This window comes from Parendozoicomonas callyspongiae (assembly GCF_023502345.1).
GTDB classification, from domain to species: Bacteria; Pseudomonadota; Gammaproteobacteria; order Pseudomonadales; family Endozoicomonadaceae; genus Sansalvadorimonas; species Sansalvadorimonas callyspongiae.
In genome coordinates, this window is sequence record NZ_JAMFLX010000021.1 from 1 (window position 1) to 83,407 (window position 83,407).

Here is an 83,407-nt window from a genome sequence, read left to right on the forward strand (position 1 = left end):
ACAACAATTCCCGCTGAATAATGAATTCCCTGTAATAGCAGGCTCTGCAGAGCATCGGATAATCGGCCAAGTCGTAAACTTTCAGCTATGTTTTGTCCTGCCTGTACCATCTGCAAATGAGTTTTACTGGTTAATCATCGTGCCACGTTCTAGCCAAAACGTACTGGCTGATAACCTGATCAAAGCCGTTTCACAGTACGTTGCCACCATCCCGGACACACGTCCCAATCAGTGTGACAGCAAAATCACACTGCATGATGCCATCATGTTCGCTCTGGCTGTGATGCATCTCAAGTACCCATCACTATTGGCTTTTGAAAGGGACAAGCCCAAAGAAGAGATCGCCCACAACCTGGAAACCCTGTATCACATAAACAAGGTTCCCTGTGATACTTATATGCGGGAACTACTGACCCTGAAGTCACAGATATTCAGTCTTTTTGTCTTATCTAACAGCCTGGCCTCAGTATTCTGAAAGCAAGGGTAAACTTGGATATTTGGTTTTTGGACTGATTTTGAGGCCGTATTTAGTTTTCTCTGAGTGGATTTAGTTCTTCTTTGGTATAGAGGTGGGTATTTAGCTTTTCTCAAGGCTGGACAACATGTATAAAAAATCCCGGTTTTCTATACGTATCTGGCAGACGTATATACAAAAATGGCCTTTTCTATACACGTTACGTGTGCAAGCGTCAAAAATAGCCCATCAAATGCGGGTGCTGCCCCATCAAATGCGCTCCTATACCGGTGGTCTGTTAGGCACCCGGCCGAATCAGGTACAACGGCATCAAATCCTGGAGCAGAACTTTCCCGACAATGCCCGGCCGGAAGAGACAATGGTTGGCCATCTCCTGTTTGCCCTGAAGCATGAAGGTGTTAACCCAGGTTATCTGCGGCAGGTTTTTCAGCAGGGGGATATTCAGGAGCAGATTAAAGGACAGATAGAACAGCGCCCCAATAGCCAGTGGAGCCGGAGGTTATGGTTCTGGTATGAATATCTAACCGGCCACCAGCAGGAGCCTGATTACCGGGTTGAACAGAACTATATCGGTGGCCCTGGCCCCCAGGGTGTTGCGCTCACACCACCTCAGCCAGAGCATATTGAAGACCTGATGGATGACTGGTTTGCTATGGTAGAGCGGCTGTCCGATTCCGATATTCCTGCGTCTATCCGGGCTGGTATTCTCTCAGCCAGCTTTGTTTACCTGCATCCGTTTATGGATGGCAATGGCCGGATCAGCCGCTATCTGATTCAGGATGTACTGGCCAAGTCCGGCATTCTGCAGCCGGGTATTATTCTGCCGGTATCGGGTGGCATTCTGAACCGGCAGCAGGATTACTATCGTACTCTCGACCAGATTTCCCGCACCATCTGCGATCAGACCGATTTCTATATTGATGAAGCCGGTCATATCACCATTGAAGGGGAAACTGACCACCTGTTCCGTTACCTTGATTTAACCACTTACTGTCAGTGGCTGTGTGAAGTGATTCGGGATGTGGCAGAGAGCCTGTTACCCAAAGAGATTGATATGCTGGTGGTTGCCGACAAGCTTTATCACACTCTGGATAAGGTGCTGGGTCTTTCGGCCAAAGACCTGCGCTTGATGGTGAAGATTATTCTGGATAACAATGGCAAGCTCAGTAAACGTAAGTGCAAGCAGTTTGAGTTTCTGACGGATGCCGACTTTATTCGTATTGAGGACGTTTGCCAGGCTGTTTTGCAGAAGTAACAGTCAGACAATGGATCAAACTTTGACTCGAATCTCGCTGGTCAGCAGCTTTAGTATCAGGCTTTTTGGGTTGTTGTTTGGTTTTGAGATAGCCCCCGGGGAATACCGGCAGCAAGACTGACCTGTATCATTGCGAACATTGCGAATACCCCTCAGATTCCCCATCACTCAAAATTGACTCAGCTCAGGTTGTTTCCCCGGGATGGAAGACGGCCTATCAGTTCTTTGCCCAGGCTGCCCATTGAACGCAGCTCTGTGAGGTTCACATGCAAGACTCTCAACAAGTTTGCCACTCCCTGGATGCCCGAGGCTGCCCATGCCCTCAACCACTGATTAAAACCCGCCGTCTCTGGAAAACACTGAATCCTGGTGATCGCTTTGAAGTCATCATGGATAACGATATTGCCTGCTCTAATCTGATCACTTTCCTCACAGATCAGGGTGCAGATCCCCAGACTTCCCAGGACGGCAATGAGTTTGTTGTTTCTGCTGTGCGCACCGGTGAAGCGACTCAGAATGGTCCGGATATCTGTCCTCTGCCCACGTCTTCACAGCCTGTTGCTGAGGTAACACCTGTACCTGAAGTTCAGCCAGAGCAGGCAGGCAACTATGTTGTAGTTCTGAAAAGTGATCGTATGGGCCAGGGTGATGATGACCTGGGTAGCATTCTTGCCAAGGCATACGTCAATACGTTGAAAGAACTGGATAACAAGCCTGCCGCCATCATCATGTACAACGGAGGGGTTAAGCTGGCGACTGTGAACTCCGGAGCTGATGAAACCCTTAAACTTCTGGAAGCCGAAGGTGTTGATGTGATTGTCTGCGGTGCCTGTGTTGAGTTCTTTGAACTCAAGGGCAAGCTGGCTGCAGGACGCATTTCCAATATGTATGAGATTGCAGAGCGCATGGCTGCAGCGGGTCACGTGGTGAATCCATAATGAGTGTGTCAGATAAGCGTGAGCCCCTGGCTTACTTCGATAATGGTGCAACCAGCTTTCCCAAGCCTCCTCAGGTTGCTGAAGCTGTTGCCCGTTATCTGACGGAAGTGGGTGGTAACTACGGCCGTTCCTTTCATTCCAGAGCGGTTGAATCTGGGACGGCTATTGAACAGTGCCGGGATATGCTGGCGGAAATGATGGACATTTCCCAGGTTGAGCACCTCTGTTTTGCCAGCAACGCAACTCACGCTGCCAATGTGATTATCCAGGGGCTGAGCTTCAAGGAAGGCGCTGAAGTTCTTATCTCCCCAATGGAGCACAATGCCACTGCCCGACCTCTGAAAATGCTGGAAGAGCAGGGGCTGATCAAGCTGGAAACGCTACCGGCAGGCCTGGATGGGCGCATTCAGGTTGAGAAGGTTTCCAATTACATCAATAAGAATACGGCTCTGGTGGTGATTAACCATCAGAGCAATGTCAACGGTGTTATTCAGCCAGTTGAAGAGATCAGTGATGTTCTGGGTTATATCCCGCTGATGGTTGATGCCTCCCAGTCTCTTGGGAAGGTTCCTGTCAAAGTAGATGCCTCGAAGATTGATTACCTGATCTTTACCGGTCACAAGGGCCTGCTTGGGCCAACTGGAACCGGCGGTATGTTTATTCGTTACCCCGATCAGGTAAATCCTCTGATTCTGGGTGGCACCGGCAGTAACAGTGAACATCTGTCCATGCCATTGGTTATGCCTGATCGCTTTGAAGCGGGCACACCCAATATTGCCGGTATCTTTGGCCTTCTGGCTGCTCTGGAAAACCGTCCGGGATCCCAGCATACCCGTGAAGAGTTTCTGAACCTTCTGGATGCCATTGAAGAGATTGATGGTTTCCGTATCCTGCGTACAGAAGATCAGGACAGCCAGGGTGAAGTGATCTCTCTGGTTCACGATGAGTATGATTCCAGCGAGCTGGCCTGGCTGTTGAGCAGCCGTGCGAATATACAGACCCGTTCCGGTCTTCACTGTGCCCCTCTGGCCCACAAACATTTAGGCTCGTTCCCGGATGGAACCTGCCGCCTGTCGCCTTCTGTCTATCATGGTCAGGCTGATTTTGAGTTCCTGCTGGATACTCTGCGTGGAATCAGCCTGGAAAAGCTGAAGGAGAGTGCATAATGAGTCGATCTTTCCTTCTATTTCCTTCTGTCCGGTATGCCATCAAGGCTGAGGCTGTTTGCAAAATGCAGGGCGTTACCTGTCAGGTTATGCCTGTTCCCCGACAGATCTCTTCTGAATGTGGTATGTGCCTGGAAGTCGATACCGCCCGGGCTGAAGATATTCTGAATGAACTTCAGCAGGCGCAGTTCCAGGTTACTCTCGCGAATATTTAAGGCTTAGCATCCATGTCATCTGAAAACACGGCTCCTGCCAAGACGGCTCCTGCAAGGAGTGGTATTGATCTGCTGAAAACCGTTGAGTATGGCGGTTGCTCGGCCAAGCTGTCTCCTACTGAGCTTGCAGGAATTCTCAGCCAGCTGAACTTCCCCAGCCATCCTGACCTGCTGGTGGATATCTCCACCCATGATGATGCGGGTGTTTACAAGATCAATGATGAAACTGCGCTGATCTTCACTACCGATTTCTTCCCGCCAGTATGCAGTGACACTGTAGAGTTCGGTGAAATTGCTGCCGCCAATGCCCTGAGTGATGTTTTCGCCATGGGCGGTGATGCGGTTATGGCGCTGAACCTGATGATGTACTCCACCAAAGAACTCCCGGTTGAAGGTTTTGCCGAGATTCTGAAAGGTGGTTACAACAAGGTTGCCGAGTGCGGTGCGCTGGTTGTGGGTGGTCATACTATTGAAGACCACCCTCCCAAGTTTGGTCTGGCGGTTGTGGGCACAGTTCACCCTGACAAGATTGTCAGCAACAGTGATGCGCGCCCTGGCGATAAACTGATTTTGACCAAGCCCTTGGGTATTGGTGCTTTGATTGCCGGTCAGCGTGAACAGCTGGCAACACCGGAAGCTTATCGTGCAGCTGTTGAGCAGATGAAACTGCTGAACAAGACCGGCGCCGAGATCATGCGCAAGTACAACACTCGCTGTGCAACAGACGTGACCGGCTTTGGCTTGCTGGGGCATGCCCGTGAGATTGCCAACGGCAGCGATATGACTCTGAGCATTGATTCCGCCGCACTGCCTCTGCTGGAGCAGGCTTACGAGTTGTATGACGATGGCTGTATTCCTGGTGCTGCATTCCGCAATATGCAGTACATTGGTGAAGATGCTCGTTTCCGTGAGGGAATGGATTACAACATCAAGATGATGACCTGCGATGCCCAGACCTCCGGTGGTCTGCTGATTTGTGCACCTGCTGAAGCGGCGAACGATATGCTGGCTGAACTGCTGGCCAGTGGTAAGCATCCTCAGGCTGCCATTATCGGCGAAGTTCTTCCTCGTGAAGATGTTGCGCTGATTATTGGGTAATTTGTATTGGGAGTGTCGCTGAGTTCATGCTATGGGCACTCTCACTTTTTCTTTTGCATGGCTTCTTTTGGTTTAACTGAAGTAGCCGCTATCTTTTTCCCCATCATTACTTCGCTTTAAATTACTCTCATCGAGAGGCGGCTTCACCTTCCTGCTGGGAAGTGGTGTTCTTTCATCATCTGCAGAGTACCCGATTTCCTCGCTATCACTGCTGCCATCATCTCCACGAATTATTGGATTAGGAAAAGATTAAGGGTGCTGATTACTGCCAGGTATATCAGTTTCATATCCCGATGAGTAGCGGTTGGAACCTTTACGTTTTGATCTTTTTAGCTGCAATTATCTGGGATTCATCAAATAGATCGTCAGTATCTGAAGGTATGGAATCCTGTTGCTCTTCTCGTTGCTGTTCTCGTTGCTTTTCTTGTTGCTGTTCTTGTTCCAGGGCTTCGATTTCAGGCAGTATCAATGCTGGTTCTGGTTCATAAACCGTATCGCGATCTGTGGATATTTGATCAGTTGTTTCTGTTTGCGGTGTTTCTGACGATACCTGATCACTCTCGGCAGTATCTTCTGAGAGTACTGCATCAATAGGGTGTACTTTCCCTTTAGCATCAACATTAAGATCAAAATTTCGATACAGATCTGCCTGAATACTTCGCGTTTGTTCTTTTAGATATTGGGCCGCTGCATCATCCCCCGATGCCCGCAGGTTCCGAACCATGTAATCCAGATGAAATAAATACTGGCGCGACAAGAATACATAGTGCTGGCGAATTGGAAGAGGAACAGCTTCAAGATCCATGTAGTCAGCAATTGAACGCATAGAGCTGTAAAATAAATGATAACTTTCAGTTAACAGCCCGGCATTGCAGAATTGTCTGCTGGCAAGCAAGGCAGCTTTGGCATAATCCCTGATTAAAGCCCTGCTGGCGCCACCAAACTCACAAGCTGCGTCAGTATAGAGCTCTTCCAGTTCATCCAGATACCATTCCATTCTTGGGTTGCCGTTGTTGTAGTCTTTCTGGAGGTTAGCTAGCAGCTGAGCCCGTTTCAGGATGTACTTGGGGCTGGAAAAAGCTGCGTGCCTGTATAACAAGCGGTTCTCATGATCCCGGCCATTGGGTTTCATGCTGTGGGTTTCATCATAGGAGCGGCATCTGGTGAAGCCTTTCAAAGCCTTCAAGCCTACGCCTGTATGAAGAATCCTATCCTTAACAGCCACAGGGTTATCAATTTCAATGGATATTTTCCTTCCCCAGCTTGAGCGCACCAGAGCCAGCTCAGCAGGCTTGGTTTGCCCTGTGCGTACAGGAGGGAAGGCATCTTTGGGAATCTGAGTGACCTGGTTTTGCATGGCAGATCCGTTGCCAGTTGCTACTACTCGGCGTTTTATTAGATATCTAATAAGCATAGCGCTTAAGTTTTTCTAAGCTATTCAGTATCTGGGTGAAAAGAGCAGGGATAAAGCTGATGCGTCCAATCAGCCTTTCAGGTTTATTAGCCACTTTAAGTTATTTCCTATCTTCCGTGTTGTGGGCTGAGCTGCCTGTTGGTGAAGAACCCAAGCGCACTTCTGTGCAGGAGGTCATCCAGAAGGATGACGGTACACAGGTGGATATTACTGGTGTTGTACTGCGGCAGGTCGGTCCACGCACTGTGCTGGTTCACGATGGTACGGCGGCTGTTGAGGTTGATATTCCCCCTGACCAGGTGCCGGAGGGAGGCTTGAAACCTAATGTCCGGATTCGGATTCGTGGTGAGCTGGTGAAGGAGGATGAAACCGGCAATCCTGAACTGGATGCTAATCAGGTGTTCTGGTCTTTCTGAGCGTTCTCTTCTTCAATTTTTGCTCTCGAAACAAACGTCAGCATTTTCATCGAAAGGCAGCTAACCTACATTCCTACTTAGCTTTTCTGCTTTTCTATTTTCCCGCTTTCCCTCACCTCGTTGTATTTCATGAGGTTATGTTATGAACAGGCGTCACTCTCTTCGCTCCGTTGTAAAGATTCTTCTGTGTATATTCATGTTTGGGGTGTGCATACCGATCGCAAATTCTACAGACGCTATTGTTATGTATATTTATAGAGGGCCTGACGGTTCGGTCATACTGCCAGTGCCCGCCGACATAATGGGAGGTGGTGGCTACTCAGCTGGCCCGATAACACTAAAGGATGGCTCCCGAAAAACATTGAATATTGTAATGATTAATCAGCAGCCATTGGTCGCAGAGGGGGAAGGTCAACAAAAAGGGCCGAGTATTTCTGTTTTTGTAAAGAAGTATGTCAAAGCCGCTGCTCAACGCGCAGAGGGTGGTTACGACAAGGGGGCAATATTAAGCTTTTTTAGAAGTGATGATCATAAAATCAAAGTCAAGCAGAGAGACGCTTCTAGTAGTGGGGTGAGAATAGTGGACGTGTTGCCTGAAAATTCTATAGAACACATGGGTGATGCTGCTTTTGGAATATTGAGAAAAGAAGGCGAACCTCTCATCTCACCTGATATGGGCTTTGTGTTGAATTTCGTTGCTGGGAAAGACAAAGGTGCAGATGATGAAACCGAAGAACTGACAACAAATTTTGCCAGTTTATCCCTTGGCGGCCCGATGAAGCCAAGAGCACATGTAGTCACTGATGCTGATGCTGATGCAACAAGTCACTTTGTAGTAAAAGATGGGAGGCTTGATATTCCAGTTTTTTCTTTACCGGAGAACATAGAATTTCCTCAAAAGGTCAAAAAAATCGAGATGTTACAAAGTTCTGGGAAAAGGAGGGGCAGTGTTAATGTGATTTCGTACATGGGTATGCCCGTGTTAGGTAGGATTATTGGGCCATTTGAAATAGATAAAACACCGATGCAGGAGGAACAGAACGAAGAAATGGACCGGGGGTCAGAGGAAAATAGTAATCGCTATGTTGTCCAGGTCACTGCGTCGGAGAACAGAGAAGAAATGTCTTTTATACTTTGGCAGCATAATCAACAAACAGTGGAAGAATCCGTTTGGCTTTCAGGGCGCGACGGTAATGAAAAGGACAAAAAAAAGGGAGCCGTCGTATTTTCAGGCCGTGGTCAAGACTGTCTGGTTATTGATGAGTCCGGGGAAGCATTGTTTGATGGGAATCTGGCTGGAGCAGAACAGTTTCCAGATTTTAAAAGCCATGAGGAGCTTATGGCTTATGTAGACAAAAACCTGAATATCCCAAGTATGCTTAAGCTGATGGCCTTATCTCAGAGAAAGGATGGTGTAGATGAAGATGTGTTCTCGGCACATGCAAGTGCTTGTTTTAAAACTCAGCCTGAAAAAACAAATGGCAGTTGGTTTTTCGGTACTGATCAGCAATCCATGGTGGGTAAGGATATCAAGCTGGACGAAACGGTGCAGAATGTTTCAAAAGTTCGTTTTTCTGATGGCTGGCAGGAAATTACAACAGGGAAAATGCACAATATTCAAGAGGAAGCCGCCGGGGCTGTCTACGGGCCTATCATCCTGAATACACCTGACGAAAAAAGGGTGAAGTACTGTATACACCTCGTAGCCAGATCAGATGGTAGAGGGTATACCGCAACAGGTGTGCCTTGCGACGAATTGAGCGAGGCGTGGGAAATTGTAAAGATAAAAAGTGCAACCGGCCAATATACAGGTCGGAAAGGTCTTGTTGTTATTAATGTCAGCGCAGGCCAGAACGGAGACGTTACATCCAGCGTGCTTCGGGATGGTAAGCCTATAGTCAACGCTGTAGAGAATGGATTTTGGAAACATGGTTACACGATAGATGTCAATGCCCAGATACTTAAACAAAATGTCTATATACCTGATTTTGGCGGTATTCTGAATCTGGTGGCATCTATTGGTAACAAGGTAACCAATACCCCAAGCTGTACGCCGCATGTGTTACTGACAGAAGCCTCGACGAAGACTGATTCAGGAGTCTTTACCAGCAAGTCAGCCAGAAATACGGCAAAGATTCCTCACTATCGCGAGCTTTATCCCTACCGTCGATTTGTTTATGGGACAAAACTCCCGGTAAAAGTGGTTGGTGCGGCTGTAAACACTGTCAGAAAACACCCAAGGAAAGCCATTGCTGCGGGTGCAGCTGTTGGGGCTTTTTCGTACGCTTACTACAGTGACCCGTCCAGCTTCGATGCTGCATGGGAACAACTTCCCTCCCTGCCTTGGGATAGTATCAATGGATTCGTCGCCTCATATGGCCAGCAGGCCTTAAATTATATTGGCTTTGGTGCTGGCCCAGTTACATGTGAGCCATGCGAGCGAGTTCAATGCCCGCAATATACTGAGAAAATGGCGGCAGGTATGCACGAGCCTACGAAGTAGTTTGCATTGGATTTAATGCAGGGCTGCAACAGGCAACCCTGTCTATGAACTACATAAGAAGACTTTCCCACTCGGCGGCAGGGTCTCCCAGAACATAAAAACTGGGGTTAATTAGGCTGTCTTTCTGGTTATAGCGAAGTGGGTTGAGTTCTACATCCAGAACTTTCCCTCCGGCCGCCTCCACAATGGCTTGCTGGGCGGCTGTATCCCACTCGCTTGTAGGGCCACGGCGTGGATAAATATCAAGGGTGCCTTCTGCAACCAACATCCCTTTCAGGGAGCTGCCGGCGACAATCAGGTGAACTTCTGAAAAGCGTTGTTCAAACCGGTTGATCAGGTCCACTAACTGATCACGGCCATGCCTGCGGCTGACAGCAACATTCAGCAGGTTTTCTGGCGCACAGGGGCGTGTCTGGATAGCTTCCGGAGCTTTGCTGGCAACCTGTCTCCAGGCTCCATGCATAGCCGGACCACCGTAGTAACAGGCCTGATTAACAGGAGAGTACACAAATCCCAGTATTGGGCTGCCGTCTTCTATCAGGGCGATATTAACTGTGAATTCATCGGTTCGGGCAATAAATTCCTTGGTGCCATCCAAGGGGTCAACCAGCCAGTAGCGGTACCAGCCAGAACGCTCTTCAAAAGGAGGGATTGTTCCCTCTTCAGAAATAACCGGAATATCCCGTGTAATTTGCTCCAGGCCATCAGTAATGATCCGGTGTGCTTTTCTGTCAGCATCGGTTATTGGTGAGTTATCAGATTTCTGGGTGACTGATATTTCGTTGTTGTCGTATACCGCGAGAATGGCATCTCCAGCCTTGCGGCAGAGTTCCTTCAGACTGTCGGTCAGAGTATTATCAATATTCATTTATCACTCCCAAGCCGATCACGAACCAGAAAAAGTGCAGCCATGGCCCTGGCCTCAGTAAAGTTGGGGCGTGTCACAAGTTGGGGCAGATCATCAAAGGCAAACACGTGGACACCAAGAGGTTCTGGTTCATCGCCCTCAAGGTATTCCTGATAGAGATCTCGCGCAATAACCACCTGCATTCGGCCGGTCATATAGTTTGGGGACAGGGTAAACTCTTTCAGGTGTTCAAAATGGTTGGCACCGTAGCCGGCTTCTTCTTTCAGTTCCCGGTTGGCACCGTCAAACAGTTCTTCACCCGGCTCAACCAGACCTTTGGGTAAAGTTAACTGGTAATCCTCTGTGCCGCAGGCATATTCCTCAATCACCACAAAGTGATCATTGTCCAGAACCGGCACAATCATGACTGCCTGGTGACCGCTGTCATATCCGGCCAATCGTTCATAGGTTCGCCTCGTACCGTTGGAAAACTCCAGCTTCAGCTCCTCAACCCGAAACAGGGCACTTCGGGCGACTTCCCGGACGTTGAGGATTTCTGGGGGCTTTTTCATCAATTATTTCGTCCGGGCTGAAAAACTGGCTTTATTATACGTGCCTGCTTGATTTCAGGGCAGAGACTTTTCCTTTCCTTTTCTCCGCCGACATAAAGAGGTATCAGATCCCTGCGGGAGTAGCCAACCTATGAAAAACTTCCTGAGAATAATCACACTCTGTTTGCCTTTACTTTTAGTGGTTGGCTCAGGAAAAGCAGACAATGCAGTTGATAGCCAGATTATTCCCGGTTACGCATTTGCGGAAACAAGGGCTGCGAACAATAAGGTAGAAGAGATTGTTTTGCGCGCTTATTCCCGCACATTCCTGCAGCTCAAGAGAACAAAAGGTATCGCTTCAGCTATTGCCCTGATTGATGCCCCCATTTCCGGGAAAACAGAAAAACGGGGACGTCACCTGCTTTCCTTTGCTGCATTCAGCGGTTTCCAAAAGCTGGCGGAGTGGGGTCTTGATCATGGAGCCAACATCAATGCCGGGGATAAGGACAATGCCACGATGTTGCGAGTGTCCATGGCCAACCGTCTTTATTACATGGTTCGCTTTGTTCTCAATAATGGCGGTAATACCAACCTTATTGCAGGTGCCGGTAAGAGAAACATGATCGGGGATATGATGGCTTTCAGCTGGCCTCTGCGAGGGTTTGAGCTGGCCTGGGAAAATGGGGCCAGACTTGAGAGTGCTGAGCAGAAAGCCAGGTTGACTGAATATCTAAACAAAACGGAAACGACTCCCGATGATTATTCCAGACTGCAGACATTCCTGAATCGTCTGGATGCTCCTGGAGCCATTTACAAAGGAAAAAGGGTGGAAGCAAAGCCTTCCAGGCAGATTGAGACAGAGATGATCAATGTTATAGATCAAGAAATCATCGCTGCCATTCAGGGGGGAGAGTTGCCTCCTGCCTTTATTGCAGCCTTCAGCAGTCATGGAACCCCGCTGCCGCATTATCTGTCTTTTAACGGTATGACAAAAAGTTTGAAGCTGATTCTTGAGCGGGGAAATGGCGCTGAAATGGCCAGACGCCGTGAAAGAACCGGCAATGATCTGCTGACGGCGGCAATCAAGAGTTTGAATGTTGAGGCTGTCAGGGCTGTTTTGAGTATCTACCCGCAGGCAGTTAAACAGGTGACTCCAGATCTTCCCAACTACTACAGTGCTGGAGATTACCCTCTGCATATCGCGGTAAAGTGGGAGGTGCCGGACGAAATCTTTGCACTGCTGTTTGATAATGGTGGCAGAGAAAGCCTGCTCCTAAGGAACAAATCTGGCCAGACCCCGCCGGAGGTGGTTGAGTCCTGGTATGCCAATGGGTATCTGGATCAGAACTCATATAACCGACTTAGCCGCGCCCTTCAGCAGTAACCATAATATTTATGAATCCCAAAGCTACCTGTACCCCCGTCATGGGGTATGATTCTTAAAGAAGCCTTAGAAACTGCAAATATCACAGCGAATGATTCACTGGAATGAAATTGATACCGTCCTGTTCGATATGGATGGCACCCTGCTCGACCTTCACTTCGATGATTTTTTCTGGAAGCGTCTGGTTCCGGAAAAGTACGCCAGCAAGAATGGAATAACCTTTGATGAAGCTTGGGCCGTTATGGAGCCTAAGCTACGAAAAATAGCGGGAACCCTGGAGTGGTACTGCTTTGATTTCTGGAGTCGTGAGTTGGGGCTGGATATTCTGAGAATGAAGAGGGAAATCACCCACCTGATCCAGTTTCGCCCCGGAGCAAAGGAGCTGCTGGATGCCCTGCATAAGTCCAGCAAGAAAGTGATACTTGCCACCAACTGTAATCGTGATGGGCTGGAGCTGAAGATGGAATACCTGCCTTTTGGTGAGTACTTTGATGCTATCTATTCATCCCATGACTTTGGCCACCCCAAAGAAGATCAGGAGTTCTGGCAGCATCTCTCAACAGAAACCGGGTTCAATCCAGAAAGAACCCTGTTTGTGGATGATAACCTGCAAATCCTGCGTTCTGCTCGCACTTATGGAGTCGGGCACTTGCTAGCTATCACCAAGCCTAACTCTGCCAAACCTCCTATGGATTCGGCAGAGTTTAAAGCTGTTGATGATTTAGGGGATTTGCTTCCCCTGGATTCTGTTGATGTAGGTTAAGCGCTTACAAGGGATACGGCTGCCTGCCCATATATCTATGGCTTCCGTTAAAGCCTGGGGAAATAGGTAGTGATGATCAGCAACAGTTTGCATCCTGAGAGCATAAGTTCTGACACCCCCAGATGGGTTGCTGCACTCAGCATCTCCGGCTGCAGCTTGGCCGAGATTGGATAAAGGGTGAGAAGCCAGGGGATTCTTAGTCCACAGAGTGTCTGACATAGCAGTGCCTCACTGAAAAGAGATAGCTGCTCAGCGGTGCATTGATTGCGTCAGGTAGATGAAACCATGCACCAGCGTTTTTGCAGTGATACATGGCAGTGACTCGCGTGTTAATCTGCCGGAGCCTGAAAGATAGTATGATTGCACAGTGCAGGGCTTGCTCTGGGTCATACGGCCTTGTTATTCAAAATTCTGCCCGCATTTAGCTTTGAGGATTATGGAGCATTTACCCCAGTAATGAGTCAACGCAGCAAAACAGATCAAGACAAGAGCGCCGGTAACGGAAAAGAAAAAGTCCGTCTGGATAAATGGCTCTGGGCCGCGCGATTTTATAAAACCCGTTCTGTCGCCAGAGATGCCATTGAGGGCGGCAAGGTTCACGTAAACGGTCAGCGTGCCAAGCCTAGCAAAGAAGCCAGGGTTGGAGATATGATTGTTCTTCGACAAGGGTTTGATGAGAAAACTGTTTCTATTCAGGCTCTGTCGGACGTTCGTCGAGGAGCTCCTGAAGCTCAGCTTCTGTACCAGGAAACAGATGCCAGTATCAAAAAACGTGAAGATGAGGCAGCTCAGCGTAAAGCTTTGAGAGGCTCTCACCCATTCAGTGATCGCCGCCCGGATAAAAAACAGCGCAGAGATATTGAACGTCTGCGGGAAAAAGACTTTGGTGATTAAGTCGCTAAATCATTCGGACCGTATGAAAGACTTAATTGATAAAGAGATAGAGCTGCACAAGTTTCACGTTAGAACTGATAGGGAAAAGGTCACCAGCTTATTACACCCTCATTTCAGAGAAGTCGGGGTTTCTGGAATGAGCTTTGATTTGGGCTCTTTCGCAGGTTGAAGAACTCAAGGGGAACGTTGATCACTTCTTCCATCTGGCCGCCATCTACAACATCAATGCCGATGAAGGGCCCAGAATAAGGCGAATGTTGCTGGAACTCGTAACACATTAGGTCTGGCGCAGACAGTCGATGCCAATTCCATTACTTCAGCTCAATTGTCGTGTGTGGTCTTTATGATGGCACCAACCAAGATCTACCAGAGTGTTCCCACGCTGACACCAGATGAAGCGGCAGACTTGATAGTGAAAGCCATCATCCGTCGTCCAAGTCAGATTGCGACCAGGACAGGGCTGCAACAGCATAGTTCATCGGTTGAGGCGTGTGGCGGGAATTACAATTGGTTTGAGAAGTTCCTGAATGCTTCCGCAACCTGTTTGGGGGATTCCATCATGGGAACATGGCCAATTCCCGGAAGGATAACTGCCTGCATATTGGGGATATGGGCTTCCATAATCTCGATGCTGGATACGTCCAACACCCGGTCTTCCTCACCCCAGATAACCAGTGTGGGAACCCTGATATCTTCAAGTACGTTACGAACATATTCTGGAGAGCCAATTTCCTCACGGGACTTCATCATATCGGCAAAAATCTGCTCATTGATGGCCGTCCGCTGCAGAGACTTCCTTTCAAGAACAGCGGGAATTGGCCATGGCATAAACGGCACATCGCTCATAACAAAGTTAACCAGCACGTCAAAATCACCTGGTTTTCTTGGAATCAGTGGATTTTGCCCTTTCTCAAGCAGCAGGAAATATTCGCTGGGTGTAGGGGATTCGATACCAGCGTTATCAATCAGGGTCAGGGATTTCAGGTGCTGTGGGTATTGGTCAGCAAAGAACAGTCCGATGGCTCCTCCCATTGAGTTACCCATGTAATGAACCTTACCCGGTTTCAGGGCGTTGAGAATATCGTTAACCCGGTCAACCTGTTTTGGAATGCTGTAATCGAGTTCCGGCCCTGAGCTACTGTCACCATGGCCGGCCAGGTCAATGGCGATAATATGAAAATCATCACTGAGCCTGTCGGACAGCAACAGCCAGTTATCTTTATGGGCGCTGAAGCCATGAACCATCAGAATGGTTTCACCTTCAGGGTTGCCGCCTTCCAGGATGGAGTAGGTCATATCGTCAATAATGACCTCTTTGAGCTGGAGGTCAGCTTTGGAGCGTCCCAGACTGACGGTGGCATCATAAATACTGTCCTGAACATTCTGGCAGCCCACCAACAGCGTGGTGATAAACCCCATAATTATCAGAAACTGGAAATTTCTGATCCTTTGCATGGCAAACCCTCCTGAAGTCGCCTCAGGCGACCGGTTTATAATTATTGCTCTACGGAAATACATTCCAACTGGTTAATTACATGGGATAAGCAATCGGTATAATAGCCGGTTTCCAATTTGATTATTTGCTACAGGTACTGTTTTACATGACCCAGTCGGATTCCGCACAACGTTTTCTGTTCGAGAATACTGACATGCGCGGTGAGCGGGTGCAGCTCGACCAGAGTCTGCAGGACGCTCTAGCTCCACATGCTTATCCGGACGCTATCCGGACTCTGATCGGTGAAATGGCTTCTGCCGCTGTTCTGCTGAGTACAACCCTGAAGTTTGAGGGTACCCTGACTTTGCAGGCTCGTTCAAATGGTCCTGTCTCCGTATTGATGGTGGAGTGCACTGATAAGCGTACTTTCCGCGCTATCGCCCGCTGGGATGATGCACAACTGTCTCCGACGGATATTGATCTGCACGCCCTGCTGCCAGAAGGTCAGCTGGTGATGACTATTGATCCGGTAAAAGGTAAGCGTTACCAGGGTATTGTTGCTCTGACTGGTGACACTCTTGGTGAGTGTTTTGCCAGTTACTTTGAACAGTCTGAGCAGCTGCCAACCAGACTGTGGCTGTCTTCTAATGGCGAAAAGGCTGCCGGTTTCCTGCTGCAGGCTCTTCCAGCCCAGGTTGAAGCGGACAAAACTGCACGCGCCGAACGCTGGGAGCATCTGACTGTTCTGGCAGATACCCTGAAAGATGAGGAACAACTGGAGCTTCCTACTGAGGAACTGCTGCATCGCCTCTATCATGAGGAAGATATACGATTGTTTGATGCAGAACCAGTTAAGTTTCACTGTAACTGCTCCCGCGAACGTACTGGCAGTGCATTGACAACTATTGACCCGGCTGATGTTCGTGAGATTCTGGAAGAATCCGGTCAGATTGATTTGGACTGTCAGTTCTGCAACACCCGTTACATCTTTACCGAAGAAGATGTGAACAAGCTTCTTGGCGCAGGCGAAACCCGCCACTAAAAATTTCCTGAAGAAGTGAGCTGAACCTGTCAGCTTGCTTCTTATTCCTTTAGCTTTCCATCTATGCTCTTAGGCTTCTATCTCTCCCCGGATGTTTACGCATGTGGGCAAGAAGCTTTTCACTGATCCTACTTTTCCTTCTGCTGATGTCATCCACTTCGTCTGGTTCACCAGTGCCAGAGAAACTGGGTATCGGTTTTGTCCCTTCGCCGGAGCTGGTAAAGGCCTGGGATACTGCGATACAGCCAGACGGTAGAGGTCTCCCTCCAGGAAAAGGCTGCGTAACAGACGGGCAAAGAATCTACGTCGAACAGTGCCAGGTCTGTCACGGTATTAGTGGAAAAGGCGGGCAATATGATGTTCTGGCAGGTCGTTTAGCTGAAAACTTGTTTCCTTTTGCCGCAGAGTCAGGGCATCCGAAAACCATAGGCAATTACTGGCCCTGGGCGACAACACTGTTTGATTATATCCGGCGCAGCATGCCACTCCTGACTCCTGGAACTCTTTCTGATAACGATGTGTATGCCCTTAGTGCTTATCTTCTTCACCTGAACGAATTGCTGCCCGAAAGCGCCTGCCTTGATGCTGCTTCCCTTCCTCAGATTGAAATGCCTGCCAACAAGCGTTTTGTTCCTGATAACCGGCTGGAAACGTCTGCGGTTAGATAAGCAGGCATTGGTGTCAGATCCGCTTACATACTCAAGCGAGAAGGGATTACTCGATCAGTGATGGTGACTAAACTACAAGAGCATTTCATAACTGGAAAATATTTATGGATCGGGCTGGATCAGCACCGCCACAATGGCCGGGATCATTATCTCCCCATGAGGAACGCAGTGACCCGATAGGGCACCGAAGGCGAACCAAGGCTTTCTCTCAAACCAGGGAGGGATATATTTCTCCTGTGCCTGGAGAATTGTCATTTGAAGTAGACAGTGCTGTTAACCAATCGTTAGAAAGCTGGGAGAGAAGAGAGAGCTCACTATCTGATTACAAAGTCTCCAGCCACCCTCCTTTAAAGGGGCAACTATCTTCAGCATCTTTGACCAGTGTCTCTTCAACAGAAAGTGATGAAGGCAGTACAAGTACATTGTCTGAAGGTGGGGAATCTACAGCTGCAAGTTTCCCGACATGGAATGAGTTGATGGGGCTTGGGACTCCACAAGATTTTATGGATGCCAGTCAGTCTTCTGTTCTTAGCCTGCTAATAACCGGACAAATCCCTGTAGAAGACAGAATACGGCTACCAATTGATCTGCTACAGACATTTTGCCTGCAGGCTGCGGGGGAACTGCATTTTACCAATGAGCTGCTCTTAAAAATGGACAGCCTTTTGAAATACGCAAAGCTAAGTGAAGTAGGCGTGACGGGTGTAAAAGGAAAAATTGAATGTCTATTGAAAACCGTTTCACACCTTCGTACAGATATTGAAGAGTGTCGGCAGGCTTTCAATGAAGGGTTAAGGATAAAAACCAGAGGAAAAATTAACCCTCTCTACGAAGATCTGCCTGAAGGTGTTTGCTCTCTTGGAACGGAAACAACAAATCATGTGGAAACATTAATCGCTGCATGGATAGAGCTGATCATGTCTATGGAAGAAATGCGCAAGGCAATGCCATCAGCAGAGGTTCTTTTTTCAAGTTGTGCAGAAGATGCCTGGCAGCAGGCAACAGCAGCAAAGAAGCATTCTAAAGAAGGTCTTAGCGAGCTTAAACAGTATGTAGAAGCTACCAATAACTTTTGGGCGAGTGTACAGGCACGCCTAAAGGATAAAAGCTACCCCCTGTTTATGCTGGTACCCGAAGAAGAAAGAAGTCACTGCCATGAGCTGGTCTGTGAGCGCTTTGATTTACCTCCAGCCCTTCCGTTTGTGTGGTATATGGTCAGTGATGAAGGTAGAGGTGTGCCTGATAGGCCATCTGAGTGGGTTTTAGACAAGTCTAAGGTTGTCAAATCAATAAGTACCACTCAGATCTATAGTTTTCAGACTGTCGAAGAAGCTAAGCAAAAACTCAGGGATGTACAGGAAAGAGAACTTGCAGAGAAAAAGTATGCAACTGAAGAAGAGTTTCAATATCAAAAGCTGCCACGCTTTAAATCCCGTCCAGCAAGGTATTTCGACTATCAGCCGGTAGCTATATATGGTCTTTCCCGTATTAAGGACAAGGCGCTACGTGAGAATAAAAAAATTGTTGACATAATCTGGTTTTTTAATGAAGAAACGCCCAGAAAAGAGGTAAGTGAGCAGTTAAGTGCTCAAAGAGAAGTGCAGAAACTGGAGACACTTTGTATTCCTTCAATTCAAGAGGTTCTTGGCGATATCGTCGAAAAACTTGATGAAAAGAAGCGCAAGGAAATTAGAAAGAAAAAGGGAGCATTCAAATCCAGGATCAAAAAGCTTCAGGAATCTGTTACACAAAAAAGTAAGCCGCCGCTACTGGGTAGCCATTCAAGTCCCACCATGGGCGTTCCCATACCGGAACCGGATAAGCTGGAAATCGAGAAAATTTCTCTGGCTGAAGTTGCAGGAATGCTGGTTCCGGAAAACACACTGACGGAAGTGGAAGAAAAGCCACCAACTGCTACTTATACCCCTCGGCCCTGGACGCGATCAGAAGGGGATAGCTGATTATTCTCAAAATGGGAATTGGTCATGGGGACTTCCGTTCTTTCCCGTCGTCGCTTTCTTCAGGCAACAGCAACTGGGGCCGGGGTTGTATTAGCTGGTCAAAAGGCTACTGCTGACGTTCGTCGTGTTGGCCCCTGGGCCAGCCAGTACGGTGAACGCTCTCCTTTCGATAAGGTAAACCGAACAATCTCCGGAAACCTGCAGCATGAGTCAGAGACTCCTCAGCAGGCTTTGAGTGGGATGATTACACCCTCTTCTCTGCACTATGAACGACATCATGCAGGTGTTCCGACTATCAGACCGGAAGAGCACAAGCTGCTGATTCATGGGATGGTGGAAGAACCAAAAGTTTTCACTTTGCACGACCTTCTGCGATTTCCTCAAGCCAGCCGGATCTGTTTTCTGGAGTGTGCCGGTAATGGCAAGCATCACTTCAAGTCAGATGAAAAAACAACACCGCAAAGGCTTTGCGGGCTTATAAGCCAGAGCGAGTGGAGCGGTGTCTCACTTTCATCTTTATTGCGGGAGGTAGGCGTTAAGAAGTCTGGTTCATGGTTGCTGGCGGAAGGTTCCGATGCCTGCCTGTTAACCCGCAGTATCCCAATGGAGCGTGCGCTGGATGATGTTTTGATTGCCTATGCCCAGAATGGAGAAGCTGTGCGGCCTGAGCAGGGTTACCCACTGCGACTGATTGTTCCCGGTTGTGAGGGTAGTATGAATGTAAAGTGGCTGCGCAGGCTGGAAGTGTCTGACCAGCCGTTTATGACCAGAGAAGAAACTGCCAAATACTCAGATCCATTAAAAGACGGCACTGTTCGCCAATTCAGCTTTGTGATGGATGCCAAATCCATCATTACTCAGCCAGCTTATCCCCTTCAGATTGAAAAAGGCTGGCACGAAATTAGAGGGCTGGCATGGAGCGGCAGAGGACAGGTCGCCGGGGTTGAAGTGAGCGATGATAATGGAAGCAGCTGGCACCAGGCGCAATTACAGTCACCGGTTCTGGATAAGAGCTGTGTCAGGTTTGGTTTGCTGTGGAAGTGGGATGGAAAGGAAAGGCTTTTAACCAGTCGTGTGATCGACTCGACAGGATACACCCAGCCATCGGCGAGAGAGTTAATCGCTATTCGAGGAAAGCAATCATTGAGGTATCACAATAACACAATGACAACCTGGCGTGTGCAGAGTGATGGACAGGTGTTTTATCAGCGAATGGATTAACCTCCAGCTGAGAGCTGCTGGAGGTAGTAATCATTCGGCTGCCTTAGTGGTGACAACCACATCCACCATGTCTATGCTGATGCTTGCCATGATGTTCGTGGTCATGCTTATGCTTACCGCAGCATCCGCCTTCTTTTCCGTGTTCGTGCTTATGCTTATGGCCGGGTGTATGTGCCTGTTCAGGGTCAGTCATTGGAAACAGGTTTTCATTCAAATCTTCAAACAGGGAGCGGGCATTGGTTTTGTAAACCTTGAAATCAGCGGCCAGCAGCTTGCGCAGCATGCAGCCACCCAGGTCACGCACAACGATTCTGTCCGGGTTTGCAACGGTCAGCAGTTCAACCAGAAAGCGCTTGGCTCTGCCGGGGCAGCCTTCGGCGTTTAGAACAGGGTTAGCCATACGCTTTACCTGTTCACCTTTCTCGTTCAGAAATACGAACTCTTCGGCTTTGGAAAAGTGATCGGAAATTTTGTTCTCATCAACAGGAACTACAGTGATCATTTTCTGTTGTCTCTTCATCCTTGCGATTCATCATCAATGCCTTACCGGAGGCAATACATTCCGTGACTTTATGCCGGGCTGATTTCAGGACATTCGCAAGGGTCTGTCTGGAAACTCCCATCTCCTTCGCAGCTTCCTGCTGCTGCATCCCCTCAAGATCTACGAGTCGCAGGGCTTCAAACTCGTCATCATCCAGCCACACCTTTTCCAGCTCTCCCATGGGGATGCCGTTAGGTTTAAAGCAGCTTCTGGCAGGATGGCCACATATTCTGCGGGGAAGTTTTGGTCTTGGCATAACATACCTTTAACATGGCATATGCTATTTATACTCTTCATTAATAGCGTATGCCAGTAAAAAGAATTGAGTTTAAAAACAGAGGCACTGGGAACTCGTTGTTTCATCGGTATAATCCCTGTCTTTGGATTATTTGGACGCGTAGAGATCACCCGATGGAGAGCATCTTTCAGCGAATCGCTTCGGAGCTGAACGTCAAGGAACAGCAGGTTACCTCCGCCGTTCAGCTTTTAGACGACGGAGCAACAGTTCCGTTTATCGCACGTTACCGTAAAGAGGCAACAGCCGGCCTGGATGATACCCAGCTTCGCAATCTGGAAGAGCGCCTGCGTTATCTTCGGGAAATGGAAGAACGCCGCGCCGCTATCCTGAAGAGCATCGCCGAACAGGATAAGCTAACGCCGGAGCTGGAAAAGGGCATCAAGGAAGCGGATACCAAGACCCGCCTCGAAGACCTGTACCTTCCCTATAAGCCCAAGCGCCGTACCAAAGGCCAGATTGCTATTGAAGCAGGCCTTGAGCCCCTTGCAGACGCACTGTTTGCCGATCCAACCTTAACCCCTGAGTCTGAAGCTGAAAAGTTCATTGATGCTGACAAGGGGGTTGAGGATGTAAAAGCGGCTCTGGATGGCGCACGTTACATCCTGATGGAGCGCTTCAGTGAAGACGCAGATCTGCTTGGCCGTCTGCGTAAATTCCTGTGGGATGAAGGACGCATGTCCAGCCGTGTTATGGCTGGCAAAGAGAAGGAAGCCGCCAAGTTTCGCGACTACTTTGAACATGATGAGCCACTGAAAGGTGTTCCTTCACACCGTGCGCTGGCTATCTTCCGCGGCCGTAACTCCGGCCTGCTGCAGGTTTCTGCGACCATTGAAGGTGCAGAAGATCGCACAGTCACTCACCCCTGTGAGCTGATGGTTGCTGAACACTGGAGATTGGAAGATCAGGGCCGTGCTGCAGATAAGTGGCTGCGTGACTGTGTTCGCTGGACCTGGCGTGTGAAGCTGCTGCCTCATCTGGAAACCGAACTGATGGGACAGGTGCGTGAAGCGGCAGAAGAGGAAGCGATCAAGGTCTTCTCCAAGAACCTGAGCGACCTGCTGCTGGCAGCCCCTGCTGGCCCTCGTGCTACTATCGGTCTCGATCCTGGTCTGCGTACCGGTGTTAAGGTTGCCGTTATCGACAAGACTGGGAAGATGGTGGATCACACCACCATCTTCCCACATGTTCCTCATAACAAGTGGACCGAATCCCTGGGCACCATTGCCAAGCTGGTACTGAAGCATGGTGTTGAGCTGATCGCTATCGGTAATGGCACCGCTTCCCGTGAAACGGATCGTTTTGCTGCGGAAGTGATCAGGCAGTTCCCGAAACTGAACCTGTCCAAGGTTGTGGTCAGCGAAGCAGGCGCTTCTGTTTACTCTGCTTCTGAACTGGCTGCGAAAGAATTCCCTGAGTTGGATGTTTCCTTCCGTGGTGCGGTATCCATTGCCCGTCGTCTGCAGGATCCTCTGGCCGAACTGGTTAAGATTGACCCGAAGGCTATCGGTGTTGGCCAGTACCAGCACGATGTCAGCCAGACCTTCCTGGCCCGCAGCCTGGAAACCGTTGTTGAAGATTGTGTAAACGCCGTTGGTGTTGATCTGAACATGGCTTCCAGCGCCCTGCTGACCCGTGTATCCGGTCTGAATGCAACGATCGCCCAAAATATTGTCAGCTACCGTGACGAACATGGAGCCTTCCCATCCCGTGACAAGCTGAAAGAAGTGTCTCGTCTGGGCGAAAAGACCTTTGAACAGTGCGCTGGCTTCCTGCGCATTATGGATGGCGAAAACCCGCTCGACCGTTCAGCTGTTCACCCGGAAGCCTATCCAGTAGTTCAGAATATTGCTGCCCGCTTTGAGCGTGATGTGCGTGGCCTGATTGGAGATTCCGGCTTCCTGAAAGGTTTGAAAGCTGCCGAGTTCACCGATGAGAAGTTCGGTGTGCCTACCGTGACCGACATCATCAGCGAACTGGATAAGCCGGGTCGTGACCCTCGCCCAGAGTTTAAAACTGCCAAGTTCCAGGAAGGTGTTGAGGATATTAAAGACCTCAAGCCCAATATGGAGCTGGAAGGCGTGGTCAGCAACGTAACCAACTTTGGTGCGTTTGTGGATATTGGTGTTCACCAGGATGGTCTGGTGCATATCTCTGCTCTTTCCAATAAGTTTGTGAAAGATCCCCGCGAGATTGTGAAGGCCGGTGACGTTGTGAAGGTGAAAGTGCTTGAGGTTGACGCTGAACGTCGCCGTATTGCTCTTACCATGCGCATGTCTGATGACGCCAATGCAATGGCTGGTGGCGAGCAGCAGCCTGCACGCAATGAGCGACGCCAGAATCGTAGTGGTGACAACCGCAAGCCTGCGGCTAATTCTCGTGGTGGACAGCCCCGAGGCGGACAGAAGCAGGGCCGCCAGCAGAAGGATAAGGCTGGTACTTTTGCTGATCTGTTTGCCAATGCCAAGCAGTTGCGTAAGTAACTGATGTGCACCTCAGGGAACAGTCGTAAGACTGTTCCCTCCATTCTTTCTTAGGCCCTAATGCTGGCAAAATGTAAAAAAGAAAATGTATAGTGGCTGTTCACTGATCGTTGCCTGCACTGCGACTGTTTCAGTGTTATCAGAATTTGACGCAAAGGGGTTTGATTTTGTCAGCCAGATTTTTGCATCGTCTTCAGGTTTTATCCCAAGAAGAAAACATCTCCAGTCTGGAGCAGATTGGTCACGGCATTGAAAAGGAAGGTTTACGGGTTACGCCGGAAACTCGCCTTTCTGAAGCGCCCCATCCCGGCGGCCTTGGCTCCGCGCTGACCCATCCTCACATCACAACAGATTATTCTGAAGCCCTGCTGGAATTTATCACTCCGGTTTACCAACATCCCGAAGAAGCCCTGGCATTCCTTGAAGAGCTGCACTGTGAAGCCATGCGGCAGATGCCGGATGGAGAAACCATCTGGGGAACAAGTATGCCGCCGATTCTGAATGGCGATGACAGCATTCCTGTCGCTCAGTACGGAAATTCAAACTCTGGGTTGTTGAAGCATATCTACAGGCAGGGACTGGCCTGGCGATATGGCAAGGCCATGCAGACGATTGCCGGTATTCACTATAACTTTTCTCTCAGCCGGGATTTCTGGTGTTTGATGAAGGAGAGTGAAGGCAGTGAGTTATCTCCTCAGGACTATCAATCAGCTGGATACTTTGCCCTTATTCGCAACTTCAGGCGTTACTCTTGGTTGCTGTCCTATCTGTTTGGAGCATCTCCGGCATTAGATAAAAGTTTTCTGGATGGGCAGGTCAATCACGACCTTGAACATTTTGATGATGATACCTTGTATCTACCCTGGGCGACTTCCCTGCGAATGAGCGATCTGGGTTATAGCAACCATGCCCAGTCGGATCTGCAGATCTGTTACAACACTCTTGATAATTATGTTCAGAGTCTCTGGAAAGCGATCCATACCCCTTATAAGCCATATGAAAAAATCGGGATTCGTGTAAACGGAGATTACCGTCAGCTCAATACCAACCTTCTCCAGATTGAAAATGAATATTACAGCTCTATACGCCCTAAAAGGGTCATTCAGTCAGGAGAGAAACCTGTTCAGGCACTGCGGGAAAGGGGTGTTGAATATATTGAAGTACGCAGCCTGGATATCAACCCATTGCTGCCCCTGGGTATTGATGAAGTTCAATCCCGCTTCCTTGATGTTTTCCTTGTTTATTGCGTGCTAAGTGATAGCCCGGATATTTCCTCGGAAGAGTGCTCTCAGGTTGTCAGCAATTTCTCACTAAGTGTGTGTGAGGGGCGTCGCCCAGATTTGCTGTTGAACAATAAAGGTACTGATATATCTCTGATAGAATGGGGTAATCAGTTGTTTGACCAGTTGCTTCCTGTAGCAGAGCTGCTTGATGTCGCTAACAGGTCTTCGCTGTATACTGAAAGCCTGAATGCTGAAAGAAAAAAACTGGATAATGTTGATCTGACTCCCTCTGCCGTCATTTTGTCACGGCTGAATCAGGGGCAATCCTTCAGGGAGTTTTCCAGAGATATTACCGCAGAGCATGCTGCTCGATTTAACAGCATGCCTGGTTTAAAGGAACGTCAGGATTATTTTTCTCGGCTTGCCGCACAGTCTCATACTGCTCAACAGGCCAGAGAAGAGAGTGACTCAGAGGATTTTGAGACATTCCTGCAGAATTATTTTAGGGAATAAGTCAGGCCGCTCGATTAGCTGTACTGTTTATGGAAATAGACTTTCCATAGCCAGGGGGAACTCATGGCTGTTTACAGGGCAGTTTTATATGTTTGATAACAGGTAAGGGATCGAATACTAATATGACTCTTCCAGACTCCAGGGTTCTACATTTTCTCGCCTTTTTGGTATCAATGGGGTTAATAGGTGGATCTTTGACTCTGCAGCATGTTGTTGGGCTTGAGCCATGTCCTCTGTGTATTTCCCAGCGCATTGTGGTTATTTCCATTACCCTCGTGGTTTTGATTGCAGCGATTCATAACCCCCAGACGAAAGGGAAAAGAAATTATGGGCGCATTGTTTTTGTCCTTGGTCTGTTTGGAATTGGATTAGCTGTTCGGCAGCTTTATCTGCAGAGTTTACCTGTTGATCAGGCACCCGCCTGTATGCCCGGCCTTGATTATCTGGTTGAAGTCCTGCCGCTAACTGAGTTGATTACCGTGATGTTCAGTGGAACCGGTGACTGCGCTGAAGTTCAATGGAGTTTCCTTGGACTGACAATTCCTGGCTGGACCCTTGTTTGTTTTATTTGTTATTCGATATTTGGTCTTCTGGAGATGGTTCGTAAACATCACCTCTATAAATAATCACCTCAAAGTTTCCGTTCATTTTTTTCTGAAAATGCAGCTGTTATCCTGATCGGGATAAGCTGCATTTTGTTTTTCCGGCTGGTGGAAAAAATGAACGCTATGCGTGGTCTTTTTATTCTGTTTCTTTTTCAAACTCTGGGTGAGTTTGGAAATCGTCTACTAGGGTTGCCGCTTCCTGGACCGGTATTGGGCATGCTCCTGCTGTTTCTTGCCCTGTGTCTTATAAAGTCAGTGCCTGATGACCTTGATAAAAGCAGTCAGGTTATTGTTGGCAATATGGCGATGCTTCTTGTGCCTGTTGCCACAGGGTTTGCTTATTATCTGGTAAAAATTCAGCAGCAGATTCTGCCTATAGCTTTGGCTGCAACTCTGGGGACAGTGATTGCGATTGTTTTCACGTCGTTACTGATGAACAGTTTAATTAAAAAGGAGTCAGAAGATGAGTAATCTTCAAGAGCTTCTGTTGAGTCCGCTGTTTAGTTTGACCTTGACCGCCGGCAGTTATCTGCTGGGTCAGAAAATTTATAAGCTGTCCCGCTGCTTTCCTCTGCTTCACCCTGTGCTGATGGCTGTGATACCGGTGATTGTGATTTTGCATTTAACAGGGTTGGATTATCTCCAGTATCGAGAAGGTACCGAGTTTTTCACTTTGCTTCTGGGAACAGCGACTGTTGCACTGGCAGTGCCACTCTACCAGCAGTTGCACCTGATTCGCACACACGCCAGAGCATTGATGTGGACTCTGGTTCTGGGAGCAATATTCACTCCTGCAGTAGCACTGGGTCTGGGGTGGATAAGTGGTGCTACTGAAGTGACGCTGCTCTCGCTGGCTCCAAAATCTGTAACAACGCCGATCGCTATTGCTGTTGCAGAGAGTATTGGTGGTCTGGCAACAGTTGCTGCGGGCACTGTGATTTGTGCAGGTATAGTTGGAGCAGTTATTGCGCCTCCATTAATGAGCAGGATGGGAATTCATAACCCCGCCGTGCGCGGTTTCACAATGGGACTGACAGCGCATGCTGCAGGGACAGCGAGAGCATTTGAAATCAGCCCTGTCAGCGGAGCCTTTGCCAGTCTGGGGCTTGCACTGACAGGCGCATTAACTGCTTTTACCATGCCTCTGGCATGGGAGTTGATAAAGCTGTTTTAATACGCTTCCTGGGTCAGAGCATATTCGGATAGCGCCAGGATATGGCTGAGAAAGGTGTTCTCAACCTGTGGTGACGCGAAGTAAATATGCCTTGAGTTCAGGTAATCATTTACGCTCCCTCCCCCCATAAGAGCCAGATAGAAAGCTCGCAGAGCTTCATCAGCAACATTGAGATGTGACACGATATAGGCCGCAGAGGCTGGTACGGATTCCATAGCTATCTCCCGAACCGAACCAGTTATTGATATGCCTGTCTTAGGCTTCCCGCACAGTATAGGCGGGTGACTGGTTCTCGCCGTAGTTGTAAGGCGTCTTTTTAAGCGGCATCGTACGTACGACGCATTCGGACTGTTTACTCTGATACCCGAATGCTCCTAATATGGGCGTGTTAAATACTATTGTCTGAGAGACTGTACATATGTCCATTGAATCCCTGAGTCAGCTGGAAGCAAAAATTCAAAGCGCAATTGAAACTATTGGTATTTATCGCCTTGAAATTGAAGAGCTGCGCGAACTGAAAACCAAGCTGGAACAGGAAAACATCAAACTTGAGCAGGATAACACCAGTCTGCGTAACGAACTGCAGTCTTGGTCTGACAAAGTTGGTGCTCTGCTTGGACGTTTGGATTCTGTTCAGGAAGAAGAGACCGTTTAATACGGCTTATTACTCAAAACAAAGGCCGCCTGATTGCGGCCTTTGTTCATTTTAAAGATCAGGCACTGGTGGAAACAGTTGTACTGTTTACTGGCTTCCAAAGAATTGACAGCAGGAATGCCGCCAGACCAGGAATCAGCCAACCCAGGCTATAGCTGTATAGAGGAAGGATATAGAACGCGCCTTCTGAAACAAATGTTGCCCAGCTGACACCGCTTGCGGACAGACCATCTATAAAGCTGATAATAAAAATAACAGACAGCGTAATACGGTAAGTGCGCGCAGGTGAGGGCAGCATATTTCGAACAAGTGCCAGAAGGATCAGAGCAATTGTGACAGGGTAAATAATCAGAAGAGCTGGAATAGTGATCGCCAGCAACTCATTCAGGCCAACATTGGCGATCAGAGCGCTGACCAGTGTGCAGGCAATAACATAGCCGCAGTATCCCATAATAGGCAGACTCTCACTGAAGTACTCAGCGCAGGCAGTCATCAGGCCGACGGAGGTTGTCAGACAGGCCAGGGTAATGGATGCACCCAGCAGGAAGGAACCCCAGCTGCCATAGAGCAGGTCTACATAAACATTAAGGATATCTGCACCGTTCTCAGCGCCGGGAATAACACCGTGGCTGGTTGCTCCCAATACAGAAAGCATAATGTAAACAGCGCCCAGACCAACAGCAGCCATGACGCCAGCTGTAATTGTGTGACGGGTCAGTTCACTGCTATCAGTTACACCGCGCTGTTTCAGGGCAGTGATAATAACGATACCGAAGGCCAGTGAAGCCAGGGTGTCCATAGTCTGATACCCTTGCTGGAATCCCCATGAGAAAGCACCGTCTTCCAGAACAGTAATTTTCTCACTGACAGGGCCCAGTGGTGTAACGAATACCCCAAAGGCAATAGCGCCAAGCACAAGAACCAGTATGGGGGTAATAATTTTGCCGATATTATCAATCAGGCGGCCGGGGAAAAGTGACAGGCAAAGGGTGAGGCCGAAAAACACGCAGCTGTAAATCGTCTGGCCATAGCTGGAACTTTCAAATCTATCAGCAAAGCTCATCTCCCAGGCAACAATGCCTGTTCTTGGTGCTGCGAACAGGGGGCCAATCGCCAGATAAAGAACCAGACCAACAATAAGCGCTACAGAAGGAGGCAGGTCACGGGTAAATTTACTGAGGCCGCCACCCAGGCGTGCCGCTGCAATAACACCCAGAAGTGGCAGACCAACACCGGTCAGAAGAAAGCCTGCCACGGCAATAATAATATCTGCGCCGGCAATTTGTCCGAGGTAAGGAGGAAATATCATATTTCCTGCGCCGAGGAACAGCGCAAATGTCATCAGCCCGATTGCGATAATGTCATTGGTTTTGAGAGATGCCGACAAGAAGAACCCCTTATAAATACTGAAATTTGGGAAGGTGCCGCGAATATGCTGTCGGATTGGCAAGTCTTCCCTGAAGGGCCATCAATTCCCATTCTCGAAAAATAACGATGTCTACCTCCAGACAGGCTGGAAGTATTAATACGCCGGTAGTGGGAAGAGCCAGATCTGCCTTATGGTAAATGCAGTCTTTTTAGAATGGCCGAATGAAACCATTTATGTTGGCCCGACTCTTGTGAAGCCGTACCAACCCACGCGTACCAGTTGCGCGAGAATATATATGGCACAGGATCTCTGAACCGGCAATTAACAGTTATACCTACGAAGAAAAATGTTTTTAAAATTATTTCTGGCAACGAGGGGTTGTTGCCAGAAATAATTCGGGATGGGGTTTGTTAAGCGCTCTTGAGTTGCTCCAGCTCTGCTTCAGCTTCTTCCAGTTCTTCTGAAGCCTGCAGCCACTGTTCCTCAATAGTGTTTGATTCCTGAACCAGTTTGGCCTGCTTTTCCAAAAGCTCTTTTAGCTTGAGTTTTGAGGATTCCTCATACAGGGAAGAATCACCTAACTGTTCTTCCAGGCTGGCCAGCCCAGACTGAGCCTTGTCCATCTGCTTTTCCAGCTTTTCAACCGCTTGTCGGAAAGGTCGAAGCTTCTTGCGAAGCTCGGCTTCAAGACGTTTCTGATTTTTCCTGTCCTGAGCTGTAATCCGTTCACGATCTTCATCTTTGTTTGAAGCTGATGCCGCAGCTGCTTCCTCACGTTTCTGCTTGGCAAGCCACGACGCATATTCGTCCAGATCACCCTCATAGGGCTCAACGGCACCGTCGTGAACCAAGTAAAGCTTATCTACTGTGTAGCGAAGCATATGACGGTCGTGAGAGACCAGAACCATCGCACCATCAAACTCCTGCAAAGCCATGGTTAGCGCATGGCGCATTTCCAGGTCGAGGTGGTTGGTCGGTTCGTCAAGCAACAGCAGGTTGGGCTTTTGCCAGGCGATAATGGCTAAAGCCAGACGTGCCTGTTCACCACCTGAGAAGGAGCCAACCTGTTCATCTACCTTTTCGCCATGGAAGCCAAAAGAACCCAGGAAGTCTTTTATTTCCTGCTCACGGACTTCAGGTGACAGACGCTGAATATGAATGGCCGGAGTGGACTTTTGATCTAAAGCTTCCAGTTGGTGCTGGGCAAAATAACCAATCTTGAGATGTTCACCCCGCTGCTCTTCACCGGCCAACATCTGCAGCTGGCCCGCCAGAGATTTCACCAGCGTTGATTTGCCAGCACCGTTGGGGCCTAGAAGGCCAATGGTGTCGCCTGGCTGCAGAGACATGACCACATTTTTCAGCAATGCCGTGTCGTAGCCCAGAGAACCGCTCCGCATGGCAAGAAGAGGGTGGGACATCTTCTTGGCTGTGGGAAATCTGAACCGGAATGGTGAGTCCATGTGGACTGGCGAAACCATATCCATTCTGACCAGAGCCTTGATGCGGCTCTGGGCCTGTTTGGCTTTGGTTGCTTTTGCCCTGAAGCGCTCAATAAAGCGTGTCAGTCTCTCCTGTTCACGCTGTTGTTTCTCATGAATTGCCTGCTGTTGGGCAAGACGCTCACCGCGAATGCGCTCAAAAGCCGTGTAGTTACCTCGATAGAGGGTTATGTCCTGACGTTCAATATGAGCAATATTATCAATGACTGTATCAAGGAAGTCCCTGTCGTGAGATATCAGGATGAGGGTTCCCGGGTATCTCTTAAGCCACTCTTCCAGCCAGAGAATGGCATCCATATCCAGGTGGTTGGTCGGTTCGTCCAGCAACATTAGGTCGGATGGACACATCAATGTCTTCGCCAGGTTTAGGCGCATCCGCCATCCGCCTGAGAACTCCTTAACACTGGTATCTACCTGTTCCTGTCTGAAGCCCAGACCATGCAAGAGCTGTTCTGCCCTGGAACGGGCACTGTAGCCATGGTGGGCATCATATTCTGCATGCAAACGAGCGAGGGCGAGATCATCGCCCTGGTTCTCGGCTGCTTTCAGCTCGTTTTCGATACGCCTTAGCTCAGCATCCCCATCCAGGACATAATCCACCGCTGAACGGTCAAGAGCCGCGACCTCCTGGGCCATATGGGCCACACGCCAGCTATCTGGCATGGAGATATCGCCGGTATCTGCATGGGTTTCTCCCAGCAACAAAGCGAATAAAGAGGATTTACCTGAACCGTTGACCCCAGTTAGGCCAACTTTTTGCCCCGGGTGAATAACAAGATCGCTGTCTACCAGCAGTTTCTTGCCACCCCGTAATAAACTGACTTGATTTAACCTGATCATGGCGGGAGATTTTAGGCTTTGTCACCGCCGATTCCTATGGGGTGTGTCATAAGGAGAGAAAATAAAAACGGGGCCTAAGCCCCGTTGGATTAATGTTGTCTTTCAGACAAATATTTTATCTTTTCTTAGCAGTCTTTCGTACTGCCTTGCGAGCTGGCTTACGCTTAACGGCAGACTTGCGGGCAGCGCTCTTGCGAACGGCTGGCTTACGCTTGGCTGCAGACTTACGTACAGTCTTCTTGGCAGTCTTGCGCTTGGCAGCAGTCTTACGGGCTGCTGGCTTACGTACAGTCTTCTTGGCAGTCTTGCGCTTGGCAGCAGTCTTACGAGCTGCTGGCTTACGCTTGGCAGCAGTCTTACGGGCTGCTGGCTTACGCTTGGCTGCAGACTTACGTACAGTCTTCTTGGCAGTCTTGCGCTTGGCAGCAGTCTTACGAGCTGCTGGCTTACGCTTGGCTGCAGACTTACGTACAGTCTTCTTGGCAGTCTTGCGCTTGGCAGCAGTCTTACGAGCTGCTGGCTTACGCTTGGCTGCAGACTTACGTACAGTCTTTCTGGCAGTAGTTTTACGCTTAGCGGTAGACTTGCGAGCTGCTGGCTTACGTTTAGCTGCAGTCTTCCGTGCAGTAGTCTTGCGAGCAGTAGTCTTACGCTTCGCAGTAGTCTTGCGAGCGGTAGTCTTGCGAGCCGTAGTCTTGCGGGCGGTTGACTTACGAGTGGTGGTCTTACGCTTGGCTACAGTTTTTTTGGCTGTAGATTTGCGAGTGGTCTTCTTCTTGGCGGTTGTCTTGCGGGCTGCCGTCTTTCTAGCAGTACTCTTTCGAGCTGTAGTTTTCTTGGCAGTTTTGCGGACTGTTTTCCGCTTTTTGGCTGCTGCACCCGCTTCGCGAGTCGCAGCCTCGGACTTATCGAAGTCCATTTCTTCATTGCTCATGGCTTTCTCCTTAAGCACAGCACTTGCAAGCGCGATACCCTCTGGCAGTGCCATGCCGTCAGGTATCCAGTTGCTATCGAATTCAGCCCAATTAGCTCTGAAAGTGCATCAATAGCATGACTGGCCTTTATTGGTTGCCCTGTATCCTTGCAGAGCAACCAGTTTTCAATTTCTGCGTCCTTTCTTATTTTTCTTATTATTAAGGGCTGTGAAATGATAGCCCGCTGTTAAAACGCCTTGCTGAAGGGGTATATCAGACGCTACTTTGTCTTTCTTTTTAGTGGTGTTAAAAATCAGAGCCACTTTGCTTTCTTGTTTTCTACCAGCTTGATCATCAAATGGCTGAACCACCTTGTTTGTGATCCAATTTTATTGTTCTTTTTGACAGCTATTTTTGATTTTAAAGAAAACATTATAAGCATAAAGAAACTTATACCATCTTTTCTACAGAACATAGAAAATCATTTATGTAAATGCAAACAAGATATTGAAAAAACTACATCTTTGTTAAAGATAAGTGTGAGCTGATAAATTTCTATATAAAAAGGTGTATTTGTTTTTTTTATAAAAAACCCTTAAATAAAAGAGTTTTTCTTATTTGTTAATGAGTTGATGTCTTATTCCAGATTGAAAGAAATAAATTGATTATTTTGTGTCAAAAACATGGTGGGGAGATATTCTAGGGGCGGCTAACGGCTTGCTATTGGCACAAATTTGAACAACTATGTGTGTTTGCGCAGACTTACGCACAACTCCCATCACAGAAGAGAATGCAATGAAGCTGAAAACGATTGCTGCGACAATGATTCTATCCACCGCAACAGCCATGCCGACATTTGCCGCAGAAAAGGTGCCATCCACAGATGCTGAGAAGCTCAGTTATAGCCTCGGCAACCTGTTTGGTACTCGTATGAAGGAGGTGTATGAGGGGTTGGACGCAAAAATGGTTGTATCTGGGATCAATGACGCATTATCAGGTAAAAAGCCTGCTTTGGATCAGGGGGAAATGCTGGAATTGATTCAAAAAGCCCAGCGTGAAGCTGCTATGAAAGCCCAGCAGCGCATGATTGAAGCGGCTCAAAAGAACCTGGAAAAAGGTGAAGCATTCTTAAAAGAGAACGGTAAGAAGAGTGGTGTAGTAACCACTGAATCTGGCCTGCAATACTCCATTATTAAGGAAGGTAAGGGTAATAAGCCGACTGCGAATAGCAGCGTAACTGTTCATTATGAAGGGCGCTTGCTTGACGGTAATGTCTTTGATAGCTCTTTCAAGCGTGGTGAGCCAACGACATTTCGGGTGAATCAGGTGATTCGTGGTTGGACTGAAGCCTTGCAGTTGATGCCTGAAGGGTCAACCTGGGAACTCTATATTCCATCTGATCTGGCTTATGGCCCTGGTGGGGCACCAGGTGGTGGAATTGGTCCAAACGAGACTCTGGTCTTCAAAGTTGAGCTGATTAAAGTAGAAACACCAGAGAAGACTGACTCTTAAAAAAGTAGGGCTAGAGACTGAACTCCAAGTTACTGCCTCGCTGGAGGCAGTAATATAATTCTGGAAATCCGTATCTGGTTCTCTAGGTCAGCCGGCAACCATCTGGCTGGCTTCTTCCCTGTGAGCATTGTGTAGAATTGCAATCAACTGATCTTCCAGGGAAAAGCGCTCTTCCAAAGTCTCACCTATGTGAGAAAGCATCTTTTGAAGCTCTGGAATACTGCCCAGCTTCTCGCATCGGTCATTGAAATCGAGACAGGCTTCGGTATTTTTCTGAATCGCTGGGAATAGCTGACCTGAGCGGCTTAGTGCCTCCTCATCGCCAAACTCCATAGCTTCTCTTTGCAGCTGTTCGTAAATCTCGAAGTGTCCGGCAGAGACATAGTCCACCAGAAGCTGACAGAAGCGACGAAGCTTCTCTTGCAGGGGGCGGTCATCGTTACTCTGGTGATCAACGCCGGTCATGGAGCAATAAAGAACAATCATGTTCTGGCGCTCATTCAACCAGTTGTCGATAAGCTCAGAGACCCCTCCCCAACGTTCTTTGGCTGACTTGCAACCCTCCAGCATCATCTTTCCCCTTTTACTGTTAGCGTTCAGTTTTTTACAGCCAGATTTAAGGAAAGGCCGACCAGAGATCATATCTGTCCGGCTTATTTGCCTAGGGTACGGCAGTGAATATGTTCACGGCAAGAGCAAACAATAGAAATCAATCAATTTCTACAAAAAAAACACCAGTACTTAAAGGAAGGATACGTTTTAATGAATAATCGAAATAAAGAAACTGTTTTTATTTATCTAGGATTATTTAAAAAGGATGCGAAGGTGTTTTTATCTTACTAATGAGTCTGGATATTTAATAAGAATAAGTCGTTTATCTCTTCATTTATTAAATGATGGGTATCTCATTTATTTAGTTGTTATTGAATTGTCCTGATGTGCCCTAATGAGTAACTCAGGCTGTTTAGGAAAAGTGCGTTTAGCGGGTGTTGTAATTTTTGAGATTTTTACAGGCAAAAAAAGACTTACGCTGAAGCTGTAAGTCTTGATATGTTTGGCGCACCCTACAGGATTCGAACCTGTGACCTCTGCCTCCGGAGGGCAGCGCTCTATCCAGCTGAGCTAAGGGTGCATGCACGTTGGTATGCCCTAGCGGGCGGCGCCAATAATACTCAGGACGTGCGCTCAAGTCCACGGCTTTTTGCCTTGTCTCCTGTTATCGATAGTGCCTGGTTAAAAGAGCTTCAATTGTTATTCGTCTTTTTGTAGAAAGGTGTGGTGAGTTCGTGTTGACATGTCTTGCGGGTCATTGTTGGCGAGTGTCTGATTCGGCTATAATCGCCGCTGGCTATAACAAACGGGTCGGCTTACCTGGGCAAGGATGTGAAGTTGTTTAGGGGGAATAAGCCAGCAGTGTGCATAAAAAGTCCGTGAAAAAATGAGGAAAGGCGAGTGGCAAACGTCAACAGGATGCGTGCTATCAGTGTTGCAGTTTTTCTGGGGGGCATGGTGAGCAGTCTGGTGATGGCTGCACCGAAAGAAGTCGACAAAGTTACCCGCCAGGAAATTGTTGGAAGGATCGCACCGGTCGGTGAGGTCTGTATAGAAGGCCAGCCCTGCGCAACTGCAGCGCCAGTTGCTCAGGCAAGTGATGGACCAAGAAGCGGCGAAAAGATATACAACTCCTATTGTACAGCCTGTCATACCGCTGGCGTTCTGGGGGCTCCCAAGAAGGATGATGCGAATGCATGGAGTCAGAAGCTGGCAGCAGCGGGTTCTTACTCAACGCTGTTAAGTAATGCTGTCAAGGGAATCGGGTCCATGCCTCCCAAGGGAACCTGCATGGATTGTAGCGATGAAGAAATCAGCATTGCTATTGAGTATATGAGTGGTCTCAAACCATAACGAGTATGACTTTTTTGTGGTGTTGATGCTTTATCCGGCCTTTCTGCAGAGTTGACTGTGGAAATGAGTAAATATTCATCATTTAAACAAGGTGATAAAGAACAAATCAATGTAACATCACCGCCCGTTTCACGAAGGAGGGCTGTCCAGTGGGCAGCCCTTCAGTTGTTTTAGCATGCGTATCCGGAGAGCGCTGTTATGCTTCACAAGTTTTGTCTGGCTTTATCATTCTCTGTTCTGTCTACCCTCAGTTTTCTGCCTGCAACTAGCCAGGCCGAAGAGCAGAACAATGAACTTTTTGTTTACAACTGGTACGAGTATATTGCTCCGAATACCGTTCCTGACTTCGAGAAGAAGGCTGGTGTAAAGGTTACTTATGACGTTTATGACAGTAACGAAGTGCTGGAAGCCAAACTTCTGTCTGGTCGTAGCGGCTACGATATCGTAGCGCCTTCCCATGACTTCCTGGCAAACCAGATCAAGGCTGGTGTTTATGAGCCTCTGGATAAGTCCAGGTTCAAGAACTACAAAAACCTCAACCCTGAAGCCATGAGGCTGTTGGATGAAGTTGATCCCGGTAATAAGTACGGAATCCCTTACCTGTGGCAGACCACAGGTCTGGCCATCAACCCAGCCAAGGTTAAAGAGTTTGCCGGTGAAGATGCTCCTGTAGATAGCTGGGAGCTGGTCTTTAACCCTAAGTACATGCAGAAGCTGGAAAAGTGTGGTGTCGCCTTTATGGATGCCCCGACAGAAGTATTCCCGGCGGCTTTGCGCTTTATTGGTAAGGATCCTAACTCCCGTCGTAGTGGCGATTACCGCGCTGCTACCGATATGCTGATGAAGGTTGCTCCTTACGTTACCTACTTCAACTCATCCCGAGCTTTGACTGATCTGGCCAACGGTGATGTTTGTGTTGCTATCGTATGGTCTGGTGATGCATTGATCGCAGATGAGCGTGCCCAGAAGGCTGGTAATGGTGTATCCGTTAAGTATGTGATTCCTAAGGAAGGTGCTGCGGTATCTTATGATGTCATGGCTATTCCCAAGGATGCAGAGAACAAGGAAAACGCTTACAAGTTCCTGGATTACGTTATGGAACCCAAGGTCGCTGCAGATATCACCAACTTTGTGTATTACGCCAACCCCAATAAGGCTGCAACGCCATATGTAGAGAAGGAACTGCGTCAGAATCCAGGCGTATACCCCTCCGGTGCGATTGAGAAGAGCCTTTATATCTTCAAGCCTCTGGATGGAAAGCTGCGTCGCGTAGTCACACGTGAGTGGACTCGCATTATCAGCGGCCAGTAAGCCCAGAGAATAAAACCTCAAAAGACCCCGGTGAACGGTCGATATATCCCTTGCTGAGAGATAGCTTTTCAGCTGGCTCGGGAAGGGATATGTTAAGTCGACAAGGTTTACAAAAATCAGGAGGTGCTGATACCTATATGGTACCAGCGCCTCTGCTCGTTCTGCTGGGGGGAGACCGGGCATGACCAACGAAGGTGAAGGCCTGACCATAATGGTCGTCGAAGATAACGACTTTCAAAGGGCTGTTGCCGCCAAGGTTCTGGAAGATATTGGCTGTGAGCATGTCATGGCTGCCAGAAACGGGCAGGATGCACTTGAACAGATAGTTGCTCATCCAGACCGCATTCATATTGTTGTCAGTGATTTGGATATGCCAGAGATGGATGGCGTTGAGCTATTGCGCCACCTTGCCGAACGCAAGCTGGCTGATGCCATGGTCGTTGCCAGTGCCCTTGATGCTGCCCTGATCCACACGGTTGAGGATATGGCTGAGGAGCATGGGCTTCAGGTTCTCACTAATGTGAAAAAACCCGTTACCCGAGAGAAGATCAGGGGTGTTATTGAACAGTACCGTAAGGAGCACAGGGCACGAAATCCTGATGCATACTCTGGTGTGTTTACAGCGGAAGATATTCAGGAAGGGTTGGACGCCGGCCAATTCCAGGTCTGGTATCAGCCCAAAGTCAGCCTGAGCGATGGCAGCTGGCTGGCATCGGAAGCTCTGGCGCGGTGGGATCACCCTGAACAGGGTGTCGTTATGCCGGGACGCTTTGTGCCGATTATGGAGAAATCCTCCCTGATTGATCAACTCACCTGGAAGCAGGTGCATGCCATTGTCGAAGATTTAAGGAACTGGCAGCTTCAGGGGCGGGACCTGACAGTCGCTGTGAATCTCTCCCCTCTCCTTCTCGAAGATGTTTCCATGCCCCAGAAACTCGAAGAAATTCTGGCTCACCACGGTGTTTCAACATGCCGTATGACACTTGAGATCACCGAGAATGTGGTGATGAAAAATCTGGCCAGAAGCCTTGAAACCCTGGCCCGGTTAAGAATGAAGGGCTTTAATCTCTCGATTGATGATTTCGGTACTGGTTTTTCCAACTTCCAGCAGTTGAACCGTATTCCTTTTACTGAGCTGAAAATTGATCGAAGCTTCGTCAGTGATATTACCCATAAGACCACCAACCGCATCATTGTTGAATCTAATATTGATATGGCGAAAAGACTGAGGCTGTCTACGGTTGCTGAAGGTATTGAAACTGAAGAAGAGTGGAACAAACTCAAGGAACTCGGCTGTGATTATGCTCAGGGGTTCCTGGTTGCCCGTGCCATGCCCTATTCCCAGATGCCTGAGTGGGAGAAAAACTGGAAAGAGCAGTTTAAATCCCAGTTGAGTGACTAGTTTTTCTTGATAAAAGTGGTAATTAAAACCGGCTAATCAGCAGCTTCTCTATAGATATCGACAAAGAGGTTGGGGCTTTCCGGGAGCTGTTGGTGTTATCCCCTGATATTCCTCCCCTTGCGCTGCGAGCGGTGCTTCTCTAGAATGCCCTGTTCCCATGGCTTATGCTGTGGGATTTCTCATTGGGGATTTATCCCTTACTCCTTGCCTTACCCGATGACACGGTTATCCGGATCGTGGGAGGCTGTTTAACCCGTAAGGAGCAGATATGCGTCATTACGAGATCGTATTCCTGGTACACCCAGACCAGAGCGAGCAAGTGCCCGCTATGGTTGATCGTTACAAGAAGATCATCGAAGAAGACAACGGTACTATCCACCGTCAAGAAGATTGGGGCCGTCGTCAGCTGGCTTACCCAATCCAGAAGATCCACAAAGCTCACTACGTTATGATGAACGTAGAGTGCAGCGACGAAGCCCTGAAGGAGCTGTCCAGCAACTTCCGCTTCAACGACGCTGTTATCCGTAACCTGGTTATTCGTCGCAACGAAGCTATTACCGAGCCATCCATTATGATGCAGGTTGAAGAGCGTCGTGAGCGTCGTGATGACCGTCGTGACGACCGTCGCGATGATCGTCGTGAAGAGCGTCGTGAAGCTCCTGCTTCCGAAGCTCCAGCAGCTGAAGCTTCTTCCGAAGAGTCCGCTGAATAATCCTGTTTCAGGCTAACCGTCAGTTCTGAGGCCTGAACGCAGATTTTCTGCATAGGATAAGGAACTCTAGATAAGGAGTTGTTGCAATGGCACGTTTCTTCCGTCGTCGCAAGTTCTGCCGTTTCACCGCTGAAGGCGTTCAAGAGATCGATTACAAGGATCTGAACACCCTGAAGGCGTACATCACCGAAACTGGCAAGATCGTACCTAGCCGTATTACCGGCACCAAGGCTCGCTACCAGCGTCAGCTGGCGACCGCTATCAAGCGCGCTCGCTACGTTGCTCTGCTGCCTTACTGCGATCGCCACTAAGATTTCCCGTTAGTTCGGAATCTTTTGTCATGCAGAGCTTTGCTCTGCATGGCGTACCTGTACAGGTTTTTACAGTGTGAATCCCTGTACTAATCCATTACTGGTGAAAGGTATTTAGAAATGGAAGTTATTCTTCTGGAAAAAGTCGCCAATCTGGGCGCACTGGGTGAAAAGGTTAAAGTTAAGGCTGGTTACGGCCGTAACTTCCTGGTTCCTTTCGGCAAGGCAGTTCCTGCTACCAAGGCTAACGTAGCTGAGTTTGAAGCTCGTCGCGCTGAACTGGAAAAGGCTGCTTCCGAGAAGCTGGCTAACGCTCAGAAGCGTGCTGAAGAGCTGGACGAAATCGAGCTGACCATCACTGCTAAGGCTGGTGATGAAGGCAAGCTGTTCGGTTCCATCGGTACCCGCGATCTGGCAGAAACCATCTCCGCTACTGGCATGGAAGTTGCCAAGAGCGAAGTTCGTCTGCCTACTGGTCCTATTCGCACCATCGGCGAATTCGACATCGCTCTGCAGCTGCACCCTGAAGTTGCTGCTACCGTTAAGATCTTCGTTGAAGCTGAATAAGTTTTACGATCATCTTAAAGAAAACCGCTGGTGCTTTGCTCCGGCGGTTTTTTTATGTGAAAGTTTTTTCATCCCCCGAGGGTGACAAAAAACTTTTTTCGCTCAGGGCTGTTTATGCCTTTTCTACAGACCTGATTATCGGCTCGTAAATTCTATACGTCCGTTGCAGTTTGTTTGTGCTCCCGTGAAATGTTTCGGGTAGTATTGGTTCTTTAATCCAATGCGCGAAACAGAATTCATCTCATCCTATGCTGGATACCGAACTCACCAGAGAATTACCAATCGACGAGGCTCTGGCAAACCTCAAGACCCCACCTCACTCAATTGAAGCTGAGCAGTCTGTCCTTGGCGGCCTGATGCTGGATAATGAATCCTGGGACAAGATTGGCGACAAGGTTACCTCTGAGGATTTCTACAATCCGGCCCACCGCAAGCTGTTTGAATGTATTCAGCTTCTGGCCCAGGACTCCAGTCCGTTTGATCCAATCACCGTAGCCGAAGAGCTGGATCGTAAAGGGCATCTGGAAGAGTCTGGTGGGATGGGGTATCTCACCGAGCTGGTTGAGAGTATTCCCAGTGTTGCCAATTTGAATGCTTACGCTGATATCGTTTATGAGCGCGCAGTTCTCCGCAGGTTGATCAGCTCAGCTCAGCGTATTGCCGATGCTGCTTATGCTCCTGAAGGCAGAAAGGCTGATGATCTTGTTGAGCTGGCAGAGCGTGAAGTCTTCAATATTGCTGAATCCCGGGCCAAAGAAGGCGGCCCTGTCGGAGCGCGGGAGATACTGAAGAAGACCGTAGAAAAAATTGATGAGCTGTTTAAAACCACGGGTTCAATCACAGGTATAACTTCAGGCTTCAAAGACCTTGATGAGATGACCGCCGGTTTTCAGTCTTCCGATATGGTCGTGCTGGCAGCACGTCCATCCATGGGTAAGACGACCTTCGCCATGAACCTGATTGAAAATGCTCTGATGTCCACGGAAGAGTGCATTGTCGTATTCAGTCTGGAAATGCCTTCTGAACAGTTGATGATGCGTAGCTTGGCTTCCCTTGGCCGTATAGATCAGGGCAAAGTGCGGACAGGTAAACTGGAAGATGAAGACTGGCCCAAGCTTTCCAATGCGGTAAAGAGCCTGAAAGAGAAGAAACTCTTTATTGATGATACTGCAGGTATCAGCCCCCAGGAAATGCGTACCCGTCTGCGCCGTATTCACCGTGAACATGGCAAGGTTGCCATGGTGATGGTCGACTATCTTCAGTTGATGCAGATTCCCGGTTTCAGCGAAGGCCGTACTAACGAGATTTCGGAGATTTCCCGTTCCATCAAGGCGATGGCAAAAGAGTTTGAATGCCCGGTGATCGCACTGTCACAGTTGAACCGATCTCTGGAACAACGACCGAACAAACGACCAGTAAACTCTGACCTCCGTGAATCCGGAGCGATCGAGCAGGATGCTGACGTGATTATGTTTATCTACCGGGATGAGGTTTATAACCCGGATACGGAACATAAAGGCGTTGCCGAAATTATTATCGGTAAGCAGCGGAATGGTCCTATTGGGTCAGTCCGGCTGGCATTCATGGGACGCTTCAGTCGTTTTGAGAATTTGGCTCCGGAAGCGTATGGGAATTTTGACGACGATTGATGCTGTTGTGATCTCAATATAAAAAAAGGCGCAGATGATTCTGCGCCTTTTGCGTTTCACTTGCTGAAATTACTCAGCCTTTGGGAACTTACCTTCCCAGACAACTTTCTGATAGTTAACCGGATCAGTATTTCCTTCGGTGTTCAGAACCCAGACGACTGAATTCTCATCCATGCCCAGCTTCTCCATCAGCTGCTTGCCTTCTTCCTTCTGACCAAGCGCGTACAGGATGCCGGTGCCGATTGCACCAGACTCACCAGAAGTAACGGCAGGGTCACCAGCCATTGGAGCGGCCAGAATACGCATACCCACAGCGGCCAGGCTGTCATCGCAGGACATAAATGCTGTTGCATTGGCTTTCAGGATTTCCCAGCCCAGAGTGCTTGGTTCACCGCAGGCCAGACCAGCCATAATGGTATCCAGCATATCGTTTACGATAACGATCTCACCATCTTTCTGCATGGCAGAGCGATATACGCAGTCAGCCTTCTCCGGCTCAACGATAATGGACTTGAAGCTATCAGGGCCATACTGACGACCAAAGGCGGCAAGGATTGCACCAGCCATGGAACCAACACCGGCCTGCAGGATAATGTGAGTAGGCTTCTCAACACCCATTTCAGTCATCTGCTCAACAGATTCACCAACGATGGTGGTGTAGCCCTGCATGATCCACAGAGGAATCTCGGTGTAACCTTCCCAGGCAGTGTCCTGAACGTAAGTCCAGCCATTCACTTCAGAATGCTCGCAGGCCATGCGAACAGTGTCGTCATAGTTCAGGTCGGTAACGATAACGTCTGCACCAAGGTTCTCGATATTGGTGACACGCTCTTCAGCAGTACCCACAGGCATGTAGATAACAGCTTTTTGTCCCAGCTTGTTGGCAGCCCATGCGATACCACGACCATGGTTACCGTCGGTAGCGGTGGCAAAGGTCATGGGCTCAGTGATTTTAGATTTGATGGTATCCAGGTTCAGTTCGTCATCGGACAGGTTGAACTCTTTTGCCAGCAGACGGGCAACGGAGTAAGAGCCACCAAGCACCTTGAAGGCGTTGACATCAAAGCGCTGACCTTCGTCTTTTACCAGGATCTTGCCAATGCCCAGCTTTTCAGACAGTGCAGGCAGGCTGTACAGAGGAGTTGGCTTGTAGTTAGGCAGGCCTTTATGGAAAGTGCGAACATTTTCCAGAGTGGTATCGCCAAAACTGGCAAAGTGCTTGGGATCCAGAAAACGGTTAAAAGTATTGCGCAGGCAGTTAGGAACGATGTCCTCAACAATAGTATTTACTTCTTTAACGTTTGCAGAATCATTGATAGCTGCAGATTCGGTTGCCTCAACTTCAGAGCGCAGAACGGCGTTACCAGTTTCAAGTTCCATGGTCGATGTCTCACTATAAATTCTGTTTTGACTAACACTGTCGATACGCTGCTGTAGTTAGCAACGTATGTTTGAATTCGATGTGGCTATAGTAGGGTTTTTTCTCGCAAGACAAGGGAAAAAACAGGCGAAAGTGTGACTTTTTCCTGCGAATTTGGTGCTTGTTGTGATTGTTTTTCCTGAAAATTAAATGTCAGGCAACGCACACTTGCACTAGCAGTTAGTTGTTGCAATCCGTGAAATATACCGAAACAGGCGATTTACCTGCCCATTGACCACTACGTTGCCTGTTGCTACCGTCGCCCTCATCTCTGCAACGCAGGTATTCAAACAACTTGATATTTTCCTTGTTTATGTCCATACCTTTACTTTTTTAGACAACCCGCAGGGGATTTATAGATGGGACGGATCAGAGCCATCCGCTACGCACTATTTTTCCATGGGTTATTTATGGCATTTTTTGTATGGGCAGGATGGACAGGCTCCCCCTCCTTGGAGATGCAATTTAAAGAACATGAGTTTCTGGCTGCCTGCCGTGAGGGGAATCTGCCAGCTCTTGAATTTTATCTTGGGCTTGAGGATTTTGACCCTAATGAAGAGTTTACCAGTGGGGAAACAGGCAAGCTCATATGTGGGTTATCTCTTGCCGTCATAAACGGCCACGAGAAGGTTGTCAAGATTCTGGCTGATACCGAAGGCGTTGATCTTAATCAGTCCTACCATGGGGCAACACCATTGTTTATAGCCTGCTCGAGCGGCCTCGAAGAGATAGTCAAGATTCTGGCTAGAACCGGAAAAGTTGATCTTAACCACCCCTGCAATGAGACAGCACCAGTACTTATAGCTAGCATTAACGGACACGATAAGGTGGTCAAAATTCTGGCCCAGTACGAAACTGTCGATCTCAACACCCACAAGGAGGGCATAACGCCTCTGAGTGCAGCCTGTCGGCGGGGGCACGAGAAAGTGGTCGAGATTCTGGCTAGAACCGGAAAAGTTGATCTTAACCACCCCATCGATGAGATGACGCCAGTATTTATAGCCACCATAAGCGGACACGATAAGGTGGTCAAGATTCTGGCCCAGTACGAAACTGTCGATCTCAACACCCACAAGAAGGGCATAACGCTTCTGTGTGCAGCCTGTCGGCTGGGCCTCGAGAAAGTGGTCGAGATTCTGGCTAGAACCGGAAAAGTTGATCTTAACCACCCCATCGATGAGATGACGCCAGTACTTATAGCTAGCATGAACGGACACGATAAGGTGGTCGAGATTCTGGCTGGAACCGGAAAAGTTGATCTTAATCACGCCTGCAATGGGATAACACCAGTGTTAATAGCAAGTATATACGGACACGATGAGGTGGTTAAGACTCTTCTTAAAGCCGGGGCCACTCAAAACATGGAGTTATTATCGCCTCTGAATGTAGAGACTCACATTATAAATCTGCTGAGAGATGCTCTTAAGGAAGTCCGGCAGCAGGAGGGGCAACAACAACCCAATAAAATGGTAGTCTTATACAACATAATATTCGGAGGCGAAGAGGATGTTGTTTCTTCCCCTAATGTTCAATCACAGGTGGTACCTATGGCAGGAAGTTTACCTCACATCTCCCGATTGTCACTGACAGAAACTCCTAAAAAATGAAAACTTAACGTTCTGGCTTTTTTGGATACAGGGAAGATACCTGAAATTCAGATCCTTCAGAAATCGGAAGCCACGTTCACTTTTTGCTGAGACTTATAGTTCTTGAGCAGCTTCAAGAGGGAGAGCCAGGCTTCTCTTGATTGTTTTCATAACAACCTGGGTTTCAAACTGGCACACGTTGGGTGCGTCGAGAAGATAGGTTGTTGCAAAGCGGTCATATTCCCCCATGTCAGAAGCATTGAGGATCATGACAAAATCGCTTGTACCGGTAACGTAATAACATTGTGTCACCAGGGGGTGGGAGATAACCAGCTTCTGGAATTCACGATGATGATCAACAGACTCTTCATGGAATCGCACTGTCACAATTATCGTCAGTGAACGGCCAGCAGCTTTGGGAGAAACGACAACGACTTCTCTCTCTATAACTCCAATGTCTTTTAGATGCTTAACTCTACGCAGACAGGCACTGGGTGATAGCCCCACAGTTTCAGATAATTGTTCGGCAGTAAGACGATTGTGTTGTAAGAGATTGAGAATCTGGCGGTCAAATTTATCCATGTTCGAGTATCCCGTCAGTTTTTCTCGATTGAAACACTAACGACGTATATCGTGAATAGTTCTAGATCAAAATTCAGAAAAATTCATCGCAAAATGCCAAGAAATATTTGGTTGTAAGCATGTTTTTATCAATAGAACGGGCTTTTAGGTTGTTGTTTCAGTTTATGAGGCCAGAAAACTGAAAATCCAACGGGCCATAGTCAGGCTGCCTGCGCCTTCTATATTGAGAGAATTAAGCCTATTTTTTGAGGGGCTTTCTCAGGTTGGCAGATGATTTGCGAAAGACGCTATCCAGATTCCAGAAAGAGCCTTTCGCTAGGGCCTGTTTAAAGAGAGGCTGCTAAAGCCTGTTCAAGGTCAGCAAGAATATCGTCAATATGTTCAATACCAATGGATAGACGAATCATATCTCTGCTGACACCTGCGGCCGCCAGCTCTTCGTCATTCAGTTGTCGGTGTGTTGTTGAAGCTGGATGACAGGCCAGTGACTTGGCATCACCAATATTGACCAGTCGTGTCACCAGTTGCAGAGCATCAATGAATTTTGCTCCAGCCTGCTGTCCACCCTTGATACCGAAACTGAGAATGCCGGATGCCTCACCCTTCATATACTTCTGGCAAAGAGCATGATCTTGCGCTTCAGGCAGGCCAGCATAATTCACCCACTCAACCTGAGGGTGATTTTCCAGAGCCTGGGCAACGGCAAGAGCATTCGAGCAGTGGCGTTCCATACGCAGAGCCAGGGTTTCAATGCCCTGCAAAATCTGGAAAGCATTCATCGGGGAAATAGCTGCACCGGTATTACGCAGAGGCACAACCCGTGCCCTTCCGATAAAGGCTGCTTCTCCCAGAGCTTCAGCGTAAACGACGCCGTGATAGGACGGATCAGGTGTATTCAGCATTGGGAAACGGTCAGCATGTTCCGCCCATGGGAATTTTCCAGAGTCGATAATCACTCCGCCGATGGAAGTACCATGTCCACCCAAATACTTGGTCAGTGAGTGAATAACGATATCGGCACCATGCTCAATTGGACGCCATAGAGCTGGAGAGGCAACGGTGTTATCAACAATCAGCGGAACCCCTTTTGAGTGAGCAGCTTGTGCCAAAGGTTCAATATCAACAATATTACCGAGAGGATTGCCAATAGACTCACAGAAAACTGCACGAGTGTTGTCGTCAATCAGTGAGATCAGTGCATCTAGGTCATCATGGGGAGCCATTCGCACTTCAATACCCTGTTTTGGCAGTGTATGTGCAAACAGGTTGTAGGTGCCGCCGTAAAGCTTGTTGATGCTGACAATATTGTCCCCGGCTTCAGCAATAGTCTGAATGGCATAGGTAATGGCAGACATGCCTGAAGCTACAGCCAGACCGCCAATGCCTCCCTCAAGAGCTGCCATGCGCTGCTCAAGGACATCAGTAGTCGGATTCATAATCCGGGTATAGATATTTCCCGGAACTTTCAGGTCAAAAAGATCCGCACCATGTTGAGTACTGTCAAAGGCGTAAGATGTCGTCTGATAGACAGGCACTGCTACTGCCTTGGTTGTAGGGTCAGGAGCGTAACCTGCGTGAATTGCTTGGGTCTCTAGCTTCATATTTATACTTTATAGTGGTTATAGGTATATTTGTGATCGCCAGATTACCTGATCACAATAGAAATGGAAGAGATTCTTGTGGGTATATTAGCGTAGGTAACTGCATCAGGAGGAACAGCTGACTTCCAAATCTCCAGCCCAGTCAGGGGGGGAATCTGCGTAGCTTTCAAACTCAGGCTGTTCGGAAAATGGCTGCCTGATGATCTTCAGTAGCTTGTTAACTTCGCTGTAATCGCCATTTTCGGCTTTGTTTATGGCGATCTGAAGCAGATGGTTTCGCAAAATATATTTTGGGTTCACCTGTGACATCGACTTAATGATTTCATCCAGAGAAGACGGTTCCTGTGCTATTCGTTTTTCATACTTGTTCGACCATGAGTTGAACCTGTCCCTGTCGATAAAGAGATCCTGCAAATCAGGCTTTCCCAAAGCACGAAAGAATATTGTGTAGTCAGTTCTTTCGTCATGCATCAGCTGAAAAACTTCATCAAAAAGCTGGCTGTCCCCTTCTTTTGAAGATGACAGGCCGAACTTGGCCCTGAGAAGAGAAGCGTATTTTTTGGAAAAGAAAGAAGGGTATTGTTTAATCAGATCTTCGGCCTGCTCTTTCCCTTCAAGCAGTGGTAACAGAGCTGAGGCCAGAGCTGAACAGTTCCAGTAGCCAATATCAGGCTGGCGATTGAATGCGTAACGACCATGCCAGTCAGAGTGATTGCAGATGTGTACGGCATTAAAACCATCAATAAAGCCGAAAGGCCCGTAATCAATGGTATGCCCAAGAATAGACATATTGTCGCTATTCATAACGCCGTGACACCAGCCCACAGCCTGCCATTGAGCAACCATTTCCGCTGTACGTCGGGTTGCTTCAGATAGCAGATTTGCGGCTTTATCATCGGCATCTGTCCATTCAGGAAAGTGTCTTTCGACAACGTAATCAACAAGCTGGGAAAGAGCATCGAGTTGCCTGGTATGGCTGAAGTACTCGAATGTCCCGAAGCGAATATGGCTTTCAGAAACACGCAAGAGAGCAGCTCCTGTCTCGACCTGCTCCCGATAAACAGGAGTGTTGCTGTTGATCAGGCATAATGCTCTGGTTGTTGGAATACCCAGTGAGTGAAGTGCTTCTCCGCAGAGATATTCCCTGATGGTAGAACGCAGCACGGCTCGTCCGTCGCCATCACGGGAATAGGGTGTCAGGCCGGCTCCTTTAAGTTGCAGATCATAGAGAACCCCGTCTGAACCTTCTGTTTCGCCAAGCAAGATTGCCCGGCCATCACCAAGCCTTGGCACATAAACACCAAACTGATGCCCTGAATACACCATGGAAACAGGTTGGCCTCCTTCAGGAATCATCTCGCCATTACAAAGCTGGGCTAACTGTTCTTCAGAAAAGTCAGCACAGGAAAGCAGTTGGACAATATCCTGGTTCACACTGACCAGCTCCGGGGTATCCAGCGGCTGAGGCTGTACGTGGGATGAGAATGTTGAGCCGAGGTCGGCGTATGTGTGAACCAGCTTCATCAGAACTCAGATTGTTGTGCTTTGAGTAATGTTTCTAACACAATCGGCATAAAAAACCCTAAAAATGACTCGGACTTTTATCAACTGCTGCTTTACTGAAAAGAGTCAGGAAAAAAGCAAAAAGGATTTTTGTAATGCACCTTGTTCGCCATTTTATAGCTGCCTTTCTGTTTATGTGGGCAGTGCCCGTTCTCTCGGCCCATTATCATGGTGATGTTGATGCTTACCCACCATGGAAGGGAGGTAAAGGGCTAGGTGAACTGGATCTGGATGTTTCAACAAATAATGAAGAAGCCCGCCAGCACTTCTTAACTGGGCTGAAGCTAACTCATGTCTATGAGTTCCCAGAGGCAACGTGGAGTTTTCGTGAAGCTCAGCGCCTTGATCCGGCATTTGCCATGGCCTACTGGGGTGAGATTATGGCCAGCCATATGTTTGTCTGGTACGCCAAGGAGCCGGAGCAGGCTCAGGCCGCCCTGCATCGCATGAAGCAGAATGCAGATTTCTCCAGGTTGAATGAGAAAGAAAAGGGTTTAATCAGTGCAGGTCGCTTGCTGGTGGAAGGAAAGAGTATGGGGGCCATGCCATTCGACAAAGGTTCCCTGCTCAGTCAGTTCCGTGACCAACTGGGAGTTTTGTACAAGCGTTTTCCTGATGATCATGAAATTAAAGTGCTCTACGGGTATTCAGTGTTGGGAACCCGCCGGGGTGTGCGTGACTTCAAGGTAAACCAAAAAGCCCGCCAGCTCTTTCTGGAAGTGCTTAAAGAGAACTCTGAACATCCGGGTGCTATGCATTACCTGATTCATGCCAGCGAGAATGCTGCGGAAGGGTATTGGGCCAGGCAGGCTGCTGAGACATTTGGGGAAATTGTCTCAGCGTCCATTCATGCTTCGCATATGCCGTCGCACTATTACTATGCCGTGGGAGACTGGGATAAGGTTATTGAGATAAACCGCCATGCCTGGAAACAGTCGAAACAGCGTATTGCAGATATAGGGCTCAATGAAGATAACCTTGAATATCACGGTGTAGGCTGGATTTCCTATGGGCTGTTACAGCAGGGGAAATTCAGGGAAGCCAAGGCAGAACTGGATGAGCTGTATGAGCTATACCAGAAGAAACCATCAGCTACCAAAATGAAATATCTGCTGTTTGCCCGGGCAGGATATCTGGTAGATAGCCCTTTCGATTCAAAGGAGTTTGCTGAGATAAGACGAGCTGGAATAGATTTCAAGAACGCTAAGTCATCAGCTGTTGCCGCAAATATTTTCGCGGATGGTTATGCGGCCTGGCTTTTAAATGACAGCAGCGCTCTGAAGATGGCAGATAAACAATATGACATGTTGATGAAAATGGATTTATCACATCTTGGCCCACCTGATCAGGATGCGGTGCTGATTATGCAGAAGCTTTTGAAGGCACTGGTTCTGCTGGAAAAAGGTCAGGCATATGCAGCCGAAGTTGTTCTGGCTGATGCCTGTAAGATTGAAGACAACATGGTTCATGAACACGGCATTCCGCTGGCAGTAAAACCCGCGAACGAAATGTATGGCGATTTTTTAAGGGAATCCGGTCGGCCAGGTGAAGCTATATACTTTTACAACAAGTCACTTTCCTATCAGCCTGCTCGTCTGAAATCTTTACAGGGCATAGCCCGATCGAAAGATATGCTGAAAGAAATGTAGGGGCAGGATTCAACAGGCCCGCATTTATTTTGCGGCCTTGTTGACTCTCCACAGAGCATCTTCGTAAGCCCCACCAAAATCAATCCGGGTGATACCCTCGATATCATAGGTGTCATAACTTGACTCAAAGGAGGCATCCGGATTGATACAGTGCAAGAACAGCAGATCATCATCAACCTTGGATACCTTGCCAATCCAACATACAGATGGGTCGGTAATTTCCTGGTGAACTGTGACCAGTGGCGACAGACGGCTGATAGATTTCAGAACCGAAGCCATGGATTCAAGGTTAATAATTCCGGGATGCCTCGGAGCCTGCTCTTTTAATTCAAGCGCTTTCAAAATAAAACTATGCTGTGGTGCTGGTCTTTCAATATGGCTGATATCGCACCGGCGAATCACTTGGTAGCCATTGAGAGTGATCTGGTCACTGATAACCTGTAGAAGCAGCAAGTCTTTACTGGCATCCATCAGGATACCGCTGGTCCAGGCTGAATCACCTTCGATTCTCTGGCGGAAAACCCTGATGCAGGAGTGTAGAGGGAGAAGCTGGCTCGGCTCTCTCGGCTGCTGTGGAACGAGTTCTGTAACATTCTCAGGCATGACCTGCTCCCATATTCCGAAGGAAAACATCTTGTTTCGGGTACGCTATGGAGACTCCGTTTTCCCTGAATAGTTCCAGAATTTTTTCATTTAGCTGGTCTCGGACCTGTAAACGGTCATCAACATGAGCAACATGGGTGCGAAGTTCATACTGAAGGGCGCTGTCGCCATACTCCATCAACAGCACCAGTGTTTCGGGTGTGTCGACGACACGTTCATGGTCTTTGGCAGCCTGGTGCAGAAGTTTGTGTACAAGCTGGGGGTCGGCATCGTGAGAGACATAGAACGGCAGGATTATTCGAACAACGGAGTTGGAAAGCGACCAGTTGATCAGCTTCTCACCCATCAGCATTTTGTTGGGGATGATAATTTCCTTATGATCCCAGTCGGTTACAGTCGTGGCTCGGATACGAATTCTGGTAATGACACCGTTGATCTCACTGTTTGTATCTCCAAGGGTGATGGTGTCACCAATCCTGATCGGCCGCTCAAACAGGATGATCAGACCCGCAACAAAGTTGGCCACGATTTCCTGTAGCCCGATACCAATACCGATACCAAGAGCGGCTATCAGCCACTGGAGCTTGGCCCAGCTGGCACCCAACAGGGAAAGAGCGGTGATAAACCCGACGCAGCTGATGGTGTAGCTCAAAAGAGTTGTTGCAGCGTAGCTGGAGCCAGCCCTGAGTTTAAGCCGGGACAGAACCGTGACTTCCAAAAGACCAGGTAGATTTCGGGCCAGAATAAAACTGGTCACCAGAGTGGTAACACTCAGCAGCAGGTCTGTCAGATGAACCTGGAAGATTTCTCCTCCTTCGAGTTCCGGTGCGAATTCCCACAAAATGATGTTATTCAGAACATTCAGCAGGGAGAAAACTTCCCGCCACAGCCAGTAAAGCCCGATAAACAGACCCACAATCATCAGGGCGTTCAAAAGCCTCAGTGATTGCTGGTTAACAGTGGCAATATCAAGGGTGGGTTCCTCAATATTTTCACCATCCTTGCTGGCTGCTCTCTTCTTTAATGCCCGGGTGAATGACAGGCGGCGCTCAGCGACTCGCAGGCTTCGGATTACCAGAGCCTGCAACAAGACGGCGGCACCAACAAGGTAGAGTGTGCCAGCCAGCTGCTCTTGGAGCTGCAGAGTGGTGTAGTAATATCCGGCTGCAGTCAAAACCAGCTGTGCCAGTGCGATAAGAACAAGTGCCAGAGTCAGCAGCACATGCAGGAACCGTGATCCGAACAGGCTGCTGGCACCCCTCATAATCTGGAACAGAATCCAGCCCTGGAACAGTGACCCTGCCATAAGCAAAGTCATGCCCAAAATATCCTGATTAAGGTCTGTAGGCTGGGATTTGGCCAGAGTCACAGTCAGAAGCAGAGGAACCATAACCATCTTCAGTTTTAATAACAGGTGCTGAACTTTCCGGCACCTCTGGGGAGGCCAGTGGAAGTGAGTTACGGCAATGTTATGGGGGCGCAATATCTGTATAGCCAGAGAAAGCAGCAGCCATGCTACCGCTGTCACAATCAGAGCCATACCAAGGTTGGAAACACCATCCGGATTTCCTGTGACTTTTACCAAAGCCACGCCAATGGCTCCCATGAGAATAGGCAGAGGCATAACCTGAAGCAGTGCAAGGCCAAGTGCTGTAGGAGTAATCAGCAGAGTGTCGTGGCGGACATTACCCATTTTGCGGGTTAGCGTACGCTGCAGGGCTACAAATTTGCGCCTTCGAGCCTGTAGGAACAGGCAGAAAGCTACCACCAGCATCGAGACAAACCATTTATCCCTGAGAGTGTCGGTGAAAGAGAAGAGAATCTCTTCCCAGGGAATAGCAAGCAGCTGCTGCCACAGAGCCTGAGGCAGTTGAACCAACCAGTTCAGCCCAAGAGGCTGGTTACTGGCGATCCAGAACAACCGTTCCTCCAGTTTATTGGATAGCTCGTTGCTGTGAGAAGCAAGAGCCTTTTGATCAAGATCCAGGCTGGTGGCTGTTGTCAGAAGAATACCAAGTTCGCTGGACAGGTCTTCAAGAAGTGTCTGCCTGTCTGTCAGTAATCTAAGTAATTCATCATGGTCCTGTTGTGTGTACTTGACAGTCTGGCGACTGATCAGTTCCTGAACTTTATTCTCCGGGCTGGTCAGAACCTGCCTCTGCTGATCGTATTTGAATTTCTGAAGACGGGTCTGGGTGATCAGTTCTTCCACACCATGATCAATGGTGATGCTGGGAAGACTCATCAGGTTTTCCCGCAGCATCCTGGCCAGAATCCGGTTTTCTCCGATCAGAGCTGACTGTTGTCTGATGCTCAGGGTGATGTTGTCGAGATTATTAAGCTGGCTTCGGACTTTATTACCCTTGGCACTGGACTGGCTGATACGGTCTGATGTTGTCAGAAGCTGCTGGCTCAGCTCCATGTTCTCAGCTGCTTCAGCCTGCAGCAGCGCGGCCTTTCCTACGCTTGAGCGATTGATGCGGGAAGCCGTTGCCACAGCTTGCTCGCTGGCCGCTCTGCGTTTGAAGTTGATGATTGTCTGGATCGAAAGAACTTCCTGCTCCAGAAGCTGAGCCTTCTTTAATACCAGGCGCTGCTTCAATGTTTCAAGATCAAGCAGAGTGCTGCTGTCCCGAATCTCAAGGTTCAGGCGGGAGTCCTGAGTTTGCAGAACATTGGCCTCGGCCTGTAGCAGGTTTCGCTGTTGATCTTTGTGATCCGTAGCTGCAGTGGTGCTTTCCAGAAGGTTAAGTTGAGCCGTGATATCTTTTAAGCGTTCAACGTTTTTGCTGATGATGGCCTGATTTGTTTCCGGCCGGGCTCTGGCAATGGTGATCTGGCTGGCCATTCTGGTCAGAAGGTTCTGCTGCTCATTAATTTCTTCGAGGCGGGCGTCAAGCAGCTTTCGCAGCTGGTCAACTGGCAGATGCCGGTACTTTTCCAGCAGGGACTTGTCTGATGGGCGGTTTGTCTTATCCAGATTGTCCTGCAGCTTCTCCATATCTGCCGGAGCTCCAGTGATCTGGTGTTGTAATGCTTCCAGCTGATCCTGTTCCTGAATTGCCTGTTTCAGCAGATTCAGGGTTTTCTGATAAATGTCCGCAAGCTTTTGCTCCTGTTCATCCAGTGGCCTGTCAGCAGGCTTCATCTGCTCAAGAGCTTTGGCAATAGCTTCCTGGTTGGGAAGACGTGGAGTTGTAGGGTTGGCTGCAGAAAGAAGACTGCTAAAAGAGAAAGCCAACAGAAACAGAGGCAGAGCGCGCATGCTGATCAGACGTCCTTGTCACGGATTCTGGGTACATTAGTTAAAGTGTAGCGGCAGGCTTTGTCCTCACCAGAGAATTACAATAAGGGAATTGCGACCGGAACATTACGTTCCGGTCATATGATCAGAATAAAGTCAGCGGTTCTTCATCAAGAGCGGCCATTTGCTCTCTTAACTCAAGAACATGATCAGCCCAGTAACGTTCGGAATTAAACCAGGGGAAGGCAATAGGAAATGCCGGGTCCTTCCAGCGTCGTGCCAGCCATGCGCTGTAATGCATCAGGCGCAAAGTGCGGAAGTATTCAACCAGATTCAGTTCGACTGCGTTGAAATCATGGAATTCGTTATAGCCGTCAATTAACTCGGAGAGCTGAGCCATTTTGCTTTGGCGGTCTCCCGAGAGAAACATCCAAAGATCCTGAATAGCAGGGCCGTTGATACAGTCATCAAAGTCGACAAAATGAAAAACATCATCCCGGCACAGAATATTGCCCACATGGCAGTCGCCATGGAGGCGGATAATTTTTGGATCGTTCTGCTGGTCAATACGCTGCAGTTTGTCGATCAAATCCCTTGCCAGGGTTTCGTAAGCGGGGAGCAGGCTGGAGGGAATTACATTATTTTCCAGCAGATAAGTTGAAGTCTCTATCGCGTATCTCTGCAGTGTGATTTCAGGGCGATAGCTGAATGTATGCAGAGAACCAGCATTATGGATACGCCCCATAAGCTGACCCAGGCTGAACAGGTGATCCATATTATCCAGCTCTGGCGCATGCCCGCCTTTTCTTTGGTAAAGGCTGAACATAAAACTGCTGTAATCGTGCAGGGTAATTCCGTTTTTATTGGAAATAGGAGGAACAACGGAAATATCCAAAGCCTCGAGTTCCTGGGCAAACGCATGCTCTTCCAGAATCTGCTCACGGCTCCAGCGGCCGGGCCGGTAGAACTTCACAATAATGGGGGATTCGTCTTCCAGACCTACCTGGTAAACCCGGTTTTCATAGCTGTTCAGTGCCAGAATGCGGGCATCACTTAAATAGCCTTGGGATTCAACGGCATCAATGACCAAATCAGGTGTCAAAGATTCATAAGGGTGTTGGTCATTATCTGACATTGCAGGCTCCAGATTTCAGGTGGATCTATTGTAGGGAGCCTGCAACCAGTCAGCCATAGCTTTCTTAGGCGGCTTTCTTAATGACTTCCTGAGCTTTGATGTTCGTTTGGGCTTTGCGCTGCTTCAAATCCCGAATCACGAAATACAGAACCACGATAACCAGGAAAATATTGGATATCGGCATGGATATCCATACACCGGTTGTGCCCAGCCATTTAGGCAAAATCAGCAACATAGGTATCTGAATCAGCATGTTGCCGATAGAGATAAGCGTCGCCAGTCTGGCGAGTGCCAAAGCCTGAAAATAGGCTGCACACACCACAATAAAACCATCAAGAAACATCGTGAACAGATGAAGCCTGAGTCCAAGCACTGTTGATTCCAGCAGAGCTGGATCATTGTTTATGAAAATACTCGCGAGCAGTTCAGGGAATAGATTCAACAATAATTGGGTTGTTACACCTATACCGATGGCCCAGGATGCAGCCATTACCAGTGCATCCCTGATATTTCGGTTGTTATTTGCTCCTTTATTAAAGCTCACAATGGGTTGTATGCCATGGCCTACACCTTCTGCGAACATGTAATAGAAAGCCTGCACATATCCAACAATGGCATATGCTGCCAGTACAGTTACGTTGCCATATTCCAGAAACAGCCGGTTGTGAAGAATCATAACAATGCTGAAGTAGAGGAACATAACGAAGCTTGAAAAGCCGACCGCCATGGTTTTCTCTGAAAGCTTGAGGCTGAACCGAAGATCAGAAAGTTTGAGAGGGCTTGTCGCATGTCGACTAAAGAAATAGCTACTTCCAATGATCATGACCAGTCCCTGGGCCATGACAGTTGCCAGTGCGGCACCCTGAACCTTTTGATCAAGCATCACAACAAATATCCAGTCCAGGAAGATGTTGACTACTGCACCAAAGCACATCAGTGCCGTTGCTAATTTCGGCTTCTCATCGTTTCGAACAAGCATAGGCAGAGCCATTCCGGCCAAAGCAGGTAATGCACCAAAACTCAGGGTGTGCAGATAATCTATACCCATGGACAGAGCTGGCCCGGAGGCTTTCTGAAGCATCAGTAAGTCGCCAGCCAGTACATATAAAACAGCACCAAGAGCAAAGCTGATTATGGGCAGAAGGACAAAAACATTGCCCATGACTTTACGGGCTTTCTCTGTATCTCCAGCCCCTCTGTTAATGGAGTAAAGTGCTGAAGCTCCGGTTCCAGCCATAAGACCAAACCCGAAAAGCACCCCAAAAATGGGCCAGGAAAGGTTGATGGCAGCAAGGCCCTCTGCACCGACAGCCTGCCCGATAAAAATTCCGTCAATTACCGAATAGAGGCCATTAACAACCATGCCCATGACTGCAGGCAGAGTGTATTTCCAGAACAGTTTTCCTACTGGAAGGTTGGCCATCATGTTCTGGCTGTTATCTTGTATGCCAGTTGCTTCACTCATAAACTCAAATTCTATTTTGGTTAGCCTAACTAACTACTTTGAATGTGTACCATATTTTTTCTTTCCTGTTATTAAACGGTGTAATGAGCAGGCGTTCGCACCAGGCACCAGATATCAAGTGTCTGAACTCCTGTTTTCTTTAAGGTACGACAGAGTTCTTCAACGGTTGAACCTGTTGTCATAACATCATCAACAATTGCAACATGCTTGACTCCTGGAGCCCTTTTTAGAGAAAAAATATTCTTGGTATTTCGTTTTCTCTCTGACAAAGCCAGACCTCTTTGGGGAGTTGCTCTCCTTTTTTTAATGCAATTACTCAGTACGGGTATGCCCGTTGTTTTAGAAATGCTTCTGGCAATCAGGTTCGACTGATTGAACCCCCGCTTTCTTAATCGCCACCAATGTAATGGAACTGGAATAATTGCCTGCGGCCATTCCTTGTCCTGATAGTGATTTTCAAGTGAATCAGCAAGTCTGCTGACCAAAGGACGAAGGTAGATCAGCCTTCCTCCGTATTTCAGCTGCTTCAACATATTGGAAACAGGTGGCTCGTATGTGAAAGGGATAATGCAGTCATTAAAAGGACGTTCGTACTTCTGGCATTGGCGACAAAACAGTGAGTTTGCTTCGGGCAAGGGTTCCCTGCATTTCTCACAGCACCACCCGAGGACAGGCAGTGATATAAGGCATTTGTTGCATAACACGGTGGTAGGAGAACTTTTGTCTTTACACAGAGGGCATATGGCAAAATCCGTCTGATCAAAAAATACCCGAAAGTAAACTGCCGGTGTTTTTGTTGGTTGACTGTCTTGTCTCATCGGGTATTATCGCAGCAAGTTACATGGAAAACCTTCCCTGAAATAACCGGTCAGAAGCCGGAGCAACACGAAGCCTGATACCCATTATGCAGAACACAACTACTCGTCACGACTGGACTGTCGCGGAAGTCGAAGAGCTATTTGCTCTGCCATTCAACGATCTGTTATTTCAGGCCCAGACGATCCATCGTCAGCACTTTGATCCAAACGAAGTGCAGGTTAGCACACTTCTGTCTATCAAGACTGGAGCCTGCCCTGAAGATTGCAAGTACTGCCCGCAGAGTGGTCGATACAACACCGGTCTGGAAAAAGAAAAGCTGATGGAGGTTCAGCGGGTTCTGGAAAAAGCCAAGCAGGCCCGTGCAACTGGCGCGACCCGTTTCTGCATGGGTGCAGCGTGGAAGAATCCACCAAAGAAAGATTTCCCATACGTCCTCGAAATGGTGAAGGGCGTAAAAAAACTGGGTCTGGAAACCTGCATGACTCTGGGCAAGCTTTCCAGAGAACAGACTCAGCAGTTAAAAGAAGCCGGGCTGGATTACTACAACCACAACCTGGATACCTCACCAGAGTTCTATAAAAACATTATTACCACCCGTACTTATTCAGATCGTCTGGAAACGCTGTCTTTTGTTCGTGACTCCGGAATGAAAATCTGCAGCGGTGGTATTGTCGGAATGGGTGAAAACTCCAGTGATCGCGCTGGTCTGCTGGTTAATCTGGCTAACCTTCCACAGCACCCGGAAAGTGTGCCCATCAATATGCTGGTAAAAGTGGATGGAACACCTCTGGATAATGTTGAAGATCTGGAACCATTTGATTTTATCCGCTGCATCGCCGTTGCCCGCATCATGATGCCTAAGTCCCATGTCCGCCTGTCCGCTGGCCGTACAGATATGAACGAGCAGATGCAGGCTCTGGCCTTTATGGCGGGTGCCAACTCCATTTTCTACGGTGAATGTCTGCTGACGACACCGAATCCTGAAGCTCACAAAGACAAACTGCTGTTCAAAAAGCTGGGTATCAATCCTGAGCGACGTGTGGTTGAGCATGATGATGAAGAGCAGGAAATTGAACTGCTTGATCAGGTTCAGAAAAAACAGGATGAGGCCCTGTTTGTAGACGCTGCAGCTGTGTGAGATGTGCCGGTATGAGCGCATTTAATCTGGACGCAGCTCTGGCGAAACGCAGGGACGACAATCTGTACCGCGAACGAAAGCTTCTGGGCAGTGCCCAGGGGCCGGAAGTGATTGTTGATGGCAGAAAAACTCTGGCTTTCTGCAGCAATGACTACCTGGGGCTAGCCAATCATCCCGAGGTGATTGCAAGCTTCCGCAAGGCTACTGACCAATATGGTGTTGGTGGTGGAGCGTCACATCTTGTGATCGGTCATAGTGAAGCCCATCACAAACTGGAAGAAGAGCTGGCTGAGTTTACCGGTCGACCACGGGTAATTCTGTTTTCCACTGGTTACATGGCCAACATCGGCGTGATAAGTGCGTTGTTGGGAAAGCGTGATGCCGTTTTCCAGGATCGACTCAATCATGCGTCATTGATTGATGCCGGGCAGCTATCCGGTGCCCGGTTCCAGCGTTACCTTCATAACGATCCTGCAAGTCTTGAGTTAAAACTTCAGCGCAGTGAAACCGAGCGCAAACTGGTTGTGACAGACGGTGTGTTCAGCATGGATGGTGATATCGCTCCTGTCCGTGAACTCTCAACTGTTGCACGCAAGCACGATGCCTGGCTGATGGTTGATGATGCTCATGGCTTTGGCTCAGTCGGTATTGGCGGTCGTGGAGTGGCTGATCTCCATGATATGAGTACTGAAGATCTGCCTGTTTTGGTGGGAACTCTTGGTAAAGCCTTTGGAACAGCTGGAGCCTTTGTCGCGGGCAGCGAGGCATTGATTGAGACTCTTGTGCAGTTTGCCCGCACCTATATCTACACCACCTCCATGCCTCCAGCTGTTGCAGAAGCAACACGAACCAGTCTTCGCCTCTTAAGAGATGAAGAGTGGCGGCGTGAGCATCTGAAAGATTTGATTGATCAGTTTCGTTCCGGCTGTGAACAGCTCGGGCTGGAACTGATGGAATCCAACACACCGATTCAACCAATTCTTGTGGGAACTGCCGAAAACGCACTGGCTATGAGTGCAGCTCTGGCAGAGGAAGGCATACTGGTTACAGCCATCCGACCGCCTACTGTGCCGAATGGTATGTCGCGGCTGCGGGTGACATTCAGTGCTTCTCATACGACAGAGCACGTTAACCGCTTGCTGTCAGCGCTGGAAAAAGTCAGCAAGAACATAAATGGAATACAGGCCAGGGAGAAGATGAAATGGCAGCAGTAGTTATTGTTTCTGGCTGGGCCATGTCTGCGGAGATTCTTTCTCCTTTGGCTGAGGCTTTGGAAAGTTCAGGCCATCACGTTACTTCATTGTCGCTGGCAGAGGCTCAAGGCGAAACCTGGGATGATTTATACGCCTTGCTGGATACTGCAATTAATGGTCAGAAGACTGTTTTAGTTGGCTGGTCTCTGGGAGGTAACCTTTGTGCCCGTTACGCGGCCAGAAACCCTGAAAAGGTAGCTGCGTTAGTCACGATGGGAAGTACACCCTCATATGTTACTGCCGATGGCTGGACAGGTGGCAAACACCCTGATGCTTACAAAGAGTTTGCGGACGGTGTGGCTGCTGATATTCAAACTGCCATGAAAGGTTTTGCCCCGGTCTGTGCCCGTGGCAGTAATGATATGAAAGGCGCAATCCGCGCCTTCAGGGCATCGGCAAAATGGGCTTTGGGTACCGATACCGACTGGCGAGAGTTACTGGATCGTCTGGCTGAAGATGCACGGCCATTGTGGTCTCAGGTTAGCTGCCCTGCCCTGCACTTTTTGGCTGACAGTGACCCTCTGGCAAAGTCAGATATTGCCACAGACCTGCAGGCCCTAGTTCCACAGCATAAAGTGACTGTGCTGTCTGGCAGCCATGGAATTTTCCTGGATCACACAGAAGAAGTCGTTCAAGCGGTCAACTCATTTAGCAGGGAGGCTTGAAGATGACATATATGCCCACGCTGACCGGCGAGGTAATAACTCCACGAGTCGATAAACGGCAGGTTGCTGAGTCTTTCAGCAAAGCCGCAGGAACCTATGATTCTGCTGCAACACTACAGCAGATTGTTGCTGCCAGAGTTCGTCTAGGACTCCCTGATCTTGATGAGGGTGCTTCCATCCTAGATATGGGGTGTGGCACAGGTTTTGAAACCCGGGCGCTGGTTCAGCGTTTTCCAACTGCTGATGTGGCTGGTCTGGATATCTCCGAAGGAATGCTGGCTTATGCCCAGAATCAGCCGGATTTGAAAAACTGTCAGTGGCTGTCCGGTGATATAGAAGAACTTCCTTTCCATGAAAACAGGTTTGACCTGGTATTTTCCAGTCTGGCTGTACAGTGGTGCGACTGTTTCTCAGAGGTTCTGGAGCAGGTTAAGCGTGTCCTCAAACCTGGCGGACGCTTTGTGTTTTCTACTCTGGCTGCCGGTAGTTTGCATGAATTGCAACAAGCTTGGCTGAGTGTAGACAGTAGCCCTCATGTTAATCAGTACGAGAGTCATACTCTTCAGAAGCAGCGCGTCAATGCTTCCGGTTTAAAAGTGGATACCTTCTGCCAGCAAACCGAAACCCTGTACTACCCTTCTGTCCTGCATCTGCTTAGAGAAATGAAAGCACTGGGTGCAAATACTGTGATTAACAGCCAGGGCAAAGGGCTTTCTGGTCGAAGTGTTCTTAAAACTTTGACCAAAGGTTACGAGTCCTACAAAACCGAGAAAGGATTCCCGGCCAGTTATCAGGTTGTTTACGGAGTTCTTTGCAAGCCGGATCAAATCAGTCAATCAGAGTAGTTTGATAATGAGAAGAACAGTTTTTGTCACCGGCACGGATACCGATGCTGGCAAAACAGTTGTGTCCTGCGGCCTTTTGGCCAGAGCTCAGCTGGATGGTTTGACGACTGCAGCCGTAAAGCCCATTGCTTCAGGATGTGAGCAAACAGAAGAAGGTTTGCGGAACAATGATGCTCTGGCACTGCAATCTGCCTGCACAATGGATCTGCCTTATGAGCAGGTTAACCCCATTGCTCTTGAGCCTGCTATTGCGCCGCATATAGGTCTGCAGGAAACAAACCGGAAAATCACAGCGGATCAGCTGGCCGGCTACTGCCGCGGAGTTATGATGCGTGGTGCAGATTTGACTCTGATTGAAGGTGCTGGCGGATGGCGTGTTCCACTGTCTCCCCGGGAGATGTATTCCAGTGTTCCTAAACTGCTGAATGCGCCTGTAGTTCTGGTTGTGGGGATGAGGCTTGGCTGTATCAACCATGCTGTAATGACGCTTGAAGCCATTATCAAGGATGGTTTAAAGCCTGTTGGCTGGGTGGCGAATCGTGCCGAACCGGAAATGAGCCGCTTTCAGGAAAACATGACTACCCTGAAAGGTCTGTTGCCAGTACCCTGCCTCGGTGAGGTTCCCCATTTGGAAAATCCGACACCGAAATGTGTTGCAGAGTACCTGACGTTACCCCAGTTTTAATTCGCTCTTTTCGTAGGTGCCGTTATGAAACTGCCCAGAATATTGATTGCCTGCCTGGTTATTCTTCTAGCTGGTTGCTCCGTACTGCAGAAACCCGTTGATACCAGAGTGACTGCGACTCTAACTGGTGGTCAGAAGATTCTTGACCAAATAGAGATGCTTGAAGATGAGGGGGTTCTGGACACGGTTGTGGTAGCGGAATCCTTTCCTCTTGAGATAATAGTGACAGGTTCCAAAAAAGCAGTTGGCTGTTTAAGCAAGGGAGGAACGTGGCTGAACAGACATCAGGAGTGTGAGCACATCAGTGCGTTAAACTGCGCCGAACTGGGTGGAAAATATAATGAATGTGCTTCTGTTTGCCGTCATCAGGGTTCAGATGTCTTCTGTATTCAGATGTGTGTGCCTACCTGCACTATTAAATAGGCCCTTGAATATAAAACGACCATGGCCGTAAGAAAGTCTATGGTCGTTTTATGAAGTGGCGTTCAATGTCAGTAGGTTCTGGTATGCACTACAGAGTCTGAGTAGAGATTCTCTGCAGCAAAATAATCACCGGGAACTCGTAACTCTCCATCCATATACAGTTTGGCTTCTCCGCGTATAAGTACCCGGTCATGTTTTAACTGGCACTCAATTTCCCCACCCCGGTGTGAAGCGCTTTTGGCAATAAGCAGATTTTTGTCCAGCTTTTCAGACCAGTAGGCTGTCAGCAGTGAGTGAGCTGACGCATTGAGCGGATCTTCAATAATTCCGGTGCCAGGCCCACCAAAGCAGCGGGAAACGAAATCAGTTCCTGGGGTGTCAGATGCGGCTGTAACAACCATTCCGCGTGTATGACAGGCCGGATTATCAAGAAGAACAAGGTTCATACCTGACACAATAGATTCTTCTGGTGCCACGACCAGCCAGTCATCCTGACCGAGCATTGCCGCAACAGGCGTAAAGCCCAGTTCCTGCTTCAGCTCTTCCGGCATTTTTGATTCGAATGGATAATCGATGGGAAGAGACAGTTCGACTCTTTTATCCAGGAAGTTTGCGGTTAATTCTCCCCGCAGACTTTTGAAAGTGAGAGTTTTTGACATATCACCCAGCTCATCCCGAATGACCTTGGCTGCAGCCAAGGTTGCGTGGGCCGAGAGGTTACTTTCGCACACCGGCGTGAACCAGCGAATGTGATACGACGAGTGTCCACCGACGATAAAAGCGGTTTCAGAGTTGTTTTCGGCAGCAATGCCCTGCAACACATCTTCCGGAAGCCACTCCGGGAGAGGGCAGACCATGGCCGGGTTACCGGAAAACACAGTATCAGTGAAGGTGTCCAGGCGGAATATTTTGATTCGAATCATAAATGCCCTTTCATGAAAAGTACTTTCTCACTCTCTGAACAGGACAGAGCTGAACGTTACCCATATATGGCAGTTCAGCTGTCTGTATAACAAGAATCTTCATTTGCCTTGTAAAACTTAAACCAGGCAGGGGCAACTAGAGGAAAAAGGCCGGTATATGACTGCCTGAGCAGTAATGTCAGCTCTTGACAGGTTAGGTACCTATACGTATGTTTCAAACATCTGTTTAAAAGCCGTGTTTGAACGGCTACGTCGACCAAATCACAATCATAACTACCGAGGTCACAAAACATGCCGGAATATAAGGCCCCCCTGCGTGACATCCGCTTTGTTCGCGATGAATTGTTTGGTTATCAAGAGCATTATGCGTCTTTGCCTGGTATGGATGAGGCAACGCCGGACATGGTCGATGCCATTCTCGAAGAAGGTGCCAAGTTCTGTGAACAGGTTATTGCTCCGCTGAATCAGGTGGGAGACAGGGAAGGCTGCACATGGTCAGAAGAGGGTGTCACCACACCAAACGGCTTCAAGGAAGCCTATCAGCAGTTTGTTGAAGGCGGCTGGCCATCACTGGCCCATGAGCCGGAGTTTGGTGGTCAGGGTTTGCCGGAATCTCTCAACCTCGTGATGAGTGAGTTGATTGGTGAAGCCAACTGGTCCTGGGGTATGTACCCCGGATTGAGTCATGGTGCAATGAATACGCTGCATGCACACGGTACCCCAGAACAGCAACAGACCTATCTGACCAAGCTGGTAAGTGGTGAGTGGACCGGCACCATGTGCCTGACAGAGCCTCACTGTGGTACTGATCTGGGTATGTTGCGGACTAAGGCAGAGCCTCAGGCGGATGGAACATACAAGGTGACCGGCACCAAGATATTTATTTCAGCCGGTGAGCACGATATGGCAGATAACATTGTTCATATTGTGCTGGCCCGTCTTCCTGATGCGCCTCAGGGAACCAAGGGTATTTCACTGTTTATCGTGCCCAAGTGTCTGCCTAATGATGATGGCTCGGCTGGTGAGCGTAATGCTGTGTCCTGTGGTTCTCTTGAGCACAAGATGGGCATCCACGGTAATTCCACCTGCGTTATGAACTTTGATGGTGCTACCGGCTACCTGATCGGGCCCCCCAACAAAGGTTTGAACTGCATGTTCACCTTCATGAACACTGCCCGTATTGGTACCGGTCTGCAGGGGCTGGCTCATGCCGAAATCGCTTACCAGGGTGCACTGCGCTATGCGCGTGAACGCTTGCAGATGCGCTCGCTGACTGGTCCGAAAAACCCTGATGGCCCAGCTGACCCGATTATTGTACATCCAGATGTTCGTCGGATGCTTTTGACCATGAAAGCTTTTGCAGAAGGTAACCGGGCGTTGCTGTTCTATGCTGGCAAGCATGCGGATATTGTCCAGCACTCAGCAGATGAGGAAGAGCGCAAAGCCTCTGATGCCCTGCTTGGTTTCCTGACTCCAATTGTAAAAGCCTTTATGACAGAAACCGGATTTGAAGCAGCCAACCTTGGTGTCCAGTGTTACGGTGGTCATGGCTTTATCAGTGAGTGGGGCATGGAGCAGAATGTCCGCGACTCCCGTATCTCGCTTCTTTATGAGGGAACAACCGGTATTCAGGCGCTTGATCTGCTTGGTCGTAAGGTTTTGATGACGCAGGGTGAATCCTTGAAAGGCTTCACCAAGGTTGTTCATAAATTCTGTCAGAAGCATGTCGATGATGAAGCTCTGAAAGACTACATCCCCAAGCTGTCTGCTCTGAACAAGGAGTGGGGTGAGCTGACCGTGAAGGTTGGAATGAAGGCCATGAAGAACAGGGAAGAGGTTGGTTCAGCCGCTGTGGATTACCTGATGTACTCCGGCTATGTCGTTCTGGCTTACCTGTGGGCTGATATGGTGCGGGTTGCCAAGGACAAACTGGCCGAAGGATCAACAGAAGAAGGTTTCTACACCTCCAAAGTTCAGACTGCCGACTTCTACTTCCAGAAGATTCTGCCTCGTACACAGACTCATAAAGCCTGTATCGAAGCAGGTGCGGAAAGTGTTATGGCTATGTCTGAAGCTCACTTTGGCTAAGACTCAATTTGTTTGACTCGCAGGCTTTTGGGTTGATCCTGACCCAAAAGCCTTTTGTTATTCTGCTCCTGATACATGTATTTCCAGCTGGCTTTTGCTGAGCGCCAAAGCAGATAGATCGTGGGAACTAGCCGAAGAAAGAAAAGGGTATTGCTCCCCCATTCAGTCAGCTTCTGGGAAGCTCTCAGCTTAGCTGCTGGCAGCTGATTAAATGTTAACCGTCTGTGTTAAATCGTTAGACTTCAGCTTTAATTGATAAAAAAGCCCTGCTTGATGTTAATGTATTTGGCCAGCTGCCTTCCTGAAAGATTTTTTGATTTCTTCTCTAATTATTGGCTTGGCGCATTCACCTGTGTATCTATTGTTATCCAGTTGCCGGGATATTTCTCTTTGTATAATCGGTGATGACAACTCATTTATCAGTGGTTTTAAAGCCAAAAACAGAGGCTCCATTTTGGCTCCGATGGTTGACCTAAGTGTTGATTGTTCTTTCGCAGCAGCTTGTATTTCTTCATCTGTTAGTTTGGGCAAGCCTTGCGTTGTTAACTGTTCAATGATCTGAGACTGGATAAGTTTTGCAATATCCATCTGAGTCTGGATAAAGCGTATAACCAAGTCTTTTGGGAGACCAAGCCTTTTAGCTTTTTGGATGGCTTTATCTAACACCCTTTTCTCCTGACCCTCATCGAATGGCTCAACTCCCATGGTGAACTTCAGTTCACCCATTCTGGGCATAAGGTTAAGGCGCTCACAGGTGATATTAAGCAGTTGCGTGATTTGTTCCCGAACATGCGTGTCAGACAGATCAAGGTTGTTCACAGATATTGCATGAAGTGGCCTGGATGGAGAGGCATTTCCCCGTGGAAGGTGGAGCTTAGAGAGATCAGGTTCACCCTGGCTGCGTATCAGTTGCGAGCTTGCCAGCAAAGGAGTCCCGGAGTGGGTATATACGGGCTTGGAAACCGGACTGGCCATGAAATCACCTGCATTTGTCTGTTGCAGAGGATTTCGGCCTGTATTGCTGAAGCTATAGCTGTTTTTGCCAGTAACAGGTGTCGTGCCACTCTCCAAATTTGAAACCGACTTTATGAAGGTGTCCAACCTGCTGGAACCCAATACGCTCATGCAGTTTGATGCTGCGAGGGTTGGGCAGGGTGATAACTCCAATAGCTGTTGTGATGCCCAGGCTGGCCAGCTGAGCCAGAAGCTCGCGATAAAGCAGAGAGCCAGTGCCACGGCTGTGGCTTGTGGAGTCCATATAGACGCTGGTCTCGCAGGCAAAGCGGTAGGCTGATCGCTCCTTCCAGGGGCTGGCATAGGCATATCCGACAACATCTCCTTTTTCAGTCGCAACCAGCCATGGATAACTGATTGGGAAGCTATCCGTAACCTTGCGAACCCTTTCTTCGATTTGTTTTTCGGTCACCAGCTGTTCTTCAAAAGTGCTGGTGGAGTGTTGAATATAGTGGTTGTAGATACGGGTGATGGCTTGGATGTCCTGTGGCCCGATATCTCTGATAGTTCTATCTGGGTCGCTCATAGCTTTCTTCTGCCAGGATTTACTTTTCTGCCCTTGAAGAGTATGCCAGACTGGCGGGGGTTTTGGGGGAGTTCATTGCATTATGCTGCCAGTTACGGACGAATCTGAAGAAATTCTAAGTACAAATGAAAAACTGAATCTAGAAACAGCCCGGATCCCATGGGCAGAGTTACAGCGCCTTTATGCCAGAGGGGTTGTAATGGTGGTTTCTGAGAACCTTGATCTGGTCTCGGTTGCAGTAGCTGTGGTGGATGATTTGGCGGATCAGGTCAAAGCATGGGTTGGACAGGGCAAATTACGCAGGGCGACTGATAAGGATGCTCTGGAATGGTATGAAGGTGAAGCATCTTTATGGGCAGTAGCCGTTGCGCCCTGGGTGCTGGTTCAACAAGAAAAGAGTAGAGATTAAAACTTCCAGCCAAAGGCCAGTTCCTGCAGATTGAAGCCATCATTTTCTTTGTGGAAGTTGGCGTTGGAGTAGTGGAAAGCTCTCAAAACCACAGAATACTGTTGCCTGTCGCCAAAGCTGAATCCAAGGCCGATACGGTCTTCAAACTGCAGTTTTATTCCAAGATCGACCGAATCATTGTTCTTGGCCTTGAGACGGCTGCCGGACAGCATTGATAAACCGATACCCGCTTCTGCAAAAGGAGTAAATGTTCCAAACCAGGGAGAATTGCGGGTTATCCGGAAAACGGGAGAGAAGGCGAGTGCTGATATGGAATCCTTGCCTTTAACACTGGTTCCTGGACCATCAGAAAGCCGACTTTTCCAGTGGTTGACGGAAAGGTCAAAATATCCCCCAACATGCCAGTCACCTTCATTGAACCAGCGGCTGTTCCAATCACGGGTCAAAGCAATGCGATAGCTGTTCAGGTGGGCATTGCTGTGGAAATCCTGCCCCCCGGAGACCATTACGCCATCAAACCATTGAGCATGGCTGGTTGTTGAAGTGAAGATGAGGAAGATAAAAGCTGCTTGCCTGATAAGCCTTTCCATGGCCTGACTCCAGTAAACCCATATACCAGAATTTGATCGGCCAAGGACGGGGCTTCTTCAGGGCTATCGGGTTTCGTCGAGAATGGCAAAACTAAGGAAGGTGGCTGGCAAGGCCACTATTAGGAGAATATGCAGCATTGGGCTGCTCAGGACTATAAGACCTGCTCCCATCCAGATGCGTTTCACGATCTTTCTTTTTCTCTGATGACTATCGGTGAACAGGCGGCGATAAGGGTGGCGCTCATCAGGCTCTTTATCCTGCATCCAATGAGGCAGAAAATGGTGGTTGATCCACAGGCGGATCATGACCCAAAACATATGCATCCGCCTCTCCCTGGCAAGTGAATCCGTTTTGAAGCTGGAACTAATAAATCTAACCTGCATTAGCTGTACTGGCCAGATAATAACCTCTGAAAACTACACTATCTATGAGGCAAGAGTCCCAGATATGGCATAAAGTCAAACGCTCGTTTGAAGGTGTATGAAATGCAGGTATGATACGTATCAACCGAAATAAAGGCTTCTCCAGCAGGCAGGGATAGGCCACTAACAACAAAGTATGCAGAGGTAGAGCATGGCTGAATATAAAGCTCCTTTAAGGGATATGCACTTCGTTTTGAACGAAGTTTTTCAGGCCGGCCAGCTATGGGCATCCATGCCAGGTCTGGCAGAGGTCGTTGATCCTGAAACTGCTGAAGCCATTCTTGAGGAAGGGGCAAAGCTGACCAGCCGAGAGCTTGCACCGCTGAACCGTTCTGGCGATGAAGAAGGAGCGGTCTGGAAAGAAGGTACGGTCACTACGCCCAAAGGGTTTAAAGAGGCTTTTAACACCTACGCAGAAGGTGGCTGGGTAGGCTTGGGAGGAAATCCTGAGTTTGGCGGTATGGGTATGCCCAAGATGCTCTCTGTACAGTTTGAAGAGATGATGTATAGCGCCAACAACTCATTCACGCTTTACCCAGTTCTTACTGCCGGAGCCTGTCTGGCCATAAATGCTCATGCTAGCGAAGAGCTGAAAGAAGCTTACCTTCCCAGAATGTATTCGGGCGAGTGGGCTGGCTCTATGTGCCTGACTGAACCACATAGCGGTACTGATCTCGGCATTATACGGACCAAGGCTGAGCCCCAGGCTGATGGAACCTACTCTGTTACGGGAACCAAGATCTTTATCACCGGCGGCGAACACGATTTGAATGACAATATCATTCATCTGGTTCTGGCCAAGCTTCCCGATGCCCCTGCAGGTCCACGCGGTATCTCATTATTCCTTGTTCCCAAGGTGCTCGTGAATGGAGATGGTTCTCTTGGTGAAAACAATGCTGTCAGCTGTGGCTCCATTGAACACAAGATGGGGATCAAGGCTTCTGCAACCTGTGTGATGAACTTTGATGGCGCAACAGGCTATCTGGTGGGAGAAGTGAACAAAGGGCTGGCAGCCATGTTCACCATGATGAACTACGAGCGCCTGTCTATCGGCATCCAGGGGCTGGGGTGTTCCGAGATGACTTATCAGAACGCTCTTGAGTATGCCAAAGATCGCCTGCAGGGACGTGCTGCAACAGGCCCTGAAACCCCGGATAAAATGGCAGACTCGATTATGGTGCATCCGGATATTCGCCGGATGCTGCTGAATATCAAGGCAACAACGGAAGGTGGTCGTGCATTTTCAACTTATGTGGGAATGCAGCTGGATATTGCCAAGCACAGTGAAAATGAAGCCGAGAAGGCCAAGGCAGAGGCGTTGGTTGCTTTACTGACTCCTGTGGCAAAAGCCTTCTTCACAGATATTGGGCTGGAAAACTGCATTCTTGGTCAGCAGGTGCTTGGCGGCCATGGTTATGTGCGTGAGTGGGGGCAGGAGCAATTGGTTCGCGATGCCCGGATTGCCCAGATTTATGAGGGAACTAACGGTATCCAGGCTTTGGATCTGATGGGACGTAAAACAGTTGCCAATGGAGGTAAGCTGTTTGGTCTTTTTGCTGAAGAGATCAGAGCATTTCTGGATCATGGCGGCCCAACAGGCCTGGGTGAGTTCAACAAGCCTCTGGCCAAGGCGTTGGCTGTTCTTGAAGAGTTGACAGAAAATATCATCGAAAAATCCAAGAGCAATCTAAACGAAGTTGGTGCCGCATCGGTAGAGTACCTGCATGCATTTGGTTATGTTGCATATGCCTACATGTGGGCTCGGATGGCCGATGTTGCCCTGCAAAACCTCGGTAAGGGTGAAGATGATTTCTATCAGGGGAAACTGAGTACTGCCCGTTATTACTTCAAACGTCTGATGCCGCGACTGGATGCACTCAGTCAATCTGCAGGTTCGGGGGCTGATTCTCTGTTTGAGCTGGATGTTGAGCAGTTCTGAATTTAGAAAGCGTTTAAAAAGGCCGGAGTTCCCGGCCTTTTTCTTTTGGCTCATGGCTGTTTCTTATCTGGATACTCTTTCGAGGAACTGATCACGGAAGTCGGGAGCATTGCAGGCAGGTGGGGCATTTTCGGAAATGCTGCCTTTGCCATAACCATAAATCCGGAACTGTTTCTGGCGTTTCAAAATTCGGGCATAAAGTGCCTGGATATCTTTGACGGTGACACGGTTAGTTGCATCAACAAGCTTTTCTGTTTGGTCAAACTTGGGATATCCGCTGTCAATATCAGTCCAGTAATCATCTGTAGCAGCAAACAGGTTTGGGTTGGGCTCAGTCAGGTTGGCAATAATACCTTCTTTGTGCTGTTGTAATGTTTCATCAGTAAGGCCGGATACTGACTCATTAAACTGCTTTAAGAATGCTGTTACCCGGTCGTCCAGCTGTTCAGGCAAAGTTGATGGTGACTGGATAATAAAGGCCATTCCAGGAAACTGGCTTTGCTCAATATCGTGTGCCCAGACGATGTAGCCTAACTGTTCTTTGGTTCGAAGCTGCGCATAAAAAGGTGATGAAATAATGCTCGCCATAACCTGGTAAACGGCTCTGGCCTTGTGGTCCCGCTTTTCACTTTGGGAGAAGACCATAAGAGCAGAATCATCCTTATCGTAGCTTATAAAGCAGATTGGAAATTCGGGTTCATCTCTGATGATTTTGGGGAAAGTCTTGAAATTATTATTATCCGGACCTGATGCCATTCCAGCCACAGAGTTTGTGATGGATTCAGCTGTACTTTGCTTTACATTACCATGAATAAAAGCTGCGATTGAAAGCTGGTTGAATAGCCTGCCCACCCATTCCTGAAGATCTTCAGTGCTCGTATTCTTCAGTTCAAGCAGTTTTTTGGAATCGTCAAACTCCAGAGGGTAAAGGAGTTTTCTCATCGTACGGAACAGCTGGTGGGAAGGGTCTTCTTTTGATTTGTTATTAATTGCTTCCTCCAGCTCCTCCTTGCTTCTTGCCAGCTCCTCATCACTGATTTTCAGCTGTCTTGCCTGTGTCAGTACAGTGCTTAAGAACAGAGGTAGCTTATCGCTGTAACCAAAAAACTGGAGTACGAAACCCCGGTCATCCCAACCAAAGTTGTAATCGAGTCCACCGAGTGAAGCCATATAGGCTGTTTCTGTAAAGCTGCGATAGAAAAGGTTATCGAACAGAGCCATTCGCATAACATTTTCTGGCGAGTCGACAAGATGAGGTGCCGCAAAGCGGAGAATTATGGAACTGCGAGGAACGTTAAAATCATTGTCATGCAGGAACCAGCTCTTAAAGCCAGGCTGCGCCATTAGGAGCTGAGGCTTTTCTGCTGATTTTTCATCAACAATACTCAAATCATCAGGCATAAATGGATTTGGTGGTGGTAATGCCAGTGAAGAATCCGGCCTGGCGGATGCAAGTGAGCTTTTCTCTGCTTTTGAGAGTGATCTGATTGTGTAGCGCCCACCCATCCATGGCTCGGTCTGAATTTGTTCTTCATTTGCTGCCAGAGCTTCATGGGTAGCAACACGCATTCGCATGTTGTCGGGTGTGAGCATATTCAGGTAGTTTCGAATTTTTTCCGGAACAAACTTCCTGAATATGTAACGGCTTTGGATAAGATCTCTAGGTGGCAGTAGGGCCATTGAGGAAGCAAGGCTGATAGCCGCCTCTTCGGCACTGCCCTGTTCAAGGAACTGGAAAACAAGCCCATATTCCTGTTTGAGCTCATCAAAGCGTGTCTGGGTCACACCATGTTTTTTAATAAGATCGATATAGGCGAATACTTGCCCGGTGATGTCGTTTATACGCTCAAAACCTTCTTTGGTCAGGGACATCTCCAAAGTGATATTGGCGTCGAGAGTGTTGTCTTCGTTATAGGCAACCAGATCCTGAATCCAGCCTTTTTTCTTGAGAATACTGGCCAGTGAGCCTCGGGCCTCATGACCCAACAGGTGGGCAATGTATGGCAGTGGCTTCAGATAAACAGCATGAGGATCAGTCGGCAGATAAAATTCAAGGGAAAGATTTCTCATCTGCTGCTGAGCGAGGGAGTCAACCCGAACGCCCAGTTCTTTTTTTGAAAACCTTGGTGGCAGCTTTGGCCGTGGTTTGATCTCTTTTACTGCCCGCACTGGTGAAAAATTGGCTCTGGCCAGTTGTTCCATTTCATCAAGACTGGCGTTGCTGACAATGGCAACGGAAATATTGGCCCCGAAATACCACTGGTCATGAAATTTCAGCAGAGCTTCGCGCAGGCTAAGTCCATCATGGTCTTTAAGCGTATTCAGGTTGCCAACACTGAACCGGTTGGCTGGATGCTTCGGGTTGGCTGTGGCTCTTTCAATCAGATGAAAGCGTCTTCCATCCTGCTGGCGGTATATCTGGAACTCGGAATCAACAGCATGGCGTTCCCGTTCAAGAAAATCCGGATCCATTTTCGGGAAAATAAAGAAACGGGACACCCGCTCAAGGGCGTCTGCGTAGTGAGCATTTGGAATTGTCAGATAGAAGATAGTGTCGGTATCAGAAGTCCAGGCATTTGAGCTGCCGCCGTGATCTGAGAGAAAACTGTCAAAGTCATCAGCTCCAGGGTACTTGTCACTTCCCAGGAAAAGCATGTGTTCGAGGAGGTGAGCCAGACCAGGCCATTCGTCAGGTTCCTGAGAACTGCCAGCATGGACATTGATGGCTACAGCAGAGCTATTGGTTGTTTCTGATGAGACCAGTGCCACCTGAACACCGTTATCAAGCTTCAGGTAACGATATTCTCTGGGGTCATTCGGGCTTTTTACAATCTCATCCCGTGCATAGAATGAGGGGGCAGCGTTAGTCTGGCAGGCAGTAACAAGAAAGATGGTAACGATTGCTATCGCTGAATTCAGAAACCTAGTCAAGAGCCTGCCTCCTGGAATTGTTTACTTGGCTATCGGCAAGGGTCGTGGGCTGTAGAGTACCTGTCAGAATCAGACACCCCTAATACAGAAAAGTTAGACAAGAACCGGAATGATTTGTGAGTTGAACTGTTAGGAGTACTTAATCAGTCGTCAGGCTTCAAGCCACTTGGTCAGCATGTCTTGAAGGGTTTCGACCTTGATGGGCTTGCTGATGTAGTCATCCATTCCCGCCTCAATACATTTCTCACGGTCACCTTCCATAGCGTTTGCGGTCATGGCGATGATATTCAAACGGCTGTTATCCCCTTCGGCCACTTCACGCTTACGAATTGCGCCGGTTGCCTCATAGCCACTCATCACAGGCATCTGGCAGTCCATCAACACCAGGTCATAATCGCACTTCTCACTCATCTCAACGGCTTCCTGACCGTTAACAGCAACATCCACATTAGTGAGTTTGATTTTTTTGAGCATGGCCAAAGCAACCTTTTGGTTGACGGGGTTATCCTCAACAAGAAGCAGTTTGTAGTCTTGGGAGAAGTGGCTGTCGTCGTCTTCCTTTCCGGGTGTGGGGACTGCCTCAATATGAACTTCCCGGTTCATAACTTCCATTGTCAGGTCGAGAACCTGGGATTGACGGAATGGCTTAGACAGGCTGCCATGAAGTTTGGCTCGGACCTGCTCCTTCTCTTTCATCTGGCCGGCACTGGTCAGCATGATCCTGCGGCATTTGCTGAGTGAAGGATCACTGGCAATGGCTTTGGAAAGGGCTATGCCGTCCATCTCTGGCATCTGCATATCAAGATAAGCGATATCAAAAGGACGACCTGCAGTGACTGCATCCTGCATTTTTTCCAATGCACGGGCTCCACAGTCTGCGGTAGTGTGATCGATTCCCCAGGCTTCCAGATACTTATGCATGATTTCCCTGTTGGTATGGTTGTCATCAACCACCAGTGCATAAATATCTCCAATGGGCTTGCGCTCTTTGGGCTGTTTTACAATGCCCTCGGTATGACCCATTTCAATCTCGAAGAAGAAGCAGGAGCCCTCTCCTGGAGTGCTTTTCACCTGCAGCTCACCATCCATCAGTTCGACTAGTTGGCGAGAGATTGTCAGCCCAAGTCCAGTACCTCCAAACTTTCTGGTTGTGCTTCCATCAGCCTGGGTGAAAGGCTGGAATAGTTTGGGAACAACATCTGCAGGGATACCTATACCGGTATCTTCAACTTCAAAGCGAACAATATGTTCTCCACTCTTTTTGCCGTTATAGAGAGCACGAACAACAACCTCACCACTTTCGGTAAACTTAACAGCATTACCAAGCAGGTTGGTAAGAACCTGACGCAGACGTACAGGGTCACCTTTCACTGCCGGAGGCATATTTACATCGGTATAGCAGCTCAGCTCAATTTTCTTCTCACGGGCACGGCTGGCCAGCAGTGCCGATACATCTTCGGCAAGAGTGCTGGGGCTCATATCGATTTTTTCCAGCTCAAGCTTACCTGCTTCAATCTTGGAAAAGTCGAGAATGTCGTTGATGATCTGCAAAAGTGCATCAGCTGAGCCGTAGGCCGTATCCAGATAGTCTTTCTGGCCGCGATCCAGCTCAGTATCTTTCAGAAGATCCAGCATCCCCAGAACACCGTTCATAGGCGTTCTGATCTCATGGCTCATATTAGCCAGAAATGAGCTCTTGGCTTTGGCTGCATCCAGAGCGGCTTCTTTGGCATCATTAGCATCGGTCATGGCCTGCTTAAGGTTCTGGTTGGCAATATTCAGGGCTTCTGTACGCAGGTGAACGGTTCTTTCCAGCTCTTCCTTGTGCTTATTGAGCTTTTCATCCCGTTTTTGTATCTGGGTCAGCATCTCATCAAAGCTGTCATAGAGCTGGCCAATTTCATCGTCACTTTTCTTTTTGACTGGGCTGGAGAATATCTGGGAGGCTGAGACCTGCTTCATGGCCCCGGCCAGTTCGGTTATTGGGTTCGATATAACCCGCTGCAGGCGGAATGCAGCGATATAAGAAATGATGATGGCAATAATGGTGATCAGAACAGCAGATGCGATGTTAATGGTGATCTGCTTATAGAGCGGTGCCAGGCTGGCTCTAATCAGGATGGTACCTATAGCCCGGTTCTGGAAGCTGATAGCCTTGCCGACATCCATCCATTCTGATGTCAGGATAACCAGCCGTTTTTCCGGAGGAGCCATGGGCATATCAAAGGTTGGCTCGGAGTCGCGGATATAGCTGGCCAGGATGCTGCCATCCTTCAAAAGGAGATGAGCTTCGTTGACCTGAGACACAACTTCAAGCCCCAGCAGAAGCTCCTGAGCGGCGGCTTCGTCTTCAAAGTACACGGCAGCCTGGCTGTTTGTGGCAAAAACTTCAGCCAGATTCTGCATCCTCTCCATCATGGCTTCTTTGGACTTCATATAGTCCGTTACGCTGTAAACAATCAGGCTGAACAGCAGACCAATCTCTGCTGTTGTCATCATGGCGTAGCGTAATTTTCGTTCTATGGAGAGCTTTGAAAACTTGAACATGACATCCCTGTCATAATCGTAATCTTTGATTGCATTCAGTTTAGTCGGCAGGTTGGAATAATTTGCCAGCCGCCAATTTCACCGAGCTTCTCTAAATGTCTTGTTGTCTAATTGGCAGCAGCCAGAGAGGGTGGATTTGCATTAACTTGACTGTTATCTGAAGCAGGCCTGGTCACAACCAGATTGGCAGACAGGATACAGACAGTCAGAAGAATAATGCGAACTGCCTGAAGTCGCTGCTTTTTCATGGGGTCAGCCCTCCTTGGGCTTTTGGATACGCTCTTGGTCCATCCAGAACCTTGTTTTTATTAGGTATCACAATAAAAAATCTAGCCTATATTCCCGAACGGGCAATGTGCCGAGACGCAGCTGCAAAACTGTTTTCTAGTCTTGAGATAGTGACTGGGATACAGGGAAGTATTGGTATGACAGACAGCATTTCCTCGGGAGGCCATAAAGCCAGGGTTGATCATGAGCGGCTGTTATATGAGACCCGTAAGCAGGCTGAAGATATTGAGCGTCAGTCGGAAAAATCCATTGAGCGGCAACAGCAGCGTAATGTAGTTGGTGCCGGATATGGTGGAGATAACACTGTAAGTTTCCTGACCGGGGATGGTGATGTTGAGGGAACCACAGGGCAGGTTACACCTGTACTGGACAGGCCTGGCCATGGAACTCCTGCCGTAGAAACAGTCGATGATATGCATGCAATGGCCCGATCTGCCCAGTCTGATAAGACAGCAGGCATTTTGCTATCTGCTAGCTCGGATCTCGATCAAGCAGGCCTTACTCCTGAAGTGAGTGCAGATTACAGGCAACGCTTAGGTATGCATGCCCTGGATTTGGTGATTGCAGATAATGTTCCATCAGATGTATTGGGAAGAGTGGAAGGTCAGGTCGGCCAGCTCCAACAGGCAATGGTTGCCCAGCCAATCGACCCTGCAGCAATTGAGGGCATTATGATGTCTCTTGATTCCGAGTTTTCCAGCAACAGGCTGGAATTGCAGGGTGAGTTCCAAAAGCATGTTCACCAGAAACTTGAGGTTCTTCGCACGCTACGCCCTTTGATAAACCATATGGTTGATGATGCCAGTAACGGCTTTATGGGGAAGGAGTGGATGGGGCATGGTCTGCAGAAGATGATGGATAGCTATGGTATTGACCTGAAACTCACACCGGAACAGCTGACGGCCTTTACCGATTTGGTCAGCAGAATGGATGGGAACAAGGGAGAGTTTGCCGGAAAAAGTGTTGATGAAGAGCGAAAGATCTTTATGCAGAACACGCTGGATATGCTTCTTGGGGCAATGGATATAGATATTCCAATTGATATTCAGTCCTTCACTGACAAGGCCATTGATGTTTTCAGCAAGGATTTCGATCACTCTGCTCATCACTCAGACAGAGGTGGGTATAAAACTACTGCGAGAGAAGATGCTCTTTTTGAACAGCTGTTGGTTGAGGAGCTGGGTCAGGGTGCTCAGATAGCAGCTCAGCATCAGGAAGCCGGATTGCAGGAAAGCAGTAAAATTCCCAGAATGATTTAATTCCCTTCACAGCGTTCAATATCTACAATCCCGCCACCGAACGCTTGTAGATATTGAATGCCATATGCCTGAATGTGCAGCACTTGTTCAGCCTCTGATTGATCGCTTAAAACTCGTTACTCCCGGAGATGAGGTTTGCCGTCTGTTTCACGGCCGTGGAGGAACGCTTGCAGGCTTTGAACAGCTTACAGTTGACTGGTATCCGCCGGTTCTTTTAGTGACTGCATTCAAATCCCAGACTCCAGGGCTTATTGAGGATCTTCAGCAGGAACTTTCCGGGCTATGGGAGGATATTTGGAAGTTTGATGGTGAGATGAATCTGGTTTTTCAGCAACGTGGCCGGGAAGGTGCGAGAACCGAGGTTCTCTCCGGGGCAGTTCCGGAAACACACTATGTGCAGGAACATGGCTGTAAATATGTCGTTCACCTACTGCGTGGTCAGAATCATGGTCTTTTTCTTGATATGCGCAATGGGCGAAAGTGGGTTCAGTCCAATGCGAAAGAGAGGAAAGTACTCAACCTGTTTTCATACACTTGTGCGTTTTCTGTTGCCGCTATGACTGGTGGTGCAGATGAAACTGTCAATATTGATATGAGCAAAGGTGCTTTGGCAACTGGCCGGCAGAATCATCAACTGAATGGAATTGACGCCGGCGTTCGTTTATTAGGGCATGATATTTTTAAATCATGGGGCAAATTAAGAAAACTTGGCCCTTATGATCTGGTAATTGCTGATCCGCCCAGTCATCAAAAAGGCAGCTTTGTAGCGACAAAAGATTATGCTCGCCTGCTCAGAAAACTGCCGGAATTAATCACTGCGGGTGGCGATGTATTGCTGTGTTTGAATGCACCGGAACTATCCCGAAAGTTTCTTATGGATCAGGTCGCTGCTGAATGCCCCGGATTACAGTTTATTCAGCAGCTGGATAATCCAGAGATTTTTGAAGACATTGATCCGGATAGAGCTTTGAAGGTTCTGCTATACCGCAGGGAAAGCAGACTCTAAAAACATCGGACTTCAAGATGGTCGGGGTTTAGTTACAACTTCCTTCTAGCCTATGCACGAAAGTCTAGCTTAGAATGCAGACATAACATTTGAGTAGCTAATGAGTCGTAAGACTGATTAGCTACTCACTGCGCAAGCTTTTAAAAGAAGAACGCGCAGATATAAAAATCACGACCGGATATTTCCGGCTATAACACTAACCAGAATGGTAAGCCTGCCTTTGCAATGAATTGCCGTTGAGGAAACTTGTAGGCAAGAGCTGACACATCCGCTTATCTGTTGTGAGGAAAACCATGAATATAGCGATACCTGGGGAGGTGAATCCTCAGGAATTTCGGGTAGCCGCCAGCCCCGCTAGTGTGGAAAAGCTAAAGAAATTAGGCTTCAGTGTAAGCATTGAAGCAGGTGCAGGGCAGAAAGCCAGTTTTATTGACCAGAGTTACATCGACGCTGGCGCAGAAATCGTAACTGACACTGCTGAACTGTACGCAAATGCAGACATTGTTCTGAAAGTTAATGGACCAACCGACGACGAAGTAGAGCTATTTAAAGAAGGCACAACTTTAATCAGCTTCCTGTGGCCTGCCCAGAATCCAGAGCTTCTGCAAAAGCTTGCCGACAAAAAGCTCAATGTTCTGGCTATGGATTCGGTGCCCCGCATTTCCCGTGCCCAGAAGATGGATGCACTCAGCACCATGGCGAATATCGGAGGATATCGCGCCGTTGTTGAAGCTGCCCACCACTTTGGCCGTTTCCTGACTGGTCAGATCACTGCTGCCGGTAAAGTACCGCCCGCCAAGGTTCTGGTTATTGGTGCCGGTGTTGCCGGTCTTGCTGCTATTGGTACCGCCAAGAGTATGGGCGCTATTGTTCGTGCCTTCGATACCCGTGCTGAAGTAAAAGAGCAGGTTGAATCCATGGGCGGGGAATTCCTGACCGTGGAAATTGAAGAAGACGGCGCTGGTGCTGGCGGTTATGCCAAAGAAATGTCCAAGGAGTTTATCGAAGCGGAAATGGCTCTGTTCCGTGAACAGGCCAAGGAAGTCGACATTGTTATCACTACTGCTCTGATTCCTGGTAAGCCTGCCCCCAAGCTGTGGCAGGAAGATGCCGTCAAGAATATGAAGGCCGGTTCTGTTGTTGTTGATATGGCAGCAGAACAGGGCGGTAACTGTGATCTGACAGTTCCTGGTGAAGTTGCTGTCAGGGAAGGTGTCACCATTATCGGTTATACCAACCTGGCAACCCGTCTGCCCGGACAGGCTTCAACGCTGTATGCCCAGAATATGGTGCATCTGCTGGCAGAAATGACGCCAGAAAAAAATGGTGAGTTGACCATCGATATGGAAAACGAAGCCATTCGTGGAGCAACCGTTGTTAACAGTGGTGAGATTACCTGGCCACCACCCGCTCCTAAACTGAGTGCCGCTCCGGCTCCTGAGAAGAAGGCCGCAGCGACACCTCCTCCACAGCCAAAGGTTGAGGAGAAAAAACAGTCCAGCGCAGCTTCTATCATTGGCTTCTGGATTGTTGCCGGGCTGCTGTTGTTCGGGCTGGGTAAATATTCCCCACCGTCTTTCCTGTCACACTTTATGGTGTTCGTACTGTCTGTCTTTATCGGCTGGCAGGTTATCTGGAATGTGTCTCACTCGCTGCATACACCGCTGATGAGTGTGACCAACGCGATATCGGGCATCATTATTGTGGGGGCGCTGCTGCAGATAAGCAGTGGTTCCTGGTTAATCTCGGTATTGGCGTTCTTTGCCATTCTTCTTGCCAGCATAAATATTGTCGGGGGCTTCCTGGTTACCCGTCGCATGTTGGCCATGTTCCGCCGTTAACTTGATAGCTGTTAGGAGAGTACAGAAATGGACGGTGTTGTTTACATGGCCTACATGTTGGCCGCTGTATTTTTTATTCTCAGCCTTAAGGGGCTGAGTTCCCACGAAACTGCCAAGGGTGGCAACTATTACGGCATAGCCGGTATGGCGATTGCTGTGCTGGCGACCATGGCCAGTAGCGCTGTTACCAGCTATGTCATGCTGATTGTGGCTGTTGGTGTGGGTGGTTATATCGGTGCTCAAAAGGCCAAAGCTGTTGAAATGACAGAGATGCCCCAGTTGGTGGCACTGCTGCACAGCTTTGTTGGCTTGGCCGCTGTGCTGATCAGCTGGGCAGGTTATATCGACGATAGCTCTCATGCTCTGGTCGGAGCTGAACTGACTATTCATCTGGTTGAGATCTATCTTGGTATCTTTATCGGAGCCATTACTTTGACCGGCTCTCTGCTGGCCTGGGGTAAGCTTAATGGCCAGATTTCCGGTAAGCCGCTGATGCTGCCATTCCGTCATGGACTGAATGCTGCTGCGCTGGTGATCTGCTTCTGGATGATGACTTACTTTGCCGGTAACCCGCACACAGGTCTGTCCACCTTTATGCTGGTGGTTATGACTCTGATTGCTCTGGCGCTGGGTGTTCACCTGGTGGCAGCGATTGGTGGGGCAGATATGCCGGTGGTTGTTTCCATGCTGAACAGCTACTCCGGTTGGGCAGCGGCAGCAACCGGCTTTATGCTGGGCAATGATCTGCTGATCGTTGTTGGTGCCTTGGTTGGTTCTTCCGGTGCCATCCTGAGTTACATCATGTGCCAGGGTATGAATCGCTCCTTTATATCAGTGATTATGGGCGGCTTTGGTACCGATGGTTCCAGCCCTGCTGCAGGTGAAGGTGTTGAACAGGGTGAGGCTGTTGAGGTTTCTGCAACAGATGTTGCCGATGATCTGGCCAATGCCAAAAGCGTGATTATCGTTCCAGGATACGGTATGGCTGTTGCCCATGCTCAGGGTGCCGTTAAAGAGCTGGTCGAGAATCTGCAGAAGAAAGGCTGCAACGTTCGTTTTGGTATCCATCCGGTTGCCGGTCGTCTGCCTGGACATATGAACGTACTGCTGGCGGAAGCTGATGTACCGTACGACATCGTTCTGGAAATGGACGAGTTGAACGATGACTTTGCCGATACTGATATGGTTCTGGTTATCGGTGCCAATGACACAGTTAACCCGGATGCACTGGAAAGACCTGACTCTCCAATCGCAGGTATGCCTGTTCTGAGAGTTTGGGAAGCTGGTCAGGTTATCGTGCTGAAACGTTCCCTGGCTTCCGGTTACGCCGGTGTTGAGAATCCACTGTTCTTCAAAGACAACACTCGTATGCTGTTTGGCGATGCTAAGGAAAGCGTACAGCAGGTTGTTAAAGGGTTATAGCCTTGCGAAGACTGGCTCCTGATATCTGGGGCCAGTCAAACTTCCTCCTTTAGCATCTCCGCCCTAAATAATTACTGAAGGTGACCCATCGGTTTACAGCACCTGGCATTACATTTTGGACGAGCATGAGCAGCGCTGGCCAGCGTCTCGATATTGTTGATGGTATTGATCAGCGCCGCCAGCTTGGAGCCATCCAACCCCACCTTGCGATAACTGGAAAAATCATTATAAGGGCGATTAGAAGTGCCGATTTTCTGGCAAGTTCTTTGCGCATATTTATCTCTTCAATGTGAAGGTTGAAATAATTGAATACAGGGCGCTGAACACACCCTATTCAGAAGCCTTGTAATGACGCATGGGAATAACAACAGAGGGAAGGCCAGCCTTCAACACGGTAGCGTTTACCTGTTCTCTCCAGAATGGCCAGATATGGTGGGGGACATTGTGAAGGGCGAACTCAGCCATGGCTTCTTGAGAAGGTAAGCCATCTTTGATTGAGTAGCTCACACGGTAGGTTGTTTGAATCTCAAGCAGAATTTGCGGTTGACCATCTTCATCGGCTTCATGTTCATTGACCACTCGCATAGCCATGGCATGTTTATAAACCAATACCTCTTGTTCACCCTGTTCTGATAAAACAGCAAGGGTTCCGGCGCTGACAGGATCGTTTCTCATTTGAATGGCCAGTTCAGCGTATTGCTGGAACTCTGGACACACATCTTTTGCTGTCTGAACTTTTTCAGATTCAAGGTTGATTGTAAAAAGGCTGAGGTGGTCTGCCGCTTCTTTCAGTAATTCTTTGTTCATAATGCTATTTCAAGGGTATCGTCCCAGCCTTGGGATGATGGTTTTGGAAACTTATAAATTTTGCAGCCTGAAGAACTAACAACTCTCTCCTGTTCCCAGGTTTCACCTTCGTTGCTCTCGGCAGGCTCCAGGGTGAAGTTAACATTCAGTTTGAGTGCTGTGGCCATGTTGGCAATTTTTCGGAGTGTGAGGTTGTTGCTGCCATCAAGCAGCTTGCTCACACGAGCTTTACTGATGCCCATACGACGAGCCAACTCAGCTTTGCTGGTGTCACTTTCAGAGAGTTGCTGCCAGAACTGTTCAGCAATCTCGAGGATCAGGGATTCTTCATCAAGGACAATTTGATTGTCGGCTGACTCTTCCAGCCATTGGTCCAGAATACTCATATCATCACCCTTTACTTGTCTGCGTCATACTTCGAGCGATTGGCGTGCATTCGCCTGGAGTCGGCAGGGGCCAGCTTTTGTCTTTTTTTCAATATAAAGTGGCTGCCGATCATCTTTTGCCCTGCATCGAACCACCAGTAGAACCTGAAGCCGCATTTGGTTTTGATGGCCCAGAAGCCGTCACCTTCGTTGTTCAATTGGTCTGGTGTGTGCAGGACACCTTTATCTGCATATTTTCTGATTCGTACAAGCAGAGCCGCAATGCCTTTCTTGTTGGTTTGGCCATAGGTTTTGACGAGTTCTTCCCAGCTTGTTTTTCCATCCCTTGTGAGGAGCACTGTGAAACGCTCTCCCACATAAAACTCTTCCAACTCAGGCATCAGACTCTCATGAGGGTAAATGTATACGTTAACTATATTTCGAGCAAGACAATTTCGTTATATAGGCTAACAGCTAGTCACCAGATGTCCCATTGTTTTGTACTTGTGTGTATTTCAGTGAGCTGACTTCCTTTCACGCGCGAGTGATCTGGAAACTGTAGCTCTAATGTGGTTACGCAATGGTAAGTGTTAATGCCTGAAAATATACCAACAGATGGGTAAG

The 83,407-nt window shown here is 48.6% G+C and carries 77 protein-coding genes and 1 tRNA gene; 45 read left to right on the top strand and 33 right to left on the bottom strand.

The features are described from left to right. The 6 genes from M3P05_RS14585 to selD form a co-directional block, all read left to right on the top strand. A partial coding sequence (locus tag M3P05_RS14585) for a hypothetical protein (protein ID WP_249700541.1) occupies positions 1–475 on the top strand: 475 nt, incomplete at its 5' end. 253 nt (positions 476–728) lie between these two features. After that, a complete protein-coding gene (locus tag M3P05_RS14590; RefSeq protein WP_249700543.1) occupies positions 729–1,730 on the top strand; it encodes a Fic family protein in 1,002 nt (333 codons plus the stop codon). A gap of 266 nt (positions 1,731–1,996) precedes the next feature. Continuing rightward, positions 1,997–2,668: a sulfurtransferase-like selenium metabolism protein YedF gene (gene yedF / locus M3P05_RS14595; RefSeq protein ID WP_249700545.1), complete on the top strand. Its 672-nt coding sequence runs from the start codon at positions 1,997–1,999 to the stop codon at positions 2,666–2,668. Beyond that, a complete protein-coding gene (locus M3P05_RS14600) occupies positions 2,668–3,834 on the top strand; it encodes an aminotransferase class V-fold PLP-dependent enzyme (RefSeq protein WP_249700547.1) in 1,167 nt (388 codons plus the stop codon). The genes yedF and M3P05_RS14600 overlap by 1 nt, the downstream gene beginning before the upstream one ends. Beyond that, complete coding sequence (locus M3P05_RS14605) at positions 3,834–4,049, top strand: DUF3343 domain-containing protein (RefSeq protein ID WP_249700548.1); 216 nt, start codon at positions 3,834–3,836, stop codon at positions 4,047–4,049. Before M3P05_RS14600 ends, M3P05_RS14605 begins: the two co-directional genes overlap by 1 nt. A gap of 12 nt (positions 4,050–4,061) precedes the next feature. Beyond that, complete coding sequence (selD, locus tag M3P05_RS14610) at positions 4,062–5,147, top strand: selenide, water dikinase SelD (protein ID WP_249700550.1); 1,086 nt, start codon at positions 4,062–4,064, stop codon at positions 5,145–5,147. 313 nt (positions 5,148–5,460) lie between these two features. Here the strand turns inward: selD and M3P05_RS14615 are convergent, their stop codons facing one another. Beyond that, positions 5,461–6,504, bottom strand: a complete 1,044-nt coding sequence (locus tag M3P05_RS14615) for a hypothetical protein (RefSeq protein ID WP_249700552.1) — start codon at positions 6,502–6,504, stop codon at positions 5,461–5,463. 116 nt (positions 6,505–6,620) lie between these two features. On the opposite strand from M3P05_RS14615, the gene M3P05_RS14620 reads away from it, so the two are divergent. Next, complete coding sequence (locus tag M3P05_RS14620) at positions 6,621–6,977, top strand: NirD/YgiW/YdeI family stress tolerance protein (protein ID WP_249700553.1); 357 nt, start codon at positions 6,621–6,623, stop codon at positions 6,975–6,977. A 373-nt stretch (positions 6,978–7,350) separates the two neighbouring features. Beyond that, a complete protein-coding gene (locus tag M3P05_RS14625; RefSeq protein ID WP_249700555.1) occupies positions 7,351–9,480 on the top strand; it encodes a hypothetical protein in 2,130 nt (709 codons plus the stop codon). A 49-nt stretch (positions 9,481–9,529) separates the two neighbouring features. Here M3P05_RS14625 and cysQ read toward each other — a convergent pair whose 3' ends face one another. Together cysQ and nudE are read right to left on the bottom strand one after the other, a co-directional pair. Then, entirely contained in the window at positions 9,530–10,348 is an 819-nt protein-coding gene (cysQ, locus tag M3P05_RS14630; RefSeq protein ID WP_249700557.1) for a 3'(2'),5'-bisphosphate nucleotidase CysQ, read from the bottom strand. Further along, positions 10,345–10,899: an ADP compounds hydrolase NudE gene (gene nudE / locus M3P05_RS14635; protein WP_249700558.1), complete on the bottom strand. Its 555-nt coding sequence runs from the start codon at positions 10,897–10,899 to the stop codon at positions 10,345–10,347. The genes cysQ and nudE overlap by 4 nt, the downstream gene beginning before the upstream one ends. Positions 10,900–11,029: 130 nt before the next feature. On the opposite strand from nudE, the gene M3P05_RS14640 reads away from it, so the two are divergent. From M3P05_RS14640 to hslR, 3 genes are all read left to right on the top strand, one after another. Continuing rightward, positions 11,030–12,262 carry an ion transporter gene (locus tag M3P05_RS14640; RefSeq protein ID WP_249700560.1) on the top strand — a complete coding sequence of 411 codons (1,233 nt, stop codon included), beginning with the start codon at positions 11,030–11,032 and terminating at the stop codon, positions 12,260–12,262. Positions 12,263–12,353: 91 nt separating this feature from the next. Beyond that, a complete protein-coding gene (gene yrfG / locus M3P05_RS14645) occupies positions 12,354–13,025 on the top strand; it encodes a GMP/IMP nucleotidase (RefSeq protein WP_249700562.1) in 672 nt (223 codons plus the stop codon). Between the two features lie 456 nt (positions 13,026–13,481). Next, complete coding sequence (hslR, locus tag M3P05_RS14650; protein WP_249700564.1) at positions 13,482–13,919, top strand: ribosome-associated heat shock protein Hsp15; 438 nt, start codon at positions 13,482–13,484, stop codon at positions 13,917–13,919. Between the two features lie 501 nt (positions 13,920–14,420). Here the strand turns inward: hslR and M3P05_RS14655 are convergent. After that, positions 14,421–15,374: an alpha/beta fold hydrolase gene (locus M3P05_RS14655; RefSeq protein WP_249700566.1), complete on the bottom strand. Its 954-nt coding sequence runs from the start codon at positions 15,372–15,374 to the stop codon at positions 14,421–14,423. Between the two features lie 146 nt (positions 15,375–15,520). On the opposite strand from M3P05_RS14655, the gene hslO reads away from it, so the two are divergent. From hslO to soxC, 4 genes are all read left to right on the top strand, one after another. Beyond that, on the top strand, positions 15,521–16,396 hold the full coding sequence (gene hslO, locus M3P05_RS14660) for an Hsp33 family molecular chaperone HslO (protein ID WP_249700568.1): 876 nt from the start codon (positions 15,521–15,523) through the stop codon (positions 16,394–16,396). A 173-nt stretch (positions 16,397–16,569) separates the two neighbouring features. Further along, the gene (locus tag M3P05_RS14665; protein ID WP_249700570.1) at positions 16,570–17,064 is read left to right on the top strand and encodes a c-type cytochrome; all 495 of its coding nucleotides are present in this window, start codon (positions 16,570–16,572) and stop codon (positions 17,062–17,064) included. A gap of 104 nt (positions 17,065–17,168) precedes the next feature. Next, entirely contained in the window at positions 17,169–19,025 is a 1,857-nt protein-coding gene (locus tag M3P05_RS14670) for a hypothetical protein (RefSeq protein WP_249700571.1), read from the top strand. Positions 19,026–19,049: 24 nt separating this feature from the next. Then, positions 19,050–20,246: a sulfite dehydrogenase gene (gene soxC / locus M3P05_RS14675; RefSeq protein ID WP_249700573.1), complete on the top strand. Its 1,197-nt coding sequence runs from the start codon at positions 19,050–19,052 to the stop codon at positions 20,244–20,246. Between the two features lie 43 nt (positions 20,247–20,289). Here soxC and M3P05_RS14680 read toward each other — a convergent pair whose 3' ends face one another. Both M3P05_RS14680 and M3P05_RS14685 read right to left on the bottom strand, forming a co-directional pair. Then, complete coding sequence (locus M3P05_RS14680) at positions 20,290–20,748, bottom strand: NifB/NifX family molybdenum-iron cluster-binding protein (RefSeq protein WP_249700575.1); 459 nt, start codon at positions 20,746–20,748, stop codon at positions 20,290–20,292. Next, entirely contained in the window at positions 20,726–21,043 is a 318-nt protein-coding gene (locus tag M3P05_RS14685) for a DUF134 domain-containing protein (RefSeq protein ID WP_249700576.1), read from the bottom strand. The genes M3P05_RS14680 and M3P05_RS14685 overlap by 23 nt, the downstream gene beginning before the upstream one ends. A gap of 155 nt (positions 21,044–21,198) precedes the next feature. Between M3P05_RS14685 and M3P05_RS14690 the strand changes: the two genes are divergently transcribed. The 5 genes from M3P05_RS14690 (at position 21,199) to M3P05_RS14710 (ending at position 27,080) form a co-directional block, all read left to right on the top strand. Continuing rightward, on the top strand, positions 21,199–23,565 hold the full coding sequence (locus M3P05_RS14690) for a Tex family protein (protein WP_249700578.1): 2,367 nt from the start codon (positions 21,199–21,201) through the stop codon (positions 23,563–23,565). A gap of 167 nt (positions 23,566–23,732) precedes the next feature. Beyond that, complete coding sequence (gshA, locus tag M3P05_RS14695; RefSeq protein ID WP_249700580.1) at positions 23,733–25,301, top strand: glutamate--cysteine ligase; 1,569 nt, start codon at positions 23,733–23,735, stop codon at positions 25,299–25,301. 122 nt (positions 25,302–25,423) lie between these two features. Next, positions 25,424–25,927, top strand: coding sequence for a disulfide bond formation protein B (locus M3P05_RS14700; protein WP_283777823.1), 504 nt, complete (start codon positions 25,424–25,426; stop codon positions 25,925–25,927). Positions 25,928–26,020: 93 nt separating this feature from the next. Beyond that, the gene (locus tag M3P05_RS14705) at positions 26,021–26,377 is read left to right on the top strand and encodes a CidA/LrgA family protein (protein WP_249700584.1); all 357 of its coding nucleotides are present in this window, start codon (positions 26,021–26,023) and stop codon (positions 26,375–26,377) included. Continuing rightward, entirely contained in the window at positions 26,370–27,080 is a 711-nt protein-coding gene (locus M3P05_RS14710) for an LrgB family protein (RefSeq protein ID WP_249700586.1), read from the top strand. The genes M3P05_RS14705 and M3P05_RS14710 overlap by 8 nt, the downstream gene beginning before the upstream one ends. Here the strand turns inward: M3P05_RS14710 and M3P05_RS14715 are convergent. Next, complete coding sequence (locus M3P05_RS14715) at positions 27,077–27,295, bottom strand: hypothetical protein (RefSeq protein WP_249700587.1); 219 nt, start codon at positions 27,293–27,295, stop codon at positions 27,077–27,079. The genes M3P05_RS14710 and M3P05_RS14715 overlap by 4 nt on opposite strands. A 203-nt stretch (positions 27,296–27,498) precedes the next feature. Here M3P05_RS14715 and M3P05_RS14720 point away from each other — a divergent pair, with 203 nt between their 5' ends. Then, a complete protein-coding gene (locus M3P05_RS14720) occupies positions 27,499–27,735 on the top strand; it encodes a cell division protein ZapB (protein ID WP_249700589.1) in 237 nt (78 codons plus the stop codon). A 58-nt stretch (positions 27,736–27,793) separates the two neighbouring features. On the opposite strand, the gene brnQ is transcribed toward M3P05_RS14720, so the two are convergent. The 4 genes from brnQ to M3P05_RS14740 form a co-directional block, all read right to left on the bottom strand. Next, the gene (brnQ, locus tag M3P05_RS14725) at positions 27,794–29,122 is read right to left on the bottom strand and encodes a branched-chain amino acid transport system II carrier protein (RefSeq protein WP_249700591.1); all 1,329 of its coding nucleotides are present in this window, start codon (positions 29,120–29,122) and stop codon (positions 27,794–27,796) included. Positions 29,123–29,514: 392 nt separating this feature from the next. Further along, complete coding sequence (locus M3P05_RS14730) at positions 29,515–31,446, bottom strand: ATP-binding cassette domain-containing protein (RefSeq protein ID WP_249700593.1); 1,932 nt, start codon at positions 31,444–31,446, stop codon at positions 29,515–29,517. Positions 31,447–31,561: 115 nt separating this feature from the next. Next, positions 31,562–32,434 (bottom strand): histone H1-like repetitive region-containing protein, encoded by an 873-nt coding sequence (locus M3P05_RS14735; protein ID WP_249700596.1) that lies wholly within the window; start codon positions 32,432–32,434, stop codon positions 31,562–31,564. A gap of 111 nt (positions 32,435–32,545) precedes the next feature. Continuing rightward, positions 32,546–32,731, bottom strand: coding sequence for a hypothetical protein (locus M3P05_RS14740; RefSeq protein WP_249700598.1), 186 nt, complete (start codon positions 32,729–32,731; stop codon positions 32,546–32,548). Positions 32,732–33,155: 424 nt separating this feature from the next. Here M3P05_RS14740 and M3P05_RS14745 point away from each other — a divergent pair, with 424 nt between their 5' ends. Beyond that, on the top strand, positions 33,156–33,872 hold the full coding sequence (locus M3P05_RS14745; protein ID WP_249700599.1) for an FKBP-type peptidyl-prolyl cis-trans isomerase: 717 nt from the start codon (positions 33,156–33,158) through the stop codon (positions 33,870–33,872). 87 nt (positions 33,873–33,959) lie between these two features. Here M3P05_RS14745 and rsd read toward each other — a convergent pair whose 3' ends face one another. Both rsd and M3P05_RS14755 read right to left on the bottom strand, forming a co-directional pair. Then, on the bottom strand, positions 33,960–34,514 hold the full coding sequence (rsd, locus tag M3P05_RS14750) for a sigma D regulator (RefSeq protein ID WP_408635919.1): 555 nt from the start codon (positions 34,512–34,514) through the stop codon (positions 33,960–33,962). A gap of 413 nt (positions 34,515–34,927) precedes the next feature. Beyond that, positions 34,928–35,004: transfer RNA gene (locus M3P05_RS14755), tRNA-Arg, on the bottom strand. A gap of 320 nt (positions 35,005–35,324) precedes the next feature. Between M3P05_RS14755 and M3P05_RS14760 the strand changes: the two genes are divergently transcribed. From M3P05_RS14760 to dnaB, 7 genes are all read left to right on the top strand, one after another. After that, a complete protein-coding gene (locus tag M3P05_RS14760) occupies positions 35,325–35,777 on the top strand; it encodes a c-type cytochrome (RefSeq protein WP_249700601.1) in 453 nt (150 codons plus the stop codon). 198 nt (positions 35,778–35,975) lie between these two features. Continuing rightward, the gene (locus tag M3P05_RS14765; protein WP_249700603.1) at positions 35,976–37,088 is read left to right on the top strand and encodes a polyamine ABC transporter substrate-binding protein; all 1,113 of its coding nucleotides are present in this window, start codon (positions 35,976–35,978) and stop codon (positions 37,086–37,088) included. Between the two features lie 181 nt (positions 37,089–37,269). Beyond that, the gene (locus M3P05_RS14770; RefSeq protein WP_249700605.1) at positions 37,270–38,490 is read left to right on the top strand and encodes an EAL domain-containing response regulator; all 1,221 of its coding nucleotides are present in this window, start codon (positions 37,270–37,272) and stop codon (positions 38,488–38,490) included. A 268-nt stretch (positions 38,491–38,758) separates the two neighbouring features. Continuing rightward, positions 38,759–39,202, top strand: a complete 444-nt coding sequence (gene rpsF, locus M3P05_RS14775) for a 30S ribosomal protein S6 (RefSeq protein WP_249700607.1) — start codon at positions 38,759–38,761, stop codon at positions 39,200–39,202. 86 nt (positions 39,203–39,288) lie between these two features. Beyond that, on the top strand, positions 39,289–39,513 hold the full coding sequence (rpsR, locus tag M3P05_RS14780) for a 30S ribosomal protein S18 (RefSeq protein WP_249700609.1): 225 nt from the start codon (positions 39,289–39,291) through the stop codon (positions 39,511–39,513). A 120-nt stretch (positions 39,514–39,633) separates the two neighbouring features. Next, positions 39,634–40,080 carry a 50S ribosomal protein L9 gene (rplI, locus tag M3P05_RS14785; protein WP_249700611.1) on the top strand — a complete coding sequence of 149 codons (447 nt, stop codon included), beginning with the start codon at positions 39,634–39,636 and terminating at the stop codon, positions 40,078–40,080. 248 nt (positions 40,081–40,328) lie between these two features. Further along, positions 40,329–41,729 (top strand): replicative DNA helicase, encoded by a 1,401-nt coding sequence (dnaB, locus tag M3P05_RS14790; protein ID WP_249700613.1) that lies wholly within the window; start codon positions 40,329–40,331, stop codon positions 41,727–41,729. Between the two features lie 69 nt (positions 41,730–41,798). On the opposite strand, the gene dpaL is transcribed toward dnaB, so the two are convergent. Then, entirely contained in the window at positions 41,799–43,109 is a 1,311-nt protein-coding gene (dpaL, locus tag M3P05_RS14795) for a diaminopropionate ammonia-lyase (RefSeq protein WP_249700615.1), read from the bottom strand. 399 nt (positions 43,110–43,508) lie between these two features. Between dpaL and M3P05_RS14800 the strand changes: the two genes are divergently transcribed. Then, positions 43,509–44,756 (top strand): ankyrin repeat domain-containing protein, encoded by a 1,248-nt coding sequence (locus tag M3P05_RS14800; protein WP_249700617.1) that lies wholly within the window; start codon positions 43,509–43,511, stop codon positions 44,754–44,756. 93 nt (positions 44,757–44,849) lie between these two features. On the opposite strand, the gene M3P05_RS14805 is transcribed toward M3P05_RS14800, so the two are convergent. From M3P05_RS14805 to M3P05_RS14815, 3 genes are all read right to left on the bottom strand, one after another. Continuing rightward, positions 44,850–45,317 carry an Lrp/AsnC family transcriptional regulator gene (locus tag M3P05_RS14805; RefSeq protein WP_249700619.1) on the bottom strand — a complete coding sequence of 156 codons (468 nt, stop codon included), beginning with the start codon at positions 45,315–45,317 and terminating at the stop codon, positions 44,850–44,852. Between the two features lie 326 nt (positions 45,318–45,643). Continuing rightward, positions 45,644–46,918, bottom strand: coding sequence for a bifunctional O-acetylhomoserine aminocarboxypropyltransferase/cysteine synthase (locus M3P05_RS14810; protein WP_249700621.1), 1,275 nt, complete (start codon positions 46,916–46,918; stop codon positions 45,644–45,646). A gap of 105 nt (positions 46,919–47,023) precedes the next feature. Then, the gene (locus M3P05_RS14815) at positions 47,024–48,442 is read right to left on the bottom strand and encodes a protein adenylyltransferase SelO (RefSeq protein WP_249700623.1); all 1,419 of its coding nucleotides are present in this window, start codon (positions 48,440–48,442) and stop codon (positions 47,024–47,026) included. A gap of 134 nt (positions 48,443–48,576) precedes the next feature. Between M3P05_RS14815 and M3P05_RS14820 the strand changes: the two genes are divergently transcribed. Further along, positions 48,577–50,130, top strand: coding sequence for a hypothetical protein (locus tag M3P05_RS14820; protein WP_249700624.1), 1,554 nt, complete (start codon positions 48,577–48,579; stop codon positions 50,128–50,130). Positions 50,131–50,154: 24 nt separating this feature from the next. On the opposite strand, the gene M3P05_RS14825 is transcribed toward M3P05_RS14820, so the two are convergent. From M3P05_RS14825 to M3P05_RS14845, 5 genes are all read right to left on the bottom strand, one after another. Further along, entirely contained in the window at positions 50,155–50,733 is a 579-nt protein-coding gene (locus tag M3P05_RS14825) for a hypothetical protein (RefSeq protein WP_249700626.1), read from the bottom strand. Continuing rightward, positions 50,726–53,998, bottom strand: a complete 3,273-nt coding sequence (locus M3P05_RS14830) for a mechanosensitive ion channel domain-containing protein (RefSeq protein WP_249700628.1) — start codon at positions 53,996–53,998, stop codon at positions 50,726–50,728. The genes M3P05_RS14825 and M3P05_RS14830 overlap by 8 nt, the downstream gene beginning before the upstream one ends. A gap of 124 nt (positions 53,999–54,122) precedes the next feature. Beyond that, positions 54,123–55,112 (bottom strand): serine/threonine protein kinase, encoded by a 990-nt coding sequence (locus tag M3P05_RS14835; RefSeq protein ID WP_249700630.1) that lies wholly within the window; start codon positions 55,110–55,112, stop codon positions 54,123–54,125. Between the two features lie 64 nt (positions 55,113–55,176). After that, positions 55,177–56,577 (bottom strand): MATE family efflux transporter, encoded by a 1,401-nt coding sequence (locus M3P05_RS14840; protein WP_249700631.1) that lies wholly within the window; start codon positions 56,575–56,577, stop codon positions 55,177–55,179. A 71-nt stretch (positions 56,578–56,648) separates the two neighbouring features. Then, positions 56,649–57,212 carry a ComF family protein gene (locus M3P05_RS14845; protein ID WP_249700632.1) on the bottom strand — a complete coding sequence of 188 codons (564 nt, stop codon included), beginning with the start codon at positions 57,210–57,212 and terminating at the stop codon, positions 56,649–56,651. 269 nt (positions 57,213–57,481) lie between these two features. Between M3P05_RS14845 and bioB the strand changes: the two genes are divergently transcribed. The 6 genes from bioB to M3P05_RS14875 are packed head-to-tail and all read left to right on the top strand — an operon-like array spanning position 57,482 to position 62,405. Beyond that, positions 57,482–58,534, top strand: coding sequence for a biotin synthase BioB (gene bioB / locus M3P05_RS14850; protein WP_249700633.1), 1,053 nt, complete (start codon positions 57,482–57,484; stop codon positions 58,532–58,534). A gap of 11 nt (positions 58,535–58,545) precedes the next feature. Then, complete coding sequence (gene bioF / locus M3P05_RS14855) at positions 58,546–59,748, top strand: 8-amino-7-oxononanoate synthase (protein ID WP_249700634.1); 1,203 nt, start codon at positions 58,546–58,548, stop codon at positions 59,746–59,748. Beyond that, a complete protein-coding gene (locus M3P05_RS14860) occupies positions 59,736–60,452 on the top strand; it encodes an alpha/beta fold hydrolase (RefSeq protein ID WP_249700636.1) in 717 nt (238 codons plus the stop codon). The genes bioF and M3P05_RS14860 overlap by 13 nt, the downstream gene beginning before the upstream one ends. 2 nt (positions 60,453–60,454) lie before the next feature. Continuing rightward, positions 60,455–61,297, top strand: a complete 843-nt coding sequence (bioC, locus tag M3P05_RS14865) for a malonyl-ACP O-methyltransferase BioC (RefSeq protein ID WP_249700638.1) — start codon at positions 60,455–60,457, stop codon at positions 61,295–61,297. A 7-nt stretch (positions 61,298–61,304) separates the two neighbouring features. Beyond that, a complete protein-coding gene (bioD, locus tag M3P05_RS14870) occupies positions 61,305–61,982 on the top strand; it encodes a dethiobiotin synthase (RefSeq protein ID WP_249700640.1) in 678 nt (225 codons plus the stop codon). A gap of 24 nt (positions 61,983–62,006) precedes the next feature. Continuing rightward, complete coding sequence (locus M3P05_RS14875) at positions 62,007–62,405, top strand: hypothetical protein (protein WP_249700642.1); 399 nt, start codon at positions 62,007–62,009, stop codon at positions 62,403–62,405. Positions 62,406–62,473: 68 nt separating this feature from the next. Here M3P05_RS14875 and M3P05_RS14880 read toward each other — a convergent pair whose 3' ends face one another. Continuing rightward, positions 62,474–63,328 (bottom strand): PhzF family phenazine biosynthesis protein, encoded by an 855-nt coding sequence (locus M3P05_RS14880; RefSeq protein ID WP_249700643.1) that lies wholly within the window; start codon positions 63,326–63,328, stop codon positions 62,474–62,476. A gap of 291 nt (positions 63,329–63,619) precedes the next feature. Here M3P05_RS14880 and M3P05_RS14885 point away from each other — a divergent pair, with 291 nt between their 5' ends. Continuing rightward, positions 63,620–65,416 (top strand): phenylacyl-CoA dehydrogenase, encoded by a 1,797-nt coding sequence (locus M3P05_RS14885; RefSeq protein WP_249700645.1) that lies wholly within the window; start codon positions 63,620–63,622, stop codon positions 65,414–65,416. Between the two features lie 276 nt (positions 65,417–65,692). Here M3P05_RS14885 and M3P05_RS14890 read toward each other — a convergent pair whose 3' ends face one another. Both M3P05_RS14890 and M3P05_RS14895 read right to left on the bottom strand, forming a co-directional pair. After that, on the bottom strand, positions 65,693–66,235 hold the full coding sequence (locus M3P05_RS14890) for a chorismate mutase (RefSeq protein WP_249700647.1): 543 nt from the start codon (positions 66,233–66,235) through the stop codon (positions 65,693–65,695). Positions 66,236–66,443: 208 nt separating this feature from the next. Then, positions 66,444–66,956: a GNAT family N-acetyltransferase gene (locus M3P05_RS14895; RefSeq protein ID WP_249700648.1), complete on the bottom strand. Its 513-nt coding sequence runs from the start codon at positions 66,954–66,956 to the stop codon at positions 66,444–66,446. A gap of 82 nt (positions 66,957–67,038) precedes the next feature. Here M3P05_RS14895 and M3P05_RS14900 point away from each other — a divergent pair, with 82 nt between their 5' ends. Further along, the gene (locus M3P05_RS14900; protein ID WP_249700650.1) at positions 67,039–67,365 is read left to right on the top strand and encodes a DUF2288 family protein; all 327 of its coding nucleotides are present in this window, start codon (positions 67,039–67,041) and stop codon (positions 67,363–67,365) included. Here M3P05_RS14900 and M3P05_RS14905 read toward each other — a convergent pair. After that, positions 67,362–67,955 (bottom strand): acyloxyacyl hydrolase, encoded by a 594-nt coding sequence (locus M3P05_RS14905; RefSeq protein WP_249700653.1) that lies wholly within the window; start codon positions 67,953–67,955, stop codon positions 67,362–67,364. The genes M3P05_RS14900 and M3P05_RS14905 overlap by 4 nt on opposite strands. Before the next feature lie 63 nt (positions 67,956–68,018). Beyond that, positions 68,019–68,279: a hypothetical protein gene (locus tag M3P05_RS14910; RefSeq protein WP_249700655.1), complete on the bottom strand. Its 261-nt coding sequence runs from the start codon at positions 68,277–68,279 to the stop codon at positions 68,019–68,021. A 250-nt stretch (positions 68,280–68,529) separates the two neighbouring features. Between M3P05_RS14910 and M3P05_RS14915 the strand changes: the two genes are divergently transcribed. Then, complete coding sequence (locus M3P05_RS14915; protein ID WP_249700657.1) at positions 68,530–70,317, top strand: acyl-CoA dehydrogenase C-terminal domain-containing protein; 1,788 nt, start codon at positions 68,530–68,532, stop codon at positions 70,315–70,317. Positions 70,318–70,380: 63 nt separating this feature from the next. On the opposite strand, the gene M3P05_RS14920 is transcribed toward M3P05_RS14915, so the two are convergent. The 3 genes from M3P05_RS14920 to M3P05_RS14930 all read right to left on the bottom strand — a co-directional run bounded on the left by M3P05_RS14920 (position 70,381) and on the right by M3P05_RS14930 (position 76,043). Beyond that, a complete protein-coding gene (locus M3P05_RS14920) occupies positions 70,381–73,248 on the bottom strand; it encodes an insulinase family protein (protein ID WP_249700659.1) in 2,868 nt (955 codons plus the stop codon). A 150-nt stretch (positions 73,249–73,398) separates the two neighbouring features. Continuing rightward, positions 73,399–75,795 (bottom strand): hybrid sensor histidine kinase/response regulator, encoded by a 2,397-nt coding sequence (locus tag M3P05_RS14925; RefSeq protein WP_249700661.1) that lies wholly within the window; start codon positions 75,793–75,795, stop codon positions 73,399–73,401. 107 nt (positions 75,796–75,902) lie between these two features. Next, complete coding sequence (locus tag M3P05_RS14930; protein ID WP_249700663.1) at positions 75,903–76,043, bottom strand: hypothetical protein; 141 nt, start codon at positions 76,041–76,043, stop codon at positions 75,903–75,905. A gap of 177 nt (positions 76,044–76,220) precedes the next feature. Between M3P05_RS14930 and M3P05_RS14935 the strand changes: the two genes are divergently transcribed. The 5 genes from M3P05_RS14935 (at position 76,221) to M3P05_RS14955 (ending at position 81,904) form a co-directional block, all read left to right on the top strand. Next, a complete protein-coding gene (locus M3P05_RS14935) occupies positions 76,221–77,342 on the top strand; it encodes a hypothetical protein (RefSeq protein ID WP_249700665.1) in 1,122 nt (373 codons plus the stop codon). Between the two features lie 64 nt (positions 77,343–77,406). Beyond that, positions 77,407–78,348 (top strand): class I SAM-dependent methyltransferase, encoded by a 942-nt coding sequence (locus M3P05_RS14940; RefSeq protein WP_249700667.1) that lies wholly within the window; start codon positions 77,407–77,409, stop codon positions 78,346–78,348. Positions 78,349–78,641: 293 nt separating this feature from the next. Next, positions 78,642–80,189 carry a Re/Si-specific NAD(P)(+) transhydrogenase subunit alpha gene (locus tag M3P05_RS14945; protein ID WP_249700669.1) on the top strand — a complete coding sequence of 516 codons (1,548 nt, stop codon included), beginning with the start codon at positions 78,642–78,644 and terminating at the stop codon, positions 80,187–80,189. A gap of 27 nt (positions 80,190–80,216) precedes the next feature. Next, on the top strand, positions 80,217–81,611 hold the full coding sequence (gene pntB, locus M3P05_RS14950) for a Re/Si-specific NAD(P)(+) transhydrogenase subunit beta (RefSeq protein ID WP_249700671.1): 1,395 nt from the start codon (positions 80,217–80,219) through the stop codon (positions 81,609–81,611). Between the two features lie 125 nt (positions 81,612–81,736). Beyond that, a complete protein-coding gene (locus M3P05_RS14955) occupies positions 81,737–81,904 on the top strand; it encodes a hypothetical protein (RefSeq protein WP_249700673.1) in 168 nt (55 codons plus the stop codon). A 37-nt stretch (positions 81,905–81,941) separates the two neighbouring features. Here M3P05_RS14955 and M3P05_RS14960 read toward each other — a convergent pair whose 3' ends face one another. The 3 genes from M3P05_RS14960 to M3P05_RS14970 are packed head-to-tail and all read right to left on the bottom strand — an operon-like array spanning position 81,942 to position 83,184. Further along, positions 81,942–82,418 carry a protein-export chaperone SecB gene (locus M3P05_RS14960; protein WP_249700675.1) on the bottom strand — a complete coding sequence of 159 codons (477 nt, stop codon included), beginning with the start codon at positions 82,416–82,418 and terminating at the stop codon, positions 81,942–81,944. Continuing rightward, complete coding sequence (locus M3P05_RS14965) at positions 82,415–82,804, bottom strand: helix-turn-helix domain-containing protein (protein ID WP_249700676.1); 390 nt, start codon at positions 82,802–82,804, stop codon at positions 82,415–82,417. The genes M3P05_RS14960 and M3P05_RS14965 overlap by 4 nt, the downstream gene beginning before the upstream one ends. 11 nt (positions 82,805–82,815) lie before the next feature. Beyond that, complete coding sequence (locus tag M3P05_RS14970) at positions 82,816–83,184, bottom strand: hypothetical protein (RefSeq protein ID WP_249700678.1); 369 nt, start codon at positions 83,182–83,184, stop codon at positions 82,816–82,818. Between the last annotated feature and the right edge of the window lie 223 nt (positions 83,185–83,407).

Bases quoted from the DNA above. Each gene is read 5' to 3' on its own strand.
- M3P05_RS14590 (WP_249700543.1), top strand. From the start codon at position 729: ATGCGCTCCTATACCGGTGGTCTGTTAGGCACCCGGCCGAATCAGGTA.
- yedF (WP_249700545.1), top strand. From the start codon at position 1,997: ATGCAAGACTCTCAACAAGTTTGCCACTCCCTGGATGCCCGAGGCTGC.
- M3P05_RS14600 (WP_249700547.1), top strand. From the start codon at position 2,668: ATGAGTGTGTCAGATAAGCGTGAGCCCCTGGCTTACTTCGATAATGGT.
- M3P05_RS14605 (WP_249700548.1), top strand. From the start codon at position 3,834: ATGAGTCGATCTTTCCTTCTATTTCCTTCTGTCCGGTATGCCATCAAG.
- selD (WP_249700550.1), top strand. From the start codon at position 4,062: ATGTCATCTGAAAACACGGCTCCTGCCAAGACGGCTCCTGCAAGGAGT.
- M3P05_RS14615 (WP_249700552.1), bottom strand. From the start codon at position 6,504: ATGCAAAACCAGGTCACTCAGATTCCCAAAGATGCCTTCCCTCCTGTA.
- M3P05_RS14620 (WP_249700553.1), top strand. From the start codon at position 6,621: ATGCGTCCAATCAGCCTTTCAGGTTTATTAGCCACTTTAAGTTATTTC.
- M3P05_RS14625 (WP_249700555.1), top strand. From the start codon at position 7,351: ATGATTAATCAGCAGCCATTGGTCGCAGAGGGGGAAGGTCAACAAAAA.
- cysQ (WP_249700557.1), bottom strand. From the start codon at position 10,348: ATGAATATTGATAATACTCTGACCGACAGTCTGAAGGAACTCTGCCGC.
- nudE (WP_249700558.1), bottom strand. From the start codon at position 10,899: ATGAAAAAGCCCCCAGAAATCCTCAACGTCCGGGAAGTCGCCCGAAGT.
- M3P05_RS14640 (WP_249700560.1), top strand. From the start codon at position 11,030: ATGAAAAACTTCCTGAGAATAATCACACTCTGTTTGCCTTTACTTTTA.
- yrfG (WP_249700562.1), top strand. From the start codon at position 12,354: ATGATTCACTGGAATGAAATTGATACCGTCCTGTTCGATATGGATGGC.
- hslR (WP_249700564.1), top strand. From the start codon at position 13,482: ATGAGTCAACGCAGCAAAACAGATCAAGACAAGAGCGCCGGTAACGGA.
- M3P05_RS14655 (WP_249700566.1), bottom strand. From the start codon at position 15,374: ATGCAAAGGATCAGAAATTTCCAGTTTCTGATAATTATGGGGTTTATC.
- hslO (WP_249700568.1), top strand. From the start codon at position 15,521: ATGACCCAGTCGGATTCCGCACAACGTTTTCTGTTCGAGAATACTGAC.
- M3P05_RS14670 (WP_249700571.1), top strand. From the start codon at position 17,169: ATGGATCGGGCTGGATCAGCACCGCCACAATGGCCGGGATCATTATCT.
- soxC (WP_249700573.1), top strand. From the start codon at position 19,050: ATGGGGACTTCCGTTCTTTCCCGTCGTCGCTTTCTTCAGGCAACAGCA.
- M3P05_RS14680 (WP_249700575.1), bottom strand. From the start codon at position 20,748: ATGATCACTGTAGTTCCTGTTGATGAGAACAAAATTTCCGATCACTTT.
- M3P05_RS14685 (WP_249700576.1), bottom strand. From the start codon at position 21,043: ATGCCAAGACCAAAACTTCCCCGCAGAATATGTGGCCATCCTGCCAGA.
- M3P05_RS14690 (WP_249700578.1), top strand. From the start codon at position 21,199: ATGGAGAGCATCTTTCAGCGAATCGCTTCGGAGCTGAACGTCAAGGAA.
- M3P05_RS14700 (WP_283777823.1), top strand. From the start codon at position 25,424: ATGACTCTTCCAGACTCCAGGGTTCTACATTTTCTCGCCTTTTTGGTA.
- M3P05_RS14705 (WP_249700584.1), top strand. From the start codon at position 26,021: ATGAACGCTATGCGTGGTCTTTTTATTCTGTTTCTTTTTCAAACTCTG.
- M3P05_RS14710 (WP_249700586.1), top strand. From the start codon at position 26,370: ATGAGTAATCTTCAAGAGCTTCTGTTGAGTCCGCTGTTTAGTTTGACC.
- M3P05_RS14715 (WP_249700587.1), bottom strand. From the start codon at position 27,295: ATGGAATCCGTACCAGCCTCTGCGGCCTATATCGTGTCACATCTCAAT.
- M3P05_RS14720 (WP_249700589.1), top strand. From the start codon at position 27,499: ATGTCCATTGAATCCCTGAGTCAGCTGGAAGCAAAAATTCAAAGCGCA.
- M3P05_RS14730 (WP_249700593.1), bottom strand. From the start codon at position 31,446: ATGATCAGGTTAAATCAAGTCAGTTTATTACGGGGTGGCAAGAAACTG.
- M3P05_RS14735 (WP_249700596.1), bottom strand. From the start codon at position 32,434: ATGGCACTGCCAGAGGGTATCGCGCTTGCAAGTGCTGTGCTTAAGGAG.
- M3P05_RS14745 (WP_249700599.1), top strand. From the start codon at position 33,156: ATGAAGCTGAAAACGATTGCTGCGACAATGATTCTATCCACCGCAACA.
- rsd (WP_408635919.1), bottom strand. From the start codon at position 34,514: ATGATCTCTGGTCGGCCTTTCCTTAAATCTGGCTGTAAAAAACTGAAC.
- M3P05_RS14765 (WP_249700603.1), top strand. From the start codon at position 35,976: ATGCTTCACAAGTTTTGTCTGGCTTTATCATTCTCTGTTCTGTCTACC.
- M3P05_RS14770 (WP_249700605.1), top strand. From the start codon at position 37,270: ATGACCAACGAAGGTGAAGGCCTGACCATAATGGTCGTCGAAGATAAC.
- rpsF (WP_249700607.1), top strand. From the start codon at position 38,759: ATGCGTCATTACGAGATCGTATTCCTGGTACACCCAGACCAGAGCGAG.
- rpsR (WP_249700609.1), top strand. From the start codon at position 39,289: ATGGCACGTTTCTTCCGTCGTCGCAAGTTCTGCCGTTTCACCGCTGAA.
- rplI (WP_249700611.1), top strand. From the start codon at position 39,634: ATGGAAGTTATTCTTCTGGAAAAAGTCGCCAATCTGGGCGCACTGGGT.
- dnaB (WP_249700613.1), top strand. From the start codon at position 40,329: ATGCTGGATACCGAACTCACCAGAGAATTACCAATCGACGAGGCTCTG.
- dpaL (WP_249700615.1), bottom strand. From the start codon at position 43,109: ATGGAACTTGAAACTGGTAACGCCGTTCTGCGCTCTGAAGTTGAGGCA.
- M3P05_RS14800 (WP_249700617.1), top strand. From the start codon at position 43,509: ATGGGACGGATCAGAGCCATCCGCTACGCACTATTTTTCCATGGGTTA.
- M3P05_RS14805 (WP_249700619.1), bottom strand. From the start codon at position 45,317: ATGGATAAATTTGACCGCCAGATTCTCAATCTCTTACAACACAATCGT.
- M3P05_RS14810 (WP_249700621.1), bottom strand. From the start codon at position 46,918: ATGAAGCTAGAGACCCAAGCAATTCACGCAGGTTACGCTCCTGACCCT.
- M3P05_RS14815 (WP_249700623.1), bottom strand. From the start codon at position 48,442: ATGAAGCTGGTTCACACATACGCCGACCTCGGCTCAACATTCTCATCC.
- M3P05_RS14820 (WP_249700624.1), top strand. From the start codon at position 48,577: ATGCACCTTGTTCGCCATTTTATAGCTGCCTTTCTGTTTATGTGGGCA.
- M3P05_RS14825 (WP_249700626.1), bottom strand. From the start codon at position 50,733: ATGCCTGAGAATGTTACAGAACTCGTTCCACAGCAGCCGAGAGAGCCG.
- M3P05_RS14830 (WP_249700628.1), bottom strand. From the start codon at position 53,998: ATGCGCGCTCTGCCTCTGTTTCTGTTGGCTTTCTCTTTTAGCAGTCTT.
- M3P05_RS14835 (WP_249700630.1), bottom strand. From the start codon at position 55,112: ATGTCAGATAATGACCAACACCCTTATGAATCTTTGACACCTGATTTG.
- M3P05_RS14840 (WP_249700631.1), bottom strand. From the start codon at position 56,577: ATGAGTGAAGCAACTGGCATACAAGATAACAGCCAGAACATGATGGCC.
- bioB (WP_249700633.1), top strand. From the start codon at position 57,482: ATGCAGAACACAACTACTCGTCACGACTGGACTGTCGCGGAAGTCGAA.
- bioF (WP_249700634.1), top strand. From the start codon at position 58,546: ATGAGCGCATTTAATCTGGACGCAGCTCTGGCGAAACGCAGGGACGAC.
- M3P05_RS14860 (WP_249700636.1), top strand. From the start codon at position 59,736: ATGGCAGCAGTAGTTATTGTTTCTGGCTGGGCCATGTCTGCGGAGATT.
- bioC (WP_249700638.1), top strand. From the start codon at position 60,455: ATGACATATATGCCCACGCTGACCGGCGAGGTAATAACTCCACGAGTC.
- bioD (WP_249700640.1), top strand. From the start codon at position 61,305: ATGAGAAGAACAGTTTTTGTCACCGGCACGGATACCGATGCTGGCAAA.
- M3P05_RS14875 (WP_249700642.1), top strand. From the start codon at position 62,007: ATGAAACTGCCCAGAATATTGATTGCCTGCCTGGTTATTCTTCTAGCT.
- M3P05_RS14880 (WP_249700643.1), bottom strand. From the start codon at position 63,328: ATGATTCGAATCAAAATATTCCGCCTGGACACCTTCACTGATACTGTG.
- M3P05_RS14885 (WP_249700645.1), top strand. From the start codon at position 63,620: ATGCCGGAATATAAGGCCCCCCTGCGTGACATCCGCTTTGTTCGCGAT.
- M3P05_RS14895 (WP_249700648.1), bottom strand. From the start codon at position 66,956: ATGAGCGACCCAGATAGAACTATCAGAGATATCGGGCCACAGGACATC.
- M3P05_RS14900 (WP_249700650.1), top strand. From the start codon at position 67,039: ATGCTGCCAGTTACGGACGAATCTGAAGAAATTCTAAGTACAAATGAA.
- M3P05_RS14905 (WP_249700653.1), bottom strand. From the start codon at position 67,955: ATGGAAAGGCTTATCAGGCAAGCAGCTTTTATCTTCCTCATCTTCACT.
- M3P05_RS14910 (WP_249700655.1), bottom strand. From the start codon at position 68,279: ATGCATATGTTTTGGGTCATGATCCGCCTGTGGATCAACCACCATTTT.
- M3P05_RS14915 (WP_249700657.1), top strand. From the start codon at position 68,530: ATGGCTGAATATAAAGCTCCTTTAAGGGATATGCACTTCGTTTTGAAC.
- M3P05_RS14925 (WP_249700661.1), bottom strand. From the start codon at position 75,795: ATGTTCAAGTTTTCAAAGCTCTCCATAGAACGAAAATTACGCTACGCC.
- M3P05_RS14930 (WP_249700663.1), bottom strand. From the start codon at position 76,043: ATGAAAAAGCAGCGACTTCAGGCAGTTCGCATTATTCTTCTGACTGTC.
- M3P05_RS14935 (WP_249700665.1), top strand. From the start codon at position 76,221: ATGACAGACAGCATTTCCTCGGGAGGCCATAAAGCCAGGGTTGATCAT.
- M3P05_RS14940 (WP_249700667.1), top strand. From the start codon at position 77,407: ATGCCTGAATGTGCAGCACTTGTTCAGCCTCTGATTGATCGCTTAAAA.
- M3P05_RS14945 (WP_249700669.1), top strand. From the start codon at position 78,642: ATGAATATAGCGATACCTGGGGAGGTGAATCCTCAGGAATTTCGGGTA.
- pntB (WP_249700671.1), top strand. From the start codon at position 80,217: ATGGACGGTGTTGTTTACATGGCCTACATGTTGGCCGCTGTATTTTTT.
- M3P05_RS14955 (WP_249700673.1), top strand. From the start codon at position 81,737: ATGAGCAGCGCTGGCCAGCGTCTCGATATTGTTGATGGTATTGATCAG.
- M3P05_RS14960 (WP_249700675.1), bottom strand. From the start codon at position 82,418: ATGAACAAAGAATTACTGAAAGAAGCGGCAGACCACCTCAGCCTTTTT.
- M3P05_RS14965 (WP_249700676.1), bottom strand. From the start codon at position 82,804: ATGAGTATTCTGGACCAATGGCTGGAAGAGTCAGCCGACAATCAAATT.
- M3P05_RS14970 (WP_249700678.1), bottom strand. From the start codon at position 83,184: ATGCCTGAGTTGGAAGAGTTTTATGTGGGAGAGCGTTTCACAGTGCTC.